Below are 115343 nucleotides of genomic sequence, written 5' to 3' on the forward strand. Positions count from 1 at the left end.
AACAATCACTCTTCCCGTACAAGCGCCTGAACTCTCGCCCTGGCTGCTCTTCCGTGGAAGGCGTCTGCGTTTCCGCTTCTTTGTGTTCTTTACTTTATCAGGTGTTCCGCACCCCGCCAAATCGGCGGTTTCGGCAGTGTTTCCACTAAACCCAAGATCGGGGTAAAGCCCGTTTCGCTTCTTTCGCCCTGCGTTTCCGCCCGGCGTCTGAAGCAACTCTCCGAGCTTACATGCTCCGGGCAGTGCCCGAACCATCTCGGCTCAGTGGAGAAAGAGTGTGTCTGTGATCGCGGCCCGGTGCTGAGCCAGATCCCCAGGGGATCCGCTCGCCGTCCCGCAGCGACTCTTTCGAGTGTAGGGATGCCGGAGGGAGACGTCAAATCAAGACCCGGATCCGTTGCCCTGTCGGCGATCCGGGCCTCGATCGCCCCGGTTTGGGCGGTTTCTCAAGGCCCCTGACGTGCGCGAGCTTCACACCAAGCTCGCGCGGTTACGTCGGCTTTTGTCAGACATCGGGCATCTTGCCCGAATGATGACGGAGTCAAACCTGGATTTGGTGTCCGGATCTGCTCCCGGGCACAGGGTGGGCCGGCTCCCCCGGTGGGAATCCGGCCCACGCCCTGGTTGGCACGGCCACGCAACCTGGAGGCTTACAGCGCTGAACGGCCCGATCCTGAGCCGCTCACCTCTGCTGGAGGCCCTGGCGCCCTAACCCTTCAGTACAGCCCCGCCGATATTGCGCTTGCCCTTGCGCAACACGACGAAGCGGCCCTGGAGTACGTCCGCAGCGGCGAGCTTGGCTTCCACGTCGGTCACCTTCACGTTGTTCACGTAAGCGCCGCCCTCCTGGATGGCACGGCGGGCCGCGGACTTGCTCGGCGCCAGGCCGCTCTGGGCGAACAGGTCGCTGACGAGCAGTTCCTCGACCTGGCCCTCGACCTCGACCTTGGGCACCTCGGAAAGGGCCGCGTCGAGGGTTCGGGCGTCCAGCTCGGCCAGGTCTGCACGACCGAACAGCGCCAGACTGGCCGCCTTGACCTTGCCGGTCTCCTCCTCGCCGTGGACCAGTGTCGTCAGCGTCTCCGCCAGTACGCGCTGAGCGGCACGGGCCTGCGGACGCTCCTCGGTCTGGCGCTCCAGCTCGGCGATCTCGTCCTGGGACAGGAAGCTGAACACCTTGAGGTAGCGGATGACGTCACGGTCGTCGGCGTTGAACCAGAACTGGTAGAAGGCGTACGGCGACGTCTGCTCCGGGTCGAGCCAGATGGTTCCCGACTCGGTCTTTCCGAACTTGGTGCCGTCGGCCTTGGTCAGCAGGTTCGTGGTCAGGCCGTGTGCCTGGCCGTGCGGCTCGTTGCCGTCGATCCGGCGGACCAGGTCCAGGCCGGCGGTGATGTTGCCCCACTGGTCGGAACCACCGATCTGCAGGGTGCAGCCGTGACGCCGGTAAAGCTCGACGTAGTCGTAGGACTGGAGGAGCACGTAGCTGAACTCGGTGTAGCTCATGCCCTCGCCTTCGAGGCGGCTCTTGACCGTCTCGCGGGCCAGCATCTGGTTGATGCTGAAGTGCTTGCCCACGTCACGGAGCAGCTCGATCGCGTTGACCTCGCCCAGCCAGTCCCCGTTGTTGGCGAGGATCGCGTCGGTGGGACCGGCCTGCTCGCCTTCGGGGGTGAACCTCAGGAAGGACGAGAGCTGCCCGGCCAGGTTGCCGACCCAGCCCTGCACCGTCTCCGCCGAGTTCATCTGACGCTCGGCGTTGGGCTTCGGGTCACCGATGAGGCCCGTGCCGCCGCCCACGAGGGCGATCGGACGGTGCCCGGCCTGCTGGAAGCGGGCCAGAGTGAGCGCCTGGGTGAGGTGGCCGACGTGGAGGCTGCCCGCCGTCGGGTCGAACCCGCAATAGAGGGTGATCGGACCATCGGCCAGCGCCTTGCGGAGTGCGTCAAGGTCGGTCGTCTGCGCGATGAGGCCGCGCCACTGGAGTTCGTCGATGATGTCGATCACTGTGTAGCTCTCTGTTGTGTAGGCGGGCCCTGCGGCCCGATCTGCCTAGCAGTGTAGGCCGGGTGCACCGGTGGGTCACCCGGATATCCCTCACACGACCACGCTATCGGCCGACTACCACCGCAGGTCATTCGGCGTTCCCCGCCTTCTCCTCCGAAGCTCTGGCGGCGCTCTTGACTCGCTTTGCTAATGGATTTAGCTTTATGGCTATGGGTATAAGCCAAGAAGTCCAGAACCACGGACGAGGGAGCACCGTCATGCACCACCTCCGGCGCCCCGAGGGACGGATCGCCTACGACCTGCACGGGAGCGAAAACTCCGGCATGCTCGTGATCTGCGTTCCCGGCATGTTCGACCACCGGGCCTCCTTCCGGTTCGTGGGAGCGGCCCTCGCCGCTGCCGGGCACCGGGTGGCCGTCATGGACCTGCGCGGACACGGCGACAGCGACATCACTTTCAGCGACCACACCGACCTCGCCGCCGCCACCGACGCAACCGCCCTGGCTGAGGAACTGGGCGGGGGCCGGGTCGTCATGGTCGGGAACTCGTTGGGGGCCGGCGCGGTGACCATCGCCGCCCTGGACCGCCCCGACCTGGTTGCGGGGATTGCCCTCCTCGGTCCCTTCCTGCGGGTCCCCAAGACCAGCTGGGCGAAGAGGGCCATGCTCAAGGTTCTGCTCGCCCGCCCCTGGGCGCCGCGAGCACTGACCCGCTTCTACGACAGCCTCCACGCCGGGCGGACCCCCGAAGGACACGACGAGCAGTTGGCGCGCATCCGCCACATGCTCCGCCCCGCCGACCGCTACCGGGTGGTCCGGGAGACCATCAACGGCCCGAAGAGGACGGTCGAGTGGATCGAGGGGGCCGAGCCCCCTGCCGCCGAGGCCGTGGTGATCATGGGTGACCAGGACCCGGACTGGAAGGATCCCCGTGCCGAAGCCGACTGGGTTGCCTCGGTCGTGCGCGGCAGCGTGGTGATGGTTCCCGACTGCGGTCACTACGCGCAGTCGCAGCGGCCCGACGTCACGGCGCCCGCCCTCGTCGACCTCATCGAGAAGGTGAACGCCGGTGCCTAGGGTCGGCCTCACCCCGCAGCTGGTCGTTGCCGAGGCCGCGGTGCTCAGCGATGAACAGGGATTCGACGCACTGTCGCTCTCGGCGCTGGCGAAGAGGTTCGGTGTGGCGACACCGAGCCTGTACAAGCACGTCGACGGCCTGTCCGGGCTGCGGCGCGAGGTGGCCCTCCTCGCCGTGACCGAACTGGGTGACCGGATCCAGGGGGCCGCGGTGGGGCGGTCCGGTTCCGACGCCGTCCGTGCGATCTTCAGGGCCTACCGGAACTACGCGCACGAACACCCGGGCCGCTACGCGGCGACCCAGCGGGGACCAGCACCGTCGGACCCCGAGGCGTACGCGACCTTCGCCAAACCCGTCGAGGTGATCGCGGCGGTCCTGCGCGGCTTCGAGATCCCCGAGGAGCAGCTGGTCCACACCATCCGGGCGCTGCGCAGCGCCGTGCACGGCTTCGTCGACCTCGAGGCACAGGGCGGGTTCAGGATGCCGGAGGACATCGACGAGAGTTACACGGTCCTGGTCGAGGGGTTCGTCCGGGCACTGGAGAACAGGCCGGGGAGCGAGCCGACGGACTGACTCTCCGGCGGACCGCAGGGGCCGCAGTGCTCAGGCGGCCGGAGCGGCAGGTCCGCATCCCACCGTTCCGGGTGGGCCGCCTGATGGGCCAGGCTTGAGGGCCCGGACGGTCGACCCGCCCGTCCCGGGAAGCGAGACAGTGTGGGAGCCCCCAGATGGCCAAGAGATCCTCCGCGAAGCGTGGAAAGTCCACTTCAGGGCCCGTGGCGATCATCGGCACGGTGATCGGTGCCCTGGTGATCGCAGCCGTCGTACTCCAGCAGCTCGGCGTGCTCGACCTGGAGACCGGAACCCCCGGCGCTGAGCCGCAGGGTTCCCCTGGTGCCGCCTCCTCCGACGATGTGGAGCAGGCCGGACAACAGCTGGCGGAACTCCGGGTCGAGGACGAGGAGGACCCGCCCGGGTACGACCGGGCGCTCTTCCCGCACTGGGACTCCGGGGTCGAGGACAACTGCACCACCCGGCAGGTCGTCCTGCTCCGCGACGGCGAGGACGTGGAGACCGACGACAACTGCCAGCCGGTGTCCGGTTCCTGGTACAGCCCGTTCGACGGGGAGACCCTGACGGACGCGCAGGACATCGACATCGACCACATGGTTGCGCTCAAGGAGGCCTGGCGGTCGGGGGCCCACGAGTGGTCGACCGAGCGGCGCCAGCAGTTCGCCAACGATCTCGACTCCACCCAGCTGTGGGCCGTGAGCGCCACCTCCAACCGCGCCAAGGGCGACTCCGACCCCGCCGACTGGCTCCCCCCGCAGGAGTCCGCGCACTGCGACTACGTGGTCTCCTGGATCGAGGTCAAGCACGAGTGGGACTTGAGTGTCGACCAGGACGAGGAAGCCGCCCTGCACGAGGTTCTCGAGGGCTGCTGAGTCCCTGAGTCCCTTGGAGGGGGCTGCTGACCGAAGGCCGCGGTCGGCAGCCCCGCCCATGCGGACACGCGTATCCGGGGCGTGCGTCCGGGGCACGTGCCTAGGGCGCGTCCTCCGTGCCGATGCCCCGTGCCGTGGCGAGGACTTCCTCCTTTCCAAGGAGGCCGGAGGGGTCGCGGACCTCGACCGCGACCCTTTCCCCCGCACTCCAGAAGGCCTCGGACTCGCCGTACAGGCCGACGGTGCCGTTGTTGTCGAATTCCGCGAGGTCCCAGGTGGCGGGGTCGTTCTCGTGGTAGTGGGCGAGGAAGGCACGGACCGCCGCCAGGTCGGTGAGCTTCTCCCCGCGCAGCACCAGGACCTGGAGCACCACCTGGAAACCCCCGCCCTCCTTGGCCTGTTCCCACATCCGGGAGGTGAAGGAGACGTCCTCCCATTCGTAGGGGAAGTCCGAGACCGAGGTCTCCTCGTCGACCGGTGCGGGCAGATGGCCGATCGTGAATCCGTCCAAGGGTCCTCCTCGTGGGCCGGCAGCGGGCGCGGCCGCCGTGAGAACGAGCGCGAGCATGGTGGCGAGGGCCACCGAGACGCACCTGGTCAGGGACATGGTCACCTCCACCGGGGACCGCGGGACCCTCCCGGACCGCCGGTTTTTCCATGGTCGGCCGGGACGGTGACCAGCACCAGGGTGTCCCTGAACCTGTGGATAAACCCGTTCCGACACACCGGGAGTCAGTACCCGTTGACGAACCGGTCGTACAGGAACTCGGCGATGGCCAGAGAAGAGGTGGCCGCGGGTGAGGGGGCGTTGCGCACGCACACCACGCGGCCGTGGGTGTCCACATGGAAGTCGTCCAGCAGGGAGCCGTCGCGGGCCAGTGCCTGGGCGCGTACACCGGCCGGTGCGGGGCGCAGGTCGGCCGCGGTGATCTCGGGAAGCAGGCGGCGGGCCTGGCCGGCGAACACCGCCCGGGAGGCCGACACCAGGGTCTCCCGGGCTCCCACGGACCAGTGCCTGCGTGCCAGTCGCCAGAAACCGGGCCAGGCGAGGGTCTGGACGAGTTCAGCAGGGCGCACGTCCCGGGCACTGTACCCCTCGCGGGCGGTGGCGAGGATGGCGTTGGGCCCGGCCATCACCTCGCCGCCGATGTGGCGCGTCAGGTGCACGCCCAGGAACGGATAGCGGGGGTCGGGGACCGGGTAGAGGAGACCTCGTACCAGGTCCCGGCGTTCGGGGACGAGCTCGTGGTAATGGCCGCGGAAGGGGACGACGCGGGGGTCGGAGGGTCCTCCCGCCAATCCCGCGAGATGGTCGCTCTGCAGCCCGCCGCAGAGGATCAGGCGGTCGAAGCGGTGGACGGTCCGCTCCCCCTTGGGGTCTCCGGTCAGGACCTCCGCGCCGTCGTGGTTCTGGCGCAGGTCGATGACGGGGGTGTTGAGCAGGACCCTGCCTCCGGAGCAGCGCACGTCGTCGGCGAGCTGCTCCGCGACCGCGACGAAATCGGTGATGGCGGTGGTGGGCGAGTGCAGTCCGGCGATCCCCGCCGCATGGGGTTCGACCTCCTGAATCCCCTCCGGGCCCAAACGGGTCACGCCGGGAACACCGTTCTCCTTGGCTCGGCGCTCGATGCCGTCCAGGCGCGACTCGTCTTCGCCGTCCACGGCGACCAGCAGCTTGCCCGCTTCCTCGTAGGGCAGGAAGTTCTCGGCACAGTAGTCCCTGAGCAGCCCTACCCCTCGGCGGCACAGCGTGGCCTTGAGCGACCCTGGCCGGTAGTAGAGCCCGGCGTGGACGACTCCGCTGTTGTGGCCGGTCTGGTGCGCGGCGACCCGTTTCTCCTTCTCCAGGACGGTGACGCGGGTGCCGGGGCGGTGGAGGGTGATGTGGCGGGCCAGGGCCAGACCGACGATCCCCGCTCCGATGATGCCGATGTGTTCGGTGCTGCGCATGGGCGAACGCTAGCAATCCGGCTCCGCGCGGCAGGCGTGCGGGCCGGGTTCAGAGTGCGCGCAGGCCGACGAGGACCGCGTGCAGGACGTCCTCCCGGCCGAGGGGCCTGGAAGGACCGCAGCGCTGGAGTGCTCCGTCCGAGACCATGTCGGCGACCATGATCCGGACCTGGCCGGTGGGCAGTCCGACCTCGGCGGCCAGCTCTGCGACGGTCCGGGCCCTCAGCGCGTGGTGGAGGATGGTCTCCCGCTCCGGCCGCAGCCACTCGTGACGGCCCGGGGTACGGGCCGCCACGACAAGGGTGAGCAGGTCGATGTCCAGGGTTGTGGTGGTGGGCGGCGCGGCCCGCTCAACGTTCCCGGCGTCGACGGCGTAAGGGCGCAGGAACCGTTCGTTCTCCGCGGCCTCCCCCTCCTCGGAGGGTCTGGGTCCGTTCCCGTCGGGACGGTCGGCCGCGCCACAGCCCGCCAGGCGACGGGCGTGGCGGCCCTCAGCGCTCACTGGGTCCTCCTCTTGGCGGTGTCTGGAAGGGCGTGGTGTCGGATCGGGGCCAAGGGGAGACGGCCCCCTGCGCCCCGGAGTGCCCCGCTTGGGGTTGTGACCGGGTCGGAGATTGGTCCTGGGGCGGACTCTGAGGCTGCGGCCGGGCCTGGGGTTGGGGACCGGACTGGTCCTGTGGATGGACCTGAGGATGAGGGCCGGACTGGGATCCGGGCCCGGACCCCGGGGCGGGGCCTCCGTGGGGACCGGAATGGCCGTTCGCCCCCTGCCACGGCCATCCGTACGGCCCCTGCGGGCCTGAGGGCGACCCCACGCTCTGCGGCCCTGAAGGTACGTACGTTCCCGCGTGGCTCAGCGCTCCCGGGAAGTGCGGGGCCCCGACGGGGGCGCCGCTGGTCGCGAGCGGGTTGTCCACGGGTTCCAGGAGACTGTCCGGGATGAGGGCGGTGGCCCGGGTCCCGCCGTACGGAGAGGGGTGGAGCCACACCCGGACACCGTGGCGCTCGGCGAGCCGGGCCACGACGAACAGGCCCAGGCGCGGATCGTCCGGCAGAGCCATCACGTCGAATTCGGGTGGACGGGTGAGCGTGCGCTCAGCGGCCGCGTACCCCTGCTCGGACATGCCGAGGCCCCGGTCCTCGATCTCCACCAAGAGTCCGCCGGCGACCGACGCGCAGCCGACGTCGACGGGGGTGCCTGCGGGTGAGAACTGCGTGGCGTTCTCCACGAGCTCCGCGAGCAGGTGAACGATGTCGGCCACGACCTGGCCGTGCATGAGCACCCGGGGCGCGGAGGTCAGCCGGACCCGGTCGAAGTCCTCGGTCTCCGCGATCGACGCGCGCAGAACGTCCACGAGGGGCCGGGGCTGGCGCCAACGGCGGACGGACTGGCCACCGCCTAGGATGATGAGGTTGTCGGCGTAACGGCGCGCCCGCGTGGCCAGGTGGTCCAGCCGGAAGAGCCGTCGGAGCGCGTCGGGGTCCTGTTCCCGGTACTCGATCTCGTCGAGCAGGCGCAGCTGGCGCTGGACGAGGGTCTGGTTGCGGAAGGCGATTCCGAGGAAGGCGCGGTTGGCCCCGCGGCGGATCTCGGCCTGCCGGACGGCGGCCTCCACCGCGGTGATCTGCGCGCTGTCGAAGGCGTCGGCGACCTGCCCGATCTCGTCCTCACCCTCCTCGTCGAGCGGCGGGAGCTCATCGACGACGTCGACCTTGGTCCCTCTCTGGGCCCGGTCGATGATGTCGGGCAGGTCCGCATCCCGGTCCAGTATCTGCTCCCGCAGGCAGTCGAGGCGCTCCGTGAGGCGGCGTGACGAGCGGCCCACGAGGGCGATGGCGAACACCCCGCCGACCAGGGTGACGGCCGCGGCGGCGACACCGAGGGAGACCCTCAGGAGTGCGGCACTCCACGCGAGGTCGACAGCGCGTTCGGCCTGGGTCTCGGCGAGGCCGTCCAGGGCGAGGGCAGTGGGGTACGAGGACGCGTCCCACTCGGCCGCCTCGACGTCGATGGTCGAGTTCCACTCGCTCAGGACCTCCTCCCCGCCGCCGTCGTCGGGGGCCTCCGCGACCGGCGGCCGGGTGACGACGCTCCGGCTGAGGCCTTCGGCCGCGGTCCACTCCTCCTCCGCCGTCAGGGTCTCGTACTCGGCCTGCACGCTCGGGTGCATGGCGTGGCTGGCGGTGTCCAGCGTGCCCCGGTAGGAGGCGGTGAGGTACGTGAAGTGCGCGGTCTCCTCATAGGTCATCCGACCGGTGGCGATGACCCCGGCAAGCAGGGCGTCCGCCGCCGCGTAGTCCTCGCGCGCGGTCAGCAGCTGTCGGGTGAGGACTGCGTCGGTGAGGTTCTCGCCGCCTTCCGTCGTGTGCAGAAGCGCCGTAGTGGTGTCGAGAAGGGACTCCAGGAGGCCCTCGTAGCGGGCGAGGGCCTCCTCCCGGTTCGCGGTGCGGTCGTCGACCGCCGTCCGCAGTGCCGTCAGCTCCTCTTCGCCTTCGGCCACGACGGCGGCGCTCCGGCCCACCTCTTCGTCACCGCCCTCGCTCAGCCGCGCGGCATGGTCGACCGCGCCGTCGAAAGCGCCGTCCGTACCCTCCCGTTGCTCGGCCAGTTCGTCCTGCACCGTGGAGGAGCCGCCGCTGTCCTGTTCACCGAGGTGGACCAGTGAGAGGCGGCGTTCCGCACGGAGTTCGGCCGCGGCCCTGGAGAGGACCTCCGTGCCCTCACTGGCTTGGTTGACGGCGCTCATGAGCTGTGCTGCCTGGGCTGTGCCAAGCGTGGCCACGATGAGCCAGAGCGCGAGGAAGCACAGACTCGGGATGAGCACTATGCGGGTGAGCTGCCCGCGGATCGTCCGGGTGGACGCGTGGGTTCTGCGCATGGCCCCCTCCGGCCCGAGCGGGTGCCGAGGCTACCGGGAGTGGCGCCACGGCTGCTTTCGGTCCTGCCGAGGCTATCGAAAAATCATTGCCGTGCGTTGTCAAATAATCACGAATAGTTATCCATCGTGCCAAGGCCTCCGGCCGACCCAGTGTTAAGGGGCGCGGAAGCGGGACGAAGGCGCAGTTCAAGCCCCACTCAACGCCACAGGGCCACCCGGAGGTCCGGGCGGCCCTGTGCGAGGTTTCCGCGAAGCAGATCTCGGGGTCAGCTGTCCGGGCGGTGCCGGGACCCCACCGGTGCGGGCAGCTCCTCAGCCGTCGGCGGCTGCTCCACTCCGAGTGAGTTCAGCACCTCGGCGTAGCGCAGCGCCGCGATCTTACCCAGAAGGCTGTCCGCGCCGAGCGGTGCACAGGCCTGGGCACCGAAGCGCTCGGCGAGCGCGGAGAGGCGCTCCTCGGGCAGCTCCGGGCCTACTGCGCTGGGCGCGATAACGGGGCGCTGGCTACCACCCTGGTGGAGTTGGGCACTGACCTGCTCGAGTGAGGCCTCGTCCTCCAGGTCCGCAGGAAGCACGGTCAGACCGAGACGAGCGGCGAGCAGGACCGCGGTGACACCCGCGGCCCCCACAGCGCCCTCCCCACCGACGGCGCCGACGATCACGCCGTCGGCCATGGTGGTGTTGCGGGCGGTGACGCTGATCAGCCGCATACGGTCGGCCCGAACGAGCCCGGCCTCGGCCAGGCGCAGGTGCAGCACCTCGGCGAGCATCGGGTGCGGGCCCAGGCCCTCGGTGACGCGGACGTCGGCGCCGGACTCGGCGATGGCCGCCTCGATCTCGGCGGTGGTCTCCGCGTGCGGGGCCGTGACAAGGGGAACCACGACCCCGGCGAGTGGACGGTCATCGGAGTGTTCCAGACCGGCCAGCGCCTCGACGAGGCTCTGCTCCCGGCCCTCGGTGTGCCCGAAACGGATGGTGACCTCGGGGCGGTAGGCCCGGACGAGGTCGGCCATTCGGGAACCGATCGACTCACCGTCGGCGTCCCTGGCCTGTTCGGCCGTGCCCGGGACCGCCATGATCAGGGCGGGGGTACCGAACCAGTTGTCGAAGGACAGCGGGTTGCGGTGGCGTCCGGAACGCCGCTTGGGCAGTTCGCGTGGGGGAAGTCGGTCAGAGTTTCGCATACCAGGATTCAGACGAGTGGCGGATGGGGTGCGCTGTCAAAGCGGTGGACACTGCCGCGACATTGTAGCGTTCAACGCCACATTCAGGGGCGATTCTCCTGAACGTATACCGGACCGACGCCGCGCTCCCAGGGGTAGTACCGCTCCGTGACTCTCCCCCCCTGAAGGGAGGGGCTTCATCCCTCGCGGAATGAGGTTCCTGTTTCATCGGCCTGTGCCTCCCCTGAGCTCTCCGAGGCCGGTCTTACCAGTCCTCCGCAGGCGTTTTACTTGTCGGCGAGCCCAGCCGCCAAGAGGTTCACCGCCGCGTTCACGTCGCGGTCGTGGGTGATGCCGCACTGCGGGCACTTCCATGACCGCACGTTCAGCGGCATCTTCTCGTTCACATCAACCACTCAGCGCCGGGCGGCGGCTGTTGATCACGTGGCTGACGAGCTGGACGAGCACCTCCTTCGCGGACCCGCGTTCTCGCGCGTCCGTCATCAGCACGGGCACCTCGGCAGGAAGGTCGAGGGCTTCGCGCACCTCTTCCGCCTCGTAGGCGGTGGACCCGTCGAAGCGGTTCACCGCGACAACGAACGGGAGCCCGCGGCGCTCGAAGAAGTCCACCGCGTGGAAGCAGGTGTCCAGGCGCCGGGTGTCGGCCAGGATCACGGCCCCCAACGCCCCCTCCGCCAGCTCGTCCCACATGAACCAGAAGCGGTCCTGTCCGGGTGTGCCGAACAGGTACAGCAAGATGTCGTCGTTGATGGTGATGCGACCGAAGTCCAGGGCGACCGTAGTGGAGGTCTTGTTCTCCACACCGCCCAGGTCGTCCACGCCGTAGCTGGCTTCGGTCATGACCTCCTCCGTGCTCAGGGGAGTGATCTCGCTGACGGAGCCCACCATGGTGGTCTTGCCCGCGCCGAAACCCCCGGCAACGATGATCTTCACGGCCTGGGGGATCGTCTCCCGCGCTCCCGGCCGGGTCTCAGAGTCTGCGGATGCCATCGAGTACCGCCTGAAGTACTTTCTTCTCGGGAAGCTGGGTCACGGGCATCGCTGCCCGGGTGCGCACATCGCCCTCGGCCACGAGGTCGCCCAGGAGGACTTTGACCACGGTCAGTGGCATGTCCAGGCGGGCGGAGATCTCCGCGACCGATATGGGCCTGCGACAGAGCTCCAGGATCGCCTGGAGTTCGGGGCCCCGCGCGGACTCTCGCCGGTCCCGCGATGCCATCACGATCGTGATCATGTCCAGGCCGCGGGCTTCTGTGGTCGGCCTGGTCCGGCCCTTGGTCATCGTGTAGGGCCGGACCAAGGGACTGGCAGGCGCGTCACCGGGGTTGACCCCCGCTGAAGGCCCCTCAGAGGTCGGGCGCCCCCCGCCCCTGCGCCAGGTCTGGGTCTCTCGGCGGGTGGCGGAACGTCCGCCCGGCTCCCCCGCGGCGGGCGCCACGCTCGACAGCGGGGCACCGCCCCGGTCACCGGACGTACTCACGACCCCCCACCACCCATGGGCGTGAGTTCGCCCGGCAGCCGGGGCGCGGCGGTGAGGAACTGCCCCACCCGCTTGACCCTCAGGTTCATCTCGTAGGCCACCAGGCCCACGTCGGCGTCTTCGGTCGCCAGGACAGCCAGGCAGGCACCCGCGCCCGCGGCGGTGACGAACAGGTATGAGTGCTCCATCTCCACGACGGTCTGGCGCACGTCACCGCCGCCGAAGTGCCGTCCTGTCCCCCGGGACAGGCTCTGAAACGCGGACGCCAGCGCCGAAAGGTGCTCCGCGTCCTCCGGTTGCAGCCCTCGGGAGCGCCCGAGCAGCAGCCCGTCGGCCGACAGCACGATCGCGTGGTCGGCGCCGACGACGCGGTCGACCAGGTCGTCGAGGAGCCAGTCGAGGTTGTCCGCGGCTTTACTCTTGCCCACCATCTCAGTCGCTCTCTCCCGTGTGGTCGTCGGCTCCCGCACCGACCTGGTTATCACTGCTGTGCCCTGGGCCGTCGTGTTCGAGTTCCTCGGCTCGACCCCGCCGTGTCCCCGTGCTGAAGGCGTCCATCATCCGGCGCGCCTGCTCCGGACTCCGCTGCGGTGTCGGATCCGGTTCCTCAGCGGCCGAGGCGGAAACGGGATCGTCGCGGAGCTGCGGTGCGAGGTGGGCCTGCCTCTTCCGTCTGGGCAGTCCCACCCGGCCCGGTCCGACACCCACCCGACCGGCACCGACCACCCGTTTGGGCAAGGGTTGCGGCCCGCTCCCCCGTACCGGTTCCGGCGACTCGGGGTCCAGGTCCGGCACCTGTCGGAGCACTGAGTTCTCCCGTGCGAGTTCCTCCGTCCCTACGCCGCCTTCGGTGTGTTCTGGGACCGAGCGCAGTACCGGCCGGGTCTGCCGGTGTCCCGCTTCCGCGGAGAGCAGGTCGGCCGGGTCGCCCCGGTCGGCGGCGGTGCGTACCGTCCCCTGGCCTCCCTCCTCCATCCGGGCGATCGCGGCTGTCCTGGGCCAGTCGGCACCTGTGCCGGCGGAGGACGCGACCAGTGTTCCGGGGATGAGCACGACGGCCCGGGTGCCCCCGTAGGGAGACGGCCGCAGTTGCACACGGATGTCGTGTTTCTGCGCGAGCCTGGCCACGACGAACAGTCCGAGGCGCCCGTCGGTACCGGGGGTCATGACGTCGAACTCGGGTGCGTCACTGAGCGTGCCGTTCGAGTTGACGAGGTCCTCCTCCGTCATGCCGAGGCCGCGGTCCTCGATCTCGATGGCCACGCCCTTGGGGACGTTCTCCGTTGCGATGGTGACGTCGGTGTGCGGCGGAGAGTAGGCGGTGGCGTTCTCGACCAGCTCCGCGAGCATGTGGATGACGTCCGCGACGACCGCACCGGAAAGCGACAGGTCCGGGACGGTGACGAGTTCGACCCGCGCGTACTCGTCGGTCTCGGAGATGGCGCCCCGAAGGATGTCGACGAGCGGGACGGGGTGGCGCCAGCGGCGGCCGGGTTGGGCCCCGCCCAGGATGATGAGGTTCTCGGCGTGGCGGCGGCCGCGCGTGGCCAGGTGGTCGAGCTGGAAGAGGCTCTCCAACAGGTCCGGGTCCTCTTCCTCACGCTCCACCCGGTCCAGGAGCTGGAGCTGTCGCTGCACGAGCGACTGGTTGCGGTGCGCGATGGCGAGGAAGACCCGGCTGACCCCGGACCGGATATCGGCCTGTTTCACGGCGGCGCTGACCGCGGTGCGCTGGGCGGTGTCGAAGGCGTCGGCCACCTGGCCGATCTCGTCGGTGCCGTGGTCGAGCTGCTTCATCTCGGTGTCCAGGTCGACGCTCTCGCCCGCCTCCAAGCGGCGCACGATCCTGGGCAGGTCGCTGCGGGCGATCCCGAGTGTCTGGGCCTTGAGCCTGGCCAGGCGATAGGTGAGGCGGGCCGCGGACCGAGCGGCGATCCCGTAGGCGACGGTGCCCGCGAACATGGACGTGATCCCTCCCCCCACGGCAAGGGAGAGCATCCAGGAACTGGCCGCCTCCGTCGATTCGACCACCGCGTCCACCCGGGCGGACCCGGCCTCGACCAGGGCGGCGTTGACCTCGTCCGCCGCCGCACGCCAACCGTCCAGGCCGGACGGGGGCGCGGTATCGCGGGTCTGTTCGTTGGTGAAGGGATCGACGTCGACGGCGGCCTCGTGGTGGACGACGGTGTCGACGATCTCCATGGCCTCCACCCAGGGCTCGCTCCGGATCAGCCGCTCCGCCGGTGACAGGTCCCCTTCGGCGGCTCCGTCGTCGACCGGGACCCCAGTGTCGAGTCGGCTGCGCGCGTCGCCCCGCAGGGTCGCGACCTCGGATTGCTGGGCCAGGGTGAGCTCGCCTTCAGAGAGGACCGAGGTGATGACTGAGTCGGCGTTGCCGAAGCTCTCCTGGGCCCACATCAGATCGGTGGCTGCCCTGGCCTCGTCGGAGGCCGGACCGTCGTCGAGGCCCTTGACCGTTTCCGTGTAGAGCCGGATGCCTTGGTGAATGGCGACGGTGTAGGTCTCCAACACCGCACCGAACTCGTCGGCTCCTCCCCCACCGGGGTCGCCGAGAGCGTCCGCGCGTATCCTCTCGACCGCCGCGGGCGACTCGTGGAATTCCTCTGCGAGGCGCTCCTGTGTCTGTGTGGAGCCCTCGAGGGTCTCCCAAGAGTCATGGACCCGGGCGAGCGCCTCGTCGGTGCGGTCAGCGGCGTCGACGAACGCTTGGCGGGTGTCCCCGCCGGGGTTACCCAGATACTCGACGCTGAGCCGGCGCTCGTCCTGGAGTTCGGTGACGGCTTCGGCGAGTTCGGCCCCGGCCCGTCCGTCGGTGACCGACGAGCGCAAGGAGACGGCCTGGGCGAGGGTGGTGGCGCTGAGGACGACGAAGAGCACGAGGAAGGTGACGCTCGGGATCAGCACCATTCGATTGAGCTGCGTTCTGATCCCGCGTTCCGCGCCCCCTGGCTGCCCCACTGCGCCCCTCCCCGGACTCTGCGCGGGCACCGGACGCCACGCGTTGTGCGCGCCGATTCCCCGTACGCTTCATCACTTTGCGCGCAGAGGGGAACACGTGTGGTGCCCGCAGTCCCAGGACGCTATCGCACTCTCCGGGGGCGTGAGTGGGGAATTCCATAATGCTTGCTGGAAGCGGCCTGCCACGGCCAACCCGTTCGTGTGGAGAGCCCGCCCCAACACATCCGGGCGCGGGCCACAGTGTGGCTCGCGCCCGGATGCGGATCGGACCGGCGCTCCGCTTCCGGAGCACCCCCGTTACGCCGTGCCCCGGTCCTGGGACACGGGATTTCTAGGGCAGAAAGGCCTTGCGGTGCTCCTCGACATCGGAGCGGAGCCGGGCGAGCTGGTCGCTGACCTGGACGGGAGCGGTTCCGCCCTTGCCCGCACGGGAAGCCAGTGACCCCGGCACGGTGAGGACCTCGCGGACCCCCGGGGTCAGGTGCTCGGAGATCTCCGCGAAGTCGGCGTCAGTCAGGTCGGGCAGGTCGATGCCGCGCTCTTCGCACACCCGCACACAGGAGCCGGCGATCTCGTGGGCCTCCCGGAACGGCACGCGCTCACGGACCAGCCACTCGGCGATGTCGGTGGCCAAGGAGAATCCCTGCGGAGCCAGTTCGGCCATACGGTCGGTGTGGAAGGTCAGGGTGGCAACCATGCCGCTCATGGCGGGCAGCAGCAGGTGCAGGCTGTCCACGGCGTCGAAGACCGGCTCCTTGTCCTCCTGGAGGTCCCGGTTGTAGGCCAGCGGGAGCCCCTTCAGGGTCGTGAGCAGCCCGGTGAGGTCGCCGATCAGGCGGCCCGACTTGCCTCGGGCGAGTTCGGCGACGTCGGGGTTCTTCTTCTGCGGCATGATCGACGAGCCGGTGGAGAAGGCGTCGTCGAGGGTGACGAAGGAGAACTCCTTCGTCGCCCACACGATGATCTCCTCGGACAGGCGGGACAGGTCCACTCCGATCATGGCGGTCACGAAGGAGAACTCGGCGACGACGTCACGCGCGGCGGTGCCGTCGATGGAGTTCTCCGAGGAAGCCGGGAAGCCGAGCTCGGCGGCGACCTCCTCAGGGTCCAGGCCCAGGGAGGATCCGGCCAGGGCCCCGGAGCCGTAGGGGGACACCGCGGCGCGGCGGTCCCAGTCGCGGAGCCGCTCCACGTCGCGGAGCAGGGGCCACGCGTGCGCCATCAGCTGGTGGGCGAGCAGGACCGGCTGGGCGTGCTGCAGGTGGGTGCGGCCCGGCATCGCTGCGCCGGGGTGGGTGCCGGCCTGGTCGGCGAGGGCGCGCACGAGGTCGAGGAGCTGGTCGGCGATGGACCGGGCCTCCTCCCGCAGGTACATCCTCACCAAGGTGGCGATCTGGTCGTTGCGTGAGCGTCCGGCGCGCAGCCGCCCGCCGAGCTCGGAGCCGACCCGCTCGAGGAAGCCGCGCTCCAGCGCGGTGTGCACGTCCTCGTCCTCCAGGACGGGGGTGAAGTCCCCCGAGGCCACGTCGGCCTCCAACCGGTCGAGCCCTTCGAGCATCCGGTCGAGCTCGTCCGCGCTGAGCAGCCCGGCGCGGTGCAGGGCGCGGGCGTGGGCGCGCGAGCCCGCGATGTCGTGGCGGGCGAGGCGCCAGTCGAAGTGGGTGCTCAGTGAGAGGCGGGCCAGGGCCTGGTCCGGGCCGCCTTCGAAGCGGCCGCCCCACAGGCGCAGGGCCTCGGGCTGGTCGGCCATCGTGGTCTCCTTAACGTTCAGGTGTACGGGGTACGGGTCCCGTTCGGGCCGTCCTACCGGGGGCCGTGCTAGCGGCGGTCGGCCAACCGCAGAAGGGCGGCGGCCAGCTCCTCGCCGCCCTCAGGGTCGCGTGAGATCACCAAGATGGTGTCGTCCCCGGCGATGGTCCCCAAGATGGCGTGGAAGTCGGTGTGGTCGATGGCCGACGCGAGATACTGGGCCGCGCCCGGCGGGGTGCGGACGATGATCATGTTGGCGGAGGCCTCGGCCGAGACGAGCAGGTCCTCGGCCAACCGGGTGAGCCGGGCGCCCGAGACTTGTTCGAGGCCGAGGCTGTCAGGGCGGGTGCGCTGCAGGCGTTCGCCGCCCTCCCCCGGCAGCACGTAGGCCAGATAACCGTCGGCGGTGCGCAGTTTGACCGCGCCCAGTTCGTCCAGGTCCCTGGACAGGGTGGCCTGGGTGACCTGGACACCCGCCTCCGAAAGACGCCTGGCTAGTTCTCCTTGCGACCGGACGTCCTCACGGGTGAGGACATCGGTGATGCGCGCGTGTCTTGCGGCCTTGGTCATCGGCACCGTCGTGCCGCTGTGGTCGTTGGTCATCACTCGTCAGCCTGGGGGTTGTCGCTGCGGTCGAGGAGGAAGGCCAGGAGTGCCTTCTGCGCGTGGCGGCGGTTCTCGGCTTCGTCCCAGACCACGCTCTGGGGGCCGTCGATGACCCCGGCGGTGATCTCCTTGCCGCGGTAGGCGGGAAGGCAGTGCAGGACGAGCGCCTCGGGTGAGGCCGCGGTCATGAGCTCCTCGTCGACGGCGTAGGCGCGGAAGGGCGCCTCACGGTCCGCCTTCTCCGCCTCCTGTCCCATGGAGACCCACGCGTCGGTGGCCACCGCGTCGGCGCCTTCGACGGCCTCGCGGGAGTTCGTGGTGACGGTGACCGATCCACCGGTGCCCGCCGCGATCTCGGCGGCGCGGGTGAGGACGACGGGGTCGGGGTGGTAGTCCTCCGGGGCGCCGATCCGCACGTGCATCCCGGCGGTGGCGCCGCCCAGCAGGTAGGAGTGGGACATGTTGTTGGCTCCGTCGCCGAGGTAGGCGAGGGTGAGCCCGGCCAGTGTGCCCTTGTACTCGCGGACCGTCTGGAGGTCGGCGAGGATCTGGCACGGGTGGAACTCGTCGGTGAGGGCGTTGACCACCGGAACGGCGATGTGCCGGGCCATGTTCTCCATGTCGGCCTGGGCGAAGGTGCGCCAGACCACCGCGCCGACCTGGCGCTCCAGAACCCGCGCGGTGTCCTCCAAGGGCTCGCCCCGTCCCATCTGGGTGGTTCCGCTGTCCAGGACGATGGGGTTGCCGCCCAGGTCGGCGATGCCGACGGAGAAGGACAGGCGGGTCCGGGTCGAGGGCTTGTCGAACATGAGCGCTACGGAGCGCGGCCCGGACAGCGGGCGGAACCCGAAGCGGTCCCGCTTCATCTCGTCGGCCAGGTCGAGGACGCGGGCCTGCTCCTCCGGTGTGAGGTCGTCGTCTCGCAGGAAGTGGCGGGGCATGTCTACTTCTCCTTCGTCGCGGCGGCCTCGGCGGCGTCCAGGATGGTCGGCAGGGCCTCGATGAACACGCCGATCTGCTCGGGTGTGATGACCAGGGGCGGGGCCAGCCGGATCGTGTCGGCCGTGACGGCGTTGACGAGGAAGCCGCGGACCATCGCCTGTTCCTGGACGTGGGCCGCGTACGGCCCGGTGAGTTCGATGGCGCGCCAGAGTCCGCTCCCGCGCTGGCCCGCGAGAAGGGGGTGGTCGACACCCTCGATCTGTTCGGAGAGAAGGTTGCCCATGACCGAGGTGTGGGCGAGCAGGCCCTCGTTCTCGATCGTGTCGATCACGGCGAGGGCGGCCGCGCACGCCACCGGGTTGCCGCCGAAGGTGGATCCGTGGTCACCCTTTTGGAAGGCGTCAGCGAATGCGCCGAAGCCGACGCACGCTCCGATGGGGAGCCCGCCGCCCAGGCCCTTGGCCAGGGTGAGGACGTCGGGTCGCACACCCTCCTCCTGGTGGGCGAACCACCGGCCGGTGCGGCCGATGCCGCTCTGGATCTCGTCCAGGACGAAGGCGGCGCCGGTCCGGTCGCACAGCGCGCGGACACCGGCGAGGTAGCCCTCCGGGGCGGGGACGACCCCGGCCTCTCCTTGGGTGGGTTCGACGAACACCGCGACGCAGTGACCGTCCACCGCCTCGCTCAGGGCGTCGAGGTCGCCGTGGGGCACGAAGCGCACGTCCATACCGAAGGGACCGAAGGGTTCCCGGATGGATTCCTTGCCGGTCAGGGCCAGGGCACCGGAGGAGCGGCCGTGGAATCCCTGGTCCGTGGCGACGAAGTAGTGGCGGCCCGGAGCCGCGGCCCGCTTGACCAGCTTCAGGGCGGCTTCGTTGGCCTCGGTACCGGAGTTGGCGAAGAAGACCTTGGCGTCGCCTCCGACCAGTTCGACCAGGCGTTCGGCCAGCTCGACCTCGCGCTCGTGCACGAAGAGGTTGCTGGTGTGGGCGAGGGTGGCCGCTTGGTGGGCGACCGCCTTGACCAGGGCGGGGTGTCCGTGACCGAGGCTGGAGACGGCGATCCCCGCGATGAGGTCGAGGTACTGGCGGCCGTCGGCGTCGTAGGCCTCACAGCCCCGACCGAGGGAGAGTGCGACGGGCGGGACGCCGTAGTTCGGCATGAGCGAGGCGGCGAACCGGTCCCTCAGGTCACTGCTGGTCACTGTGCGCCTCCTGGCTGCTTGGTGGTGTTGTCGGTGGGGCGCCAGGGGCGCGGGTAGTGGCCGTTGCCGCTCAGGAGTTCGGCCTCCAACACCTCGTCGGCGACCATGGTGCCGACCCCTTGGTCGGTGAAGACCTCGAGGAGCAGTGAGTGCGGGACCCGGCCGTCGATGATGTGGGCCTGGGGCACGCCGCCCTCGACCGCCTTCAGGCACGCCTCCATCTTGGGGACCATGCCCGAGGAAAGGGAGGGCAGGAGCGCACGCAGCTCGTCCACGTTGAGTCGGCTGATCAGGTCGGTGTTGGCCGGGAAGTCGGCGAACAGCCCTTCGACGTCGGTGAGCATGATGAGCTTGCTCGCGCCCAGGGCGACCGCGAGCGCCGAGGCCGCGGTGTCGGCATTGATGTTGTACACGCCGCCGTCGTCGGCACGGGCGACGCTGGAGACCACGGGGATGCGCCCGTCCGCGATGAGCGCGGACACCGCGCCCGGGTTGACCCCGCTGACCTCGCCGACCCGGCCGATGTCGACGGTCGATCCGTCCACCTCGACGCTCTTGCGCTCGGCGTACAGGAGGTTGGCGTCCTCTCCGGACATGCCGACGGCGAAGGGCCCGTGCTGGTTGATCAGGCCGACGATCTCCCGGTTGACCTGTCCGGTGAGGACCATACGGACGATGTCCATGGCCTCGTCGGTGGTCACCCGGAGCCCGGCGGTGAAGGTGGACTCCACGCCGGAGCGGTCGAGCATGGCGCTGATCTGCGGCCCGCCGCCGTGGACGACGACCGGGCGCAGGCCCGCGTAGTGGAGGAAGACGATGGACTCGGCGAAGCGGACCCGCAGTTCCTCACTGATCATGGCGTTGCCGCCGTACTTGACCACGACGGTGCGGCCGTGGAAGCGGGAGAGCCAGGGCAGCGCCTCGATGAGGTTGGCGGCCTTGTCCATGGCCTGGACCTGGTCCTGTGTGGGGTCGTCGGAGGGACGCGAGTTCATCAACCTGCCTGCTTGTCCTCGTGCTGCTGGTCTGGGGTAACGGGGGCTTGCACCCGGTCGGAAACGCCTGTTCAGTCGGAGACGTCTGCCCCCACCTGTGCCGCGAGCTCCTCGCACACCTGCGTGAGCAGCGCGGAGACGCCCTCTTCGTCAGGGGTGGTCTCGCCCGCGCCGCTGGCCATGAGCAACACGGTGTCGTTGGTACCGGTGAGCGGAGCAAAGGTCTTCGCGGTCGCGGTGGCGACCAGGCGCTGGCACTGCGTGTCGCTGAGGGCGGCGTCGGTGGTCAGGACGCACAGGACGGCCCCGAGCGAGCTGTCCGGCCCCTTGGCCATACCGCCCACGGTGACGCCCCCGCCGCGCCGGAAGGCGATCTTGGCCACGGTGTCGTCGGTCCGGATGGCGTCGGCGGCGGGTAGTCCTCCGCCCCGCTCCGCCTCGGCGAGCGCAGCTCCGACCCCGGCGTTCAGGGTTTCCACGGGCAGGGGTGTGCCGACGGGGCCGGCGGAGCAGAGCACGATCTCGGCCGCGGAGTCATCGAGCAGTTCGCCGGCGTTCTCGGCCGCGGAGTGGACGCCTTGGAAACCCAAGGGGCCCCTGCCCGCGTTGGCGCAGCCGGAGTTGAGGACGGCCGCGCGCACGCGTCCGCCCGAGACGACCTGCCTGGACCAGAGGACCGGCGCGGCCGGGTCGGGGTGTTCGGTGAAGGCCGCTCCGGCCGCGCGGGCAGGGCCGTCGTTGACGACGACGGCGACGTCCCGGGCGCCGTCGGTCCTGAGGCCGGCGGCCACGCCCGCGGCGCGGAAGCCCTGGGGTGCTGTGACACTCACGTCGGGCCCTCTTCCTAGGGTGCGACCGCGGCAAGCGGGAGGCCGGTGACCTCGGGCAGGCCCAGGGCGATGTTGGTGCTCTGGATCGCGCCGCCCGCAGTGCCCTTGGTCAGGTTGTCAAGAGCGGCGACGGCGACCATGCGGCCCGCGTCGGCGTCCACGGTGACCTGCACGAGAGTGGTGTTGGCGGCCACCGTCATGGCGGTGTTCGGCCAGGTGCCCTCGGGGAGCAGGTGGACGAAGGGTTCGTCGGCGTAGGTGGTCTCGTAGGCGGCGCGGACCTGGTCCGCGGTCACGCCCGGTTTGAGGGGCGCGGTGCAGGTGGCGAGGATGCCGCGGGGCAGGGGTGCGAGGACCGGGGTGAAGGAGAGCTGGACCTGTTCGCCGGTGACGGCGGTGAGGTTCTGGACGATCTCCGGGTTGTGCCGATGCGCACCACCGACGCCGTAGGGGCTGAGCGCGCCCATGAGTTCGCTGCCGACCAGGTGGGGCTTGGGTGACTTGCCCGCGCCGGAGGCTCCGGTGACGGCGACGACGGTGAGGTCGGTCTCGACCAGCTGCTGGGCCAGGCCGGGAAAGAGCCCGAGGGTGGCGACCGTGACGTGGCAGCCGGGCACGGCGACCCGGCTCGCCCCGGCGAGCCGCTCGCGCTGCCCGGGGAGCTCCGGGAGACCATAGGGCCAGGTCCCGGCATGTGGTGTGCCGTAGAAGCGTTCCCAGGCGTCCGGGTCGCTGAGGCGGAAGTCCGCTCCGCAGTCGACCACCAGGACACCGTCGCCGAGCTGCTGGGCGATGTCCGCCGACTGGCCGTGCGGCAGGGCCAGGAAGACGACGTCGTGGCCGCGCAGCTCTTCGACGGTGGTGGGTGAGAGGATCCGGTCGGCCAGCGGCAGCAGGTGCGGCTGGTGCTGGATCAGGGGGGTACCGGCGTTGCTGCCCGCGGTGACGGCGCCGATCTCGATCTCCGGGTGCCCTAGGAGCAGGCGCAGCAGCTCGCCTCCGGCGTAACCGCTGGCTCCGGCGATGGCCGCTGTGTATCCCATACTGAGACCCCCTGATCGAGTTCGACTGAACCAGCATGCATGGTACTGCAAGTTTATGCAAGCAGGGTCGCGGGCGGATCACACCGTCCCGGATCGGGTATTCGCCCCGGGCACGGACTCGGAACCGAGGGGTGGAAGGCCAGCAGACCGACCGGGTGCCCGCCTAGTTACCCGGTATCCGGGTCGCCAGGTCGGCCAGGCGTGAGGTGTGTCCCCCGCCTTCGGTCCTGGACTCGCGCCGGTCGGCCGTGCGGTACAGGCCACGCACCACCCGCGTTCCCATCCAGCGCAGTGGCTCGGGCTCCCATCCGCGCACCTCGTGCCCGACCCACGGCAGCCGGGTCAGGTCGGTGTTGCGGCCCAGGATCAGATCGCGCAGGGTGCGCCCGGCCAGGTTGCTGGTGGACACCCCGCTGCTCGCGTAGCCGCCCGCCCAGCCGAGGCCGGACTCGGTGTCCAGGTTCACGGTCGGAGACCAGTCCCTGGGCACACCGAGGACCCCCGACCAAGCATGTTCGATGGGAACGTCCGCGACGTCGGGGAACATCCCCGTGAGCGAACGCCAGAGTTCGGCGATGGCCTGCGGCTGGGTGGCGCCGTCGTTGCCCTGCGGGGAGCCGATACCTTGCGGAACTCCGCGGCCCCCGATCGCTATACGGTCGTCGGCGGTGCGCTGTGCGTAGACGTAGGAGTGCGCCGTGTCCCCCAGGACCTCTCTCCCCTCCCAGCCGATCTTCTCCCAGAACTGAGGGGCGATCGGCTCGGTGGCGATCATCGAGGAGCACATCGGGCGCCACCGGCGGCGCTGGCCGCGCAGTGTGGAGGTGAAGCCCTCGGTGGCCCGGACGACGTGGCCGGCGGAGACGGTGCCGTGCTCGGTGACCACGCTCGGGGTTCCGCTTCCCGCGCGGGGCCGGATCTCCGTGACGGGAGTCCCCTCGAAGATCTCCACGCCCAGCGCCTCGACCACCGAGGCCAGCCCGGTGACCAGCTTGGCGGGGTGGAGACGCGCGGCGTGCGGAGAATAGCCGGAGGCCACCGCGCCGTCTACTGTGAGCCGGGGTTCGCGGTCGGAGTCCACCATGTGGATGTCGTCGGGCCAGTACCCCCAGTCCTGCAGGTACTCGATGTGCTGCTCGAGCCGCTCGCGCTGGGCCGCGTTGCTGGCGATCAGGCGCATGCCGCCCTTGACGATGTCGGCGTCGATATCCTCGGCCGCGGCGACCGAGACCACCTCGTCCACGGTGTGCATCAGTGCGCGCTGCAAAGCCACCATGGCCGCCTTGCCGTGTGACCGCGCGTAATCCTCCCGAGAGCCCCCAAAGTCAGCGGAAAGCCACCCTCCGTTACGACCGGAGGCTCCGAAGCCGGCGAACTCGCGTTCGATCACCGCGACCCGCAGGTCAGGCTGGTCCTTCTTGAGGTAGTAGGCGGTCCACAGGCCCGTGTAGCCGGCCCCGACGACGCAGACGTCATACTCCGCATCGCCGGGAAGAGGGGCCCTGCGCTCAGGCAAGCCGGTCTCGCAGAACCAGAAGGAGACTCCGCCGTTGGCGAAGCGAGAGGATCGGGGAATCGGCCTCATCTGGGCAGCAGTGGCGAACAGTCTCATCATTCCCCCGGAACCTCAGTGCTCCCGACCCACCCCGAGTTGGGTCCCCGAACTGGGCCCAACCTACATGGGAACGAAGGCCCGTGGGATGTCATCTGTACTTTCGCGACGGCCCCCACCCACGCACGGCGGGAATTCGACTACGGAGAGTTCCGGTGCGCGACTCCGGTCAATCACAGGAGCTGTCACGGAGAGTACGCGCGAGCGTGGCAAGTTGTCGAACCCCGCCGCCCCCGAGCGGGGTAAGCACGTGCTCCCGGAGCCGTTCGAGGTGTCTGGCCCTGGCCACCTCGATGAAGGCGAGCCCCTGCTCGGTGAGGGTCGCGTAGACGACTCTGCGGTCGCTGGCACAGTTGTGACGCTCCAGGTAGCCCTCCCTCTCCAAACGGTCTGCCAACTTGGTGAAACCGCCCGTACTGAGACTCACTTCGCGGGCCAGGGCGCTCATCGGCAACTGGTATCCGGGAGTGCGCTGGAGGCGGATGAGAACCTCGAACCACGGGCCCGCCATGTCACGTCCATCCGGAGTGATCCCGCGCAGCAGCTTCGGCTGTATCGAGTTCATCGCCTCCGCCACCAGACCCCACGCGGTGATCAGGTCGTCGTCGCTCGGCCCGGCGCCCCGCTGCGAGCCCGGATCTACATCGGTCGGCTGTACCGCCATGCGCTTCCCCCTGTCGTGCCACCGGGGAGGCCGACCACAACCTCACACCGGAGAAGTATCTTCCTAGTAAATATTACTCCAGGATAGCAATCCGAGACAGTGTTTTCCTAGGAAAATAAATAACCCACCGGCGCCACGTTCGCCACCGGTGGGTCCTACAGGGTCCGTTTCGAATGTGGAGCCCGGTTCTCCGGGCTCCCACCCTCAATGACGGGCCATCACCGCGTCCAGGGCCGCCGAAAGCGTGGAAGCAAGGTGGTCGATCTGCTCCCAGGTGACGATCAGAGGCGGTGAGACGAGCAGGGCCTTCGGTACGGGTCGGACGATGACCCCGCGGGTCCGCGCCTCCGCGAAGACCTCGGCGGTGGTGATCCCCCGGTCAACGAGCGCCTCCTCCGTGAGTTCGACGGCGCCCATCACCCCCGTACCGGATCGGACCTCCGCTACCAACGGGTGGTCGGCCAGGCCGCGGAGCGCGACGTCCAGGTGGGTCTCCACCTCACGGGAGACGGTGAACAGGTCTTCACGCTCCAGGATGTCCAGGTTGGCCATGGCCGCCGCGCAAGCGGTCGGGTGCCCGGCGTAGGTGGTGCCGTGCAGGAACGGGTTGCCCGACTCGTTCCAGAACGGGTCCGCCACCGGACCGCTGACCACGACGCCGCCGAGCGGCAGGTAACCGCTGGAGACGCCCTTTGCGAAGACGATCATGTCCGCGTTCACACCGAAGCGCTCGATCCCGAACCAGTTCCCCATCCGGGCGAAGCCGCAGATCACGCTGTCCACGATGAACAGCACCCCGTACTTCTGGCAGATCCTCGCCACGTCCGTGAAGTAGTGCTCCGGCGGGATGAAAACACCGCCGGCGCCGATGACCGGTTCGGCGAAGTAGGCGGCCACCCGCTCCGGCCCGACCCGCAGGATCTCGGCCTCCAGCGCCGCTGCCGAGTCGTGCGGGACCACGGAGGTCTCCTCGATGAGCTTGCCGTAGCCGGTACGGAAGCGCTCCATCCCGATGATGCTCGTGCCGAACCCGTTGAGGCCGTGGTAACCACCGGTCCGGCTGATGAGGTGGGTGCGTTCGGGCTGCCCCTTCACCGACCAGTACCGCCGCGCCAGCTTGGCCGCGGTGTCGATCGACTCCCCGCCCCCGGAGGTGAGGATGACCCGCGCGTCCTCGACCGGCGCGTGCTGCGCCAGCCGCTCGCTGAGCTCCATGGCCGGGACGTTGGCGAAGTCACCGTAGACGGTGTAGGCGTCCAGGGTGCTCATCTGCCGGTGGACCGCGTCGGCGATCTCGGCACGGCCGTGGCCGACGTTGCAGTACCAGAGGCTTGCGGTGCCGTCGAGGTAACGATCGCCGAACCGGTCCCAGAGCCACGCGCCCTCGGCGCTGGCCACCACGAACTCCGGGCCCTTGGCCACGGCGTTCATATCGCAGAAGGTATGCCAGAGACGGCTGGGCTCCCGGTGTTCCCTGGGAGTGAGCGCGGACGAGACAACCGTTTCGGTCATATGGCGACCTCCGAGCCGTGACATGCGCGAGAGTGCGCAGCGGAAAACGGATCTGACCCCTTACCCGGGCGCCCAGGTTGTGGCAGGTGATTGCAGGCTAAGCGGGGAGACCGCCCCGCAGCAAGAGCCAAAACGAGCTTTCATGCCCCGAAACCCAAACTTCATTCCGGCTACCCTCGGCAAACAGCCCCAAAACCCCTACTGTGCAGGAAAAACAGCCCCATAATTTTTTTGAGATCGGGCCTCGTCCGTCAGCCGTTTCGCAACACACCGGGCCTCCTAGAGCCCCTCTGCACGAGGCGCCCGACGCCGTGGAACACACTCAAGCACACGAAGGCGGGGCGGGTCTCCCCTTCCGGAGGACCCGCCCCGCCCCAGCGTGTCAACAGTGTGTTTCCTGAGTTCAGCCGCGGAGTACGGCGCCCGTACGCTCGGTGGCCAGAGCAACGGCCGCGTCGCGCGCGGCACCGGCCTCCTCAGCAGTCAGCGTCCGGTCGGCGGCGCGGAACCGCAGGGCGAAGGCGACGGACTTGCGGCCCTCGCCCACCTGCTCACCGGTGTAGACGTCGAAGAGGCGCACGCTCTCCAGGAGCTCGCCCGCGCCCTCGGCCAGGGCGGCGCTGACCGCCCCGACCGGCACTGACTCGTCGACGGCCAAAGCCACGTCCTGGGTCGCCACCGGGTAGGTGGACACCTCGGGGGCCGTGCTCTCGGTACGGGCCCGCTCGACCAGGTCGAGGTCGATCTCCATGGCCGCACCGCGCTCGGGCAGGCCGAACGCCTTGATCGTGCGCGGATGCAGCTCACCGGCGTGACCGATGAGCGTGCGCTCACCCGGCACCCGGACGTACAGTGCGGCGCAGCGGCCGGGGTGCCACGGTTCCCGCTTGTCGGCCTCGACCTCCAGCTCCACACCGGCCACACGGGCGATGTCCCGGGCGGCCTGGATCGCGTCGGCCCACGAGGCCGGTCGGCCCTTCCCCCACCATCCGTCCCGCTCAGCGTCACCGGCGAGCACGACGGCCGCTCGGCGCGGTTGCCGGGGCAGGGCGGCCTCGATCTGGGCGAGTTCCTCGGTGCTGGGCCCGCGGTCGACCGGCAGGAGCGGCGCACGGCCGGCACCGGGCTCGGGCAGGTAGACCAGACCGGCCTCGAACAGCGCCACGTCGGTGGCGCCGCGACCCACGTTGCGGGCCAGGGCCTTGAACAGGCCCGGCAGCAGCGTGGTGCGCAGCAGCGGTTCCTCGTCGTTCAGCGGGTTGGCCAGCCTCAGGGTGTTCCTGCGCCGGTCGTCCGCCGTGAGCTGGAGGCCCTCGAGGTCGCGCTCGCCGAGGAACGGGAAGCTCAGCACCTCGTTGTAGCCGGTGTCAGCCAGGATCCGCCCGACCGCGCGCCGCAGGCGCTGGCCGGAGGTCAGCCCTCGTCCGGAGCCCCGGGGCCGGATCGAGGGGATGTTCTCGTACCCCTCGAAGCGGATGATCTCCTCGGCGAGGTCGTTGGGGTCGGTGAGGTCGGGCCGCCAGGTGGGCGGCGTGACCCGCAGAACGTCTCCGTCGGCCTCGACCGCGCAGCCGACGGCGCGCAGCCAGCGCTCGCTGGTGCCCTCGGGGTAGTCGACCCCGGCCACATCGCCCGCGTGCGACGCCGTGACCACGATGGGTTCCCGTGGAGCGGACTCGTCGACGACCGTGTAGGCAGTCTCCACCGAGGCGCCGCCGAGCTCGGCCAGCAACTCGACCGCGCGGGTGGCCGCGGCAAGCTGCTCCGCGGCGTCGATGCCGCGCTCGAACCGGCGGGAGGCCTCCGAGGACAGCTGGTGCCTACGGGAGGCCCGCGCGATGCTCATGGCGTCGAAGTGCGCGGCCTCGACCAGGACCTGTGTGGAGGCCAGGCTGATCTCGGTGTCGAGTCCGCCCATCACACCGGCGATCGCCTGGGCCCCGGAGTCGTCGGCGATGACGATGTCGTCGGTGTCCAGGGACCGCTGGACGTGGTCCAGGGTCTCCAGCTTCTCCCCCGCCTCGGCCTGGCGGACGCGGATCGTGCCCTTGACGCGCTCGCGGTCCCAGGCGTGCAGGGGCTGGCCGAGTTCGAGCATCACGTAGTTGGTGACGTCGACCGCCAGGGAGACGGGGCGGATCCCGCTCTGGTGCAGGCGGCGCTTCATCCACAGCGGTGTGGGGGCCTCCGGGTCGAAGCCCGTGGCGCCGCGCAACACCAGGCGGTCGCAGCGCTTGGGGTCCTCCACGGCGCCCGGGTGGCCGGGCCCGGTCGGCGCGGGGACGTCGATCCGAGCGGGGTCGCGGAAGTCCACGCCGTACAGCGCGGCGGTGTCGCGCGCCACGCCCCGCACCGACAGGGCGTAGCCCCGGTCCGGGGTGACGGCGATATCGAGGACGTCCTCGCGCACGCCGAGTGCCCTGATGGCGTCGGCACCGACCTCGCCGAAGCCCTCGGGCAGCACCACGATGCCGCTGTGGTCCTCCCACAGGCCCAGTTCGGTGGCCGAGCAGATCATGCCCGCCGACATCTTCCCGTAAGTCTTGCGGGCACCGATCCGGAAACCCCCGGGCAGCTCGGCACCGGGCAGGACGACGATGACGAGGTCGCCCTCGGAGAAGTTCCGTGCTCCGCAGACGATCTCCTGCGGCTCACCGGTCCCGTTGGCCCGGCCCACGTCCACCTTGCAGTAGCGGATGGGCTTCTTGAAGCCGGTGAGCTCCTCGATCTCCAGTACACGGCCGAAGACGACGGGCCCGGTCAGGTCGGAGCCGAGCTCGTCGACGGTCTCGACCTCCAGACCGGCGAGGGTCAGGCGGGAGGCGAGGTCACGGGCGGAGACGTCGGCCGGCAGGTCGACGTACTCACGCAGCCAGGTCAGGGGGACGCGCATCAGTTCTCACTCCCGAAGGCCGAGGTGAAGCGGATGTCGCCCTCGACCATGTCGTGCATGTCGCGCACACCGTGCGCGAACATCAGTGTCCGTTCGATTCCGAGGCCGAAGGCCCAGCCGCTGTATACCTGCGGGTCCGCCCCGGCGGCGGTGAGTACGCGCGGGTTGACCACGCCGCAGCCGCCGATCTCGATCCACCCCTCGCTGGAGCAGGTGCGGCAGGGCTCGTCCGGGTTGCCCACGGACGTGCCACGGCACACGAAGCACTCCATGTCCACCTCGGCGGACGGCTCGGTGAACGGGAAGTAGGAGGCGCGGAACCGGGTCCGCAGGCCCGCACCGAAGACGGACTCGACGAAGGCGTCGATGGCGCCGCGCAGGTGCGCCAGGGTGATGCCCTTGTCGACGACCAAGCCCTCCAGCTGGTGGAAGACCGGGCTGTGCGTGGCGTCCAGCTCGTCTGTGCGGAAGGTCTTGCCTGGCGCGACCACGTAGACCGGCAGTTCCCGTGAGAGCAGCGCGCGGACTTGGACCGGTGAGGTGTGGGTGCGCATGACCAGGCCGGCCTCGCCCCCCTCAGGGCCCTCCACGAAGAAGGTGTCCTGCATGGTGCGGGCCGGGTGGTCGGGCTGGAAGTTGAGGGCGTCGAAGTTGAACCACTCCGCCTCGACCTCCGGCCCTTCGGCGACCTCGAAGCCCATGCCGACGAAGACGTCGGTCATGCGCTCGGCGACGGTGGTCAGGGGGTGGCGGGAACCACGGGGCGTGCGGTCCCAGGGGAGGGTGACGTCGACGCGCTCCTCGACCAGGACGCGCTCGTCGCGCTCGGCCTCCAGGGTTTCCTGGCGCGCCTTGAGCGCCTGCCCGACGTCGCGCCGGGCGCCGCCGACACGCTTGCCGGCGTCGGCCTTGGCGGCCGGGGGCAGCGCGCCGATCTCCCGGTTGGCCAGGGCCAGCGGGGATCGGTCGGAGGCGTGCGCGAGCCGGACCTCCTTGAGTTCGGTGAGGTCGGCGGCGGCCTCGATGGCGGCCAGGGCCTCCTCGCGCATACGGGCGACCTCGTCGGGGTGCAGGGGGGTCACCTCGACCGGGTCGAAGGAATTGTTCGGTGCTGACATGGTTGGTTGCCTCGCCGTCACCGCTCCCCCACGGATAAGGGGGCGGGACAGCAGTCACGGTCCGCGCGATGCGGACGAAGCCGACAGGAAAAGCACAGGCGGTTTTCGGGCAGCCCGGGAAAGGTCCGTTGCGGGGTCCGGGACATGCCGTGACGCCCGCCGTGGAGGCCGAATGGTCTGAGGGCTCAGACGAACTCGGGCGTCCCGGCGGGCATGGTAAATCGGAACTCGGCGCCGCCGTCGGGGGCGCGTCCGACGGTGATCGTGCCGCCGTGGGCCTCTACGAGACCCTTCACGATGAACAGTCCGAGGCCGGTCCCGCCACGGCGCTTGCTGCGCCAGAACTGGCGGAAGACGCGCGGAATGGTCTCGGGTGCAATGCCCTGGCCTTCGTCGCGCACCGACACCGCTGCTCCTCCTTCACACGGCTCGATCACAACACTGACAGTACCAGCGCCGTGCCGCAGTCCGTTTTCCACGAGGTTGACGAGGATCTGTTCGAGCTTGTCGGCGTCCAGCCACATCTGCGGGAGTTCGCCCCGCGTCTCGACTCGGAAGCGGTCCTCCGACTCGCCTGACGCGACGCGGCTGGCCACGACGCGGCGCACGGCGGTGTTGAGGTCGATCACCTGGCGGCGGACCTCCAGGCGCCCGGATTCGATGCGGGAGACGTCGAGCAGGTCGTGGATGAGGCGTGTGACGCGGTCCGCGTCCGCGTTGACCGTCTCGAGCATGAACAGCTTCTGTTTGTCGGTGAGCCGTTCCCACTTGTTGAGCAGGGTGGAAGTAAAGCCCTTAACGCTGGTCAGCGGGGAACGCAGTTCGTGCGCGACCTCGGACACGAGGTCGGCCCGGGAGCGTTCGGCCCGCACTGAGGCATCTCGGAGCGTGACGACGAGGCGCACGAGCGCGCCGCCGGGCCGGGCCCGCACGTAGCGGGCCGCGACGAGGATCTCGCGGTCGTCGGGCAGGCACAGGGCACGTTCGGACTGGCGGGTGCGGTTGCGGTCGCCCCCGTAGGGGTCGCTGGCCTCCCACCAGTCATGGCCGTCGAGCCCGGTCAGGGACAGGACCGCGCGGTAGTCGCGGCCCAGCGCCGACTCGACGGGGACCCCGGTGAGCTGCGCGGCCTGGATGTTGAAGAGGACGACCCTTCCGCCGGCGTCGGCGACGACCACGCCGTCGGGCAGGTCGTCCGCGCCCAGAGAGCTGCTGCCCGGATTGGCGGAGGCGGTGTCGACGTCCCATAGGGCGGGTGCGGACCCCCGCCGAGCCCCGGATCGAATGTCCGGTTCCGGCTTATGATCCGTTTCAGCGGGAATGCCGGTAGTGGGTTCAGGCCCTGGAGCGGGATCCTCCGAGGAGCGCGCTGTCGCACCTTCGGAATCCTCCGCCGGTTGGTCCACCTGCCGGCCGCTGCCCACGCCTCTCCCCGCTCCCCTCCGAAGCTCCGCGACACCAGGATTCCTGGGTCGGGATCGCTGACCGGTCGTGTCCGTCGTGCTCTCCCCTGGACACCACCGCAGATCTACCCTGCACTCCCACCTGGTACGCCTCCTGACTTGGGATACGGCGCCACCCGGGGGGACGTCGGCGGTCACCGTGCCCGTCACCCGCGCGGAGACCGCCCGGCATCCGTCAGCACCGGGGCCCACCCTCCGGAGCTTCGAGCTTCGCGTACTTGCGTGGCCAAGCCTGCCGTGCCCCAGGGCCACGCGCACCCTCCTACCCGTGACGCGGGTCGCCTGGGGATGGCCTAGCGAGATGCGCATGAACCACCGTGGTGATGGCCCGACCCTACCGACACTCGGGGCCCGTGCACGTGCATTTTGGATGGTTCAGACAACCTGTTACCGAGCGTACATACCGGCCGATCCTACACCCCCGCTCAAGGGTGGTTCGATTACCGGGGGTCACCATTGTGACTTGGTCCAGCCGTTGTCCAGCCACGCGTGACCGGTCCGGAACGGCCTCTCAGGCACTGCGCTGCTGCCGCGCCGTCGTGTACAGACAGACGGCCGCAGCCGTGGCCAGATTCAGGCTTTCGGCCCCGCCGTAGATGGGAACACTGACCGCGCCGTCAGTGAGCCGGACGATCTCCTCCGGCAGCCCCCAGGCTTCGTTGCCGAAGACCCAGCCGACCGGGCCGTCCAGACCACCGTCGTCGGCTACCTGGTGCAGATCGCGGTCGCCGCCGCCGTCGGCCGCCCAGACCCGGGCTCCGGTCCCCTGCAGGAAGTCCACCGCGCGGGAGACAGGTGCGCCCACCACTACCGGCAGGTGGAACAGGCTTCCGGCGGAGGCCCGCACGCACTTGCCGTTGTAGGGGTCCACCGAGGCGTCGGTGAAGATGACGACGTCGGCACCGGCCGCGTCGGCGGTGCGCATGACCGTTCCGGCGTTGCCGGGGTCGCGCACGTGGGAGAGGACGACGGCCAGACGCACGTCGTGCGCGCTCTCCAAGGGCACGTCGACGAACTCGCAGACCGCGATGACCCCCTGAGGGGTGATGGTCTGCGCCAGTTCGGACATGACGTCGAGACTGACCCGGTGGGTGGGCACATCCGCAGTGTGGGCGGCGTCCATCAGGTCGATGTGCCGCTGCATGGCCTCAGCCGTGGCGTAGACCTCGACAACACCGTGGGCGGCCCCTCTATAGGGGGACCGCCCATCGCCGCCGTTGACGGCGGCCAGTGCCTCCCGCACAGCCTGCGGCCCCTCCGCGAGGAAGCGCCGCTCACGCTGGCGGAAGGTGCGCTTGGCGAGCCGCCGAACCCCCTTGATCCTGGGTGACCGGACACTCGTGAACTCGTGGCTCGCCATCGCTACCTGTCTGTGTCTCTGCCTGCTAGGCCGCGGCGGAGGTGGGGAGGGCCTGCTTGGCCCTCTCCACGAGCGCGGCGAACGCGGCCTCGTCGTTGACGGCCAGCTCGGCCAGCATGCGACGGTCGACCTCGATCTCGGCCAGCTTAAGACCCTGGATGAGACGGTTGTAGGTCAGGCCGTGAGCGCGGGAGGCGGCGTTGATGCGCTGGATCCACAGGCGACGGAACTGCCCCTTCCGGTCCTTGCGGTCCCGGTAGGAGTAGGTCATCGAGTGGAGCATCTGCTCCTTGGCCTTGCGGTACAGACGCGAGCGCTGCCCGCGGTAACCACTGGCCCGGTCGAGAACGACCTTGCGCTTCTTCTTGGCGTTGAGAGCCCGCTTCACGCGTGCCACAGTGACTCCCTCGTTGGTTCTTCCGGCGCGCACGGCGCGCCGACCGGTCCGACCAGGACTGGCCCGGCGGTCCGTGTTCGCTTCAGGTGGGTGTCCTCCGGGCGCCTCAGCGCGCCGACCTGGTCGGGCGCACGGGCGGGCCGGGGAGGACGGGAAGTCTCTCTGGTGCTAGTTGCCCAGGAGCTTCTTGATGTTCTTGGTGTCGGCCGGAGAGAGCTCGGCCTCGTTGCTCAGCCTGCGCTTACGCTTCGAGGTCTTGTGCTCAAGGATGTGGTTCTTGTTGGCACGGCGGCGCATGATCTTGCCGGAACCGGTGACCTTGAAACGGTCCTTGGCTCCACTGTGGGACTTGTTCTTCGGCATGTCGCCGTCGTCTCCTACTCCGTCGGCGCGGCACCCGTACTGGACGGATACCGCGGTTGTTCCGCCGCTACGGCGGGGATCTGCGTTGCACGCCGGTGCATCACGGACCGTTCGCGCACAGCCCTCCCCACCGCCCGGTTCGCATCTTCCGCGCGGCCGGGCGGTGGGGGACTTCCCCTGGCGCCCTACGCCTGGTCGCGCTCTGCACGGCGGGACTTGTCCCCCGCCGCGGCACGGGCCTCGGCCTTGTGCTCGGAACGCCGCTTGTGCGGGCCGATCACCATGACCATGTTGCGACCGTCCTGCTTGGGCTGGGACTCGACCGCGCCAAGGTCCTGAACGTCCTCGGCCAGACGTGCCAGCAGCCGACGCCCGAGTTCGGGGCGGGACTGCTCGCGACCACGGAACATGATCGTCACCTTGACCTTGTCCCCGCTCTTGAGGAACCGAACGACGTGACCCTTCTTGGTCTCGTAGTCGTGCGGATCGATCTTCGGGCGGAGCTTGATCTCCTTGATGATCGTGTTCGACTGGTTCTTGCGCGACTCACGGGCCTTGACCGCGGACTCGTACTTGAACTTGCCGTAGTCCATCAGCCTGGCGACCGGCGGGCGCGCGGTCGGCGCGACCTCGACAAGGTCGAGGTCTGCCTCCCGTGCCAGACGCAGTGCGTCCTGCACGGAGACGATTCCGACCTGCTCACCGTCGGGTCCGACAAGTCGGACCTCGGGCACCCGGATACGGTCATTGATGCGGGGCTCGGCGCTGATGAGACCCCTCCCTAGCTTTCTCGGATTACCTGGGACCGGTCGCCCACCGTATGGTGGGCGACCTGTTCGACCGGGTCGCCCGTGCATGTTCAGGCCACCCGCCCGCTTCGGGGTCCCACCAAAAAGCGAAAACCCCGCCAGCGTCTGCAAGCGGGGCGATCCGACCGGATGTTCACGACAGCATGTCCGCGCGCTGCGCCGGGCAACCCGTACACGGGTGTCCGACGAACACGGGCGCGGCAGGCCCATCGTCTGACCGGAACCCACGCGGGCGAGGCCCGGTAGGTGGGAGGATCATCTCCGCTTGCGGCTCCGGCGTGTCGTACACACCGGACCAAGTCGATTACGTCCAATATAGCAGGGCCCCGCGGTCGTCGAACCACCGAGGCCTCAGGGTCAGACCCCGGTCGACGCGGAACGCCGGGCGAGCTCGGCCTCACCCGCGGCCCGCATGGCTCCAACCGGGACGTCCTCGACTCCCGTCATCAGCCTGACCTGGGCGACAGCCTGGTGCAGCAGCATCGGAAAGCCGCCGACCACGCGCCCTCCCCTGGCCGCGACGGCCTCGGCCGCCCGGGTCGGCCATGGGGCGTAGATCACGTCGAACAGGTCGGCCCGGGATGCCGCGAGCCGGTCCGCGAACCCGTCCGCAGCCCCCGAGGGCAGGGTGGAGACCAGCAAGTCCACGTCCAGGTAGTGGTCGGCCTCCGCCAAGGGGGCCACCGCGAGGGGGTGGCCCATGCGTTCTGCCGCCGCCGAGACATCGCCCGTGCGCGCGGTGTTCCGTGCCAGGACGGTGACCGGAGAGACCGTACCCAGCTCCCGTAGGGCGGCCAGGGCGGAGGCGGCCGTGGCCCCCGCACCGAGCACCGCCGCGCTGCGCGGAGCACCGATCCCCGCCTCGGTCAGAGCCCTGGCGATCCCGGCCACGTCCGTGTTGTGCGCGGCCCAGCCCGTGCCGCTACGGACCAGGGTGTTGGCCCCGCCGACCGCGACAGCAAGGTCGGTGACCTCGTCCGCGAGCTCCATGGCCCGCCGTTTGAGCGGCATCGTCAGGGACAGCCCCGCCCAGTCGGCGGCCAACTCGCCGAGGAAGGGAGCGAGCCCTTCCTCCTCGCACTCGAACCGGTCGTAGGACCAGCCCTCCAGCCCCATCGCGGCATAGGCGGCGGAGTGCAGGACCGGCGAGAGGGAGTGGGCCACCGGCGAGCCCAGGACCGCGGCACGCGTCATTCGCCGCCCTCCTCGGCTCCCTCTCCGCCACCCCAGTTCTCCTGGAAGCGCTCCTTGAGGATCTCGAACTCGTCGTGGCTGTCGGTGAACTCGGTGACGCCGTTCTCCGGGTCGGTGGCCACGAAGTACAGCCAGTCGCCCTCCTCAGGGTCAAGGGCAGCCTCGATGGCGTCCTCGCCCGGGGCCACGAACGGCCCGGGGACGAGACCGGTCTGGTGGTAGGTGTCGAACCCGCTCGTGTCCTCCTCGCAGGCGGCCAACTGGTCGTTGTCGAGCGCGATGCCGTACTCCCCGATGGCGTAGAAGCAGGTGCTGTCCATCTGGAGCGGCATGTCGATGTCCAGGCGGTTGTGGACCACCCGGGACACCTTGGCCATATCGTCGACGTCACCGCTCTCGGCCTGGACGATGGAGGCGATCGCCATGGCCTCGTTGGGGTCGTAGCCGAGTTCGGCGGCCCGGCCCTCGAGGTCGGCCTCCTCCGCGATCTGCTCGTACTGGGTGACCATCGTCCGCAGCATGGCGATGGGCTCGGTGTCGGGCTCGAAGCTGTACGTGGCCGGGAAGAGGTACCCCTCCGGGCCTTCGGTCGCGTAGCCGGGCAGGCCGAGGTCGTCCGTCTGCGCGTAGGCCTCTTGGAACTCCTCGACGGGGACGCCCGTGCTGTCGGCCAGTTCCTGGAGGATCTGGGAGCCGCGCAGGCCCTCGCGGAGGGTGACCCGGCCCCCGAGGCGGTTGTCCGAGTCGAAGAGCGCGGCGACGGCGTGCTCACCGCTCATGCCCTCGGCGAGGGAGTACGTGCCGGGCACCAGGCCGTCGCCCCCCTCCTCGTCGGGCAGTGCGCTGAGCGCGTTGGTGAAGGAGCGGACGCTGGCCACCACGCCCTCGTCGACGAGGCTCTGGGCGACGGAGGTGCCGCTCTGGCCCTCCTCGATGGTGACGACTACCTCGCCATCCCCCTCGCCGTCGAAGTCCGGAGGGAACACGAAGGTGCGCATGACGCCGAAGCCGCCGCTGGCGATCACCAGCATCAGAACCAAGGCAAGCAGGATCATCGGGCCCTTGCGCTTGCGCTTCTTTGACCTTCCCCCCGAGCGGCGGGCGGCCTGCGCGGCCTTCGCCTTCTTGGCCCGCTTGCGGTTGGCGCGGCTGTTGCCGTAGGCGGCCGCGATGTCCTCGAGCCGCTCTTCCTCATAGTCGTCCTCGTCCTCGTCCTCCCCTTCGGCGCCCTCGTCGAAGGTGTCCTCGACCTCGGGCTTCGGCTCGGGCTCGGGCTCGGCACGACGGCTGCGTCGACGGCTGCGTCGACGGCTGCGGCGGCCCACGGGCTCGTCGTCCTCGGGAAGCGCGGACGCTCCGCTGCCGGCCGGCTCCTCCTCCGGCAGGCCCGCGGGAGCAGCGGCGAAGGCCCCGGTGTCACGGGGCTCGTCCTCAGCAGCGCGGCGAGCCCGGCGACGGCCGCGGCGACCGCCCGGCTCCTCCTGCTCCGGGGCGGCGAAGGAGCCCGTGTCGCGGGCGGCCTCCGCATCCGCTTCCGCCTCCGCCTGCTTCGCCCGCTTGCGCCGGGCACGGCGGCCCTTGGGCTCGTCGTCGGGAGTGTCCGCGAGGAAGGCGGGTGTGGGCTCACCGGGGTTATCGCCCCAGAAGGGCGACCGCTCCTGCTCGGGCTCCTCGGCGCGCGCACGCCGCGGCCTGCGCGGCGGTTCTTCAGGAGGCACCGCGCCGACGGGACCGTGCCCGGACCCTCCCCGGTCCCCGGCGTCGGCGGTTCCGCCGGGAGAGCCGCCCAAGTCGGCCAAGGCGGCGAGGGCGTCCTGGGTCGGGTCCGCCGCGGGGCGCTGGTGGCTCCCGGTGTCCGACGGGAATCCCGGCTCGTAACCCTGGTCTCCGCCGCCGCGGGCGGCCCGGCTGCCGCGCACGGCGTCGACGGCTCCGAAGCGTCGGGGCGCTACCGTCGGCTGCTCGCCGCTCCACGGGGCCTCACCCTCGGGCGGCTGCGCCCTGCGACGGCGCCCGGGCTGGGGCCTGGGCTGGGGGTCGGACGGGTAGAGCTCGCTGTAGTCCCCCGCCGCCGGGGAGGCGTACCGGGGTGTGCGGAACTCACCGGAGGGGGGCCCGGTGTGCCGGAACTCGCCGCTGGCTGAAGGGTCGGCCCAGTACTCCGTCGGCGGTTCCGGACGAGCCCGGCGGCCACGCGAAGGAGGCTGCGCGGGCAGGGGGTCGCTCAGCGGATCGTAGTCGTCACCACTTCCACGGCGGGCGCGGCCACGGTAGGGATTAGCGGGGTAGTCATCCCTGTCAGTCATGAATCTCCCTGGCTGGCACGGACGATCTCGCCCGGGGGATGGCCTGTTGACCGTTCCTGGTCCAAGGCACTCTGCAAGAGCACGGTGGCCGCCGCCTGGTCAATGACGGAGCGGCGGGCCCGACCGCCCTTGGCGCCCTTCTTCCCGAAGGAGGCGCCGGAGAGCAGCTGACCCTGGGCGGTCACCGTAGTGAGTCGTTCGTCCACGAGCCTGACGGGGACGGGGTCAAGGTGTCGGGCCAAAGTGTTCGCGAACTCGCGAGCGGACCGGGCCGCCGGGCCCTCTTTGCCGGACAGTGAAGCAGGGTAACCCACAACGACCTCGCGGGCCTCCTTCTCCAGGACGAGGAGGGCGATGCGCTGGACATCGCCCTTCCCGCGCGCGACCGTCTCGACGGGGCTTGCGAGCATACCGCTCGGGTCGCTCGCGGCGACCCCGATACGCGCGTTGCCCGGGTCTACCGCCAGGCGTGCACCTTGCCTCACGAGGACGCCTCCCCGGGGGTGGGGGCGGTGCTCAGGCGAGCTGTGCCGTCGACGGCACAGCACCGCTGCTGGGAAATCCTCAACACGGTGGTCCTGTTCATCTGCGGGATCGCGGGTATGGCCGCGCAGGCAGCCTGGGGAATCGGCTGCAACGCGCCACAGTATGCCCGATTCGATGGCGGTGCGCAGCCGCACCCCTGGCAGTCGCCCTCTGAACCACTCCGACCGGACTCAGTGCCTCACGTCGGGCTGTAACGACGGGGTCCGGGGCGAACACGTACCGTCTGAGTGTAAGTCACGGAGGTCACGACCTGGGGCAGGCAGGGTTTCGTCCGTTTCGTCCACCCGCGTCACCGGACCACCCCTGCCACCGGAACGTCCGGCCACGGCACCGCGGCTGAAGCCCAGTTCGCGACCGCGGGACAGAAGCGGTGCCCCCGCGGCCGCGGAGCCTTCCCAGGCGGTCGGGAGGCACCGAAACGGCCGCCGAATGTGAGGGGTACCACCACACGGCCTCGTCGGGGGCGGAACCTGCCGGTTCCGTCCCCGACGTTGACAGGGCACCGCTGTTCACAGGGGCCGCCCTGCAGAGAAGGACCGCTTCTGCGGCTACCACGCGGGCCCTCCGGCCAGCCGCACGGGACACCCCTAGGCGCCCGCGACGCGCGCCTCCACTGCGCGAAGGGCCTCGCCGACCTTGCCCGCGTCGCTGCCGCCGCCTTGGGCGATGTCCGGCTTGCCGCCGCCACCACCGCCGAGGGCCTTGGCGGCCACGCCCACGAGCTCGCCGGCCTTGATCCCTTCCTTCTGCGCCGCCTTGTTCGCGGCGATCACCACGACCGGGCGGTCCTTGGGCACGGCGGTCATCGCCACTACCACGGGCTCGTCCTCACCGAGGCGCCCGCGTACGTCCAGCACCAGCTTGCGCAGATCGTCGCCGCTGGCGCCCTCCGGTGCCTCGGTGGCCACCACGAGGGCGGAGCCGTGGCGGCGCGCACCCGCGGCGATCTCCCCCGCGGCCTGGAGCACCTGTGCGGCGCGCAGCTTCTCGATCTCCTTCTCCGCGGCCCGCAGCCGGGAGACCATGGAGTCGATCCGCTCAGGGAGCTCCTCGCGGGGCGTCTTGAGCTGCTCGGAGAGCTGGCCGACCAGGGCCGACTCTTTGGACAGGCGCTTGAAGGCGTCCGCACCGACGGCCGCTTCGACACGGCGCACACCGGAGCCGATGGAGGACTCCCCCAACAGCTTGACGATGCCGAGCTTCGCGGTGGAACCGACGTGCGTGCCACCGCACAGTTCGACCGAGTAGTCACTCATCTCCACAACGCGTACACGGTCGCCGTACTTCTCCCCGAACATGGCCAGCGCACCCATCTGGAGCGCCTCGTCCAGGCTCTTCTCCTCGGTCTGGACCGCGATGTCGCCGGCGAGGACGGTGTTGACCTCCTCCTCGACCTCGGCCAGGCGCTCACCGCCGAGCGCGCTGTCCGCGGTGAAGTCGAAGCGCAGCTGGCCGGGGCGGTTCTCCGAACCCGCCTGACCCGTGGAGGGGCCGATCGCGTTGCGCAGCGCGGAGTGGATGAGGTGGGTGGCCGAGTGGGACCGTTCGATCGCCCGGCGTCGTCCGGTGTCGATCTCCGCGTGCACGGCGTCGTCCAGCACGACCTCTCCCGAGCGCACGCTGCCCCGGTGCACGAACAGGCCCGGGAGCGGCTTCTGGACGTCCTCGACGTCCACCACCCCTCGCCCGTCCACGGTCAGGGTCCCGGTGTCGGCGAGCTGTCCACCGCTCTCACCGTAGAAGGGGGTGCGGTCCAGGACGATTTCGACACGGTCTCCCGCACGCGCGGCCGGGACACCGGAACCGTCCACGACGATGCCCTTGACGTGCGACTCGCTCTCGGAGTCGGTGTAACCGAGGAACTCGGTGTCGCCCGCCTTCTCCTGCATCTGGGAGTAGAGGGAGAGGTCCGCGTTGCCGAGCTTCTTGGCCTTGGCGTCGGCCTTCGCGGTGTCCTTCTGGCGCTGCATGAGCTCGCGGAAGGAACCCTCGTCCACGCTCAGGCCCTGTTCGGCGGCCATCTCCAGGGTGAGGTCGATGGGGAAGCCGTAGGTGTCGTGGAGCTGGAAGGCGTCCGCACCGGAGAAGACGGTGCCGCCCGCGGCACGCGTGCGCTCGGCCGCCCGGCCGAAGAGCGTGGTGCCCGCCCGGAGGGTGTCCGCGAAGTTGCGCTCCTCGTTGTCGATCACGCCGTGGATGACGTCGGCCTTGTCCGACAGGTCCGGGTAGATGTCCTTCATCGCGTCGACGCTGACCTCGGTCAGCTCGTGCAGGAAGAAGGCATCGGTGCCCGAGAGCAGGCGCAGGTTCCGGATCGAGCGGCGCAGGATGCGGCGCAGGACGTATCCGGCCTTCTCGTTGCCGGGCTTGACGCCGTCGCCGACGAGCATGACGGCGCTGCGCACGTGGTCGGCTACCACGCGGAGCATCACGTCGTTCTCGTGGCTGTCACCGTAGGTGGTCCCGGTCAGCTCGGCGGCGCGGTGCAGCACGCGGCCGATGATGTCGGTCTCGTAGATGTTGTCGACACCCTGCAGGACGGCCGCCAGCCTTTCCAGGCCCAGGCCGGTGTCGATGTTCTGCTTGGGCAGGTCCCCGAGGATCGGGTAGTCCTTGCCCGACCCCTCACCCCGCTCGTACTGCATGAAGACGAGGTTCCAGATCTCGATGTAGCGGTTCTCGTCCGCCTCGGGACCGCCCTCCACCCCGTACTCGGGGCCGCGGTCGTAGAAGATCTCGGAGCAGGGACCGCAGGGGCCGGGCACGCCCATGTCCCAGTAGTTCTCCTCCATGCCCATGCGCTGGATGCGCTCGGGCCGGACCCCGACCTTGTCCCGCCAGATGGCAGCGGCCTCGTCGTCGTCGAGGTAGACGGTCACCCACAGTTTCTCGGGGTCGATCCCGAAGCCGCCGTCCTCCACGGGGGTGGTGATGAGCTCCCAGGCCAGCGGGATCGCCTTCTCCTTGAAGTAGTCGCCGAAGGAGAAGTTGCCCAGCATCTGGAAGAAGGTGAGGTGCCGGGAGGTCTGGCCGACCTCCTCGATGTCCTTGGTCCTGATGCACTTCTGGACGCTGGTGGCGGTGTCGTAGGCGGGCGTGCGCTGACCCAGGAAGTAGGGCTTGAAGGGGACCATGCCTGCGGGCACCAGCAGCAGCGTGGGATCCTCGGCGATCAGGCTTGCCGAGGGCACCACGGTGTGTCCGTTCTTCTCGAAGAAACTGAGGAAGCGGCGCGCGATCTCTGCCGTCTCCATTGATGCCCTCCTGTGCTTGGCTCCGCCGCCCTGAGCGACGGGTTGTCCCTGGGTGGGACCGTGGTCACGCGTGGTCGATAGGGGCCCATCGTAGAGGGAACCGCCACGCCTGCGCGCATGGTTTGTCGTGGCCGCCGGACGACCCGTTCCCGGAGGGGACAAGGGCGGCGGCCCGGTTTTTTCCAGGTTATCGCCGCTGGCCGCCGACGGATCCCCGCTAACGGCCCGGTCCGGGCGATGACCGGCCCCTCCGTGCACCGGGCTGACCGGGTCAGCCCGGTGCGGCGAGGGTGGTCAGACCCCGTAGAACACCCGGACCCTCGGGACGAACATCAGCGCGGCCATCGTCGTGTGGAAGGCCAGCGGGACCAGCATGAGGTAGTCACCGGAGATCACGAAGAGCACCAGGAACAGGGCGGCCGCGATGTTGAAAGCGACGGTCCCCCAGTAGATCCCCTTCTTGCGCCGGCCCATGAGAGCGGCGAGCAGGGTTGAGGCGAAGCCGTAGACGAAGGGGATCAACGCGAAGAGGCCGACGGCCCCTGCCAGGAAGCTGAAGGCGCCGCTATCGGCGTCTCCCTCGTTCAGCCCTTCGACGAGCTGGCCGGTACCGAAGCCGAGCAGGGCGATGAACCCGATGACCAAGCCGACCACGATGCCGATGGGGCCACCGATGAACATCAGGACCCGGACCGTGGTGGCCTGACCGGGGACGGTGTCGTCGTGCGGCATCATCGGGGCTGGTGGACCCCCCGGTGACACGGGGGGCCGGGGGTAGCCGTATCCGCCCTGCTGGGGGTCGGGCTGGCTAGAGGGGTGCATGGCGTACCTCTCACGGGTGCCGGTTGGAATCTGCCGTCGCAGACTCTACAGAGAGCACCCGAAAAAGGACTAACCGTGTTGTTCCTTCCCGTTGGGCGCGGCGGAGGGGCCGGTGACCGGCCCCTCGGCGCTACGGCGCCCCGTCCGTCAGTAGGCGACGTAGGGGTTGGCCGGCGGTTTCTGGTAGTAGGCCCGCGTGACCGGGAGCACCATCATGATGATCATGCCGACCGCGAAGAGGAACGGGATCAAGGACGGGATCAAGGAGAAGACGTCTCCCGCACCGACCATGGAGAAGACCAGGGTCAGGGCGGCCAGGACGTGGAAGGCGACGATCAGCCACAGGACCACCGGGCTGCGGCGCCCCATGAACGAGGCAAGCGCGGTAGAGAGGAGCCCGTAGGCCAAGGTGACGGTCCCGAGAACCATGAGGACTCCGGCGACCTCCGCCGCGCTCACGGCCATACCCATCTCCGACGACACCTCCGCGAACTCACGGGTGACCTCGTTGTCGCCCGTGAGGAAGATGCCCGAGAGCAGGAAGAGGCCGCCGAACAGCAGCCCGAAGACGCCGCCGATGAACATGAGCACCCGGACGGCGATGGCCGTACCGGGCATCCTTGCGGGTTCCTGGGAGCCGCTCTGGGGGCCGGACGGAGCACCGTAAGGGTCCGGCGGGGCACCGTAAGGATCCGGATGACCACCATAGGGCCCGGCCGGACCGGGCGGGGCACCGTAGGGCTGGGGTTGCTCTGGTTGACCACCGTAGGGCTGCTCCCCGTACGGACCGGGCTGGCTGGACGGGTACTGGTGGTGTCCACCCTCGTCGGGACCGTTCGGGGGCTGAGGCGGGTACATGGCTGTCCTCCCTCTGTGGTCGGACCAACCAGCCTACAGAAGTGGCCCCATACCAGAGGCTTACTCTGTCAGCAAGTCGAACCTTCCCGCGCAGCCCGCTCCCGTTCCCCGCCCCCAGAGCTCCGCCGCTACCGCGGGGCCGGAAACGGGGTGGTTACCCGCGTCCCTGGAGCTCTTCCGGCGCGTCACCGGCGGCGCGCAGGCCACGGTGCTTGGGCGCGTAATTGCGCAACATCTCCGCCTCCTCTTGGCGGACGGCCTCCGCGAGGTCCTCGTTGAGCTCTTGGAGTGCGCCTCGGTACTCCGAGACCCGGCCCTCGACCCGGTCGGCGATACCGCCGGGGGTCAGGGCGTTGCGGGCCCGGTTCACGCGGTGGACCACGTAGCCGCCGACAGCGGCTCCCGCGGCGAGGTAGAACAGTCGACCGATCACCGCTCCGCCTTCCGCTTGCGGCCACGCATCACGGCCAGGGCCTTGCGGCGCCCCAAGACCTGCCGGATCGCGTAGGAGAACGAGGCGACCTTCACCAGCGGCCCGGTGAACACCGAGCGGGTGAGCGCGGTCATGGTGGAGACGTCCTCCGAGGAGGCCTGCACGTTGGCGGTGATCTCCTCGACTCGCTCCAGCGAGGTGTTGGTGCGCTCCACCGTGGAGGAGACGTCGTCCAGCAGTGGCGGGGTCCGCTCCCCCAGTTCCGAGACGACCTTGGTGGTCGCGTTGATGAGCTTGATCAGTTTGACGAGCGCCACGCACAGGAACGTGGCCAGCACCGCCCAGACCACCGCGGCGACGAGCGCGGCGACCTCTCCTCCGGTCAGCATGAAGGCTCCGTAGGCAGATAGAGGGTTGCTTCGAGGGTGTACGAACGGTCTCGGCGCGCGCGGGCACGCACCGGGTACCGAGAGTGGGTACGGGGGGCCAGCGACTGCGCCGGGTCGGGACTCCCGAGCCGTGTTCGCCACCCCGCCCATGCGGGTCGGGGGACGGTTTCGGACGACCCTATCGCGTCCACCGGCGGGGCGCGGGGAGACACCACGGTGTGGCAACGGATGGAAGCGGTCACGTATCCGAAGAGCCCCCATTCCGTGATGGCCGGTGGAGGCCCCGGGCATCGACGAAAGCGGAGATCTTCGGCGAGAATAACTACAGAGCGGGATCTTCACTACGATGTCGGGACACCGCGACCCCAGAATCCGATCGCTGGCCCCAGAAGCACCGACAGGACACCCATGAGCCCTCGTTCTCCCCGAGAGATCTCCGTACTGGTACCACCGGACCTGGCACCCCTCTACCCGGACGACCCGGCACGGATCGGGCCCTACCTCGTCCTCGGACGGCTGGGCCAGGGGTCCACCGGTACCGTCTACGCGGCCGTGGACACCGGGTCCCCCACCTCAGAGGACCGCCTGGTCGCGGTGAAGACACTCAAGTCCCCCGAGCTGGAGTCACCCGACATCTATCCGGCCCTCGGCCAGCGGCTCCGGAACCTGGCCGCGGTCGACCCCCACCGCGTGGTCACCCCCCTGACCTTCGACGCTGACGCCAACCCCCCGTGGCTGTCCATGCCCTACCTGGCCGGCCAGCGCCTCTCCCACTACGTGACCAAACGGGGCGGTCTCGGTGTGGGCAAGCTGATCGCGCTGAGCACCGGGCTGGCCGAAGGGCTGTCCGCCCTGCACGCACGCGGGGTGGCGCACGGTTCGCTGCGCCCCAGCGAGATCCTCCTGGAATCGCACGGACCGCACATCATGGACTGCGCCATCGCCGGGGATTCCGAGCGGCTGCGCGGCTCAGGCGCCACCTGGTTGAGCCCGGAGCGCTACCGGGGCGGGATCGCCACACCCGTGGCCGACGTGTTCGCCTGGGGCGCCATCGTGGCCTTCGCCGGAACCGGACGCCTGCCCTTCGGCCCCGGGGAGCCCGAGGAGATCGCGCAGCGCGTGGCCTCGGGAGACTTCGATCTGGACGGCCTGCCGAAGGGCCTGCGCCCGGTCGTGGGGCGCGCCCTGGATCCGAACCCGGACCGGCGGCCGAGTCTGCGCGAGGTGATCGGTGCGGTCATCGCCGTCTGGCAGGCCGAGAACACCGCGGAGGGCGCGGAACCGGCGTCCGGTAACCGCGAGGAGATCGGCCGGATCCTCGAACGCGAGTGGCACGCGGTGGAGCCGCCCGCCCGGGTACCCGAGGTGATCCGGTTGGAAGGGCGCATGTCCAACCGCCGTCCCACCCGGACGCTCTTCGTGGCGGGGGCCGTCACGGTGGCGGTCGTGCTCATCGGCGGAGGCGTCTGGGGCATCACCCAGATCACCGGCGGCAGCGCCGAGGCCGGTCCGGTGGCCGCCGAGGAGGACGACGACTCCGATGACGAGGGCGCCGCCGAGGCGGAAGAGGCGGACGAGGAGCCCAACACCCTGATCGTGCGGTTCGATCCCGCTGAGCAGGACGACCCGGAGGACGTCGAGGAAAACGAGGAGGAGCGCGCCTGGGTGTACACCCCGGTCGACCGGGACGACGACATCCCGCGCAACCAGGGGATCCCCAGCCACGACGCCTGGGCCGAACAGTGGGATGAGGACGGCGACGAGGCCGAGGCCGTCATCCTTCCGGACGCCGAGGTGAAGTGCGCCAAGTTCTGTGCCGCCCCCGAGCACGTCTTCCTGGACGAGGACGGGCGCGGCACCTGGGACCTGAGCGGGAGCGACTTCGTCGATTACCTGAGCTGGGGTCCGGTGATGATCGTCGAGATCACCTTCGCTGAGGACCAGGACGACGAAGGCCCTCGCGAGGTCGTGGAGGTCACCGAGCTGTTCGCGGACTGACCCCGGCCATGCGGGCGGGGCTGGCTCCCGGTTGTCGGGGCCGCTCAGGAGCGGGGCGGCTCGGGGTGACGGCTGTGCACGGATCCCAGGGGCGGGAGCCTACCCGCCGCCCTTGAGGACGCTCTTGATCTTCTGGAGGACCTCGGACAAGCGCCGCTCGGTGCCGTGCTGGGTCGGGCGGTAGTACTCGCGTTCAGTGAGCCCTTCGGGGGCGTGCTGCTGCGGGGCGACCCCGCCGGGGAAGTCGTGGGCATAGCGGTAGCCCTTCCCGTGCCCGAGGTCGGCCGCGCCCTTGTAGTGGCCGTCGCGCAGGTGTGCCGGGACCGGTCCCGCGTTGCCCGCGCGCACGTCGGCCATGGCCTCGCCGATCGCGGCGATCACCGCGTTGGATTTCGGGGCGAGGCTGATGTGGATGACGGCCTGCGCCAGGTTGATCCGGGCCTCGGGCATACCGATGAGCTCCACCGCCTGCGCGGCCGCGACGGCGGTCTGCAAGGCGGTGGGGTCGGCCATGCCGACATCCTCGCTGGCGTGTACGACCAGGCGCCGAGCGATGAAGCGCGGGTCCTCCCCCGCCTCAACCATGCGGGCCAGGTAGTGTAGGGCGGCGTCGGGGTCCGAGCCCCGCATGCTCTTGATGAACGCGCTGATGACATCGTAGTGCTGGTCGCCGGAGCGGTCGTAGCGCACGGCGTGGCGGTCGACCGCCCGCTCGACGTCTTCTGCGGTGATCTCCACGGGGTCTTTCGCCGGAGCCCCGGAGACGAGCGCGGCGGCCTCCAGGTAGGTGAGGGAGCGGCGTCCGTCTCCCCCGGCCAGCCGGACGAGGTGGTCGGCGCCCTCCTCCGTGAGCGTGTAGCGGCCGTCCAGCCCGCGTTCCTCGGTCAGCGCGCGGTTCACCAAGGCGTGGATGTCGGTGTCGTCGAGGGATTCCAGCGACAGCAGCAGGGAACGGGAGAGCAGCGGGCTGACCACGGAGAAGAACGGGTTCTCGGTGGTGGCTCCGATGAAGCTCACCCAGCGGTTCTCCACCGCGGGCAGCAGGGCGTCCTGCTGGGTCTTGTTGAAGCGGTGCACCTCGTCGACGAAGAGCAGCGTGCGGGTGCCGTTCATACCCATGCGCCGCTTCGCCTCGTCCACGACCGCACGGACGTCCTTGACCCCGGCGTTGACCGCGGACAGTTCCACGAACCGGCGCTGGGTGACCCGGCTGACGACGGTGGCGAGGGTGGTCTTGCCCGTCCCGGGGGGACCCCACAGGAACACGGACATGGGCGCGTCGTCCTCGACCAGGCGGCGCAGCGGACTGCCCTCGCCCAGGAGGTGGCTCTGGCCCACGACCTCGTCCAGGGAGCGCGGCCGCATACGCACGGCCAGCGGCTCCTGTCCCTTGGCGGCTTCGGCCCCGGCATCGTCGAACAGTGTTTCGGACACGCACCCAGGGTAGGTGAGACCGGGGACGTTCGCGGACCCTGCCCCGAAGTCAGCCCTCGTGGCGGTCGGCGGACCCGACGGACAGGTTCTCGGGGCTCGCGGCCTGTTCCGGCGGGGGCACCGCTCTCGGGATCATGCGGGTGACCAGCAGGGCGATGTCGTCGCCGCGTCCCGCGGGGGCCATCTCTGCGAGGACGTGCGCGGCCGCCTTGGGGGTGTCCCCATATTCGGCGAGCGCCTCGCCCACCTGGGCCAGACCGTCCTGCATGGTGACGTCGGAGCTCTCCACGAGCCCGTCCGAACACAGGAGCAGCGTGGTACCCGGCGCCAAGACCCGGGTGGTGACGGTGTACTCCGTGTCCGGGAGGACCCCCAGGGGCGGGCCGGTCTCGGGGGACCACAGCTCGTAGGCGCCCTTGGCCGCGAGCACGGCGGGCGGCTGGCCCGCCCAGGCAGCCTGCATGACCCCGGTCTCGCGGTCCACGACCAAGTAGCCGCAGGTCGCGAAGACGATCTCGCCGGTCTCGGTGAGCAGGCGGTTGGTCTCGCCCAGGACCACGCCGGGGTCGGACTGGTTGGTGGCGTAGGCGCGGAAGGCCACACGAATCTGTCCCATGGCCGCGGCCGCCTCGACACCGTGTCCCTGGACGTCGCCGACCAGGAGCCCGACCTTGTTGTCAGGCAGCTCGATGACGTCGTAGAAGTCGCCGCAGATCCGCCACTCCGCTCGGGAGGGCAGGTACTTGGTGGCGATGTCCATGTCGGGGAAGCTCGCCACCTGCCGGGGCAGCATGCGGCGCTGGACGGCGTCGGCCAGCTCCAGCTCCGCCTGCTGTGCCTTGATCCGTTGGAGGGCCTGGCCGGCCAGCCCCGCGAAGGTGAGCATGAGCGCGCGTTCGTCCCGGCTGGCGTGGTGGGGCCGGTCCCAGACCATCTGCCACACACCGAGGGCGATCTTGCCGTCGCCGAAGATCGGCACCGTGGCCCAGGCCTGGCCGCGGACCGAGCGCATCAGGTCGACCGCGGCGGGAAACCGGCTGACGATCTCGGCGCGGCTCTCGAAGAAGCGGGGCTGCCTGTCCTGGATGACCGCGCCCATCGGGAAGTCTGTGTCGTCGGCGCGGCGCCCGTCGATTCGGGTGACGTTGCCGCGACCCTTGGCGCTGGGCGAGGCGCGCAGCAGGCCGTCCTCGACGTACAGCGCTATGGCGTGGGTGCCGCCGAAGATCGGCAGGAACTCCTCGCTGAGCAGGTCCATGACCTTGTCGACGGTGGTGGCCGAGACGAGTTTGGAGGACAGTTCGGTAACCAGGCGGCCGTGTTCAGCCTCGGTTCGGCGCCGGTCGGCGAGCCTGCGGACCAGTTGGACGTGTTCCGTGACGTCGTCGACGATCCCGACGAGGCGGTCGGGCGCGCCGGGTACGTACCGGGCGCGCACGTGCAGGGAGCGCTCGTCGCCGAGGCGGTCGAAGACCCGGAACCGCTGTTCGTAGTCGCGTCCGGAGAAGGAGGCCGACATGGCGTCGCGGACCCGGGCGGTGTCGTCCGGATGGATCCGCTCGAGGATGCCCTCGAGGTCGCAGTCGTTCCCGGCGAGGAGGGAACCCAAGGGGGTCGGGCCGAACAGCTCGCGCAGGCGGCCGTTGCTGAGGTCCAGGCTCCACAGGACGGAGTCGGAGTTGTCGGTGCGCAGATCACCGACGACGCGCAGGTCCGCCTCCTCGGTGGACAGCACGTGGAACAGCACGACAGCAGCCGCACGTCCCTCCGGCGCGTGGTGGTCCGCGGGCGTGTCACTGTCAGCCGCCTCGGGGTCCGGCGAGACCGGCCGCAGTTCCACCTCGGCCAGGCGGGATGACTTGTCGGTAACCGACAGGCTCAGCCGGAAGCGCCGGTGCCCGCGGCCTTCGAGCGCGTCGCGGTGGGCCCGAGATCCGGTTTCGACGTCATTGGCCTCCAGGAGTTCGAACCACGGCTTGCCGGTGAGCTCCTCGGCTCCGCGGCCGAAGAGCTCGGTGAACGCGTGGTTGGCGTGCTGGATCGCGCCATCGGCCCCCGTGACCGCCATGGGCTCGGGTGCATGGCGGAACGCCCCCGCGAGAGCGCCCTCGGAGCCACCGCCTGAAGCGCGTTTTCCGTTCACGTATGACTCATCCTCGTGTCGTTTCGGACGTCACACCCGCGCACAGGCGCGGTCACCCCTGGAACGTACCGATTCGGCTCATTGTAGTGTCCGGCGACGGTCCCGGTCCGGGTAGGAAGCCGGAGCGGGCACTGCGGCGCCCGCCCCCGTCGGCTGCGCCACCTCGTCGAACACGGAGACTGATGGTCCAACAATGCGGCGGGGTACCGACAGGATCCGTTCCTAGATCCTTGCCGACCCCAGGGCGCGAATCGTTACGCTCGTGTGACTCGGTTGCGCAGAAATGCACTCCGATCCCACCCCGACCCGGAATGGAACGGGTCCCGTTGATGCACTGTGTTCACTCCAAGACACGTGCGATTCACGGTATGGGAGGGTGATTCGCCCCCAACGGTAGGGGATGACGGGCCCGATCGCATCCGCGAACGGTCCGCTTCACTATTACGGACGGGGCATTTGACCTGTTAATCACCACTTTCCCCTTTCTGGCCGAATGTGGCACGTTCAAAGCGCCTTCATCCCGGGCACCGAACTGGTCAGTCGAGAACCCGCCGCACACCCCGAGGATTCACGATGCCCCCTGAACGTGCCCGCCCCGCGACAGGCACCCTCCTCCGCGGAGTCACGTGGAACTGGACCTGTCGGCTCTGTACCCACAGCAACCCCGACGACGAGGACATCTGCTGCCAACGCTGCGGTGCCACCAAGCGCTAGGTGTACTGACCACAGGGGTTGAGTACAGCTAGGCCCCAGCACCCCACCAGCCAAACACGAAAACGGGGCGGTACGCGGGTGCCCCGCTGTACCGCCCCGTGACAGGAAGCTGAACCCTGTAGGCTCCGCTAAGCCTTCGCGGGCTTAGCAGCCTTTTCGGCCTTGGCGGCCTTCTCCGCCTTCTCGGCCTCCACCGCCGACGGGTCCACGTCGATCCCCGCCTCGCCCCGCTGCTCGCCCGTGATCGGCGTCGGCGCACCGGTGAGCGGGTCACCGCCCGAAGCGGTCTTCGGGAAGGCGATGACCTCGCGGATGGTCGGCTGACCGGCCAGGAGCATGATGATGCGGTCCCAGCCCACGGCCAGGCCACCGTGCGGAGGCGGGCCGAATTTGAAGGCCTCCAGCAGGAAACCGAACTTCGACTCCGCTTCCTCCTTGCTCAGGCCGATCGTGTCGAAGATGCGCTGCTGCATCTCGGCACGGTGGATACGGATCGAACCCGACACCAGCTCGTAGCCGTTGAGCACGAGGTCGAACGCGCGCGAGTTGGTCGTACCCGGGTGGTCGTGGAAGTCGTTCTCGTCGGCGACCGCGGGGGCGGTGAAGGGGTGGTGCACCGGCTTCCAGGCACCCTCCTCGTCGGCCTCCTCGAAGAGCGGCATGTCCGTGATCCACAGGATCTCCCAGCGGGAGGTGTCGATCAGGCCGCCGTGCTTGCCGATCTCCAGACGGGCCGCGCCGAGCAGCTCCTGGCTCTCGGTGCGCTTGCCCGCGGCGAAGAAGATCGCGTCGCCCGGCTCCGCGCCGACCTTGGCGGTCAGTCCGTCACGCTCGGCGTCGGTCAGGTTCTTCGCGACCGGGCCGCCCAGGGTGCCGTCCTCCTGGACGAGCACGTACGCCAGACCCTTCGCCCCGCGCGAGCGCGCCCACTCCTGCCAGGCGTCGAGCTCCTTGCGGGACTGCCCCGCACCGCCCGGCATGACCACGGCCCCCACGTAGGGGGCCTTGAACACGCGGAAGGTGGTGTCGGCGAAGTACTCGGTCATCTCAACGAGTTCCTGGCCGAAACGCAGGTCGGGCTTGTCGGAGCCGAAGCGGTCCATGGCCTCCGCGTACCGCATCCGCGGGAACTGGGCCGGCAACTCGATGTTCTTGACCTCGCGGAGGAGGCGGGTGAAGAGCTTCTCGCCGACGGCGAAGATGTCCTCCTCGTCGACGAAGCTCATCTCCAGGTCGATCTGGGTGAACTCCGGCTGACGGTCGGCGCGCAGGTCCTCGTCGCGGAAGCAGCGGGTCAGCTGGTAGTAGCGCTCCATGCCGCCGACCATGAGCAGCTGCTTGAACAGCTGCGGGGACTGCGGAAGCGCGTACCAGTGGCCCGGCTGGAGGCGGACCGGGACCAGGAAGTCGCGGGCGCCCTCGGGCGTGGAACGGGTCATGTACGGGGTCTCGATGTACGTGAACCCGAGGTCGCGCATGGTCTCGTGCGCGATGTAGGTCGCCTGGGAACGGATCCGCAGGTTCTCTGCCATCTCGTCGCGGCGGATGTCCAGGTAGCGGTAGCGCAGCCGGGTCTCCTCGGAGACCTCGGCTGCGTTGTCCAGCTGGAAGGGCAGCGGGGCCGCCTCGCTGAGCACCTCGATCTCGTCTGCGACGACCTCGACGCCACCCGTGGGGATCTCGGGGTTCTCGTTGCCCTCCGGGCGGACCCGGACCGATCCGGTGACCTTGATGCAGTACTCGGCGCGCAGGTCGTGGGCGAGGTCGTCCTCGCGGACGACGACCTGGGCCACACCGGAGGCCTCGCGCAGGTCGAGGAAGACCACTCCGCCGTGGTCCCGGCGGCGGGCGACCCAGCCGGCCAGAACGACGGTCGCGCCAGCGTGCTCGGCGCGCAACGCACCTGCCTCATGCGTGCGTATCAACGAACTTCTCCTTCAGCGTCTTTTTCCTGTCAAGTGTGCCCGACCTGCGCATCGGTACGGGCCAGTCCTGTGCACACCGCCCGTGCGCACCCGGATCCGAACCCGGGGAGGGCGGCGTGGAACCCACCGGAACCCGCCCTAGGCGGGCCCGGTGCGGATATCTCGTCCGTCGTGCGCCCGAGTGCACGCACTGGGTCGGTCGACGCTGGGGGACTGCTGGACGGTCATGTGCTTCCTGCGGGATGGGCCGGTGCGGACTCTGGGTCAACCGGCGATATCGCGCAGGTACGGATTGGTGGCGCGCTCGCGCTCGACCGAGGTGGCGGGACCGTGTCCCGGGAGGATCTGAGTCTGGTCGGAACCGCCCAGCACGGTCTTGGTGAGGCTGCGCGCCATGGCCGTGCCGTCGCCGCCGGGGAAATCGGTGCGCCCGATGGATCCGGCGAAGACCAGGTCCCCGGCGAACATGACGGGAACGCCCTCCTCCGTCGCGGTGAGGTAGACGACCGATCCCGGGGTGTGGCCGGGGGTGTGCTCGACCGTGAACTCCATACCGGCGAGGCTGAGGGCCTGGCCGTCCTCGACCTCCACCAGCTGGGCGGGCTCGGGGTAGGGCCCCGGCCCCAGAAGCATCTGCAGCTGGGCGGCGAAGCCGGCGTCGACCCCGGCCGCGGGCTCGGTGAGCAGGCCGCGGTCCGCGTCGTGCAGATACACCGGGATGTCGTGGAGGTCGCCGAGTTCGGCCGCCGACCAGACGTGGTCGAAGTGTCCGTGGGTGAGCAGGACCGCCGCGGGGGTCAGGTCGTGCTCGGCAAGGGCTTTGGCCACCTGCGGGGTGGCCTCCTGCCCGGGGTCGACGATCACGCATGCGCCGCCCGGGGCCGGTGCGAGCACATAGCAGTTCGCGGCGAGGGGCCCGGTGGGAAGTGCGGCGATGAGCACGGCGGATATCGTCCTGTCCTGTGGTTCCTACTGGCACTGAGGGCGTGGCCGTTCGCGGCGGGGGCACGCAAACCCTCAGGTGCAGAGCCTACCGAGCCTCGGGAGAGGCGGCGAACCGAATAGTCCGCAGCGAGCGCTTTTGATCACCATTCGGTCACCGCCCGCGCCCAGGCTCTTTGCCACAGCGCGTGGTAATGCCATATTGGTCACCGTCGTCGAGTGAGCCGGAGCCCTCGACCTGCGCCTATTTCTCAGCGGGTGCCGCGCCCGGCCAGACGGCATGACAGCGAGAGCAGCACTCTCGATCTGCTAGGTGAAACACGGCGCGTCGTTGTCCGCCGAAACGTATGGATATCGTGCTTGTGCACGGTGGTTCCCATCACGAACAGGCGCGGTACCGCCGCGACGACCCGAACCCGACCCCAACCGGCCGGGCTCATGACAGCAGGAGGACACGGTGACCACGGACCCTTGGGGCCGCGTAGACGATGACGGCACGGTCTATGTGCGCACAAGCGAAGGCGAACGGGTCGTCGGATCGTGGCAGGCGGGTGCGCCGGCGGAGGCCCTGGCCTTCTTCCGGCGCAAGTACGACTCTCTGGTGACCGAGGTGGAGCTGCTGGAGAAGCGGCTGCGCAGCACGGATCTGTCCGCCTCCGCGGCGATGGCCAGCATCGAGAAGCTCCGCACCTCGGTCACGGACGCCAACGCCGTCGGTGACCTGGATTCGCTGATGCGGCGCTTGGACAAGCTGACCGACCGGGCCGAGGAGCGCAAGGTCGAGCAGAAGCAGGCTCAGGAACAGGCCCGTGGCCAGGCCCGCGACATCAAGGAGCGGATCGTCGCCGAGGCCGAGCGGGTCGCGGTGGAGACCACGCACTGGAAGTCCGGCGGCGAGCGGATGCTCCAGCTCATCGAGGAGTGGAAGAAGGCCCCGCGGGCCGACCGCCCCACCGAACAGGCCCTGTGGAAGCGCATGTCCGCGGCCCGCAATTCCTTCTCCAAGCGGCGCAAGGCCTACTTCGCCAACCTGGACCAGCAGCGGGAGGTCGTGCGAGCCGACAAGGAACGCATCGTTACCGAGGCCGAGGCCCTGTCGAACTCCACCGACTGGGGGCCCACCGCCCGCGCCTACCGCGACCTGATGCAGCGCTGGAAGGCCAGTGGCCGTGCCGACCGGGCTAGCGAGGACAAGCTGTGGGCGCGCTTCAAGGCCGCCCAGGACACCTTCTTCGACGCCCGTAACGCGGTCTTCGCCGAGCGGGATGCCGCGTTGCGGGTGAACGCGGACGCCAAGGAGAAGATTCTGGCGGAGGCCAAGGCGGAGATCCCGAGCATCTCCGACCCGCGACGCGCCCGCGCCCGCCTGCGCCACTTCCAGGAGGCCTGGGAGGAGGCCGGTGACCTGCCCCGCGACGTGCGCGACCAGCTGGAGGGTGCCTTCCGGCAGATCGAAGAGGGCGTGCGCCGGGCCGAGGACGCCGAGTGGGATCGTACGAACCCCGAGGCGCGCGCCCGAGCGAAGGACACCGTCAACCAGCTCTCGACCGCTATCGCGGACCTGGAGGCGAAGCTGGCGAAGGCCCAGGCCAATAACGATGCTCGCCGGATCAAGGAGCACGAGGCCGCCTTGGAGGCCCGCCGCTCCTGGCTGACCGAGGCGGAGAAGGCCCTCAACGAGATGAGCTGACCCTGCCCAACGCGTACGGGCCGCCCCCATCAGGGGGCGGCCCGTACGTACGTTCAGCCTGGTGCGACCGTCAGCGCTGGTTGTCGTTCTGCTCCACGGACGGGCGACGGCGGCCGAGAAGCATAGCGCCGATGCCGGCCAGAGAGGTCAGGAGACCGCCCACCACTGGGAGGGCGACCGAAGCGCCCGTCTGCGCCAGGACCGGCTTCTCAGGCTTGGGGTCCTTGGGGTCCTTGGGGTCCTTGGGGTCCTTGGGGTCCTTGGGGTCCTTCGGGTCCTTCGGGTCCTTCGGGTCCTTCGGGTCCTTGGGGTCCTTCGGGTCCTTGGGGTCCTTGGGGTCCTTCGGGTCCTTCGGGTCCTTCGGGTCCTTGGGGTCCTTGGGGTCCTTGGGGTCCTTCGGGTCCTTGGGGTCCTTCGGGTCCTTCGGGTCCTTGGGGTCCTTCGGGTCCTTCGGGTCCTTCGGGTCCTTCGGGTCCTTCGGGTCCTTCGGGTCCTTCGGGTCCTTCGGGTCCTTCGGGTCCTTCGGGTCCTTGGGATCCTTCGGGTCCTTCGGATCCTTCGGGTACTCGGGATCCTTCGGGTACTCGTCCTTACCCTTGTCGTACTGGCCCGTTCCCCGGGCGTCCGCTTCCTCGGACTCCTCGACGGGCTCGGCCTCTCGAATACCGACCTCGCCGGTACTCTGCCGTGGCAGTCTGTCCTCGACGACGTCCGGCAGTTCGGTCTCCACCTTGTTGACGGAATCCGTGCTGACTGGGCCTACGGGCTGAGAGATCGACTCGTGGGCCTGACCGACGCGATCGGCGTCGTCGGCCAGGGCCGGAGCCATTCCCCAGAGGAACGGGGCGACCATCGCGGCACTGGCCGAGACAGCAGCCATGCGGATCAGGCCGCGTGCGGTGACGGTGGACTTGGGCGCCGTGGGCGCGTATCCGGAGCAAAGGTTCATGCGATAATTGTGCACAGGCAACTACCAAGAGTGACATTTGACATGTGATCAACCATGGAAAAGCCTGGCAATGTTTGACACAGAGTGATGGGCCGCACCCCTCCGGGGTGCGGCCCATCACTCTGTGCTAACGGTGGGCGTCCAGCTGGTAGACGGGGGCCCGGCCCGGGAAGGTGCGGATGTTGGGCACCGAACCCGGGCTGTGGTTGCTCGGCGCCTCCGGCTCCGGCCGCGGTCCTCGGGTGCCCCGGTAGCGCAGATAGCCGCCCACGGCCGCCGCAATGGCGAGCAAGAGCGCGATCCCCGCCGCCACCCAGGCGAAGTGGAGCGCCCCCGGGACATGATGGACGGAAGCGGTACAGGAGGCGAGGTCGGCTCCGGGGCCGGGGCGTACACACACCGTGGAGACCGGCTGCTGGGCGCCCTCGGGGACCTCGGTGATCTCGCCGACCACGGTCAGAGTGGCGCGCTCCCCCGCTTCCAGGGGTTGCTCCCAGGCCGCGACCCCCGCTTCAGAATCCTCAGGGGCTCCCGACACGTAGCGCATCGAGGGCGGCAGGAACTGGACGACCTGGGCCTCGGGCATCGGCTCGTAACCCGCGTTGCGCACCCGGATGGTGTACTCGACCCGGTCGCCGGGTCGGAGGCGCTCCTCGGACTGCTCTTGGACGGTGACATGCAGGCTCTCGGCCCCGGGGACCGGCCCGTCGTCTGTCGGAACCGATTGCCCGGGCAACGCGATCAACGCGGCCAACCCGACTGCCGACACCGCCGCTGGCACGGCCATGGTGTTCCCCCTCCGCATGGCGGCATGACTACCTGCACATATGTAATAACACGGAGTAGTCATGGTGGGTATGTGCCATGCGGAGGTATCCCCCGAACACACCAAAGGCGGACGGCCGCGAACAGCCGTCCGCCCTCAGACGAAACGGGTCATCCCTGGTTCGTAGCCCCTAGAGGCCCACGAAGGACCGCAGCGCCGCGGCGCGGTCCGTGCTCTCCCAGGTGAACTCCGGCAGATCACGGCCGAAGTGGCCGTAGGCCGCGGTCTTGGAGTAGATCGGGCGCAGCAGGTCCAGGTCGCGCACGATGGCGGCCGGACGCAGGTCGAAGACCTCCTTGACGGCCTTCTCGATGATCTCCGGGGCCACCTTCTCGGTACCGAAGGTCTCGATGAACACGCCGACCGGGTGGGCCTTGCCGATCGCGTAGGCCACCTGGACCTCGCAGCGGTCGGCCAGCTCGGCGGCGACAACGTTCTTCGCGACCCAGCGGGTGGCGTAGGCGGCGGAGCGGTCGACCTTCGACGGGTCCTTGCCGGAGAAGGCACCGCCGCCGTGGCGGGCGTAGCCGCCGTAGGTGTCGACGATGATCTTGCGGCCGGTCAGGCCGGCGTCGCCCATCGGGCCGCCGATCTCGAACCGGCCGGTCGGGTTGACCAGAAGCCGGTAGTCGTCCGACTCCAGACCGTACGCGGAGACAACGGGCTGGATGACGTGCTCCCGGATGTCCGGGGCCAGCATCTCGTCGAGGTTGATGTCGGCGGAGTGCTGGCTGGAGACCACGACGGTGTCCAGACGGACCGGGGTGTTGCCCTCGTACTCGACGGTGACCTGGGTCTTGCCGTCGGGACGCAGGTAGGGCACGGTGCCGTTGCGGCGGACCTCGGAGAGTCGCTCGGAGAGCGCGTGCGCCAACTTGATCGGCAGCGGCATGAGCTCGGGGGTGTCGCGGTTGGCGTAACCGAACATTAGGCCCTGGTCACCAGCGCCCTGCCGGTCGAGGGCGTCTTCCTCGTTCTCGACACGCGCCTCGTAGGCGGTGTCGACCCCCTGGGCGATGTCCGGGGACTGGGCGTCGATGGAGACGTTGACTCCACAGGAGTCACCGTCGAACCCCTTCGCGGAGGAGTCATAACCGATTTCGAGGATCTTTTCGCGCACGATGGCGGGGATGTCGACGTAGGTCTGGGTGGTGACCTCACCCGCGATGTGGACCTGACCTGTGGTGATCAGCGTCTCGACCGCGACCCGGCTGCGGGGGTCGGTGGTGAGCATCGCATCGAGGATCGCGTCACTGATCTGGTCGGCCATCTTGTCCGGATGACCTTCGGTGACCGACTCGGAGGTGAAAAGGCGACGGGACACGTTGCGTGACTCCTTGCAGCGGCTGCTGGCTGACATGTGTCGGTACGGCTTCGCACGCTCCCGGCCCCTGCCGGGGACGGCAAAGCCGACCGACGCGGTTGGTTATCTGGTCCACTCTAGCTGGACCCATGAGGGCGGTGCTGGCCGGGCGGCCGCGTCAGCCGTTCCAGAGCACCAAGAGGAAGTGTGACGTACTAAGCGGTAGGAATCCAGTGCACAGAGCGGAAGATTCGTCGACGGGACACGGCCAACACCCGAATCCAGGGCTGCTAAGGGCTCTCCAGCCCATCGAGACCGTTATTTCGGAAGCCGCTCGACCACCATGTTCCACACGCGGTCAGCGAGGTCCTCCTTCGGGCCTGTGGGAATGTCCACGACGGACCCGTCCGCGCCGAGCACGGTCGCCTTGTTGTCGTCCGTACCGAACGCCTTCCCACCGCCGACCTGGTTGACCACGAGCAGGTCGCAGCCCTTCCGCTCCAGTTTGGCCCGCCCGTTGGCGATGACGTCGTCGGTCTCCGCGGCGAAGCCCACGATGGTCTGGGCGATCCCCCGCTCCGCCCGGGACCCGACCAGCCCGGCGAGGATGTCGGGGTTCTCCACGAGCTCGATGGGGGCCGGGGCGTCCCCGGACTTCTTGATCTTGGAGGCCGCGCTGTTGACCGGGCGGAAGTCGGCGACCGCGGCGGTCATCACTACGGCGTCGGCGCCAACCCGTTCGGCTTCCATCGTTTCGGCCAGTTCCACCGCCGAGCCCACGCGCACCAGGCGAACACCGGCCGGGTCGGGCAGGCTGACGTTGGCGGCGACCAGGGTCACGTCGGCTCCGCGGGCAGCCGCGGTCCGGGCCAGGGCGTACCCCTGCCTGCCCGAGGAGTGGTTGCCGATGAAGCGGACCGGATCGATGGCCTCACGGGTGCCTCCGGCGGAGATCACCACGCGCTTGCCCAACAGGTCTGACTCGACGGCGCCCCGGCGGAGCACCAGGCGCGCGGCCTCGAAGAGTTCGGAGGGATCGGGCAGGCGACCACGACCGGTGTCGGCTCCGGTCAGGCGGCCTTCGGCCGGTTCCAGGACGATGGCACCGCGCGAGCGCAGAGTGGCCACGTTGGCCTGGGTGGCGGAGTGCTCCCACATCTCGGTGTGCATGGCCGGGGCGAACAAGACCGGGCAGCGGGCGGTGAGGAGGGTGTTGGTCAGCAGGTCGTCGGCGAGTCCGGCGGCGGCCTTCGCCATGATGTTGGCGGTGGCCGGCGCGACGAACACCAGGTCGGCCGACTGGCCGATGCGCACGTGCGGAACCTCGTGGACCTGGTCCCACACGCCGGTGGCGACAGGCTGGCCGGACAGAGCTGCCCAGGTGGGTTCACCGACGAAGCGCAGGGCGTCGGCGGTGGGCACGACACGGACACGGTGGCCTGACTCGGTCAGCTGGCGGAGCAGATCGCACGCCTTGTAGGCGGCGATGCCTCCGCCGATGCCGAGGACCACCTGGGGAACGGATTCTGTGTCACTCACACATGAGTTCTACCAGGCCCGCTCCGCCGAGGCCGCCGAGGACAGCCCGGCACCCCGCGCATGACAGCGCCCTCCACGCGCCTGTGGCGGGCGTGGAGGGCGGCGGACACGTCACGGGCGCGTCAGAGCATTCAGGAGCCCGGTCGGCGCGATCAGGTGCCCTCGTAGGGCTCCGCGGTGAGCAGGCCCGACTTGACCTCGCGCAGGGCGATGGACAGGGACTTCTCCTGGACCTGGGTCTCGACCAGCGGGCCGACGTACTCCAGCAGGCCCTCGCCGAGCTGCGCGTAGTAGGCGTTGATCTGGCGGGCCCGCTTGGAGGCCATGGTCACCAGGCTGTATTTGCTGTCGACACAGGCCAGCAGGTCATCGATCGGCGGGTTGGTGATGCCTTCGGCGACGGGCTCGGTACCAGCCACTTTGTTACCCCCAGGGACGGTCTCCGGCTCGTCGAAAGCCGTGACGGATGGGACGGGACAGAACTTGGCGCATCAGGTTCGGGTGTCCGGAGTCGGTGCGGTCGGCGCGAGCGACGCCCGGCTATCACACCTTAGGCGCGGTGATCAACGCTAGCAGCTCGTCGCACACTTCTTGCACGGACGTGTTGACCAAGGTCGTGTCGAACTCCTTCTCCGCGGCGAGCTCTACCTTGGCCACCTCCAGCCTGCGCTGGATCACCTCGTCGGACTCGGTGCCGCGACCGGCCAGCCGCCGCACCAGCTCCTCCCAGGAGGGCGGAGCGAGGAAGACGTGCAGTGCGTCGTCCGTGGACTCGCGCACCTGGCGCGCGCCCTGGAGTTCGATCTCCAGGAGGACGGGGAAGCCGGCGCTGAGGCGCTCCTCCACCGGGCCTCGCGGGGTTCCGTAACGGTTGCCCGCGAACTGGGCCCACTCGAGGAGCTGGTTCTCGGCGATGAGCCGGTCGAACTCCTCGTCGGTGACGAAGAAGTACTGGACGCCGTCCTGTTCGCCGGGGCGGGGCTTGCGGGTGGTCACCGAAACCGAGAGCCACAGGTCGGGGTCGATCTGACGCAGGTGCGCCACGACCGTGCTCTTTCCCACGCCAGAGGGGCCGGACAGGACGGTCAGCCGCTTCTCGGCCGGTCGGGACTGGTCTGCGGTCTGCGCAGGCATGTGAGTATCAGGCTTCCATTCGGCTCTCCGCCACGCGATGGGCTGTCGGCCCGGCGTGCGCGGCCAAGGGGACCGGGCTGGCGGCCCGGCGCGCACCGCGGGCGGCTCGTGCTGGCGCCCCGGTGCCGTGTCCCTCGGAACAGCCCCGAACGCCGCGTACGGTCGCGGGAAGATCCCTTTATACCACCGAGCCGCGGTGCGGCGGACGGTGTGTGACCTGGGGCCCACCCGCCCGCCGACCGCGGCTTCGGATACTTCTCACCGTGCGCCGCCACCCTTGGGGAGGCGGCTCCGAGCGACTGTGGGGGACGCTACGGGCACGGTGTCCGGCTGTTCACCGGTGGTGTTACTTGGTGAGGTCGCCGAACTCGCTCTCCAGGGCGGCACGCTGGTTGGTGCCCAGACCCCGGACACGGCGCGACTCAGCGATGTTGAGCCGCTCCATGATCTGCTTCGCACGGACTTTGCCGACACCGGGGAGGGATTCCAGCAGTGCCGAAACCTTCATCTTGCCGATGACTTCGTCCTTGAGGCCGTTGGCAAGCACCTCGGACAGCGAGACACCACCGTTCTTGAGCTTGTTCTTGACCTCCGCGCGCTCTTTTCTGGCCTTGGCGGCCTTCTCGAGAGCCGCGCTGCGCTGCTCGGGTGTGAGGGGAGGAAGGGCCACGCCGGGTCACCTCGGATTTCTACTCGTTTGTAGAGGGCGGACGCCTGCGCAAGTTAGTAGGTCTGACCCCTGTTAGGCAACGTAAAGTGCCCTTTCAAGGGCTATTTCATTGAAGGAACTACCCAGGGTGACTGTTCAATTGCGGCCAGAGACGAAAATCAGGACTTTAGTCCCGATTGACGAGCCGGTGAACCGTGCCACCAGCGCAGGTCACCCAGGGGTGACGCGGGTCACTCTTTGCCATGATTCCTCGGTTTCGGACACACCTAATCGGTGACCGTCCGTGATCCATAACTGCGCGTGATGGGACGGATGCGGCACGGACACCCAACCCGCCAGGTTCCCTAACGGATCCGCCCAGGACACGGACCCGCGGACCCCGCGGAGAGGTTTCAGACACGGACCCCGGCACGCCGGACGGCCGCCGCGATGGACGACGCCGCCGCACCGGGGTCCGCGGCACGGGTGATCGGGCGACCGATGACCAGAAGATCCGCCCCTGCCTCGATCGCCTCCTCAGGGGTGGCCACCCGGGACTGGTCACCCTTGTCGGCCCCCGCCGGGCGCACGCCCGGGGTGATCAGGGTGACGTCCGGGCCCACCTCAGCACGCACGAGCGCAACCTCCTGCGGCGAGCACACCAGTGCGCGCGCACCCGCGCCCACCGCGAGCGCCGCGAGGCGTCGCACGGCGTCCCGTGCCGGACCGAGCAGCCCCACCTGCTCAAGGTCCGTCTCGTTCATGGAGGTGAGCACTGTCACCGCCGCGATCTTGGTGTCCGGAGCGGCCTCGACCGCGGCCCGGACCATGTCCGCGCCCCCTCCTGCGTGAACGGTCAGGATCGAGGGCCGAAGGCCCGCGACACTACGCGCCGCACCGGCGACCGTGGCGGGGATGTCGTACAGCTTCAGGTCCAGGAAGACACCGACACGGTTCGCGCCGCGCACTGCGCTGATGACCTCGGGCCCGTACCGCAGGTACAGCTCCAGGCCCACCTTCACCGTGCTCACGTGCGGTGCGACCGCCGAGGCCCAGGTAGCCGCCGTCTCGATCTCCTTGGCGTCGATCGCGACAGCGATGGGCGCGGTAGGCGCGGTCATTCGGTATCTCCAATCGTGTGCCGCCGACGCGGAGCGCCGGCGCCTGAGGCATTCGTCGGTATTTACGTCTGTGATTACAGAAGCACCGGACGATGCACGTTCACTGTCATGTGCACACCATCAGAGTGTGCGATTCCCCGGATCGAAGGCTTCATGCACCCATCCCGGATCACTTCCCCGTAACAGCCGCCCAAACGGCCGCAGGCGAACGCCGCCCGCGAACCCTCGCCCGGATGCCGGACGCACCCGCTTGGCCACACAGAGCCATCTCAACGCCGTTCAGGCCGGTCAGGGCCTTGCGGCGCCGCATACCGACCCTCACACTCCGATCCCGGCCCGGTGGGCGGCGCCCACGATGTCGGCGGCCTTGACGACCCCGCGTGCAGCGAGCGCCTCGGTGAACTCCCTCAGCACCCGCGTACAGGCCGACGGGTCGGCGAAGTTCACCGTCCCCACGGCCACCGCGCTCGCCCCCGCGGCCATGAACTCCAGGACGTCGGCCCCGGTGCGCACGCCGCCCATGCCGATGATCGGCACGTCGGGGAAGGCCTCGTGGACCCGGTAGACGCACCCCACCGCCAGCGGACGGATCGCCGGGCCGGAGAGGCCGCCCATACCCCCGGCGACCGTCGGCCTCAGCGTCCGGGTGTCCACACTCATACCCCGCAGGGTGTTGATCATGGTCAGGCCGTCCGCCCGGGCCGCGACGCAGGCGCTGGCCAGGCCCACGACGTCCGGCACGTCCGCGGAGAGCTTGGCCAGGACGGGCAGGTCCGACCGGGCGTGAGAGCGCACCGTCTGCACCACGGCGGCGGCCTGGGCCACGTCGTCGGCGAAGTAGCGCCCCTGGGGATCGGCCGGATCGAGGCAGGAGAGGTTCACCTCGATGGCGCCGACCCCCTCCGCGTCGGAGACCCGCCTGGCCAGCTCCCCGAACTCGCCCACGCCCGAACCCGCGATGGAGACGATCGCCCTCCCCCCTCGGGAGAGCAGCCATGGCAGGTCCCTTTGGAGGAACACGTCGACGCCCGGCCCCTGCATGCCCGTGGTGCTCAGCATCCCGCTGGGTGTCTCCGCCATGCGCGGCGCCGGTCTCCCCGCCCGCGGCTCCAGCATCAGCGATTTCGTGGTGACGGCACCGATCTCGCCGATGTCGAAGAACTGGGCCAGCTCGCGCCCCGAACCCGCGCATCCGGCGGCGGTCACCACCGGGTTCGGAAGCTGGAGGGAGCCCATCCTGGTCCTGAGGTCTGCGTTCAATTGCCTTCGCTCGCTCGCATCCGCATGCGTGGCTGTGTCAGTTGTGTGGCTGTGTCAGTCAGTCCGGGTCCGTCGGTCCGGTAAGTCACGCGATGTCACGGGCGGCTTCCGAGGCGCGGGCGGCACCCGACCCCTTCCACCCCGGTGCGCCCAGCGCGTCGAAGGGGATCGTGCCGACGTCGTCGAAGCGCACCTGCTCGCCGCGGAACACCGGGCCGTCCACACAGGAACGCGCCATCCGGGTGATCCCGTCGTCCCCCACCACCGGGATCACGCAGGTCATGCAGATCCCGACACCGCAGGCCATGGTCTCCTCGACCGCGACCTGCACGGGGACCCCGTGGTTACCCGCCACCGCCGTGGCCGCGCGCAGCATCGGCATGGGTCCGCAGGCGTACACGGCGTCGGAACGGGCCTCCTCGATCACCCGCCCCAGAACGTCGGTGACCCGGCCACGTGTACCGAAGGAGCCGTCGTCGGTGGTGAAGGCGGCGGTCTCGGCGATCCGGCGCGCGGTGATGGCGCTGAACACGCGGTCGGCGGAGGCACCGCCGAGTACGAAGTCCACCCGGCACCCGCGCCTGCGCAGCGACAGGGCGAGCGGGAACAGGGGCGCGCTCCCCGAGCCCCCGCCCACGAGCACGCAATTGACCGGGTCCCGGGGCAGGGGAAAGGGGCGGCCGAGAGGACCGACCACGTCGAGCAGGTCGCGTGACCTCCGCTCCGACAGCCAAGCGGTCCCGCTGCCACGCACCGCGAACAGGAACTCGACGGTGCCGCCGTAGTCGGGTTTGACGTCGTGGATCGCGAAGGGGCGGCGCAGAATGGTGCTGGAGTGGTCGCCCCCGACCGCCACCGACACGAACTGGCCGGAGCGGAACCGCTCGGCGATGCCCGGCGCGACAACGGTGATGGCGTAGTAGGCGTCCACCCTGCGCACGTTCAGCACGGGGCACCTGGTCTGCACCGGTCCGTTGTCGCTCATCTGTCCTGGCAGCCTCTCTGGAACTCAGCTATACGGTTCGGGGCCGGAGGGTTCTCGCTAGCGGCTTGACTCGCCTTGCAGAACCCTAGCGGCGCCCGAACCAACCACTACAGCCTAGGAGGCATCACGGCTCGCCGTGAGCGACTCGGCGTGCTCTTGGAGGGAGCGGACCCCTACGTCGCCTCGGACGCGGGCCTCAATCGCCTGGACCGCGGCGGCCAGACCCTGCACCGTGGTGACACTCGGCACCCCGCGCAGGATGGCCGCGGTCCGGATCTCGTACCCGTCCAGGCGCGGGCCGGACTGTCCCGCGCTACCGAACGGGGTGTTGACGATCAGGTCGACGCCGCCGTCGTTGATGAGCTGCACGATGGTGGGCTCACCCTGGGGCCCGGTGCCCGTGCTGTGCTTGCGCACGACACTGGCGTGGACCCCGTTGCGGCGCAGCACCACGGCGGTGCCCTCGGTCGCCAGGATCTCGAAACCGAGGTCGTCCAGGCGCTTGACCGGGAAGATCATCGAGCGCTTGTCGCGGTTGGCGACGGAGACGAACACCTTGCCCTGGGTGGGCAGTGAACCGTTGACCGCCAGCTGGGACTTCGCGTACGCGGGGCCGAACTCGGTGTCCAGACCCATGACCTCGCCGGTGGAGCGCATCTCGGGGCCGAGGATGGTGTCGACGCCCTCGCCCTCCTTGTTGATGAACCGGTTGAAGGGAAGGACGGCCTCCTTGACCGACACCGGGGCGTCGGCGGGCAGGTCGCCGCCGTCACCCTTGGCGGGCAGCAGGCCCTCGGCGCGGAGCTCGGCGACGGTGCTGCCGGCCATGATGCGGGCAGCGGCCTTGGCCAGCGGCACCGCGGTGGCCTTGGAGACGAACGGCACCGTACGGGAGGCGCGCGGGTTGGCCTCGAGGACGTTCAGGACGCCGGAGGCGAGCGCGTACTGGACGTTGAGCAGGCCCCGGACCCCGGTGCCGCGCGCGATGGCCTCGGTGGAGTAGCGGATGCGCTCGATGTCCTCGCTGCCCAAGGTGATCGAGGGCAGGGTGCACGCCGAGTCGCCCGAGTGGATCCCGGCCTCCTCGATGTGCTCCATGACGCCGCCCAGGTACAGGTCCTTGCCGTCGTAGAGGGCGTCGACGTCGATCTCGATGGCATCGTCGAGGAACCGGTCGATGAGGACGGGGTGCTCGGGACTGACCTCGGCGTTGCGCTCGATGTAGTCGGCGAGCATCGCCTCGCTGTACACGATCTCCATGCCGCGGCCGCCCAGGACGTAGGACGGGCGGACCATGACCGGGTAGCCGATCTCGTCAGCGGCGGTCTTGGCCTCGGCGAAGGAGTAGGCCATGCCGTACTTGGGCGCGGGCAGCCCCGCGTCGTTCAGGACCTTGCCGAACGCACCCCGGTCTTCGGCCAGGTCGATGGCCTCGGGGCTGGTGCCGATGATGGGCACACCGGCGGCCTTGAGGCGGCGGGCCAGGCCGAGGGGCGTCTGCCCGCCCAGCTGGACGATGACGCCCACGACCGGTCCGGCCGCCTGCTCGGCCCGTACGACCTCGAGCACGTCCTCCAGGGTGAGCGGCTCGAAGTAGAGGCGGTCGCTGGTGTCGTAGTCGGTGGAGACGGTCTCGGGGTTGCAGTTGACCATGACGGTCTCGAACCCGGCGTCGGAGAGGGCGAAGGAGGCGTGGACGCAGGAGTAGTCGAACTCCACGCCCTGGCCGATGCGGTTGGGGCCCGAGCCAAGGATGATGATCTTGGGCTTGTCCCCGGCCGGGACCTCGCTCTCCTCGTCGTAGCTGGAGTACAGGTACGGCGTCTGGGCCTCGAACTCGGCGGCGCAGGTATCCACGGTCAGGTAGACGGGGTGGATACCCAGGGCGTGCCGGAGCTCGCGGACGACGTCCTCGGACTTGCCGGTGATCTCGCCGATCTGGACGTCGGAGAATCCCAGTCCCTTGGCTTCGCGGAGCAGGCCAGCGTCGAGTTTGGGGGCGTCGGCAAGGACGCGCGCCGTCTCCTCGAGACGCAGCATCTGGTCCAGGAACCAGGGGTCGATCTTGGTGGCCTCGTGCAGTTCCGCGACGGTGGCGCCGGCGCGGAGGGCCTGCTGGACCTGGCGGAGGCGGTGCTCGGTGGGCTGCGCGGAACGGCTGAGGAGCTCGTCCTTGTCGCCGGGCTCCCCCGCCCAGGTCAGGCCGACGCCTGCCTTCTCCAGGGAGCGCATGGCCTTCTGGAGCGCTTCGGGGAAGGACCGGCCGATGGCCATGGCCTCACCCACCGACTTCATGGTGGTGGTCAGGCCGGCGTCGGCACCCGGGAACTTCTCGAAGGCGAAGCGTGGGACCTTGACGACCACGTAGTCGAGCGTGGGCTCGAAGCTGGCCGGGGTCTCCTTGGTGATGTCGTTCGGGATCTCGTCCAGCGTGTAGCCGACGGCGAGCTTGGCGGCGATCTTGGCGATCGGGAAGCCGGTGGCCTTGGAGGCCAGCGCCGAAGAGCGGGACACGCGGGGGTTCATCTCGATGACGATGATCCGGCCGGTGGTGGGGTGGACGGCGAACTGGATGTTGCAGCCGCCGGTGTCCACTCCGACCTCGCGGATGACCGCGATACCGACGTCGCGGAGCTTCTGGTACTCGCGGTCGGTGAGGGTCATGGCGGGGGCGACGGTGATGGAGTCACCGGTGTGCACGCCCATGGGGTCGAGGTTCTCGATGGAGCACACGACCACGACGTTGTCGTTGGTGTCGCGCATCAGCTCCAGCTCGTACTCCTTCCAGCCGAGGATGGACTCCTCCAGGAGCACCTCGGTGGTCGGGGAGAGCGCGAGTCCCTGGCCCGCGATGCGGCGCAGCTCGTCCTCGTCATGGGCGAAGCCGGAGCCGGCGCCGCCCATGGTGAAGGAGGGGCGCACGACGACGGGGTAGCTGAGCTCTTCAGCCGCGTCCAGGCACTCCTGGAGGGTGTGGCAGATGCGGGAGCGGGCGGATTCGCCGCCGATGCGCTCGACGATCCCCTTGAAGGTCTCGCGGTCCTCGCCGGACTGGATGGCGTCGATGTTGGCGCCGATGAGCTCGACGTCGTACTTGGCCAGGACGCCCGAGTCGTGCAGGTCGACGGCGGCGTTGAGCGCGGTCTGTCCGCCAAGGGTGGGCAGGAGGGCGTCGGGGCGCTCCTTGGCGATGATCTTCTCGATCATCTCGGGGGTGATCGGTTCGACGTACGTGGCGTCGGCGATCTCCGGGTCGGTCATGATCGTGGCCGGGTTGGAGTTGACCAGGATGACCCGGAGGCCCTCGGCCCGCAGAACGCGGCAGGCCTGGGTGCCCGAGTAGTCGAACTCGGCCGCCTGCCCGATCACGATCGGGCCGGAGCCGATCACGAGGACGGATGAAAGGTCACTACGGCGCGGCATGCTCTGTTCCTCTTACTACTTGGCAGCCGGTTCGGGCTGGGCGGACATCAGGTCGACGAACTCGTCGAAGAGCTCGGCGGCGTCGTGGGGACCCGCGGCGGCCTCCGGGTGGAACTGGACGCTGAACACGGGTCGGTCCAACAGCCGCAGGCCCTCGACGACCTGGTCGTTGAGGCCGATGTGGCTGACCTCGGCCCGGCCGTAGGGGGTGTCGAAGGGGGTGTCGAGCGGGGCGTCGACGGCGAAGCCGTGGTTCTGGCTGGTGATCGCCACCTTCTTGGAGCGGGTGTCGATCACCGGCTGGTTGACGCCCCGGTGGCCGAAGGGCAGCTTGTAGGTGCCCAGGCCCAGGGAGCGGCCCAGGATCTGGTTGCCGAAGCAGATTCCGAAGAGCGGCTTGCCGGAGTCCAGGACACCGCGCATGGCGTCGACGGGCTGGTCGGCGGTGGCGGGGTCGCCGGGGCCGTTGCTGAAGAACACGCCGTCCGGGTCCAAGGCGAGGATGTCCTCCGTGGTGGCGGAGGCGGGCAGCACCGTGACCTTGCAGCCGCGCTCGGCGAGCCGCTGGGGGGTCATCGCCTTGATGCCGAGGTCGACCGCCGCGACGTGGAAGCGCGTCTCGACGCCATCGGGAGGGAGCACCTCGTAGGCCGTGTCGGTGCTGACCTCGGCGGCCAGGTCGGAACCGGCCATGCGGGGCTGCTCCAGGATGCGGGCGAGCAGCGCCTTGGGCTCGGCCTCGACGGTGCTGATGGCCGCGCGCATGGCGCCCCGGTCACGCAGGTGGCGGGTGAGGGCTCTGGTACCGCTGAGCGCGATCCCGACCACGTTCTGGCGGCGCAGCTCATCGTCGAGGGTGCGCTGGGCGCGCCAGTTGGAGGGGATGCGCGCGGGCTCGCGGACGACGTAGCCCGCGACCCAGATCCGGCCGGACTCGGGGTCGTCGTCGTTGACCCCGGTGTTGCCGATGTGCGGCGCGGTCATCGCGACGATCTGGCGGTGGTAGGAGGGGTCGGTGAGGGTCTCCTGGTAACCGGTCATCCCGGTGTTGAAGACCGCCTCCCCGAAGGTCTCGCCGGTGGCGCCGAAGGAGCGGCCGTGGAACACACGCCCGTCCTCAAGCACCAGAATCGCCGGACCGCCGGTCTCCTCAGACACGTTTCCCCCCTCTGTGGCACCAGGGCTGGCCTGGGCTTGCACTGCGTTCATGCTGCTCAATTGATCTTCCCCTCCAGGACGGTCGGGGTGCCGCGCAGGAACGTGGCGCGGACCCGGCCGGGCAGGGTCATGTCCCGGAAGGGGGTGTTGCTGCTCTTGGTGACCATGGCGGCACCCTCGACGTCGACCGACGACGCGGGGTCGTACAGGACGACGTTGGCGGGCTCACCGACGGCCAGCTCGCTGCCGTGCCCGCTCACCCGGCCGATGCGGGCGGGCGTGGTGGACATCCGGTCGGCGACCCGGGTCCAGGTGAGAAGGCCGGTATCGACCATGGTGCGCTGCACGACCGCCAACGCGGTCTCCAATCCGACCATTCCCATGGCGGCCGTGGACCACTCGGTCTCCTTGGCCTCCACCGGGTGGGGGGCGTGGTCGGTGGCGACGATGTCGATCGTGCCGTCGGCCAGTCCCTCGCGCAGCGCCTCGACGTCCTCGGCGGTGCGCAGCGGCGGGTTGACCTTGTAGATGGGGTCGTAGCTCTCCACCAGCTCATCGGTGAGGAGCAGGTGGTGGGGGGTGACCTCAGCGGTGACGTCGCAGCCGCGCTCCTTGGCCCAGCGGATGATGTCGACCGAGCCCTTGGTGGAGACGTGGCACACGTGCAGGCGCGATCCGACGTGCTGGGCGAGCAGGCAGTCGCGGGCGATGATCGCTTCCTCCGCGACGGCGGGCCAGCCGGGTAGGCCGAGGCGGTCGGAGACGCAGCCCTCGTTCATCTGGGCGCCTTCGGTGAGGCGCGGCTCCTGCGCGTGCTGGGCCACGACGCCGTCGAAGGCCTTGACGTACTCAAGGGCGCGGCGCATGAGCAGGGCATCGGAGACGCAGATGCCGTCGTCGGAGAAGACACGGACCTGTGCGGCGGAGTCGGCCATGGCGCCGATCTCGGAGAGCTGCTTCCCGGCCAGGCCGACGGTGACGGCGCCGACGGGGCGCACGTCGCAGTATCCGGCCTCGCGGCCCAGGTGCCAGACCTGTTCGACCACGCCGGCGGTGTCGGCGACGGGGTCGGTGTTGGCCATGGCGTGGACGGAGGTGTAACCGCCCATGGCGGCCGAGCGCGAGCCGGAGGCGACGGTCTCGGCGTCCTCCCGGCCGGGCTCGCGCAGGTGGGTGTGCAGGTCCACGAGCCCGGGCAGGGCGATCAGGCCGGTGGCGTCCACGACCTGTGCTCCCTCGGGGGCCTCCAGGTCGGGGCCGATCGCGGCGATCTGGCCGTCGGCGAACAGCAGGTCGACGGGGTCGCCGCCGAGCGGGCGGGCGCCGCGGATCAGGTGTGGTCCTTGGTTTTCGGGCATGGAGATGTCGGCTTTCTCGTGTTCGTGAAGTTGGCGGCCGGGTCGGGGCTTCGGAAGCCCGGCCCCTCTAGGACCCGCCGAGCAACAGGTAGAGCACGGCCATACGCAGGCTGACACCGTTGGCGACCTGCTCAGTGACGGTGCAGCGGGGCGAGTCGGCGACCTCGGCGGAGATCTCCATGCCGCGCACCATGGGGCCGGGGTGCATGACGATGGCCTCGGAGGGCATGCGGCCCAGCCGTTCGCCGTCGAGCCCGTAGTTGCGGCTGTACTCGCGGACGGAGGGGAAGAAGGAGTCCTGCATGCGCTCGGCCTGGACGCGCAGCATCATGACCGCGTCGGACTTGGGCAGCACGTCGTCGAGGTCGTAGGAGAACTCACACGGCCAGGTGTGTACCGAGACAGGCAGGAGGGTCGGCGGCGCGACCAGGGTGACGTGGGCTCCCAGGGTGGTGAGCAGCAGGACGTTGGAGCGGGCGACCCGGCTGTGCAGGATGTCGCCGACCACGGCCACGCGCAGGCCCTCGAGGCGGCCCAGCCGGTCGCGCATGGTGTAGGCGTCCAGCAGCGCCTGGGTGGGGTGCTCGTGGGTGCCGTCACCCGCGTTGAGAACGGACCCGTCCACCCAGTTGGCCAGTCGGTGGGCGGCGCCGGAAGCGCTGTGCCGGATGACGACGCCGTCCGCGCCCATGGCTTGGAGGGTGAGCGCCGTGTCCTTGAGGCTCTCGCCCTTGGAGACGCTGGATCCCTTGGCGGAGAAGTTGATGACGTCGGCGGACAGGCGCTTGGCGGCGAGCTCGAAAGAGGTCCGGGTGCGGGTGGAGTCCTCGTAGAAGAGGTTGACCACGGTGCGTCCGCGCAGGGTGGGGAGCTTCTTGACGGAGCGGTCCCCGACCTGGGCGAGTTCGGCCGCGGTGTCCAGGACCAGGGTGGCCTCTTCATGGCTGAGATCGCCCGCGGAGAGGAGGTGGCGCATCAGTCGTCCCCTTCTGTGGTGCCGGGGGCTGTGGGGCCCGAGCCGGCGGGAGACTCGGGCCGGAGGCCGCCTTTGAGGGTGGTGGAGGGTGACTCGGCGGGAGACTCGGGCCGGAGGCCGCCTTTGAGGGTGGTGGAGGGTGACTCGGCGGGAGACTCGGGCCGGAGGCCGCCTTTGAGGGTGGTGGAGGGTGACGGGCGGGCCGGGCCGAGGAGGACCGCGTCGTGGCCGTCGCTCTCGTCGAGTTGGACGGTGACGCTCTCACGCAGCGAGGTGGGCAGGTTCTTGCCCACGTAGTCGGCACGGATGGGGAGTTCGCGGTGGCCCCGGTCGACGAGGACGGCGAGTTGGACCGCGCGGGGGCGCCCGAGGTCGCCGAGGGCGTCGAGGGCGGCGCGAACGGTGCGGCCGGAGAAGAGGACGTCGTCGACGAGGACGACGACGCGGTCGTCGAGGCCGCCGGAGGGGATATCCGTCTTGCCGAGGGCCCGGGCGGGGGCCAGCCGGAGGTCGTCGCGGTACATCGTGATGTCGAGGGATCCGACGGGGACCCTGAGGTCCTCGACTCGACCGATGCGCTGGGCCAGGCGCTCCGCGAGCGGTACGCCGCGAGAGGGGATCCCGAGGAGGGTGACGTGTTCGCCGCCCTTGGTGCGCTCGAGGACCTCGTGGGCGATGCGGGTCAGTGCCCGGTTGATCTCGTTGCCGTCGAGGACCGCCCTGGTGCCGTCGGGCACCTCGGGTGGCACTGGGGAAGCACCGGAACCCGTATCACTTTTTGTTGATTTTTGCGCACGCAAAGTAGTGACCCCTTCCCTGCCTCACAGAACAGGTCGTTAAAGGATGTCGATCGGATCCACGCTACCAGCGCGGACGACGAGGCCTCTGAGCGCACCCCAAACCCCGAGATTGAAAATGTGATGCTCATCACATCCCAAGGCACTGATTGCCCTGCTAAGCGTATCCGTGTCATGACACTACGGATTCGCCCCTCATTCGGGGGAAACACGGAATTCCCTGCAGGGGCGGGCTTTCCGACCCGCGAGAACGTCCTACTCGTACCCACTGGTACGCAAATGAGAGGCGTCTCACCTACGCACGGTTTGGCCACTGATTAGTCGCGTTTCACACCAACGGCTTGACCTGGACACCAGCCCCCCTCTACCGTCACTGTCTGTAACCACTACCGGGTGGGGTTGCACCCCGTGACCATCCGCTGGACCGCCCAGGCGGCCCGCCGAGTACGAGCGGACGTCTCCCCCACTCACGCCAGCCACCGTCACGGCCGGGAGCGACAAGAAGATGCCATCCGAATACGCCAAGTCCCTCGGTGCGCGACTGCGTGCCATCCGCACCCAACAGGGCCTTTCCCTGCACGGGGTGGAGGAGAAGTCCCACGGACGCTGGAAGGCCGTCGTGGTGGGCTCCTATGAGCGTGGCGACCGCGCCGTCACCGTCCAGAAGCTGGCCGAGCTGGCCGACTTCTACGGTGTGCCGATGTCGGAGCTGCTGCCCGGCGGCGCCGCGCCCACTCCCCTGGGCCCGACACCCAAGCTCGTCATCGACTTGGAGCGCATGCAGCAGCTCCCTCAGGAGAAGGCGGGTCCGCTCTCCCGCTACGTCGCCACCATCCAGAGCCAGCGGGGTGACTACAACGGGCGAGTGCTGTCCATCCGCCAGGAGGACCTGCGTTCACTCGCGGTCATCTACGACAAGTCCCCCGGGGACCTGACAGAGGAGCTCATCAACTGGGGCGTCCTCGACCCGGAGGCCCGCCGCGCGGTCGACGCGTTCTAGGAGCTTCCTGGAACAACGTCACCGCCGCACAGAGCAGGAGAGCCGGGCGTCCCCTCCTTCGGGGGCGCCCGGCTTTCGTGTGCCGAGGGCCCGCAGCCACGGAGCCCGGAAGATGTGCGAGGGCCCGGAAAACAGCGCGGCCGGGCGGGGGCTTCCCCTCCCCGGCCCGGCCGCACCGCGCCCCGCCGGATCCACCGGCGAGCCTGTCGAACTTGTGTTCGACTCGAACCAGTTAACACCCCCTGAACGGAGGGCGTCAAGAAGCAGCGCGGCGGCGTCACCCGCCACCACCTCGAAGACCCTCGTGAACCGGCTGCCACGCTCTACCCTGGGAACGTGGCAGCCGACACCGAGTTGCGCGAACTCACTCCCCCAGCGTTCACGCACGCCGTCCCCGCCCTTCTCCAGGTCTACGAGGCGGCCATGCGCCCGCCGCCCGCACAACTGCCCGGGCGGGCCGCCATCATGGGCAGCCACGCCCGGTACCCGGGGTTCAGGTCGGTGGTGGCGGTACGCGACGAACAGCCCGTCGGCTTCGCCTACGCCTTCCACGGGTCCGAGGGGCAGTGGTGGCACGACGTCGTCACCGAGGGACTGCGGTCCCACGGGCGCTCACGGCACGTCCGCCGCTTCCTCTCCGACCCGCTGGAGATCGCCGAAGTGCACGTCCACCCGGACGCGCAGAACAAGGGGATCGGGCGCGCCCTGCTGTACGCCCTGTGCTCGGGGCGGCCGGAGCGCACCGCGGTGCTGTCCACACGCACAGGGCCCTCCGCGGCGCGCCACCTCTACCGTTCGTGCGGGTTCGTGGAGGTGCTGGAGTCCTTCGCGTTCCCCGGCACCCCCGACCAACCCTTCTCGATCATGGGTGCGAGGCTTCCGCTTCCTGAATCCGGTGGGGGGCGACCTCCTGGTAGATCTCCCTGGTGGCCGTGGACTGGTTGAAGGTGATGAAGTGGATGCCCGGGGCGCCCTCGGAGAGCAGCCGCTCACACATGTTCTGGGCGTGTTCGATACCGAAGGCGCGGATGGCCTCCTGGTCGTCGCCGAAGCGTTCGAAGCGCTCGGCCAGCGCGCGGGGGAACGGGGCGCCGGAGAGCTTCTCCGAGCGACGGATCGAGGACAGCTTCACCACCGGGAAGACCTCGGGGATGATGGGCACCTCGCAGCCGCGGGCGGCCACCCTGTCGCGCAGGCGCAGGTACTCCTCGGGGTCGAAGAACATCTGGGTGATGGCGTAGTCGGCGCCCGCCTCGCACTTGCGCACGAAGTGGTCGGTGTCGGTCTCCACGTCAGCCGAGCGCGGGTGCTTGTAGGGGAAGGCGGCCACGCCAACGGAGAAGTCACCGCTCTCCTTGATCAGCCGCACCAGCTCATCGGCGTAGGTGAGGCCTTCGGGGTGGGTGACCCATTCCCCGTCGGGGTCGCCGGGCGGGTCTCCCCGCACGGCCAGCATGTTGGACACCCCGGCGGCGGACAGCCGCCCGATGAGGTGGCGGAGCTCGGCCACGGAGTGGTCCACCAGTGTGATGTGCGCGACCGGCATGAGTGTGGTGTCGGTCGCGATGCGCTCGGTGGTCTCGACCGTCAGGTCACGGGTACCGCCTCCCGCCCCGTAGGTCACGGAGACGAAGGACGGGCCGAGGGCCTCGATCTCCCGGATCGACCGCCAGAGGCGTTCCTGCGATTTTGCACTGCGGGGTGGGAAGAACTCGAAGGAGAACACCGGTTCGCCCGAGTCGAGAATCTCGCGGATATGACGAGGCTTGGAGGCCGGGTTTCGGGGCGCCGCAGGGCGCGTAGGTGCAGCCAACATAGGCACAACCTTAGGCCAGTACCCCCACAACCGGACAGCCTGTCCCACTTTATGAGACAAAGAGTGACCAAGTTGTCCTATTTTCCAAGAAGCGAGACAGAACAGCAGGCTTGCCCAAAGACCGTCTCAAATGGAGAAACACTTCCGTCTCACGTTCTCCACCCGCGGGGTGACAGGCCCGGGCGCGGAGTGGTACCCCGCATCCTCAAGGCAGCCGATAATGTGCAGGGTATGTCCGCTTCCTCATCTTCCCCTTCATCCGTCACGTCAGTCATCAGAACCGACGTGGATCGCGAAATCTCCTCCTTCTGCGCCGCGCGCCGGGAGCAGCTGCTGGAGATCGGGGAGGAACTCGCCCCGGCCATGGACTCCCTGGAGGTGATGGTCTCCGGGGGCAAGCGCCTGCGCCCCACCTTCGCGTACTGGGGCTGGCGTGGAGCGGGCGGTACCGACGGCGACGAGCGGATGGTCCGGGCCGCCGCCTCCCTGGAATTCCTCCAAGCGTGCGCGCTCGTCCACGACGACGTCATAGACAACAGCGACACCCGTCGCGGGCTGCCCGCGACGCACAAGCGCATGGCCAAAATGCACGCCGACCAGGGCTGGAACGGCGACAGCGCGGGCTTCGGACAAGGTGCTGCGATCCTCATCGGCGACCTCTGCCTGGCCTGGTCCGACGAGATGTACCAGAACAGCGGGTTCTCCCCGGAGACGCTCCAGTGCGGCCGACCGCCCTTCGACGCGATGCGCACCGAGGTCATGGCCGGCCAGTACCTGGACACCCTCGAACAGGTCCGTGGCACGGCAACCCGCGAGGCCGCGCTGCGTGTGATGCGCTACAAGGCCGCCAAGTACACGGTCGAGCGCCCTCTGCACGTGGGCGCCGCCCTTGCCGGGCGACACAGACAGCTGGTCGGTGTCTACACCGACTACGGCATCCCGCTGGGCATCGCCTTCCAGCTGCGCGACGACGTGCTCGGGGTGTTCGGCGACCCGTCCACCACGGGCAAGCCCGCCGGTGACGACCTGCGTGAGGGAAAGCGCACCCTCGTCGTGGCCGAGACCCTCGCCCGGGCCGGCACCGCCGACGCGCAGCGCTTCCAGGAGCTCCTGGGGGACGCCGACCTCTCCGTGGATTCGGTGGAGTGGATGTGCGGCCTGATCGAGTCCTCCGGTGCGTTGGCCGCCTGCGAGTCGATGATCACCGAGTACGCGGACCAGGCCCTCGCGGCGTTGGACAGCCCGGAACTGGAAACGCAGACCCGAGACCCGTTGGGCGATCTGGTGGTGGCCGCGACCCGTCGTTCACACTGACTCCGTACCGAACACGAAGGATTCTCGACCACGGGGGCCCTCCCATGTCCAGGCAGACCGCCCTACGCGGACCGACCAGCACGAGCGAGAGGGCCCTGGCACCCGACCTCGCACGGGGCTTCATGCTCCTGTTCATCGTGCTGGCCAACTCGGTCTGGTACCTCTGGGCCGCCCCCAGCGACGGCTCCACGATGCATCCGGAACCGGAGGGCGCGCTGGACGGTGCCGCACAGTTCTTCACGGTCATGGCCGTGGATATGCGCAGCTACCCGATGTTCGCCTTCCTGTTCGGCTACGGCATGGTCCAACTGGCCGCGCGCCAGCAGGCCGCGGGGGTCAGCGCCAGGGACGTCGACGGACTGCTGCGCAGACGCAACCTCTGGCTGCTGGTCTTCGGCTTCTTCCACGCACTCCTGCTGTGGGTGGGCGACGTCATCGGTGCCTACGGGCTGGCCGGGCTGATCCTGGGCTGGCTGTTCTTCCGGCGCAGGGAGGTCACACTCCTGATCTGGAGCACGGTGCTGGTCGGTGTGATGGCCACGTTCGCCGCGCTCAGCCTTCTGGCCATGCCCTTCGTCGGCGGGACCGACGTCGAAGAACAGGGGCCCTTCAGCGCGGACTTCCTGGCCGCCAACATCGCCGACCCCTCATACCTCTCCGCGGCGGCGGACCGCGTGGCGATCTGGCCCCTGGCCGCCGTCGGGCAAGGACTGCTGACCCTCACCATCCCCGCCGCGATCCTGCTCGGCTTCTGGGCCGCGCGCCGCAGGATCCTGGAGGAGCCCGGGCGGAACCGTAAGCTGCTGCGCCGGGTCGCGGCCGTGGGTATCCCGGTCGGCTGGCTCGGTGGGCTCCCCCTGGCTCTGGCCCAGGTCGGTGTCTGGGACCTCGCACCCATGCAGGGGGACATGCTGGCCATGCCGCACATGGTCACCGGCCTGATCTGCGGGCTCGGCTACATCGCACTGATCGCCCTGGTGGCGCAGCGGGTCCAGGAACGGGGGCGCTCCGGGGCCGTCGTCACGGCACTGAGCTCCACGGGGCGGCGCTCGATGAGCGCCTACCTGGCGCAGTCGGTGCTGTGCGCGCCCCTGCTGGCCGCGTGGGGGCTGGGGCTGGCCGCCTACCTTTCCTCGTGGACGATGTTCCTGTTCGCGACCGGGGTGTGGCTGGTGACGGTGGTGGCCGCCTACGCCATGGAGCGCGCGGAGCGGCACGGCCCGGCCGAGACCCTGCTGCGGAGGCTTTCGTACCGGCGTTCCACCAAGGGCCCCGCCACGCCTCCCCCTCCGGAACTGCCCGACGAGCACCAAGAGCGGACCAGCCCCTGACCGGCAGGCGGAAAAAGGGGCGTGCCGGTGAGCGGCCGACGCGCACTCGTAGCGCAGGATGGGGTGCCATGGGGGACGATCACATGACAAACCACACCATAGGGGTGACCGGGGCGACCGGCGCGCTGGGCGGGCGTGTGGCCGCACGGATCGCACGGCTCGGCCTGGCCCAGCGCCTCATCGTGCGCGACATCAACCGGGCACCGGAATACCCCGGCAGCAGCGCCGCGATGGCCGTCTACGAGGACACTGCCTCCTTCGAGCGTGCCTGTCGGGGCGTGGACACGCTCTTCCTGGTCTCGGCGACCGAGTCCGAGGACCGGGTGGAGACCCACCTGAGCGCGGTGGACGGCGCGGTCATGGCTGGGGTGTCCCGGATCGTGTACCTGTCGTTCCTCAAGGCGGGCCCCGCCTCCACCTTCACGTTCGCCCGCACGCACTTCTACACGGAGGCGCACATCCGGTCGACGGGTGTGGCACACACGTTCCTCAGACCCAGCCTGTACCTGGACCTGATGCCCGCGTGGGTGGACGACGAGGGCGTGGTGCGCGGCCCGGCCGGGGAGGGCAGGGTCGCGTGGGTGTCCAGGGACGATGTCGCGGACGTCGCCGCGGCCGTGCTGACCGACCCCCTGGTGATCGCCGCTTCGGAGCACACGAGCTACGACGTGACCGGCCCCGAGGCGCTGTCGGTGGGGGCCACCGTGGAGAAGCTGGGCCGTCTGACCGGACGCACGATCAGGTACGTACCCGAGACCTGGGAGGAGGCGCTGGAGTCGCGGCGCCTCACCGGGGCCGCGGAGTGGGAGGTCGAGGGCTGGGCATCGTCGTACGCGGCGATCGCCGCCGACGAGATGGACGTCGTGGCGAGCACCGTCCCGGACCTGACCGGCCATCCGGCCCAGTCCATCGAGGGCTTCCTGCGCCGCCATCCGAGCGCCCTCGCGCACGTCGCGGTCTGACCGAGGCCCTCCCTGCCACACCACCGCCGTGCCCCGTGCACGGCGGTTCTGTCGTCTGCGGTACCGACCGGCTCCAGCTTGGGTTCCCGCCCCACCCCTTGACCTGAACATTAGTTGAGGAAACAGAGTGGTCACCATCAACCAGCAAAGGAGTGTGGTGGACATGCGCGCGGTACGAGTGGACGAGTTCGGCGGCCCCGAGGTCCTGGTCACCCGGGAGGTATCCGATCCGGAACCGGCCCCCGGGGAGGCCCTGGTGGAGGTGACCGGGGCGAACGTCATCTACCTGGACACGCTGCTCCGCTCGGGGTGGGGTGAGGAGCACTTCCCGATCGCACCCCCGTACGTACCCGGGAGCGGGGTCTCCGGCCGGGTCGTCGAGGTGGGACCGGGAACGGACCCGACCTGGGTGGGCGTGGAAGTGGTCGCGGAGACCGGACCGGTGGACGGGCCGGGTGGATCCCCCAGCGCCCCGGTCGACGCGTACGCCGAACGAACGGTGGTGCCCGTCGATTCCCTCATCAGGGTCCCCGACACCTTGGCCGACCACGATGCCCTTGCCCTGCTGACCGACGGGGCCACCGCCCTGCTCCTGGAGCGGGCCGCCCGCTTCTCCCCCGATACCTGGGTGCTCGTCCTGGCCGCCACTGGCGGGGCGGGCAGCCTGACCGTGCAGCTGGCCCGCCTCGCGGGGGCGCGGGTGATCGGCGCGGCCCGGGGTCCGGAGAAGCTGGAACTGGCCCGCTCCCTGGGCGCCGAGGAGGTCGTGGACTATTCGGACCCCGGGTGGCTGGAGCGGGTCAGCGCCATCACCGGGGGCGCTGGAGTGAGCGTGGTCGTCGACGGCGCCAGCGGGGACCTGGGCAGGTCGGCCCTGGCCGCCGTGGCCGACGGCGGACGATTCGTCAGCTACGGGACCACCAACGGTGACTTCGTCGAGATCGACGAGGCCGAGGTCCGGGACCGCGGGATCACCGCCCTGGGCATGATGGACCTGGACGATGCGAAGGGGGCGAGCAGGCGCGACCTGGCCCGGCTGGTCCTCGAGGAGGCCCGGGCCGGTCGGCTCCGGCCGCACGTGGGGCTGACCCTGCCGCTGGAACGGGCCGCCGAGGCCCACGCCGCGCTGGAGGAGCGCCGGGTCCTGGGCAAGGTACTGCTGGTGCCCTGACGCGACTCCGCCTCCCCTGGGCGGGTCGCCCGGCCGATCCGTTCAGGGGAGGGCGGCGCGGGCCGCCACCCCGTCGAGGAGGAGGTCGACCGCCCGCGCGAATTCAGCCGCTGGGTCGTCGTACTCCACGCCGGCGGCGAGGAGGTCGCTGCCCAGGAGTTCGCGCACGCGCGGATAGTCCTCGGCGGAGACCAGGGTGTCGAGCCGGTGGACGAAGGCGCGGTGGGCGTCGGCGGGGTCGAGGCCCTGAGCCTCCCAGGAGCGGCGCTGCTCCTCGGCGAGTTCACCTTCGGCCCGGGTGTAGGTCCAGATCAGGGTCGTGATCCGCGCGCACTCGGCGATGCTGAGCCCGGTCTCCTCAAGCGCACCCAGGCCCAGCTCGCCCCAGCGGACGAAGGAGGGGGCGAGGGGCTCGACGGTCACCGGGATCCCGCTCGCCCAAGGGTGCCGCCGGTAGACGTCGCGCAGCCCCAGAGCGAAGGAGTGCGCGCGTTCTCGCCACGTGGCGCCGACCGGTTCGGGGGGCGCCCCCAGAACAGCATCGGCAGCAAGCAGCAGCAGGTCGGAGCGGGACTCGACGTAGCGGTACAGACTCATGGTGCCGACGCCGAGCTCGGCGGCGGTTCGACTCATGGTGATCGCCTCGGCACCCCCCTGGTCGCCGAGGGCGATGGCGGTCTCCAGAATGCGGGCGATGGTGAGCTTGGGCCGGGGGCCCTTCCGAGGTGTAGGGCCGACCCCCCACGCCGAGAGCAGCACCTTGGGGATCGTCCGCACCGGATCGCCCGGCGGTTCCTGTTCAGCCATGCGGCCATCCTATTGCGTAATCGGCACGCAAATGTACTGCGTAGGGGTTGCGCAATGGTACTGGGTAAGGGTTACACTGTAGAACATGAACACACGAACACTCACCCAGAGCCCGCCACAAGAGACCACCGCCCCGGCGGTCAGCGTCTCCGGACTACGCAAGCGCTACGGCGACCACACCGTCCTGGACGGTGTCGACCTCGAAGTTCCGGCGGGCGGGATCCTCGCCCTCTTAGGGCCCAACGGCGCGGGCAAGACCACCCTGATCAACATCCTGACCACGCTCGTCCGACCCGACGGGGGCACGGCGCGGGTCCTGGGCCACGACGTGGTCCGCGCAGCGCGCCGGGTCCGCCGCGCGATCAGCGCCACCGGCCAGTACGCCTCCGTCGACGAGGCGCTCACCGGCAGGGAGAACCTGGTGATGGTCGCCCGCCTCCTCGGCGCCGATCGCCGCACCGCCGACAGGCGCGCCCGTGAGCTACTCGACCACTTCGATCTCACCGACGCGGCCGACCGCCGTTGCGGCGGGTACTCGGGCGGGATGCGTCGGCGGCTGGACCTGGCCGCGAGCCTGGTGGGCTCACCACCGGTGGTGTTCCTGGACGAGCCGACCACCGGCATGGACACCCGCAGCCGCCAGGCGTTGTGGCACACGATCACCGGCCTTACCGAGCACGGCACCACGGTCTTCCTCACCACGCAGTACTTGGAGGAGGCGGACGTGCTGGCCGACCGGATCGCAGTCCTGGACGGCGGCGGGATCGTCGCCCAAGGCACGGCGGCCGAGCTCAAGCGCCGCGTGGGCCAGGAACTGGTCGAGCTCACGCTCGCCGACGGGAGTATCGAGTGGATGCGGGGCGACGGCTCCGCCGAGCACCTGCGCTCCGCCCTGAACTTCCACCACCGCGCGGGTGTCCCCGTCTCCCGGGTCACGGTCCACACCCCGACCTTGGACGACGTGTTCCTCGCACTCACCGACCGCCCCACAGCGAAGGACCAACCGTCATGACCGCTCCCCTGCGCGCCGAGGCCGTCCTCACCAAGCGCGGACTGACCCATTCCCTGCGGGACGTCGACAGCATGGTGACCGCCGTGGTCGCCCCGGTCGCCGTCATGCTCCTTTTCGTGACCGTCTTCGGCTCCGCCGTGGAAGGCCTGACCAGCGACGCGTCCTACGTGGACTACGTGGCGCCCGGGGTGATGCTCCTGTGCGCCGGCTTCGGGGCCTCGATGACCGCGACGGCGGTGCACTCCGACCTCTCAAAGGGCGTGATCCGAAGGCTGCGGACGATGCCCATCCGCGCCTCGGCGGTGGTGACGGGACACGTGGTGGCCGGAACCCTGCGCAACCTGGTGTCGACGCTGCTCGTCCTGATCGCGGCGGTCGCGCTGGGCTTCCGACCGGAGGCCTCCCCCACCGGGTGGCTGTGGGTGCTGGCGCTGGTGAGCGCCTACATCGTCCTACTCACCCTGGTCGCGGCTGCCTGGGGGCTGGCCGCCCGGTCGGCCGACACCGCGGCGACGTTCGCCTTCGTCGCGCTGTTCGTGCCCTACCTGTCGTCGGCCTTCGTCCCCATCGAGGGGCTGCCGTCCTTCCTCCAAGGCTTCGCCGAGCACCAACCGGTCTCCCTGGCCATCGAGACCCTCCGCGAACTCACCTCCGGGGCGCCCGTCGGCGACCAGGTCACCGCCTTGGTCCTGTGGATGTCCGGGCTCACCGTGGCCGCGCTCGTCCTGACCCAGTGGCTGTTCCAGCGCGCTGGGCGGCGCTGAGCGGAGAGGCCCGGACCGCCAAAGGCGCGGGGCAGAAGGACACGACGCGGCCCCGGTACCCCCTGGCGGGGCTCCGGGGCCGCGGTCGGTGTGTCCCTCAGGTGTTGTCGGCGCGGGCGGTCAAGCGGGCCTTGAGCGCGGTGGCCGCCGCGCGGGGATCCTCCGCCTCGGTGACCGCGCGGACCACGACCACCCGCGTGGCACCGGCGCTCAGCACCTGGTCCACGTTGTCGAGGTCGATCCCGCCGATCGCGAACCACGGCCGGTCAGAACCCAGTGCCGAAGCGCGATGCACCAGGTCCAAGCCGGCGGCCGGGCGTCCCGGCTTCGTGGGCGTGGCCCAGGTCGGACCCACGCAGAAGTAGTCGCTCCCGGCTTCCTCCGCGGAGGCCGCGGCGGCGTCGACGTCGTTGTTGGAGCGGCCGATGACCGGGTCGGCGCCGACGATGTCGCGCGCCATGGGCACCGGGAGGTCGCGCTGCCCCAGGTGCAGGACGTCGGCGCGCACCGCACGGGCGATATCGGCCCGGTCGTTGACGGCGAGCAGGGCGCCGTGGCGCTCACACGCCGCACGCATGACCTCGAGGGCGGCCAGCTCCTGGCGCGCTTCCAGGCCCTTGTCCCGGAGCTGGATGATGTCCACTCCCCCGGCCAGCGCAGCGTCCGCGAACTCCGCGAGATCGCCGCGCTCCGTACGGGCGTCGGTGCACAGGTACAGAAGGGATGCGTCCAGGCGCTTGCGCAGGCTGGTTCCGTGGCTGGTCCTCACCCGCCCCACTGTAGGGCCTGGCGCTCCGGGCGGCCGAAGGGGCGCGCCCTCCGGGCCGCCCGGCGGTGTCTCGCGCGGCCCCGCCTGAAGCTGCCCGTGAACGGTGCTCTAGGAGGCCGTGTCCTCTAGAAGGCCAGGCTCTGGGCACGGCGGCGCACTTCGGTGCCGCGGTCCTCGCGCATGGCCTGGATGGGCGTGCCCGGCAGGCTGTCGTCCGAGGTGAAGAGCCAGCGCAGGGCCTCTTCGGTGGAGAAGCCCGCGTCGGAGAGCAGCACGATGGTGCCGGACAGCCCTTTGACGAGGTCCCCACCGTCCAGGAAGGCGGCGGGGATGGAGAGCTCACCGCCACGGACCACGCCCATCATGCGCTTCTCGCGGATGAGTGTCTTGATCCGGTTGGGGCTCACGCCCAGCGGCTTGGCCGCCTCGCGCAGGGTCAGCCAGTCGCCGACGAGTTCGTCGAGTTCAGGGTCGCTTTGTGTCACCCCACCAATCTGCCACATCCGCCGAGCGCCGGTGGTCGTCCGGCGGCACCTGGTACTCGGCGCACCGAGATCCCCGCCACACCGGGTCTGGACACCCTGCCCTAATATGGAAGGAGAGCAGACACGTCCCGCGGGAGCCGGGTGGACCCGGCTGAGAGGGAGGCTGGCCGCCTCCGACCGCACGAACCTGATCCGGATCATGCCGGCGAAGGGAGTGGAACACGGCGCCGTGCGCACCTTCGATGTTCCCCAGCACGCAAAGATTCGTCCTACCAATACCGGTACACGTGAGACCGTGACCGTGGTCGGCGGCGGCATCATCGGCCGGGTCACCGCCTGGCGGGCCGCCCAACGAGGGCTGCCCGTCACCCTGATCGAACCCGACCCGGTCAACGAACCCTCGACCGCCCGCGCGGCTTCGACCGTCGCGGCCGGCATGCTCACCCCCGCCACCGAGGCGGTGTTCGGCGAGGAACCCCTGATGGAGTTCGGGGTGCGCTCCGCCCGCCGCTACCCCGACTTCGTCAAGGAGCTGGAGGACGCCAGCGGCGTGGACGTCGGCCTCCAGACCACCGGAACGCTCCTGGTCGCCTTCGACCGCGACGACCTGGCCGTCCTCACCGAACTGCACGCGCTGCAGCAGCGCCTGGGCGTGGCCGCCGAACGCCTGACCAGTCGGGAGTGCCGCCGCCTGGAACCCATGCTCGCCCCCGGCGTACGCGGAGGGGTGCTGGCCCCCGACGACCACTCCGTGGATCCGCGCCGACTGCTCTTGGCCCTCGCACGGGCCGGTGAGCGCGCCGGTGTGCGCGAGATCGCGGGACGGGCCGAGGAGGTCACCTCCCCCGGCCCCGACGGCGCCCGCCTGGGCGTGCGCCTGGCGGACGACTCCCTGGTCGCCGCTGGGCAGGTCGTCCTTGCCGCGGGCTGTTGGGGCGACCGGATCAAGGTTCCCGAGCCGGTAGTGCCCCCGTTGCGCCCGGTCAAGGGACAACTGCTGCGCGCCCGAACCCCCTCGGGGGAACCGCCCCTGGTCAGTCGCACCGTGCGCGGCCTGGTCCGCGGTTTCCCGGTCTACCTCGTCCCCCGGGCCGACGGCGAAGTGATCGTCGGCGCGACCCAGGAGGAGCTGGGCCACGACACCGCTCTCACCATGGGCGGGCTGTGGCAGGTCCTCCGGGACGCGCGCGAGCTCGTACCCGGGGTGACCGAGCTCGAGGTCACCGAGACCTGTGTGGGGCTGCGGCCCGGATCACCGGACAACGAACCCCTCCTGGGGCCCACCCTGGTCCCGGGCCTGCACCTGGCCGCCGGGCACTTCCGGCACGGGGTGCTCCTGGCCCCAGAGACCGGCGCGGTCATGGCCGATGCACTCACTACCGGCTCGCTGCCCGACCACGCGCGCCGGTTCGCCGCCGACCGGGAACTGGCCGGCGGCGGTGCGCAGACGACCTGAGAGAACACTGGAACAAGACGTGGGAGAAGCAGTGGAACTGATCATCAACGGCGAGGCGCGCCAGACCGCGGCCACCACCGTGGAAGCGGTCGTACGCGATGTGGCATCGACCCGGGACGGGCAGATCCAGGGCGGGATCGCCGTAGCCGTCAACGACGAGGTGGTGCGCCGCACCGCGTGGTCCGACACCACCCTGGCCCCGGGTGACCGCGTGGACGTTCTCACCGCAGTACAGGGAGGCTGAACCATGCCCGAGACGCCCCTTACACACACGCTCGACGACCCCTTCGAGATCGCGGGTGTCACATTCGACTCCCGCCTCATCACCGGAACCGGCGGAGCACCCTCACTCGAGGTCCTGGAGGAGGCCCTGCAGACCTCCGGCACCGAGCTCACCACCGTGGCGATGCGCCGGGTCAGCCCCGGAACCCAAGGGTCGGTCTGGGACATCCTGGAGCGGAACAAGATCCGCCCCCTGCCCAACACCGCAGGGTGCTTCACCGCCGCCGACGCGGTACGCACCGCCAAACTCGGCCGCGAGGCCCTGGAAACGGACTGGGTCAAGCTGGAGGTGATCGCCGACGAGCACACCCTCCTCCCCGACCCGGTGGAGCTCCTGGACGCCGCCGAGGCCCTCGTGGACGACGGTTTCACCGTCCTGCCGTACACCAACGACGACCCGGTACTGGCGCGCCGCCTGGAGCAGCTGGGCTGCGCGGCCGTCATGCCGCTGGCCGCGCCGATCGGCTCGGGGCTGGGCATCCGCAACCCGCACAACCTCGAGCTGATCGTCGAGCAGGCGAACGTCCCGGTCATCGTGGACGCCGGGATCGGTACCGCCAGCGACGCCGCACTGGCGATGGAGCTGGGCTGCGACGCCGTGTTGTTGGCCACCGCCGTGACCCGCGCGCAGAAGCCGGTCCTCATGGCCTCGGCGATGCGCGACGCCGTCCGGGCCGGGCGCGGAGCGCGGCTGGCCGGACGCATCCCGGTCCGCCGACATGCCCAAGCATCCAGCCCTGACGTGGTCTGACCGCGGCCGAACAGCAGTGCCCGCGCCCACCGCCACCGGCGGCCTTCAGGAGGCGCCTTCGGTAAAGCGCGGGTGAGCGCGGCGTCACTGCCAGGTTTGCCGCTGTCCCCTACCGTGGGAGGGGTGTGCGTGCCGCCGGACGGCACCTCACGGACTGACCGCCCAGGCGCGAACGTCCCACACCGACTCCACACCGGCCGCCACGCCGTTGGACGCGGGGACGCCGCGACCGTGAACCGCGGGGCGAGACCCGACACCGGCTTCCGCTATTGTGTCGGTTCGACACCCTGTGTCGGGTACGCGCCACCGGCCGCGAATGCCCGCGCTCCCCGCAGCAAGGACACTACTCCGCCGTGGACATGACCACTTCCGACCCGCTTGTAGGCGCGACGCTGGACCGTCGCTACTTCGTCGAGTCAAGGATCGCCGGTGGCGGTATGGCTACGGTCTACGTCGCCCACGACCTACGGCTGGACCGACGGCTGGCCCTGAAGGTCATGCACCCCTCCCTTGCACAGGACCCCTCCTTCGTGCAGCGCTTCATCAACGAGGCGCACTCGGTCGCCAAGCTCTCCCACCCCAACGTGGTGCAGGTCTTCGACCAGGGCGAGGACGCGGGACACGTGTTCCTGGCCATGGAGTACGTCCCGGGCCAGACCCTGCGCGACCTGCTCCAGGAGAAGGGTCGGCTGGGTCCGAAGGACGCCCTGCAGGCGATGGCCCCGGTCCTGGCCGCGCTGGGCGCCGCCCACCAGGCGGGCATGGTGCACCGCGACGTCAAGCCCGAGAACGTCCTCATCACCAAGGACGGCCGGGTGAAGGTGGCCGACTTCGGGCTGGCCCGCGCGGTGGAGCAGTCCAACCAGGGCCTGACCCGCACCGGCACACTCATGGGTACCGCCGCTTACCTGGCGCCGGAGCAGATCGAGAAGGGCGTGGCCGACGCGCGCAGCGACGTGTACGCCGCGGGCATCATGCTCTACGAGCTGCTCACCGGAGGCCAGCCGCACACCGGCGAGACGCCCATCGCGATCGCCTACCAGCACGTGAACGAGGACGTTCCCCGCCCCTCGCACTTCCTGCCCAACCTGCCGCCCGCCGTGGACGCCCTGGTGACCAAGGCCACCGAGCGCGATCCCCGGTACCGGACGGGCAACGCCGGGCAGTACCTGGCGAAAGTGCTGGAGGTCCTGCGGACCCTTCCCGACGACGCCGCGGCCGCCAAGGGGCCCCTGGCTCCGGTCGCGCCGCAGGGCAGTGCCGCAGCCACCATGACCGCGCCCCAGTTGATCGCCGGCGGCGCCGGGCTCGGGACCGAGAACGCCACCATGGTCGTCGACATGAGCGGCGCCGACCTGGACGGGGACGACTACGACGACGGCCCGGACGAGGGCGGTTCGTGGTTCGCCCGCAACCGCCTGACGGTGATCGGTGCCGTCGTCCTGGCCCTGGTCGTGGGCGTCACGAGCTGGTGGTTCCTCATCGGCAGGTTCGAGCCCGTACCCGATGTCGTGGGCACCGACCCCGACACGGCCAGCGAGATGATCCGCTCGGCCGGGCTCGTCGTCGAGCAGTCCGACGACACGGTCTACAGCGACGAGGCCGCACCGGGCGAGGCTGCCGAGACCGAACCCGAGATCGGGGAGCGCCTCTCACCGGGTGACCCGGTGACCGTGTTCCTGTCCAAGGGACCGCAGTCGGTGGACATGCCCGAACTGGTCGGCGAGGACTACGCCAACGCGCTCAAGGAGTTGGAGGACCTCGGATTCGAGGCCGAGGACATCGTCCAGGAAGAGGTCGACGCTCCCGAAAACGACCCCGGTGAGGTCCTGGAGACCGAACCCGAAGCGGGAGCGGAGGCCGACCGCGAGCAGCCGGTGGTCCTCACCGTCAGCCTCGGCATCCCCGTCCCGAGCCTGGTCGGCCAGGAGCAGGAAGACGCCGAGGACGCCCTCGAGGAGCTGGGCCTGGAGACCGAGATCGTCGAGGAGGAGAGCGAGACCATCGACGAGGGCACGGTCATCGACCAGAACCCCGATACCGGCACCAACGTTGGCTCCGAGTCCACGGTCACCCTGACCGTGTCCACCGGGCCGCCCGAGGTCGAGATCCCCGACGTGGTGGGCGAGTCGGTCCGCGACGCCCGCGACGAGCTGGAGGACGCCGGGTTCGAGGTCGAGGTCGACCGGATCCTGGGCGGCCGGGTGGTCGCGCACCAGTCCCCGGAAGGCAGTGCCGAGGAGGGCGCCACGATCACGATCACCGCCACACCCGGCGGGATCGACCTGGGCGACGTCGAGGACGATGACGACGATGACGACGATGACGACTGACGGCCGCTGAGGGCCACCGGAGTCCCCAGCGGTCTGCTGACGGCTGGTGGCCGCCCGCGCCGGGTTAGGATCCGGCGCGGGCGGCCGGCGTCCACGTGCGCAATCTCCGGCCCGTCCGCGACCGGCCACGCGCCTCCCCTGTCGCGTGGGGTTCCCGCGCCGCTATGGTCACCGGTATGAGCGGCGAAGACATCCGAGTCATGGTGGTCGACGACCACCCCATGTGGCGCGACGCGGTAGCGCGCGACCTGAGCGAAGCCGGCGTCGAGGTGGTCGGCACTGCCGGCGACGGGGCGAAGGCCCTGCGCATCGCCCCAGCAGCGCGGCCCACCCTGGCCGTGGTCGACCTCCACCTGCCGGACACCAACGGCGTGGAGCTCACCTCGGCCCTGATCACGCTGCCGGAACCGCCCCGGGTCCTGGTCCTTTCGGCCAGCGGGGAGAGCGACGACGTACTTGCGGCGGTCAAGGCCGGGGCCACCGGCTACCTCGTGAAGTCCGCGGGGCGCGAAGAACTCCTCGACGCGGTACGGCGCGTCCACAGCGGCGAGGCCGTCTACACCCCCGGCTTGGCGGGTCTGGTCCTCGGCGAGTACCGGCGGCTCTCCGCCGAGGACGGCCAAGCGCGCGGAGGAGCCGAAAAGGCGCCCGAACTCACCCCGCGCGAGACCGAGGTGCTCCGGCTCGTCGCCAAGGGGCTGGCCTACAAGCAGATCGCGCGCCGCCTCACCATCTCCCACCGCACGGTCCAGAACCACGTGCAGAACACCCTGACCAAGCTGCACCTGCACAACCGGGTGGAGCTCGTGCGCTACGCCATCGACCGCGGTCTAGACCACTGACCCTGCGCCTAGGGGGTCTTCGGCGGGCACCCGGGGAAGCCCGGCACTTTCGGTTACGCTCCCAAGCCCATGGGCTGCGGGTTTCGGAAGGGACTTCCCCATCCGGGTTGGCCTGGGCTCCTCCGTCCCACTATGGTCTAGACCATATGGCGCCGTGCGCCGTAAATATCCACAACGTCGAGGAGAAGTCGCATGCGAGTCGGGGTGTTGACCGGTGGTGGAGACTGCCCAGGTCTGAACGCGGTCATCCGCGCCGTGGTCCGTAAGGGTGTCAAGGACTACGGCTACGAGTTCATCGGCTTCCGGGACGGCTGGCGCGGGCCCTTGGAGGGCGCCACCAAGCAGCTGGACATCGCCGCCGTGCGCGGCATCCTCCCGCGCGGCGGCACGATCCTGGGTTCGTCGCGCACCAACCTGATGAAGATCGAGGGCGGTGTCGAGCGGGTCAAGGACAACATGGCCGGCCTGGGCGTGGACGCACTCATCGCCATCGGCGGCGAGGACACACTGGGTGTGGCGCGTCAGCTGCACGACCGCGGGGTCAACGTCGTGGGTGTGCCCAAGACCATCGACAACGACCTCAACGCCACTGACTACACGTTCGGTTTCGACACGGCCGTCAACATCTCCATGGAGGCGATCGACCGCCTCCACACCACCGCCGAGTCCCACCACCGGGCACTGGTGGTCGAGGTCATGGGCCGCCATGCCGGGTGGATCGCCCTGCACTCGGGCATGGCCGCCGGCGCCAACGTCATCCTCATCCCCGAGCGCCCCTTCGACATGGACGAGGTCGTCAAGCACGTCGAGAGCCGCTTCGAGACGCAGTACGCCCCCATCATCGTGGTCGCCGAGGGTGCCCACCCGAAGGAGGGGCAGCTGGAGCTGGCCACGGGCGACAAGGACTCCTTCGGGCACGTGCGCCTCGGCGGCATCGGCCAGACCCTGGCTGAGGAGATCGAGAAGCGCACCGGCAAGGAGGCCCGCTCGGTCGTCCTGGGCCACGTCCAGCGCGGCGGTACCCCCACCGCCTTCGACCGGGTGCTCGCCACCCGCCTGGGGGTGAACGCCATCGAGGCCGTGCACGAGAAGACCTTCGGCAAGATGGTCGGCCTCCAGGGCACCGACATCGTGCGTGTGGACCTGTCCGAGGCCACCGACACCCTCAAGACCGTTCCCGCGGAGCGTTACGAGGAGGCCGAGGTCTTCTTCGGCTGATCACTCCGGTCAGACCTGAGCTCGACCAGGCTTTGGCGCGGCCCCTCCCGGCCACCTCCGGGAGGGGCCGCGCCGCATTCCAGGCGGGGTCAGGACCGCCCCCCACGCCCGCGCCGTCTTCCCATGGGCGCGCCCCGGGCCTCTTAGAGCCTGGTGACAAAGGGGGTTGGGCTCCCGGGCCCTCGGGGTGTGCCCCTTTCCACGCGGGCGCGGGCTGGGGTTCGGGGTTGCTGGGGTTTGTTGCGGGTGCGGGTTTCCCCGTTTCCTGCCGCTTGATGGTGGCCGTCTCCGCTGCGCGGGTCAAGGTCGTCGCCGTCGAGCGCTTCGCGCGTCGGTGGCGCTCCACCTTGACCCGCTTCGCTGCGACGGCGGGTTGGCGGCTATCAGGAAACGGGGGACGTGTGGTCGGGGCCCCAAGGGGGCCCTTCGGGCCCGGGCCTGCGGCCCGGTGGGCCGGGCTCCGCCCGGCCTTCAGGCCGAGTCCGGCCGTGGCCGACCGGATGCCTGCCCGTCCGCCCGGCTTCATCGGACAGCGCGTCGCAATCCAGTGACCAGCCAGCGACGAAGAGCCCGATCAGGCGGGGCGCATGGCTGGGCGCGTCCCACCGGACTTTCGGTCGGACTCAGCCCCCCTGCCCCGATGATCTTGCCCCTGTCTCAACCCTCGACGGCCGAGGGTTGAGACAGGGGCAAGATCATCGGGGATCAACCGGTTTCGGACGCAACGGACACCCCCACCAGGCCGGTTCCGGACACCGGGGCTACCTCCGTGTGGGGCGCCCACCGGGGGCGCCCGCTACCCCCACATGGGGGCACCTGGGGCGCCGAGCCCCCTCCCGGAAGCACCCGGGGCGGTGAACCCCCTCCCTGGAGGCAATCTCGGTGCCCACAATGCCTCCAGCAGGGGGGTTCGATGCCCTGGAACCCACACCCGACCGGTCCAACAGCACCACCCGCACCCGTATGGGCCACCCACCACCGAGCCGCGAGCCCGGTGGGACGCGCCCAGCCACCCACCCGGCCTGCTCGGGCCCTTCGTCGCCGGCCGGCCACTGGATTGCGACGCGCCTGCCGACACAACCAGGCGGATGGGCAGGAATCCGGCCGGCCACGGCCGGACCGGGCCGCAGGCTCGGGGCAGTTCCCGGCCGAAGGCCGGTCCCGTCGCCACCCCGACCACACGTCCCCCGTTTCCTGATAGCCGCCGACCCGCCGTCGCAGCGAAGCGGGTCAAGGTGGAGCGCCACCGACGCGCGAAGCGCTCGATGGCGACGACCTTGACCCGCGCAGCGGAGACGGCCACCATCAAGCGGCAGGAAACGGGGAAACCCGCACCACCAGGGAACCACCCGCACCCGCGTGGACAGGTACACACCCCAAGGGCAGGGGAACCCAACACCCTTTGTCACCAGGCTCTTAGGCTGGCTCCATGCCCACGCCGGAGGAGATCACCCGCCACCACCAGACCCCGCACGACGACAGCTTCTGGGTGCTCGGCCGCCCCGCACCCGAACCCGTCCACGTGGTCGGATACGACCCGCGATGGCCCGAGTGGTTCGCGCGGGCGGACGCCCTGGTCCACGCGGCGCTCGGCGGCCGGGCACTGCGGGTCGAACACGTCGGTTCGACCTCGGTCCCCGGCCTGCCCGCCAAACCGGTGATCGACGCAGACCTCACCGTCACCGACCCCGCCGACGAGGACTCCTACGTGCCCGCCCTGGAGAGAAGCGGGTTCGTGCTGACCCTCCGGGAACCGCCCTGGCACGAGCACCGGATGCTCACTCTCCGGGAGCCGCGCACCAACCTGCACGTGTTCGGCGCGGACTGCCCGGAACTCATCCGTCACCGCATGTTCCGGGATTGGCTCTCCAGGAACCCGGAGGACCTCGCCCGCTACCGTGAGGCCAAACTGGAGGCCGCTGCCGCCACCACCGAGAAGGGTGGCATCGTCATGGACTACAACCGGCACAAGGAACCCGTGCTCCGGGAGATCTACGCTCGAATGTTCGCCACTCACGGCTTGTCCGACACTCGTGACCGGAGAAGGGAACGGGAGCAGGGACAACCGGGTAGGCACTGAAACTACTGACCCACGTGAGCGGCGAGGCCCACACCGGCGAACGGGAATGGTCCGAACGGTCCGGGAATTGTTCGATACTGGAGGGTGGCGGTGGACGCACCCGGTTCCGCCACCGCCACTCCCACCCTCACCGGGGCACCGCAGCATCATCTTCCGGAGGTAGCACCATGTCCGCGTCGTTGGAGTCCGCACCGATCCCGCCCACCGAGGTCGGCGCCGACAGCGGGCTCGGTGAGCTCTGCGTGCTCATGAAGCTGGGCGAGATCGTCCTCAAGGGCTCCAACCGCAAGCTGTTCGAGCGCCGCCTGCACAACAACATCCGCTCCTCGGTACGCGATCTGGGCGAGATCCGGCTCTCCCAGCGCGGCGCCGGTGTGATCATCGTGCGCAAGCGCGGCGCCTCCGACCTCGAGGTCGCGGAGATCGCCGACCGCATGGCCAACGTCATGGGCGTGGTCTGGGTGCACCTGGTGCGGCGCGTGCCCAAGGACCTGGACTCCATCGTGGACGTCAGCGTGCGCTCGATGGCCGACCGCGAGGGCACCTTCGCGGTGCGTGCCCGCCGCCGGGACAAGCGCTTCGAGATGAACTCCGGGGAGCTGGCCGGCTTCCTCGGGGCGAGAATCATCGAGGCGCACGGCTACAAGGTGAACCTCAAGCACCCCGACAACACCCTGCACGTCGAGATCGACAAGGACGAGGCGTTCGTCTTCACCGACGGAATCCCCGGCCAGGGCGGTCTGCCCGCCGGGATGAGCGGCCGCGGCCTGGTGCTGATGTCCGGGGGCATCGACTCCCCCGTCGCCGCGCACCGGATGATCCGGCGCGGCCTCAAAGTGGACTTCCTGCACTTCTCCGGGATGCCCTTCACCGGCCCCGAGTCCATCTACAAGGCCTACAGCCTGGTCCGTCAGCTGGACCGCTACCAGGTGGGTTCGCGGCTGTTCGTGGTGCCGTTCGGCAAGGCCCAGCAGCAGTTGAAGAGCTCCGGCACCGAGCGGCTCCAGATCGTCGCCCAGCGGCGCTTGATGCTGAAGACCGCGGAGGCCCTGGCCGACAACCTCAAGGCGGAGTGCCTGATCACGGGGGACGCGCTGGGCCAGGTCTCCAGCCAGACGATGACCAACATCACCGCCTTGGACGACGCGGTGGACCTGCCGATCATGCGCCCGCTCATCGGTATGGACAAGACCGAGATCATGGACCACGCCCGCAGGATCGGCACCTTGGCCATCTCGGAACTGCCCGACGAGGACTGCTGCACGATGCTCACGCCCCGCCAGGTGGAGACCGCGGCCAAGATCGGCGACCTGCGCCAGATCGAGAAGCGGCTGGACGCTGAAGAGCTGGCCGAGCACCTGGTCACCACGGCCCAGCTGCACAAGCCCAGTTTCCTGGGCGAGGAAGCTCCCAAGCGGGTCTCCCCCAGCACGGCCAAGGCCGCCGCACCCGTTTCCTGACCGGGCCCGAGCAGACTGGGCCCCATCAGACCGGCCCCTGGCTGAGGGCTTCGGGCTCCGAACCCGAAGGTGCCCCTCGGACGCTCCTGCCGCGAGCGTCCGAGGGGCACCGTTCTCCGTTCTCCCCGCTCGGGGAGGCTGTTTCACCTCCCCGCGGACAGCTCTCCCCCACGGTGCGGCCAGGGGCGCCGTCACATGGCGGCGAACACCCGCTCGGGCGCCGGGGTGAGAGTACGGCCGCTCAGTGTGGCCAGGGTGCCGGAGAGGTCGCGGAGTTCGGACAGGTCCTCCTCGAGGAGCGCCTGCGGGCCGTCGCACAGTGCGGTCTCGGGGCTCGGGTGCACGTCCACGATCACGCCGTCGGCGCCGATCGCGATGGCCGCGCGCGACAGCGGCAGAACCAGCTCGCGCTTGCCGCCGGAGTGCGACGGGTCCACGATCACCGGCAGGTGGGTAAGGTTCTGCGCCACCGGGACCGCGCTGATGTCCAGGGTGTTGCGGGTGGCCTTCTCGAAGGTGCGGATACCCCGCTCGCACAGGACGATGTCGAGGTTGCCCCGCTGGGCGATGTACTCGGCGGCCATCAACCACTCCTCGATGGTCGCGCTCATGCCGCGCTTGAGCAGGACCGGCTTGCCCGCGTCGCCGACGGCCTGGAGGAGGGCGAAGTTCTGCATGTTGCGGGTACCGACCTGCAGCATGTCCGCGTAGGAGGCGACCAGCTCGACGTCAGCGGCGTCCACGACCTCGGTGACGATGGGCATGCCGGTCTTCTCCCGCACGTCGGCGAGGATCTTCAGGCCTTCCTCGCCCAGGCCCTGGAAGGCGTACGGGGAGGTGCGGGGCTTGAAGGCGCCGCCGCGGAGCAGGGCGGCCCCCGCAGCCTTGGCCATGCGGGCGGCCTCGAGGGTCTGCTCCGGGGTCTCGACCGCGCATGGGCCGGCGATGACGGTCATGTTGTCGCCGCCGATCGGGACACCGCGCACGCTGACCACGGTGCGGCTGTCGTGGTTCTCGCGGCTGACGAGCTTGTACGGCGCCGAGATACGCAGGACGTCGCTGACTCCGGGCTTGGCGGCCAGGCCAAGGTCCTGGAACTGCTCGACGTTGCCGACCAGGCCGATGATCGTGCGGCTCACACCGCGCGTCACGTAGGCCTCGCCCCCGGCGGAGGAGACCAGCTCGACGAGCGCGTCGATATTGTCGGCGGTGGCGTTCGGCGCCATGACGATGACCATGTAGGTAGTCCCTGTTCGTTGTGTGGGTGGCTGAGCCGCGCGGTGTGGCGCCTGGCCGGGCTGTGGCCTGACCCGGTGCGAAAACAAAGGAGCCCCGGGCCTGTACCGGCCCGGGGCTCCTGGGAAGTCGTCTGTGTCAGCGCAGCGCTTTACAGGCGACCGGGGAGTGGGGCCGGTAGCCATAAAAGCGCCAAAAGTTTCGCTGCATGGCAGTGACTATAGCGCACAGTCAGCGCCCGGCCGCACACCCGGGGGGAGTGACCTAGCTCTCTCCGGTTGCTGGCAGGATGTCAGGATGCCGTCGTCTCCCAACAGAGGGGGACACCAGTGCCAGTGTTGGAGCGGCCGGAGCTACAGGACCGGGGGGACGGGTTGTCCGAGGGCACGGAGGCCGGAGGCCTAGGTGGGACACAGCGGTTGCGGCTGCCCCCAGGGCAGGCGTTTCGGCGTGAGCACAAGCCCCTGCACTACGGCCGGGTCCCCACCTTCCGATCGCAGCGGTGGGACTTCCGCGTGTTCGGCGCCACCGAGTCGCTGGGCACCTACCGGTGGACCTGGGAGGAGTTCGCCGAACTCCCCCGCGCGGACACGGTGCGCGACTTCCACTGCGTGATGCGGTTCAGCATCCCCGACGTTCCTTGGGGCGGGGTCCGCGCGGTCGACCTCCTCCAACTGGCGCCGCCCGCCTCCGAAGTCACCCACGTGATGGTGTGGGGCGAGTACGGTTACAGCGCCAACCTGCGGCTCGACGACTTCCTCGAGGAGGGCGTTGTGCTCGCCACCCACCGTGACGGCGCACCCCTCACCCCCGAGCACGGTTTCCCTCTGCGCCTGGTGGTACCGCACCTGTACGGCTGGAAGAGCGTGAAGTGGCTACGGGCGGTGGAGTACATGGTCGGTGACCGGAGGGGGTTCTGGGAGGAGCGCGGCTACCACAACCGGGCCGATCCCTGGAACGAGGAGCGCTTCTCCCACCAGGAGGGTCCCGCCTCCCAGGACGACCGGAACCACTGACGCCCTTACTTCAGGGAGGAGACGCCGCGTGGTACCCGGAGTTCGATCTCGGTGCCCTCGTCCGGGTCGCTGAACACCTCGGTGGTCCCGCCGAGGTCGCGGACCCTTCCCAGGATGGACTGGGCCACCCCGAGGCGGCCGTCCGAGCGGGCCCGGTCCAGACGGCCGGACGGCATGCCGGGGCCGTCATCGCGCACGGTCACGACGACGGCGCCGTCCTCGTCCTCCACCAGTACCCACGCCCGGGTCCCCGGCGGACAGTGCCGCTCCACGTTGTCCAGGGCCGCCGACACGGCCGCGGCCAGTTCCACGGCGGCGTGCTCCGACAACGGCACCGGCGTGGCCGGGGCCGAGACCGACACCCGTACGGACTCCATACGACGCAGGAGCTCCCGCAGATCCACCGGGGTGCCTTGGGCCGGGGCAGGGGCCGCGGAGTCCGGCGACGGGGCCTCTGCGGCCGAGTCCAGGCCGTCAGTGATCAGGGAGCGCAACCGCACCTCCTGCTCACCGGCCATCTGCCCGAGTTCGGCTGCCTCTCCCCCGATCTCGTCGCCGCGCCGGCGCACCAGGGCCAGAACCTGTAGCACCGAGTCGTGGATGGAGCGGGCCAGCTGCTCGCGTTCGCGGATCCGCACCTCGAGGGTGACCGCCTGGGCGAAGCGTTCCTCAGCCTGTTCGGCCACCCGGGACATGTAGCCCACGGCCAGGCAGGCGAGCAGCAGCAGGACGACGCCCCGGACCGTGGCCGCGGTGACCTGGGCGTCCATGAGCACGCGCAGGGTGACGTCGGCGCCCCCGTAGGCGAGGGCGACCGTCGCGGCCCCGCGCCGCCCCCAGATGACGCTTGCCGACAGCGCGGCACCGGCGAACCAGTAGGAGCTCAGCGGTGGCGACTGGGTGAGGTAGTGGGGCGTGGCCGCCAGCGCCGTGGCGAACAGGCAGCTGAAGGCCACCAAGAGGTCGGCGGTGAGCAGCCGCCAGGTACGCCAGGCCGGCCGGGCGTAGCCGTAGGTCGTCACGACGGTCCAGACGGACATGACGACGAGCACGGCCCAGGCCGCCCACGGCCGGGCCAGGTACTCGTGGTGCTGGACCACCAGAACCAGGGCGTAGACCAGCGCCGCGGCCCGGTAGAGGGCGAAGGAGCGCCAGAGGGGGACGTCGAAGCCCAGGGGTCAGACCACCGCCCCGTTGTCGGATCCGCTGTCACCGGGCGGCCGGGAGTCGGTCATGCGCAGGATGAGCACGACGAAACTCGTGATGAAGGCCGCGACGGTCAGGAACATGATCCAGTTGGGCAGCGAGATACCCAGGAAGGCGGCGCCGAACAGCAACACCGGGCCGCCGAGGAGGCCGAACCAGGCGGCGATGCCGACCCGGTCGCCCTGGAGCAGGGGTGGCGGGGGCGGGGGCTCGTAGTGCCCCTCCATCTCCGCTTCGGCCCTGCGCTGGGCCTCCTCGCGCCGTTGCTCTTCCTCGTCATCGGTCTCGTCGCGGTCGCGGGGCAGGTTGGCGAGGATGTCGCCGAGCTGGGTCTCGCGTTCGTCCGGGGCGTTGAGGTTCTCCGCGTCGGGCCACGCGACACGGCCGCGTTGATCGCTGGGGCCTTCGGAGTCGTCGTAGAAGCGGGCGACGAGATCGTTCCAGACCTCGTCCTCGTCGTCGGAGCTCGCCTGGTCGGGCTGGTCCACGTTGGTCGGCGGGCTGTCCAGCAGGTCGCCGCCGACCGGCGCCTCGTTTCCCTCGTGGACGGCCGGGGCCTCCTGTCCGTGCTCCTCGGTCTCCGACTCCGCACGGCCCTCCCCGCGCGGGGCCAACAGGTCGGGTTCGCCCTCCCGGTCACCCAGGTCCGGGAGTTCGGAGCCGAGTACGTGCTCGGCCGCCGTACGCTCCTCGGCATCGACGTAGAGGTGGTCGGTCGGCGGGTCCTCGACCTGGCCGCCGGTGGGCTCCAGGACGTCCTCCTCCAGGGGGACGGCGTAGGCGGCGATCCCACTGCGACGCAGCGCGTCCAGCATCAGGTCGGCGTGTGAGGGCGCGAGCAGGATCAGGGGAACGTAGGCGTCGGCGAGCAGGCCGTTGCCCCGACGTTGCGTCATCGGTCGGCTCCTTCCCCGCTTCTCCTGCGTTCGCGTACGAACGCGAGGCTTCCTTCGAAGATGGTGGCGGCGTCGTGGTCGAGGGTCGCCACGTGGTAGCTGTCGTGAAGCAGGTGAATCGTCAGCCGGGTGTTGACCGCTCTCCTAGCGAGGATACGCAGACTGTCCGGTCCCACAACGTGGTCTTGGGGGCTCCGGTAGGCCAGAACCGGCGCTCGCAAACCGGACATGCCCTCCTGAACCGTGCGCCACAGCTTCGGGAGTGTCGCCGCGGCCGCGGTGGGGACCCGGTCGTATCCGCCCTCGGCAGCGGTCTCCATGGCCACGTCGCTGGACAGGCCGGGGGTGGAGGGCAGGATCCGGGATGCGAGGCGGCGGATCGGGGCGATGACCGGGAGCCGGCGGTCCTCCACCACCAGGGAGGGGTTGACCAGGACCACGCCGCTGACGAGCTCGGGGTACTCCTGGGCCAGACGCAGGGTGAGTGCGCCGCCCATGGACAGGCCCATGACGAACACCTCGTCGCACCGGTCGGCGAGGTCGAGCAGCGCCTCCTCCACGGCGGCGTACCAGTCGTCGCTGGTGGTGGTGGCCATGTCCTGCCAGGTGGTGCCGTGCCCGGGGAGCCGGGGCAGTTCGACCGTGAGCCCCGCGTCAGCCAGGTACTCGGCCCAGGGACGCATCGAATGGGGCGAGCCGGTGAAGCCGTGGCAGAGGAGAACGCCGACGCCGGATCCGGGGTGACTGTATGGGTCCGCACCCGGGATCAGGGGGATGGCGCTGGTCGGTCTCACAGATCTGCTCCCGGGATCGTACGACGGAGGACTCCGTTGGCGGGCGGCCCCAGCCGCGAGGCTAGTCGCTCGGATGAGCGTTTGTCATCGATGGCAGATTAACGTTCCTACGCCCGAACCACGCGGGCGACCGGGGTGTTCCCGGCCGCTCCGGAACGGGTCGCCCGCGAGGTCCCCCTCCGGCGGTGAGTATCCTCGACTGAGCCCGGGGTGCGGCCCCTTCCCACGTGACGGACACGGACGCCCGTTCCGGACGCTTTGGTGGTTACCCGCACGTGGTGGGAAGATGACGAACGTCAGTGCTCCCCGCACCCGCGGTGGGCGTGTTCCTGACGTTGTCGGCCGAGCGGGACAGTGAGACGTGGCAGCACCTGCCCAGTACTCCCCGCGTGTGCAGGGGTGATCTGAAGCGATGTTCTACTGGGTGGTCAAGGCGATCCTGGGGCCGATTCTGGCCGTGTTGTGGCAACCCCGCGCGGAAGGCGTGGAGAACGTGCCCCGGCGCGGTCCGGCCATCATGGTCAGCAACCACCTGTCGTTCTCCGACCACTTCTTCGGTCCGCTGCCGCTGCCGCGCAAGATCACGTTCCTCGCCAAGGCCGAGTACTTCACCGGCACCGGGGTGAAGGGGTTCGCCAGCCGGGCCTTCTTCACCGGCGTGGGGCAGATCCCCATCGACCGCTCCGGCGGCAAGGCCAGCGAGGGGGCCCTGCGCACCGGCCTGCGCGTGCTCAAGCGCGGCGATCTCCTCGGCATCTACCCCGAGGGCACCCGCTCCCCCGACGGCAAGCTGTACCGCGGGCGCACCGGGGTGGCCCGCCTGGCGCTGGAGGCCAAGGCCCCGGTGGTCCCCATGGCGATGATCAACCTGGAGAAGATCATGCCCCCCGGCCGCACCGTCCCCAAGCTGGGTGTGCGCCCCAAGGTGGTGTTCGGCAAGCCGCTCGACTTCTCCCGCTACCACGGCATGGAGAAGGACCAGCGGGTCCTGCGCGCCGTCACCGACGAGATCATGTACTCGCTCATGGAGCTTTCCGGGCAGGAGTACGTGGACCGCTACGCCCAGGCGGTCAAGGCCGAGGTCGAGGCCGAGGAGAAGGAGGCCAAGCGCGAGCAGCAGGCCAGCGCCAAGGACCAGCGCCGGACCGAGCGCGCCGACCGCAAGTCCGACCGCAAGGCCCGCAAAGAGGCCAAGCGCGCAGACCGCAAGGCCCGCAAAGAGGCCAAGGAGTCCGGGTCGGGGGGCGACACCCCGGCCGGCGACGAGTAGCAGTCCCGGCGAGCTACGTACGGCGGGGTGCCCGCGCGATCAGTGGCGGGCGAGGTCTCCGGCCCCGACGATGCCGGCCTCGCCGCCCAGCTCGGCCACCCGGACCTCGGCCAGGCGGCGGCCCGGGCGACCGGTGACGTGCCGGGCGAAGGAGGTCCGTACCGGGTCGAGGATGATGTCGCCGGCGTCGGAGACCCCGCCACCCAGGACGAAGCACTCCGGGTCCAGGATCGCGGCGAGGTCGGCGAGGCCGAGCCCCGCCCACTCCCCCACGACCCGGAAGCACTCGAGGGCGGCTTTGTCGCCCTCCACCGCAGCCTGGGTGATGGCCTCCCCACCGATCCCTTCCACGGACCCTTCGGCGAGCTTGAGCATGCGCTCCGCCCGCTGCGGGTCGGTGCGGGCCAGGTCCTGCCCCTCCGCGACCAGCGCGCGGCCGCTGGCGTACTGCTCCCAGCATCCGTGGTTGCCGCAGGCACAGCGGCGGCCGTGCGGCACCATCCGGTAGTGGCCGACCTCGGCGGCCACCCCGTAGCGGCCGCGGTGGAGGTCCCCGCCGAGCACCAGGCCGCCGCCGATCCCGGTACCCAAGGTGACGCACACGATGTGGTCGCTGCCGCGCCCGGCCCCGAAGCGGGCCTCAGCCCAAGCCGCGGCGTTGGCGTCGTTCTCGATGACGACGGGGAGCTCCACCCGCTGCTGCACGCGCTCCTTGAGCGGCTCGTCGCGAAGGCCCAGATTGACCGCTACCTGCACGGTGGCCCGGTCCTCGTCCACGAACCCGGCTACCCCCACCCCCAAGGCGCTGACCGCGTTCTCGGGTTCGCGCGCCCGCAGTTCCTCCACTGCTTTGGCGACGACCTCGGCCAGTTCGCGTGGGTCGTTGGCGGGGGTGGGGTACTTGACCTTGTCCAGGATCTGCCCGTCGTGGTCGACGAGACCGGCGGCGACCTTGGTTCCACCGATGTCTACGCCAATGGTCAGCATGGGGGCAGCTCCTTCTACTTACGCCCGAACTCTAACATAAGTCTCAAGGTTCATGGCATTGGGTTTCCAAATGGTGCAAACCATTCGATTAAACCAGGCTCAGGCGCCCCCGAACACCCCCGGTGCGGATACCTCCGCCTATGCCCTATTCACCCGAGGTGACCTGCTGATCCGTGCCGTCCACCTCGGCCCCGGGCGATGACGCGCCGACGCGCCCGTCACGCGCGCGCTGGGCACGCTCCCGCGCCTCACGCTCCTCGCGCGCCCGCGCTGCCTCCTCCTTGCCCTGCTCGAACGAGCGCTCCACCACGCCCCAGGTGCGCCCGAGCGCGCCCGCGAGGGACATCCCTGCGCGACCGAGGTGCCCGGCCACCTCAGGGGCGCTCTTGCGCACGATCTCCACGATCTCCTCGGCCGGTGGGCGCTCCTCCTTGGTTTCGGCGCGGATCGCCTCTTCCCACACGTCTCCCTTGGGCGGCGGGTTGGTGACGGCCCCGACCCCGCGCTTGACCCCCGCCACCAGGAGTTTGCGCTGGAGGCTGTCGACCAGCCGCAGGGCGTCATCGATCAGGTCGGGGCTGTCCGGGCGGGTGCCGTTCGACCGCTCGGCCCGTTCACCATTGTTCTCGGTCATGTCCGCAAGCCTCCAGTTAGTACGGTCCGCTGACCACACGTTAGCCGCCCGCACCTCCCACTGGCAGGCTTCTCAGGGCAGGTTCAGGGGCGCACCAGGGATGGTTCGGGGCCGTCGGGCCACCCAGGTCAGAAGGAGAGGGCCACGCGGACTCGGCGGCCTCCCACCCGCGATGCCGCCACACGGACACTCAGGCCGCATAGGCCCCGGAAGTAACCGGATGTGCACGAAACACCGCGCGGGCGATAGTCTCAGCTCCGCGCGAGAAGTAACCGGGATCACCGGCCCGACCTGCGCACTCCCGGATCGCCCGACAGGGGTCGAACACCCTCCAGCCGGGAAAGATCACGCGTAGAAGACCACAAGGGGAAGAGCCGGAGCAGCGGTACTCCACACCGCGGGTCACGCGAGTGAACTGCGCGTTCATCTTCACTCACGCGTCAAGCTCCGATCACTGTTGGATACCGAACGACAACCCGTTCTACTCGCGAGTAGGGTTGTGTTGTTACGGTCATCACGTCCCCACTACTAGACCTAGTACACGTCCAGGAGCACCACGTGCGCGAATACAGCTCTCCCGCGAAGGCCGAGATCTCCAACGACGCGCGGCTGACCGACACGCTCTTTGCGCGCGCGGCCAGCGAGCCGAACGTCGTCGCCGCCCGCCGCCAGGAGGAACCCGGATCCGGCCAGTGGCGTGACGTGACCGTCGAGACGCTGCACGGTGACATCGTCAGCTATGCCAAGGCCCTCATCAAAGCGGGCATCGAACACGGTGACCGTGTCGCCCTGATGTCGCGCACCCGCTACGAGTGGACGGTCGCCGACTACGCGATCTGGTCCATCGGCGGCATCACCGTGCCGATCTACGAGACCTCCTCTGCCGAGCAGATCGAGTGGATCGTCGGCAACTCCGGCGCCAAGGCGATCTTCGTCGAGAACGACGCCCATGCCGAGCGCATCGAGAAGGTCCGCGAGAAGGCCCCCGAGCTCAACAACGTCTGGAAGTTCGACGGTGACGACATGGAGGCCCTGCGCGCCTCCGGTGCCGACGTCTCCGACGAGGACCTCGAGAAGCGTCGCACCGCGGTAAAGGCCGACGACCTCGCCACCCTCATCTACACCTCCGGGACCACCGGCCGTCCCAAGGGTTGCGAACTCACGCACCGAAACTTCCTCTTCATCTCCCATTCGGCGCTGGAGGGCCCGGCCAAGCCGGTCATCCTGGGCCACGAGGGCACCCCTTCCACCCTCCTCTTCCTCCCCCTGGCGCACGTCTTCGCACGTTTCGTCCAGGTCATGGTCATCGAGGGCAAGGCCGTCCTGGGCCACTACCCCAGCACCGGCCCGGAGCTGATCGACCAGTTCTCCGTCTTCAAGCCCACCTTCCTGCTCGCGGTCCCCCGCGTGTTCGAAAAGGTCTTCACCAAGGCCCAGCAGAAGGCCGAGGGTGAGGGCAAGGGCAAGATCTTCAACGCCGCCGCCGAGACCGCCATCGCGTACAGCAAGGCGCTGAGCAAGGGCAGCGTGCCGTTCGGGCTCAAGCTCAAGCACGGCCTCTTCAGCAAGCTGGTCTACAGCAAGCTCATGGCCCGGCTGGGAGGCGAGGCCAAGTACGCGGTCTCCGGCGGTTCCGCCCTGGGCGACCGCCTCGGCCACTTCTTCCGCGGCGCCGGGCTGACCATCACCGAGGGGTACGGCCTCACCGAGACCACCGCCCCGACCTCGGTCAACAGCCCCGGGTTCAACAAGATCGGGACCGTCGGGCAGCCCCTTCCCGGCACCACGATCCGGATCGCCGACGACGGCGAGGTCCTGCTCAAGGGCGACCACATCATGATCGGCTACTGGCAGAACGAGACGGCCACCAAGGAGGCGTTCGAGGACGGCTTCTACCGCACCGGCGACCTCGGTTCACTGGACGACGACGGCTTCCTGAGCATCACCGGCCGCAAGAAGGAAATCATCGTCACCGCGGGCGGCAAGAACGTCGCCCCGGCGCTCCTCGAGGACCGCATCCGCGCCAGCGCCCTGGTCAGCCAGTGCATGGTCGTCGGTGACAACCGCAAGTTCATCGCGGCCCTGATCACGATCGACCCCGAGTCGTTCGAGCTCTGGAAGGAGTCGAACAACAAGAGCGGCGAGATCGCGGACATGACCGAGGACGCCGACCTCAACGCGGCCGTCCAGAGCGCCGTCGACGACGCCAACAAGGCCGTGTCCAAGGCCGAGGGGATCAAGAAGTTCAAGATCCTGCCGAGCGACTTCACCGAGGAGGGCGGCCAGATGACCGCCTCCCTGAAGGTCAAGCGCCACGTCGTCAGCAAGCAGTGGAGCCAGGAGATCGACGACATCTACGCGTAAGCCCAGCGCGCTCCGTATGAAGGGGCCGACCGTCCTTGCCGACGGTCGGCCCTTTTCGTGTGGGGCTGAGGCCAGCCGTGCGCAACGGAAGGAGCACTGGGGCAACGGGGCAGGTACCAGTACGGGCCAAGCCGCTTGAGAGCGGCCCGGACCTGTCCGCAAGCAAGCCCCCCGGGCAGGTCCGGGCAACCCCCGAGCGTGGTGGTCGGCGCCGCGGTCACGTCAGGCTTTGGAAGCCCCCCGGACGGGTCTGGGCCGGACGGGAGGCGGCGGGCCGGCTACCGGGCGAGCGGAGCGGGACGGGGCTGCACGGGCGGCCTCAGGGGGCTGGCCTGGGCAGGGTCCCCTGGAAACACGACGGACCCGGCCGCTCGATGCGGCCGGGTCCGTCGTAGCTGCAGCCCTAGTGGGCCTTGTCGTCCCCATCGGAGGAGTGGTGCAGGTGGTGGCCCGAGTGGGCCTCCACGCCCTCGAAGGACACGTTGTCCTTCGTGTACCAGTGAGCCAGGGCACGGCGGAACTTGCCCATCGGCTTGCGCGCCGCGGGGTTCTCCACACCCTTCTCATCGGTCTCGCCCTCGTCCAGTGCGGTCGAGGTGATGGTCGGCTTGCTCTGCAGCACGTGGGTGGTCTCGTCGGAGTTCTCCTTGTGAACCTCGATGAACTCACCGCTGGGCAGCTGCTGGATGGTGCCGCTTTCGTAACCGTGCTCCAGGGCGTCGCGGTCACGGCGCTGCAGGCCGAGGCAGATCCGCTTGGCGATGAAGTAACCCAGGATCGGACCGGCGATGGCCAGCGTACGGAAGATGTACGTGGTCAGGTACAGGTCGATCGAGAAGGTCTCCGAGAGCACGTCGTTCGACCCGGCCATCCAGAGGACACCGTAGAAGACGATGCCGGCGACGCCCAGACCGGTGCGGACCGGGGCGTTGCGCGGACGGTCGGCGACGTTGTGGGCGCGCTTGTCCCCGGTGATCCACTGCTCGATGAACGGCCACGCGGCCAGCGCTCCGAAGATCAGCCCGGGAATCACCAGTCCTGGCACCAGAACCGCTGTGATGATCGGGTACCCGAACAGCTCGAAGTCCAGCGTGTTCGGGAAGATCCGCAGCGAGCCCTCCATGAAGCCCATGTACCAGTCCGGCTGGAGGCCCGAGGTGATGGACGTCGGTGTGAAGGGGCCGAACAGGTGGATCGGGTTGATCTGAACGAAGGCGCTCAGACCGACGGTCACGGCGAAGGTGAAGAAGAAGAACCCGCCCGCCTTGACCGCGAACGCCGGGAACATGGGCGTTCCCACCACGGTCTTGTCTGTTCGCCCCTGCCCTGGATACTGCGTGTGCTTCTGATGCCACAGGATCATGAAGTGCGCCACGATGAGCGCCAACAGGATCGCTGGGAGCAGAAGGATGTGCAGCATGTACAAGCGCGTGATGATGTCCTCGCCGGGGAACTCCCCGCCGAAGAGGAACATCGAGATGTACGTGCCCACCAGCGGGAGCGCCAGGATCACGCCTTGGAGGATCCGGACCCCCATGCCCGAGGGCAGGTCGTCCGGCAGCGAGTAGCCGAAGAGGCCCTCGAGGATGGCCACGGTGAAGATGGCGATACCGATGAGCCAGTTGATCTCACGCGGCTTGCGGAACGCACCGGTGAAGAACACCCGGAGCATGTGCACCACCAGCGAGGCCACGAAGATCAGCGCGGACCAGTGGTGGATCTGCCTCATGAGGAAGCCGCCCCGCACATCGAAGTCGATGTACAGGGTCGAGGCGAAGGCCTCTGTCATAGGAACGCCCTGGAGGCGCTCGTACGAGCCGTCGTAGATGATCTCGGCCATGCTCGGTTTGAACCAGAACGTCAGGAAGACGCCTGAGATCAGCAGGATGATGAACGAGTACAGCGCGATCTCACCCAGCATGAACGACCAGTGGTTCGGGAAGACCTTGCGAAGGTTCTTCTCACCGCTCTTGGCCAGGTGGAAGCGGTCGTCGATGTAGTTTCCGACGCCGCGCAGTGCCTTTGGTGCTTGCGTGGTCTTACTCATCGACTAGTCCTTCGCGTATTCCCAGAAGGTCGGCCCGGCCGGCTCGTTGAAGTCGCCCCTCGCGACGAGGTAGCCCTCGTCGTCGACGCCGATCGGCAGCTGGGGCAGAGCTCGGTGAGCCGGTCCGAAGACGACCTTGGCAGCATCCACCGCGTCGAACGTGGACTGGTGGCACGGGCACAGGATGCGGTGCGTGGTGCGCTCGTAGAGCGCGGCCGGGCATCCCACGTGCGTGCAGATCTTCGAGTACGCGACGATGCCCTGGTGGGTCCAGTTCATGTGCGTCTCGTCGCTGCCCTCGCGCACGGGTTCGTTCATCCCGTCCTTCCAGTCCCCGTCCGGCACCTTGATGAGCATGATGACGGACTTGGCCTGGTCGTTGATGCTGATCCCGTGCGGATGGAACTCCGCGTCCGGGTAGTAGTCATCGGGGAGCGCGGGCAGGGCGGAGATCATCCCGTTCGGGTCGTTCTCCAGGTCCTCGACCCTGATCTCCCGGTGGGTCCCCTCGACGTGCATGCGCATGCCGTCCACCCACGGGGTCTGCATCAGCTTGTCGCCCGGCACGGGACCGGTGTCGCGCATCAGGACGACCGGCGCGATACCCAGCGGCAGCATGGCCAGGAGGAGCGTGCGACGCATCAGCGGGCGCTTCGTGAAGCCGCTCTCGTCGGCGCTCTTCATGAAGAATTCGCTGAAGGAGCTCTTCTCCTCCTCGTCGGAGGGCAGGTCGTCGTAGGGCGACGCCACCTCGTAGTGGGGCATGATGTTGCGCGCCCACTCCGTCATGCCGGCACCGATACCGAACAGCGCGACGGTGAGCGTTCCACCAAGCAGCATGTTCGAGTACTGGCTGATCTGCGGGTCGGCGATCGCCGGCTCCCCCGCCGCGTTCGGCGGGAAGAGGAAGTACGAGACGATGAAGCCGACACCGCCGAGGAAAGCGAGGATGAACCAGAACGAGGCGACCTTCTCGCCTCGGCGCTGCTTCTCCTCCGAGTGCGCGTGCGTCTCCGAGACCAGGTAGGGCCCGTTGTGCTCACCCTGCGACTCGGCCGGGGCCTCCGTCACCACGTCATTGGTGTCCGTCGGAGTGCCGACCACGCGCTCGTTGGCGTCGTCGGCCCCGGTCTCGTTGTTGTCGTTGCCGTTGTTCTCAGTCATGGGCACGCTGCTTCGCGGTGATCCAGATCGCGCAGGCGATGATCAGGGAGAGACCGATGGTCCACCCGATGAATCCCTCCGCCACCTGGCCGACTCGGTCCAGCGCGAAGATGCCGCCGGCGTCAGGTTCGGCCTTCAGCGTCTTCACGTAGGAGATGAGCTCCTGCTTCTCCTCGGGCGAGATGGCGCCGTCGCTGAACATCGGCATGGCGCCGGGGCCACTGACCATGGCCTCGTAGATCTCGCGCGGGGTCGCGTCGTGGATCTCGGGTGCCCAGGCGCCGTCGGTCAGGGCACCGCCGCCACCGGACCAGCTGTGGCAGTGCGCACAGTTGGTCAGGTAGAGCTTCATGCCCATGTCGACGTCGTCGGCGCCCTCGATGTAGGCGTCGTAGTCCGACTCGTATTCGGCGACGGCCTCCTCGTAGGAAGCGTCGTCCTCGAACTCCGCACGCTGCGGCTCGTTACCGGGCACCTCGTAGGGCACATCGGCACCGGCACCGTCGGACCTGACGCTGTCGTCGTAGTAGGCGATCAGGTTGGTGAGTTCCTCTTCGGACATGACCATCGGCTTGCGCGGCATCTGGTTGTCCGGGTCCATCGACGGCATACGGCCGGTGCTGACCTGGAAGTTGACCGCGGCCGAACCAACCTCACGCAGGTCGGGCCCGGTCGGGCTACCGGAGCCGTCCAGACCGTGGCACGAGGCACACGTCTGGTCGAAGATGGTCTTGCCCTCGGCGATGTCCACGTCCTCTTCGGACGGGGCATCAGCGGCAAGTGTCTGCGCCCGTGCCTGGTCGGCGGTGGGGGCCATTGCGGCATACCCCACCCCGAACAGGGCTAGCGCGAGGATGACGACGACATACCCCGCCAGGGGATGCCGCCGCCGCGCGGTAATCCATTTCACGGTTTCCCCGTTTCGGGTTACTGAAGGAAGTAGATGGTGAAGAACAAAGCGACCCAGACGACGTCGACGAAGTGCCAGTAGTAGGACACGACGATCGCACTGGTCGCCTGTTGGTGAGTGAAGCGCTTCGCGGCGTACGTGCGTCCCAGCATGATGAGGAACGCGATCAAACCACCGATGACGTGGAGTCCGTGGAAGCCTGCGGCCAGGTAGAACACCGACCCGTAGGCGCTCGACTGGAGGGTCAGCCCGTAGTCGACCACCAGCTCGTAGAACTCATACGTCTGTCCGAGGATGAAGAACAGGCCCATGAAGAACGTGATGTAGAACCACATGCGCAGCTTCTGGACGTCGCCGCGCTCTGCGGCCCAGACACCGAACTGCGCGGTGAAACTGGACGCCACCAGGACCACGGTGATGGTCGTCGCCAGCGGCAGGTTGAGGTGGACGCCTTCCTGCGGCCAACTGCCGAGCTCAGGGTTCCCGTTAGTCACCGATCGGATGGTGAAGTACATCGCGAACAGCGCTGCGAAGAACATGAGTTCGTTGGCCAGCCACACGATGGTGCCAACACTCACCAGGTCAGGACGCTTCGCCGCACCATGCGCTGATGCGGTTGCTGTTTTTGGGTTCGCGGTTGCTGTCGCCACGGGAGCATTATTACGGCTTCTCGCGCAGGTCCGTACTCGACCCCCCGTAAGGCGACGGATCAGCGCCCGGATCAGCGGCCGGAGGAGGCCGGATCCGCTCTCTCCCCGTAACTCGGGCGTTACTGTAGCCGCTCGTGCGCCCTGCGTCCGTTTCTGACGCGCACGGACAGCTGAAAAGGCTCCATCCAGGACGGCTGAGGCGTTCCGTACCCCCGGGACACGAGCTTGAACCGCACCAATCCAACGCTGAGATATCAAAATGATCACCGTTGAACAACGCCGAGCCCGGGGGCAGTGAGCGAAGGCCGCCGAGCTCCTGGCATTCTGTGGTGTCGAAGGTCTCAGCTCCGCCTCGGACCTCCGGGCCGATCTGGGCGCGGTGACCGCGAGGCAATAGAGTCGTAGGCATACAGCCAACTAACGACCCGGCCGTACCCCCAGGCGGCGGCCGCGGACAGACGCGATGGGACGGTGGCGCGATGGTGGCCAGCGGTACGGACACGGGTGCCAAGATGCGCGTGCTGCTCTACAGCGACAAGGCGGACACACGCGAGCAGGTGCGGCAGGCCATCGGCCGCCGCCCCGCGACGGATGTCCCGAAGGTGGAGTTCGTCGAGTGCGCGACCGCGCCCGGCACGCTGCGCAAACTGGAGTCCAAGGAGCCCGGCGAGCACATCGACGTGGCCATCTTCGACGGTGAGGCCGCGCCAAACGGCGGGATGGGCCTGTGCCGCCAGGTCAAGGACGAGATCTACCGCTGCCCTCCGGTGCTCCTGCTGGTGGGCCGGGTCGACGACGGCTGGCTGGCGACCTGGTCGCAGGCCGACCAGGTGGTGAGCCACCCGATCGATCCCGTCGCGCTCGCCGAGTCGCTGGCCGGGCTCATGCGCCAGCGGGCCGCGGCGATCAGCGGCTGATCCGGTGGGATGTGACGAACACGGTCGGGCGATGACCGAGCGGGAGAACGGCGACAGGGACATGCATCCTCAGCCAGCGGGCAAACGGTGGTCTCAACCGTGGGGTCGAGGGCGATGGCGTAGCCGCGTCCTGCCTCCCTCCCCTGTCCTGGGCGGTTGATGTCGGCGGTCCGCTCCGTCATGCCCGCCCCACCGCCCTCTCCCACCCGTTCTCACATCCGTGGAGTCGCAGAATGAACGTCCCCGCATCGTCGGCACCCGTGCCCGAACAGGACCGTCCGCAGCAGGAACAGCCGAGTTCCGCCGTCGAGGAGCGGAACTGGTCGAACCTGATCACCGCTCTCCTGGGCGGGGTCTCTCTGAGCACGGCCGACACCGAGTGGGCGATGAACGAGATCATGTCCGGCTCGGCGACCGGCGCCCAGGTCGCGGGGTTCGCGATCGCCCTCCGCGCCAAGGGTGAGGCGGTCTCCGAGGTGAGCGGCCTGGCCCGAGGCATGCTCGACAACGCCGTCCGGATCAGCGTCGACGGCCCGACCCTGGACATCGTCGGTACCGGCGGCGACCGGGCGCACACCGTGAACGTTTCCACGATGGCCGCGATCGTCGCCTCGGCCGCGGGCGCGCGCGTGGTCAAGCACGGCAACCGCGCCGCGTCCTCCTCCTGCGGGACCGCCGACGTACTCGAGCGGCTCGGTGTTGTGCTGGACCTGCCGCCGGAGCTGACCGTGCGGGTCGCCCAAGAAGCGGGCATCACGTTCTGCTTCGCCCCGCTGTTCCACCCCTCGCTGCGGTTCGCCGCCCAACCCCGCCGCGAGCTCGGGGTCCCGACCGTATTCAACTTCCTGGGCCCGCTGACCAACCCCGCGCAGCCGTCCGCCTCTGCGATCGGCGTGTTCGACGAGCGCATGTGCGAGGTGATCGCCGGTGTATTCGCCCGCCGCGGCTCCTCCGCCCTGGTGTTCCGGGGGGACGACGGCCTCGACGAGCTGACCACGGCCACCACGTCCACGGTCTGGGTGGTCTCCGGCGGTGCGGCCAGGCGCGAGCGCCTCGACCCGGCCGACCTGGGTATCGAGCGGTCGGCGCCCGACGCCCTGCGCGGCGGCGACGTGGAGTTCAACGCCCAGGCGGTTCGGGACCTGGTGGCGGGTCGGCGGGGGCCGGTACGCGACGCCGTGCTGCTCAACGCGGGTGCCGCCCTGGCTGCCGTCGAGGGCATCGGGGACTCCCTGACCGAGTCGGTGCGCGCGGGCTACGAGCGGGCCGGGGCCGCCGTGGACAGCGGTGCCGCCGAGCGCCTGCTGGCCTCCTGGGTCGAGACCAGCCAGGGTTTCACCAAGGACCTCTGAGCGCCCCCGGAGGTCGCTCACGAAACACGGTCGGGGCGCGGCGTACATTCGCCGCGCCCCGTTCCCGTGTACGGGCCATGTGCCGCCGGGGCTACCAGCCGAGGGCGAAGGCCGACTCCAGGTCGTGCTTGGAGTAGGTCTGGAAGGAGATGTGCGTGTCGGAGGAGATCACACCGGGGACCTTGTTGACCCGGCCCGGGATCACGTCGGCGAGGTCCTCGTGGCGGCGGACCCGCACCATGGCGATGAGGTCGACGCCACCGGTCACCGAGTAGACCTCGCTGACCCCCTCGATCTCTGCGATGGCCTCGGCGACCTCGGGGATGCGGTGGACGTCGGCCTTGATCATGACGATCGCGGTGATCACTGTGCCTCCTGGGCGTTCGGGTGCGGAAGCGGTGCCGCCCGGACTACGGCGCTAGTAGACGTCGGAGAGCCGCGTCCCGGAGCGCCATCGCAGCCGGTAGACCACCAGTCCCGCGATCACCCCCGCGACGAACCCGTAGACGTGTGCCGCGTAAGCCACGTTGGATCCGGCGCCGGGAGCGGTCGAGGATGTGACGTAGAGAAGATACTGAAGGGCGAAGTAGCTGCCGACCACGGCCCACCCCGGCAAGCGCATCGGGATGACCCCGAACACCAGTGTGGTGACCCGGCTGCGGAACTGCACCACCAGGTAGGCCCCGAGGACACCGGAGATCGCGCCCGAGGCGCCGACCATCGGCACGGTGCCGTCCGCGTCGACCAAAGCGTGGCTGTAGGCGGCGACGACGCCGGTGACCAGGTACAGGGCCAGGAACCGGAGTTTGCCCACGCGGTCCTCGACCACCGGTCCGAACACGAACAGGTAGACCATGTTGCCGAGCAGGTGCATGGGTCCGGCGTGCAGGAACATGGAGCTGAACACGGAGAACCAGATCGACTTGCCCTCGATGCCCCCGCACTCGGGGGTCAGCGGGGCGGCCAGGTCGACACGGCCGAGCATCTCGTCCGGGATGGCGCCCCAGCGCATGAAGTAGTCGTCGATCGAGCAGAAGCGCACCAGCATGTCGGCCGGGTACCAGACGGCGGTGGCCGCCTGGGGCGACAACAGGTAGACGAGGACGTTGGCCGCGATCAGCCCGTAGGCGATGACGGGTGCGCGACGGACGGGGTAGTCGTCATTGAGCGGAAGCGCGGCCATGTGCCCAGTGTGTCATTTCGGTGTGGGCTTCGGCGCTCCGCAGCGGGCATGTCCACTCACCCTCGACCTCGACCAGGCGCGTACCAGGTGAAACAAGCCAGTCCAGCACGACTTCGGTCTCCCCCGCCGTGGCGTTGGGAACCGGTCCGAACCCCGCGGTCACCCGCTCGGCGGTGGCGGTGAGCGAGGCGAGGAAGGCGCTGGGGTCGGTGCCCGGCCGCAGGACTGCGCTGGCGGCCAGGCGGCCGTGGCGGACCACGGCGGTCTCCCAGCCCGTAGCGCCGGGCCGGGAAGCGACCAGGTGCGGGACGGCGGCGATCGCGGACAGCCGCTGGGAGCGCCTGGCTCCGCGCAGGAACGCCGTGAGCCGGTCTCGGAGACTCGCGGCCTCCTCGTAGCGCAGCTCGGCGGCGAGCTCCCGGATGCGCCCGGTCAGCGCGTCCACCACGACGGCGGGGTCGCCGGTCATGGCGGTGCGGGCAGCGGCCGCGTGCACGGCGTAGGCCTGCAACGGCTCCGAACCGTCGCACGGAGCTCCGCAGCGGCCCAGCTGGGCCAGCACACAGGGTGTCACCGTGAGCTCCGGCGGGGCGAAGGTGTGGGTGCACTGGCGGAGCGGCAGGGCGTGCAACAGCGCTTCCTTGGCCTCTTCCGCGTCCCTGGGTGAGTTGTAGGGGCCCAGGTAGGGCGCGCCGTCGTCCTTGACCGCACGGACCACGGACAGGCGGGGGTAGGTCTCCTGGGTGAGTTTGACCCACGCAGCGCGTTCGGGGTTGCGGGATCGGCGGTTGAACGGGGGTTTGCGCTCGGCGATGATGCGGAGCTCGCGGACCGAGGCCTCCAGGCCGGTGGGGCACAGGATGGGCGTGACCCCTTCGACCAGGCCGGCCATCTCCCGGATCCGGCGGCGGGACTCGGCCGCGGTGAAGTACGTGGCCACCCGGCGGCGCAGATTGTTGCTCTTTCCGACGTACAGGCTCTCGCCCCGTGCGTCGGTGAACACGTACACGCCGGGCCCCTCGGGTACGTCCTCGGCCAGGTGCCGCTTGGACCGCTGGGCGCGGGTGGCGGGCTTGTTGACGGCGCGCAGTTCCTCCAGGCTGGTGACCCCCATGGGGCCGAGCCGCTCCAGAAGGCCGTGGAGGACGTCGACGGTGGCCTTGGCGTCGTCCAAGGCCCGGTGGTTGGGGGTCGTGGGGGCGCCGAAGTAGGCCGCAAGGGTGCCCAGACGGTGGTTGCGCACCTCCGGTCGGGGCAGCACGGCCCGTGCCAGGCGCAAGGTGTCCACGACCGGGGGCGCGGGCCACTCGACGGCCTCGCGTTCGCAGGCGGCTCTGAGGAAGCCGGTGTCGAAGGGCGCGTTGTGCGCGACCAGGACGGTGTCCGGGTCGGTGGCCAGGAAAGCGAGCAGGCGCGGCAGGACCTCCTCGATCGGCGGCGCCGTGGCCACCATCGACTGGGTGATGCCGGTCAGCAGTGTGACGTTGGCCGGGATCAGGGTCCGCGGGTCGACCAGGGTGGAGAACTCGTCGACGGTCTCTCCGCCCCGTACCCGGACCGCGCCGACTTCGGTGATCCGGGAGCCCGACGCACTGGTGCCGGTGGTTTCCAGGTCGACGACCACGAAGGACACCCCGGACAGAGGGGTGCCTAGGTCGCCGATGCTGGTTTGGACGCCGACGGGCGCCGCTGAGTGTCGAACCACGCGGTCAGGGTAGTCGGGGGGCACGACCAACGGCCTCCGGGATACGGTCCGCCCCTCCCGACATGGAAAGATGTGGGGCACCGGGTGCGGCGGGCCCGCCGTCCGGGACGAGAACGACAGCAGCCTGAAACCAGTAGGAGGAACCGTGGGGATCGCGATGCCGGGTGACAATGAGCGATGGCGGTGCACCGGGTGCGGCAACCTCACACGGTTCGACGTGACCCGCACGTTGCGCTCTGAGGACTTCGTCCACCAAGAGCTGTCCGGCGCGGGGGTGGTCGAGGAACGCACCGTGCTCGCCGAGACCGTCGAACGGGTCAAGTGCCGGTGGTGCGGCGCCACCGACAGCGTGACGATCGTCCCCCGCCCCGACGCCGACCGGTCGGTCTCCGACTCCTCGGCGGAGAGCCCGACGGGTCAGGCATGAGCGCCCGCCCGGGCGCGGGCGGCGAGGCCGACGGCACGGAAGCGG

Annotated in this window: 100 protein-coding genes, 1 pseudogene and 1 riboswitch (1 of these 102 running past the window's edge); of the genes and pseudogenes, 29 read left to right on the plus strand and 72 right to left on the minus strand. The window is 69.6% G+C overall.

Features of this window, described 5'->3' with window-relative positions; genetic code table 11:
* Window positions 1-708: 708 nt before the first annotated feature.
* On the minus strand, window positions 709-2007 hold the full coding sequence (tyrS, locus tag ACYVD1_RS06085) for a tyrosine--tRNA ligase (protein ID WP_460768963.1): 1299 nt from the start codon (window positions 2005-2007) through the stop codon (window positions 709-711).
* A gap of 257 nt (window positions 2008-2264) precedes the next feature.
* Here tyrS and ACYVD1_RS06090 point away from each other — a divergent pair, with 257 nt between their 5' ends.
* The 3 genes from ACYVD1_RS06090 (at window position 2265) to ACYVD1_RS06100 (ending at window position 4529) form a co-directional block, all read left to right on the plus strand.
* Window positions 2265-3083 (plus strand): alpha/beta fold hydrolase, encoded by an 819-nt coding sequence (locus tag ACYVD1_RS06090; protein WP_460768965.1) that lies wholly within the window; start codon window positions 2265-2267, stop codon window positions 3081-3083.
* A complete protein-coding gene (locus ACYVD1_RS06095) occupies window positions 3076-3657 on the plus strand; it encodes a TetR/AcrR family transcriptional regulator (protein ID WP_460768967.1) in 582 nt (193 codons plus the stop codon). The genes ACYVD1_RS06090 and ACYVD1_RS06095 overlap by 8 nt, the downstream gene beginning before the upstream one ends.
* Window positions 3658-3812: 155 nt before the next feature.
* Window positions 3813-4529 (plus strand): HNH endonuclease family protein, encoded by a 717-nt coding sequence (locus ACYVD1_RS06100; protein ID WP_460768969.1) that lies wholly within the window; start codon window positions 3813-3815, stop codon window positions 4527-4529.
* A 100-nt stretch (window positions 4530-4629) separates the two neighbouring features.
* Here ACYVD1_RS06100 and ACYVD1_RS06105 read toward each other — a convergent pair whose 3' ends face one another.
* The 35 genes from ACYVD1_RS06105 to ACYVD1_RS06275 form a co-directional block, all read right to left on the minus strand.
* The gene (locus ACYVD1_RS06105; protein WP_460768971.1) at window positions 4630-5136 is read right to left on the minus strand and encodes a hypothetical protein; all 507 of its coding nucleotides are present in this window, start codon (window positions 5134-5136) and stop codon (window positions 4630-4632) included.
* 125 nt (window positions 5137-5261) lie between these two features.
* Window positions 5262-6479 (minus strand): L-2-hydroxyglutarate oxidase, encoded by a 1218-nt coding sequence (gene lhgO / locus ACYVD1_RS06110; RefSeq protein WP_460768973.1) that lies wholly within the window; start codon window positions 6477-6479, stop codon window positions 5262-5264.
* Window positions 6480-6528: 49 nt separating this feature from the next.
* Window positions 6529-6981 (minus strand): DUF742 domain-containing protein, encoded by a 453-nt coding sequence (locus tag ACYVD1_RS06115; RefSeq protein WP_460768975.1) that lies wholly within the window; start codon window positions 6979-6981, stop codon window positions 6529-6531.
* Complete coding sequence (locus tag ACYVD1_RS06120) at window positions 6971-9358, minus strand: sensor histidine kinase (protein WP_460768978.1); 2388 nt, start codon at window positions 9356-9358, stop codon at window positions 6971-6973. The genes ACYVD1_RS06115 and ACYVD1_RS06120 overlap by 11 nt, the downstream gene beginning before the upstream one ends.
* Window positions 9359-9624: 266 nt before the next feature.
* Entirely contained in the window at window positions 9625-10542 is a 918-nt protein-coding gene (locus ACYVD1_RS06125) for a sirohydrochlorin chelatase (RefSeq protein ID WP_460768980.1), read from the minus strand.
* 266 nt (window positions 10543-10808) lie between these two features.
* Window positions 10809-10928, minus strand: a complete 120-nt coding sequence (locus tag ACYVD1_RS06130) for a zinc ribbon domain-containing protein (RefSeq protein WP_460768983.1) — start codon at window positions 10926-10928, stop codon at window positions 10809-10811.
* Between the two features lies 1 nt (window position 10929).
* The gene (locus ACYVD1_RS06135) at window positions 10930-11532 is read right to left on the minus strand and encodes a GTP-binding protein (protein ID WP_460768985.1); all 603 of its coding nucleotides are present in this window, start codon (window positions 11530-11532) and stop codon (window positions 10930-10932) included.
* A complete protein-coding gene (locus ACYVD1_RS06140; RefSeq protein ID WP_460769159.1) occupies window positions 11513-11980 on the minus strand; it encodes a DUF742 domain-containing protein in 468 nt (155 codons plus the stop codon). Before ACYVD1_RS06140 ends, ACYVD1_RS06135 begins: the two co-directional genes overlap by 20 nt.
* Before the next feature lie 38 nt (window positions 11981-12018).
* On the minus strand, window positions 12019-12453 hold the full coding sequence (locus ACYVD1_RS06145) for a roadblock/LC7 domain-containing protein (protein WP_460746856.1): 435 nt from the start codon (window positions 12451-12453) through the stop codon (window positions 12019-12021).
* 1 nt (window position 12454) lies between these two features.
* Window positions 12455-15001 (minus strand): sensor histidine kinase, encoded by a 2547-nt coding sequence (locus ACYVD1_RS06150; RefSeq protein ID WP_460768988.1) that lies wholly within the window; start codon window positions 14999-15001, stop codon window positions 12455-12457.
* Between the two features lie 331 nt (window positions 15002-15332).
* Window positions 15333-16751: an argininosuccinate lyase gene (argH, locus tag ACYVD1_RS06155; RefSeq protein WP_460768990.1), complete on the minus strand. Its 1419-nt coding sequence runs from the start codon at window positions 16749-16751 to the stop codon at window positions 15333-15335.
* 68 nt (window positions 16752-16819) lie between these two features.
* The gene (locus ACYVD1_RS06160) at window positions 16820-17353 is read right to left on the minus strand and encodes an arginine repressor (RefSeq protein WP_460768992.1); all 534 of its coding nucleotides are present in this window, start codon (window positions 17351-17353) and stop codon (window positions 16820-16822) included.
* Window positions 17353-18297: an ornithine carbamoyltransferase gene (gene argF, locus ACYVD1_RS06165; protein ID WP_460768995.1), complete on the minus strand. Its 945-nt coding sequence runs from the start codon at window positions 18295-18297 to the stop codon at window positions 17353-17355. Before argF ends, ACYVD1_RS06160 begins: the two co-directional genes overlap by 1 nt.
* A 2-nt stretch (window positions 18298-18299) precedes the next feature.
* Entirely contained in the window at window positions 18300-19502 is a 1203-nt protein-coding gene (locus ACYVD1_RS06170) for an acetylornithine transaminase (protein WP_460768998.1), read from the minus strand.
* A complete protein-coding gene (argB, locus tag ACYVD1_RS06175; RefSeq protein ID WP_460769000.1) occupies window positions 19499-20497 on the minus strand; it encodes an acetylglutamate kinase in 999 nt (332 codons plus the stop codon). Before argB ends, ACYVD1_RS06170 begins: the two co-directional genes overlap by 4 nt.
* A gap of 71 nt (window positions 20498-20568) precedes the next feature.
* Complete coding sequence (locus ACYVD1_RS06180; protein ID WP_460769003.1) at window positions 20569-21327, minus strand: bifunctional ornithine acetyltransferase/N-acetylglutamate synthase; 759 nt, start codon at window positions 21325-21327, stop codon at window positions 20569-20571.
* A 14-nt stretch (window positions 21328-21341) separates the two neighbouring features.
* Window positions 21342-22370: an N-acetyl-gamma-glutamyl-phosphate reductase gene (gene argC / locus ACYVD1_RS06185; protein ID WP_460769007.1), complete on the minus strand. Its 1029-nt coding sequence runs from the start codon at window positions 22368-22370 to the stop codon at window positions 21342-21344.
* A gap of 163 nt (window positions 22371-22533) precedes the next feature.
* Entirely contained in the window at window positions 22534-23955 is a 1422-nt protein-coding gene (locus tag ACYVD1_RS06190) for an NAD(P)/FAD-dependent oxidoreductase (RefSeq protein WP_460769010.1), read from the minus strand.
* A gap of 196 nt (window positions 23956-24151) precedes the next feature.
* Window positions 24152-24646 (minus strand): MarR family winged helix-turn-helix transcriptional regulator, encoded by a 495-nt coding sequence (locus ACYVD1_RS06195; protein WP_460769014.1) that lies wholly within the window; start codon window positions 24644-24646, stop codon window positions 24152-24154.
* A gap of 204 nt (window positions 24647-24850) precedes the next feature.
* Window positions 24851-26077, minus strand: coding sequence for an aminotransferase family protein (locus tag ACYVD1_RS06200; protein ID WP_460769161.1), 1227 nt, complete (start codon window positions 26075-26077; stop codon window positions 24851-24853).
* A gap of 484 nt (window positions 26078-26561) precedes the next feature.
* Window positions 26562-29051: a phenylalanine--tRNA ligase subunit beta gene (gene pheT / locus ACYVD1_RS06205; protein WP_460769019.1), complete on the minus strand. Its 2490-nt coding sequence runs from the start codon at window positions 29049-29051 to the stop codon at window positions 26562-26564.
* Complete coding sequence (gene pheS, locus ACYVD1_RS06210; RefSeq protein WP_460769022.1) at window positions 29051-30169, minus strand: phenylalanine--tRNA ligase subunit alpha; 1119 nt, start codon at window positions 30167-30169, stop codon at window positions 29051-29053. The genes pheT and pheS overlap by 1 nt, the downstream gene beginning before the upstream one ends.
* A gap of 185 nt (window positions 30170-30354) precedes the next feature.
* Window positions 30355-31593 (minus strand): sensor histidine kinase, encoded by a 1239-nt coding sequence (locus ACYVD1_RS06215; protein ID WP_460769024.1) that lies wholly within the window; start codon window positions 31591-31593, stop codon window positions 30355-30357.
* Between the two features lie 550 nt (window positions 31594-32143).
* Window positions 32144-32992 carry a TrmH family RNA methyltransferase gene (locus ACYVD1_RS06220; protein ID WP_460769027.1) on the minus strand — a complete coding sequence of 283 codons (849 nt, stop codon included), beginning with the start codon at window positions 32990-32992 and terminating at the stop codon, window positions 32144-32146.
* 25 nt (window positions 32993-33017) lie between these two features.
* Entirely contained in the window at window positions 33018-33389 is a 372-nt protein-coding gene (gene rplT / locus ACYVD1_RS06225; protein ID WP_211716085.1) for a 50S ribosomal protein L20, read from the minus strand.
* 168 nt (window positions 33390-33557) lie between these two features.
* A complete protein-coding gene (gene rpmI / locus ACYVD1_RS06230) occupies window positions 33558-33752 on the minus strand; it encodes a 50S ribosomal protein L35 (RefSeq protein WP_460769031.1) in 195 nt (64 codons plus the stop codon).
* A gap of 185 nt (window positions 33753-33937) precedes the next feature.
* Entirely contained in the window at window positions 33938-34522 is a 585-nt protein-coding gene (infC, locus tag ACYVD1_RS06235; RefSeq protein WP_460747000.1) for a translation initiation factor IF-3, read from the minus strand.
* Between the two features lie 396 nt (window positions 34523-34918).
* On the minus strand, window positions 34919-35755 hold the full coding sequence (locus tag ACYVD1_RS06240) for a shikimate dehydrogenase (protein ID WP_460769034.1): 837 nt from the start codon (window positions 35753-35755) through the stop codon (window positions 34919-34921).
* Window positions 35752-38061: an endolytic transglycosylase MltG gene (gene mltG, locus ACYVD1_RS06245; RefSeq protein ID WP_460769036.1), complete on the minus strand. Its 2310-nt coding sequence runs from the start codon at window positions 38059-38061 to the stop codon at window positions 35752-35754. The genes ACYVD1_RS06240 and mltG overlap by 4 nt, the downstream gene beginning before the upstream one ends.
* Window positions 38058-38546 carry a Holliday junction resolvase RuvX gene (gene ruvX / locus ACYVD1_RS06250; protein WP_460769040.1) on the minus strand — a complete coding sequence of 163 codons (489 nt, stop codon included), beginning with the start codon at window positions 38544-38546 and terminating at the stop codon, window positions 38058-38060. Before ruvX ends, mltG begins: the two co-directional genes overlap by 4 nt.
* A 648-nt stretch (window positions 38547-39194) precedes the next feature.
* Complete coding sequence (gene alaS / locus ACYVD1_RS06255; RefSeq protein WP_460769042.1) at window positions 39195-41861, minus strand: alanine--tRNA ligase; 2667 nt, start codon at window positions 41859-41861, stop codon at window positions 39195-39197.
* 294 nt (window positions 41862-42155) lie between these two features.
* Window positions 42156-42683 (minus strand): hypothetical protein, encoded by a 528-nt coding sequence (locus ACYVD1_RS06260; protein WP_460769045.1) that lies wholly within the window; start codon window positions 42681-42683, stop codon window positions 42156-42158.
* Window positions 42684-42830: 147 nt separating this feature from the next.
* On the minus strand, window positions 42831-43301 hold the full coding sequence (locus ACYVD1_RS06265) for a hypothetical protein (RefSeq protein ID WP_460769048.1): 471 nt from the start codon (window positions 43299-43301) through the stop codon (window positions 42831-42833).
* A gap of 394 nt (window positions 43302-43695) precedes the next feature.
* Window positions 43696-43974: a hypothetical protein gene (locus tag ACYVD1_RS06270; protein WP_460769051.1), complete on the minus strand. Its 279-nt coding sequence runs from the start codon at window positions 43972-43974 to the stop codon at window positions 43696-43698.
* Entirely contained in the window at window positions 43971-44363 is a 393-nt protein-coding gene (locus tag ACYVD1_RS06275) for a DUF948 domain-containing protein (RefSeq protein WP_460746884.1), read from the minus strand. Before ACYVD1_RS06275 ends, ACYVD1_RS06270 begins: the two co-directional genes overlap by 4 nt.
* 408 nt (window positions 44364-44771) lie before the next feature.
* Here ACYVD1_RS06275 and ACYVD1_RS06280 point away from each other — a divergent pair, with 408 nt between their 5' ends.
* Window positions 44772-46361, plus strand: a complete 1590-nt coding sequence (locus ACYVD1_RS06280) for a protein kinase (protein WP_460769053.1) — start codon at window positions 44772-44774, stop codon at window positions 46359-46361.
* Between the two features lie 99 nt (window positions 46362-46460).
* On the opposite strand, the gene ACYVD1_RS06285 is transcribed toward ACYVD1_RS06280, so the two are convergent.
* Window positions 46461-47795: a replication-associated recombination protein A gene (locus ACYVD1_RS06285; protein ID WP_460769055.1), complete on the minus strand. Its 1335-nt coding sequence runs from the start codon at window positions 47793-47795 to the stop codon at window positions 46461-46463.
* Window positions 47796-47844: 49 nt separating this feature from the next.
* Window positions 47845-49938, minus strand: coding sequence for a SpoIIE family protein phosphatase (locus tag ACYVD1_RS06290; protein ID WP_460769058.1), 2094 nt, complete (start codon window positions 49936-49938; stop codon window positions 47845-47847).
* A 573-nt stretch (window positions 49939-50511) separates the two neighbouring features.
* On the opposite strand from ACYVD1_RS06290, the gene ACYVD1_RS06295 reads away from it, so the two are divergent.
* Window positions 50512-50652, plus strand: coding sequence for a hypothetical protein (locus ACYVD1_RS06295; protein ID WP_460746891.1), 141 nt, complete (start codon window positions 50512-50514; stop codon window positions 50650-50652).
* A 128-nt stretch (window positions 50653-50780) separates the two neighbouring features.
* Here ACYVD1_RS06295 and aspS read toward each other — a convergent pair whose 3' ends face one another.
* Window positions 50781-52577: an aspartate--tRNA ligase gene (aspS, locus tag ACYVD1_RS06300; protein WP_460746892.1), complete on the minus strand. Its 1797-nt coding sequence runs from the start codon at window positions 52575-52577 to the stop codon at window positions 50781-50783.
* A 264-nt stretch (window positions 52578-52841) separates the two neighbouring features.
* Window positions 52842-53519, minus strand: a complete 678-nt coding sequence (locus ACYVD1_RS06305; RefSeq protein WP_460746893.1) for an MBL fold metallo-hydrolase — start codon at window positions 53517-53519, stop codon at window positions 52842-52844.
* 457 nt (window positions 53520-53976) lie between these two features.
* On the opposite strand from ACYVD1_RS06305, the gene ACYVD1_RS06310 reads away from it, so the two are divergent.
* Window positions 53977-55209 (plus strand): DUF349 domain-containing protein, encoded by a 1233-nt coding sequence (locus ACYVD1_RS06310; RefSeq protein WP_460746894.1) that lies wholly within the window; start codon window positions 53977-53979, stop codon window positions 55207-55209.
* Between the two features lie 70 nt (window positions 55210-55279).
* Here ACYVD1_RS06310 and ACYVD1_RS06315 read toward each other — a convergent pair whose 3' ends face one another.
* The 15 genes and pseudogenes from ACYVD1_RS06315 to pyrR all read right to left on the minus strand — a co-directional run.
* Window positions 55280-56158 (minus strand): hypothetical protein, encoded by an 879-nt coding sequence (locus ACYVD1_RS06315; protein WP_460769062.1) that lies wholly within the window; start codon window positions 56156-56158, stop codon window positions 55280-55282.
* A 127-nt stretch (window positions 56159-56285) separates the two neighbouring features.
* Complete coding sequence (locus ACYVD1_RS06320) at window positions 56286-56945, minus strand: hypothetical protein (protein ID WP_460769065.1); 660 nt, start codon at window positions 56943-56945, stop codon at window positions 56286-56288.
* A gap of 169 nt (window positions 56946-57114) precedes the next feature.
* Window positions 57115-58308 carry a methionine adenosyltransferase gene (gene metK, locus ACYVD1_RS06325; protein WP_460746898.1) on the minus strand — a complete coding sequence of 398 codons (1194 nt, stop codon included), beginning with the start codon at window positions 58306-58308 and terminating at the stop codon, window positions 57115-57117.
* Between the two features lie 297 nt (window positions 58309-58605).
* A complete protein-coding gene (gene coaBC, locus ACYVD1_RS06330) occupies window positions 58606-59799 on the minus strand; it encodes a bifunctional phosphopantothenoylcysteine decarboxylase/phosphopantothenate--cysteine ligase CoaBC (RefSeq protein WP_460769163.1) in 1194 nt (397 codons plus the stop codon).
* A 179-nt stretch (window positions 59800-59978) separates the two neighbouring features.
* Window positions 59979-60245: a DNA-directed RNA polymerase subunit omega gene (rpoZ, locus tag ACYVD1_RS06335; protein ID WP_460746899.1), complete on the minus strand. Its 267-nt coding sequence runs from the start codon at window positions 60243-60245 to the stop codon at window positions 59979-59981.
* Window positions 60246-60369: 124 nt separating this feature from the next.
* Complete coding sequence (gmk, locus tag ACYVD1_RS06340) at window positions 60370-60960, minus strand: guanylate kinase (protein ID WP_460746900.1); 591 nt, start codon at window positions 60958-60960, stop codon at window positions 60370-60372.
* Between the two features lie 346 nt (window positions 60961-61306).
* Window positions 61307-61630 (minus strand): integration host factor, actinobacterial type, encoded by a 324-nt coding sequence (gene mihF, locus ACYVD1_RS06345; protein ID WP_460746901.1) that lies wholly within the window; start codon window positions 61628-61630, stop codon window positions 61307-61309.
* 392 nt (window positions 61631-62022) lie between these two features.
* Window positions 62023-62730, minus strand: coding sequence for an orotidine-5'-phosphate decarboxylase (gene pyrF / locus ACYVD1_RS06350; RefSeq protein ID WP_460769067.1), 708 nt, complete (start codon window positions 62728-62730; stop codon window positions 62023-62025).
* A gap of 318 nt (window positions 62731-63048) precedes the next feature.
* A complete protein-coding gene (locus ACYVD1_RS06355; protein ID WP_460746904.1) occupies window positions 63049-63990 on the minus strand; it encodes a dihydroorotate dehydrogenase in 942 nt (313 codons plus the stop codon).
* An 85-nt stretch (window positions 63991-64075) separates the two neighbouring features.
* Complete coding sequence (locus tag ACYVD1_RS06360) at window positions 64076-64975, minus strand: dihydroorotate dehydrogenase electron transfer subunit (protein WP_460746905.1); 900 nt, start codon at window positions 64973-64975, stop codon at window positions 64076-64078.
* 114 nt (window positions 64976-65089) lie between these two features.
* Entirely contained in the window at window positions 65090-68398 is a 3309-nt protein-coding gene (gene carB, locus ACYVD1_RS06365; RefSeq protein WP_460746906.1) for a carbamoyl-phosphate synthase large subunit, read from the minus strand.
* Window positions 68399-68413: 15 nt separating this feature from the next.
* Window positions 68414-69556, minus strand: a complete 1143-nt coding sequence (gene carA, locus ACYVD1_RS06370) for a glutamine-hydrolyzing carbamoyl-phosphate synthase small subunit (protein ID WP_460769069.1) — start codon at window positions 69554-69556, stop codon at window positions 68414-68416.
* A 56-nt stretch (window positions 69557-69612) separates the two neighbouring features.
* A complete protein-coding gene (locus tag ACYVD1_RS06375) occupies window positions 69613-70914 on the minus strand; it encodes a dihydroorotase (protein WP_460769071.1) in 1302 nt (433 codons plus the stop codon).
* A 67-nt stretch (window positions 70915-70981) separates the two neighbouring features.
* Entirely contained in the window at window positions 70982-71890 is a 909-nt protein-coding gene (locus ACYVD1_RS06380) for an aspartate carbamoyltransferase catalytic subunit (protein WP_460769073.1), read from the minus strand.
* 179 nt (window positions 71891-72069) lie between these two features.
* Window positions 72070-72627, minus strand: a pseudogene (pyrR, locus tag ACYVD1_RS06385) (bifunctional pyr operon transcriptional regulator/uracil phosphoribosyltransferase PyrR); the annotation flags it as partial.
* A gap of 565 nt (window positions 72628-73192) precedes the next feature.
* On the opposite strand from pyrR, the gene bldD reads away from it, so the two are divergent.
* On the plus strand, window positions 73193-73687 hold the full coding sequence (bldD, locus tag ACYVD1_RS06390; protein WP_013154123.1) for a transcriptional regulator BldD: 495 nt from the start codon (window positions 73193-73195) through the stop codon (window positions 73685-73687).
* A 336-nt stretch (window positions 73688-74023) separates the two neighbouring features.
* Window positions 74024-74632: a GNAT family N-acetyltransferase gene (locus tag ACYVD1_RS06395; RefSeq protein WP_460769075.1), complete on the plus strand. Its 609-nt coding sequence runs from the start codon at window positions 74024-74026 to the stop codon at window positions 74630-74632.
* On the opposite strand, the gene metF is transcribed toward ACYVD1_RS06395, so the two are convergent.
* The gene (gene metF, locus ACYVD1_RS06400; RefSeq protein ID WP_460769165.1) at window positions 74550-75413 is read right to left on the minus strand and encodes a methylenetetrahydrofolate reductase [NAD(P)H]; all 864 of its coding nucleotides are present in this window, start codon (window positions 75411-75413) and stop codon (window positions 74550-74552) included. The genes ACYVD1_RS06395 and metF overlap by 83 nt on opposite strands.
* A gap of 321 nt (window positions 75414-75734) precedes the next feature.
* Between metF and ACYVD1_RS06405 the strand changes: the two genes are divergently transcribed.
* From ACYVD1_RS06405 to ACYVD1_RS06420, 4 genes are all read left to right on the plus strand, one after another.
* On the plus strand, window positions 75735-76817 hold the full coding sequence (locus tag ACYVD1_RS06405) for a polyprenyl synthetase family protein (protein WP_460769078.1): 1083 nt from the start codon (window positions 75735-75737) through the stop codon (window positions 76815-76817).
* A 44-nt stretch (window positions 76818-76861) separates the two neighbouring features.
* Window positions 76862-78148, plus strand: a complete 1287-nt coding sequence (locus tag ACYVD1_RS06410; protein ID WP_460769081.1) for a DUF418 domain-containing protein — start codon at window positions 76862-76864, stop codon at window positions 78146-78148.
* Between the two features lie 68 nt (window positions 78149-78216).
* On the plus strand, window positions 78217-79110 hold the full coding sequence (locus ACYVD1_RS06415; protein WP_460769083.1) for an SDR family oxidoreductase: 894 nt from the start codon (window positions 78217-78219) through the stop codon (window positions 79108-79110).
* Window positions 79111-79273: 163 nt separating this feature from the next.
* The gene (locus ACYVD1_RS06420; RefSeq protein WP_460769167.1) at window positions 79274-80281 is read left to right on the plus strand and encodes a zinc-binding dehydrogenase; all 1008 of its coding nucleotides are present in this window, start codon (window positions 79274-79276) and stop codon (window positions 80279-80281) included.
* A gap of 42 nt (window positions 80282-80323) precedes the next feature.
* Here ACYVD1_RS06420 and ACYVD1_RS06425 read toward each other — a convergent pair whose 3' ends face one another.
* Window positions 80324-81088, minus strand: coding sequence for a TetR/AcrR family transcriptional regulator (locus ACYVD1_RS06425; protein ID WP_460769085.1), 765 nt, complete (start codon window positions 81086-81088; stop codon window positions 80324-80326).
* An 85-nt stretch (window positions 81089-81173) separates the two neighbouring features.
* Here ACYVD1_RS06425 and ACYVD1_RS06430 point away from each other — a divergent pair, with 85 nt between their 5' ends.
* Window positions 81174-82100 (plus strand): ATP-binding cassette domain-containing protein, encoded by a 927-nt coding sequence (locus ACYVD1_RS06430; RefSeq protein WP_460746920.1) that lies wholly within the window; start codon window positions 81174-81176, stop codon window positions 82098-82100.
* Entirely contained in the window at window positions 82097-82864 is a 768-nt protein-coding gene (locus ACYVD1_RS06435; RefSeq protein ID WP_460746921.1) for an ABC transporter permease, read from the plus strand. Before ACYVD1_RS06430 ends, ACYVD1_RS06435 begins: the two co-directional genes overlap by 4 nt.
* Window positions 82865-82961: 97 nt before the next feature.
* On the opposite strand, the gene thiE is transcribed toward ACYVD1_RS06435, so the two are convergent.
* A complete protein-coding gene (thiE, locus tag ACYVD1_RS06440) occupies window positions 82962-83633 on the minus strand; it encodes a thiamine phosphate synthase (protein WP_460746922.1) in 672 nt (223 codons plus the stop codon).
* 125 nt (window positions 83634-83758) lie between these two features.
* Window positions 83759-84136, minus strand: coding sequence for an Rv2175c family DNA-binding protein (locus ACYVD1_RS06445; RefSeq protein WP_460746923.1), 378 nt, complete (start codon window positions 84134-84136; stop codon window positions 83759-83761).
* A gap of 102 nt (window positions 84137-84238) precedes the next feature.
* Window positions 84239-84349, plus strand: a riboswitch (TPP riboswitch).
* On the opposite strand from ACYVD1_RS06445, the gene thiO reads away from it, so the two are divergent.
* The 8 genes from thiO (at window position 84318) to thiI (ending at window position 94540) form a co-directional block, all read left to right on the plus strand.
* Window positions 84318-85574: a glycine oxidase ThiO gene (thiO, locus tag ACYVD1_RS06450; protein ID WP_460746924.1), complete on the plus strand. Its 1257-nt coding sequence runs from the start codon at window positions 84318-84320 to the stop codon at window positions 85572-85574. (Overlaps the previous riboswitch by 32 nt.)
* Before the next feature lie 31 nt (window positions 85575-85605).
* Complete coding sequence (gene thiS / locus ACYVD1_RS06455; RefSeq protein ID WP_460747003.1) at window positions 85606-85818, plus strand: sulfur carrier protein ThiS; 213 nt, start codon at window positions 85606-85608, stop codon at window positions 85816-85818.
* A 3-nt stretch (window positions 85819-85821) separates the two neighbouring features.
* On the plus strand, window positions 85822-86607 hold the full coding sequence (locus ACYVD1_RS06460) for a thiazole synthase (protein ID WP_460746925.1): 786 nt from the start codon (window positions 85822-85824) through the stop codon (window positions 86605-86607).
* 353 nt (window positions 86608-86960) lie between these two features.
* On the plus strand, window positions 86961-88940 hold the full coding sequence (gene pknB, locus ACYVD1_RS06465; RefSeq protein ID WP_460769087.1) for a Stk1 family PASTA domain-containing Ser/Thr kinase: 1980 nt from the start codon (window positions 86961-86963) through the stop codon (window positions 88938-88940).
* 176 nt (window positions 88941-89116) lie between these two features.
* A complete protein-coding gene (locus tag ACYVD1_RS06470) occupies window positions 89117-89782 on the plus strand; it encodes a response regulator (RefSeq protein WP_460746927.1) in 666 nt (221 codons plus the stop codon).
* Window positions 89783-89974: 192 nt separating this feature from the next.
* On the plus strand, window positions 89975-91000 hold the full coding sequence (locus tag ACYVD1_RS06475; protein WP_460746928.1) for a 6-phosphofructokinase: 1026 nt from the start codon (window positions 89975-89977) through the stop codon (window positions 90998-91000).
* A 1429-nt stretch (window positions 91001-92429) separates the two neighbouring features.
* Complete coding sequence (locus ACYVD1_RS06480; protein WP_460769089.1) at window positions 92430-93080, plus strand: GrpB family protein; 651 nt, start codon at window positions 92430-92432, stop codon at window positions 93078-93080.
* A 167-nt stretch (window positions 93081-93247) separates the two neighbouring features.
* The gene (gene thiI / locus ACYVD1_RS06485; RefSeq protein ID WP_460769091.1) at window positions 93248-94540 is read left to right on the plus strand and encodes a tRNA uracil 4-sulfurtransferase ThiI; all 1293 of its coding nucleotides are present in this window, start codon (window positions 93248-93250) and stop codon (window positions 94538-94540) included.
* A 191-nt stretch (window positions 94541-94731) separates the two neighbouring features.
* On the opposite strand, the gene aroF is transcribed toward thiI, so the two are convergent.
* A complete protein-coding gene (gene aroF, locus ACYVD1_RS06490) occupies window positions 94732-95778 on the minus strand; it encodes a 3-deoxy-7-phosphoheptulonate synthase (protein WP_460769093.1) in 1047 nt (348 codons plus the stop codon).
* A 372-nt stretch (window positions 95779-96150) separates the two neighbouring features.
* Between aroF and ACYVD1_RS06495 the strand changes: the two genes are divergently transcribed.
* Window positions 96151-96792, plus strand: coding sequence for a molybdopterin-dependent oxidoreductase (locus ACYVD1_RS06495; protein WP_460769169.1), 642 nt, complete (start codon window positions 96151-96153; stop codon window positions 96790-96792).
* Window positions 96793-96797: 5 nt separating this feature from the next.
* Here ACYVD1_RS06495 and macS read toward each other — a convergent pair whose 3' ends face one another.
* From macS to ACYVD1_RS06510, 3 genes are read right to left on the minus strand one after another with little or no spacing between them, the layout of a single operon-like run.
* Window positions 96798-97967 carry a MacS family sensor histidine kinase gene (gene macS / locus ACYVD1_RS06500; RefSeq protein WP_460769171.1) on the minus strand — a complete coding sequence of 390 codons (1170 nt, stop codon included), beginning with the start codon at window positions 97965-97967 and terminating at the stop codon, window positions 96798-96800.
* 3 nt (window positions 97968-97970) lie between these two features.
* On the minus strand, window positions 97971-98894 hold the full coding sequence (locus tag ACYVD1_RS06505) for a hypothetical protein (RefSeq protein ID WP_460769095.1): 924 nt from the start codon (window positions 98892-98894) through the stop codon (window positions 97971-97973).
* Complete coding sequence (locus tag ACYVD1_RS06510) at window positions 98891-99688, minus strand: alpha/beta hydrolase (RefSeq protein WP_460769097.1); 798 nt, start codon at window positions 99686-99688, stop codon at window positions 98891-98893. Before ACYVD1_RS06510 ends, ACYVD1_RS06505 begins: the two co-directional genes overlap by 4 nt.
* A 412-nt stretch (window positions 99689-100100) precedes the next feature.
* Between ACYVD1_RS06510 and ACYVD1_RS06515 the strand changes: the two genes are divergently transcribed.
* Complete coding sequence (locus ACYVD1_RS06515) at window positions 100101-100958, plus strand: lysophospholipid acyltransferase family protein (protein WP_460769099.1); 858 nt, start codon at window positions 100101-100103, stop codon at window positions 100956-100958.
* 39 nt (window positions 100959-100997) lie between these two features.
* Here ACYVD1_RS06515 and ACYVD1_RS06520 read toward each other — a convergent pair whose 3' ends face one another.
* Complete coding sequence (locus tag ACYVD1_RS06520) at window positions 100998-101945, minus strand: ROK family glucokinase (RefSeq protein WP_460769101.1); 948 nt, start codon at window positions 101943-101945, stop codon at window positions 100998-101000.
* A gap of 145 nt (window positions 101946-102090) precedes the next feature.
* Window positions 102091-102579, minus strand: a complete 489-nt coding sequence (locus ACYVD1_RS06525; protein ID WP_460769103.1) for a hypothetical protein — start codon at window positions 102577-102579, stop codon at window positions 102091-102093.
* A 558-nt stretch (window positions 102580-103137) separates the two neighbouring features.
* On the opposite strand from ACYVD1_RS06525, the gene ACYVD1_RS06530 reads away from it, so the two are divergent.
* Window positions 103138-104943, plus strand: a complete 1806-nt coding sequence (locus ACYVD1_RS06530; RefSeq protein WP_460769105.1) for an AMP-dependent synthetase/ligase — start codon at window positions 103138-103140, stop codon at window positions 104941-104943.
* A gap of 403 nt (window positions 104944-105346) precedes the next feature.
* Here the strand turns inward: ACYVD1_RS06530 and qcrB are convergent, their stop codons facing one another.
* From qcrB to ctaE, 4 genes are read right to left on the minus strand one after another with little or no spacing between them, the layout of a single operon-like run.
* The gene (gene qcrB, locus ACYVD1_RS06535; protein ID WP_460769107.1) at window positions 105347-106990 is read right to left on the minus strand and encodes a cytochrome bc1 complex cytochrome b subunit; all 1644 of its coding nucleotides are present in this window, start codon (window positions 106988-106990) and stop codon (window positions 105347-105349) included.
* Between the two features lie 3 nt (window positions 106991-106993).
* Window positions 106994-108154: a cytochrome bc1 complex Rieske iron-sulfur subunit gene (gene qcrA, locus ACYVD1_RS06540; protein WP_460769109.1), complete on the minus strand. Its 1161-nt coding sequence runs from the start codon at window positions 108152-108154 to the stop codon at window positions 106994-106996.
* On the minus strand, window positions 108147-109064 hold the full coding sequence (qcrC, locus tag ACYVD1_RS06545; RefSeq protein ID WP_460769112.1) for a cytochrome bc1 complex diheme cytochrome c subunit: 918 nt from the start codon (window positions 109062-109064) through the stop codon (window positions 108147-108149). The genes qcrA and qcrC overlap by 8 nt, the downstream gene beginning before the upstream one ends.
* A 17-nt stretch (window positions 109065-109081) precedes the next feature.
* Window positions 109082-109714 (minus strand): aa3-type cytochrome oxidase subunit III, encoded by a 633-nt coding sequence (gene ctaE / locus ACYVD1_RS06550; RefSeq protein ID WP_460769114.1) that lies wholly within the window; start codon window positions 109712-109714, stop codon window positions 109082-109084.
* A 479-nt stretch (window positions 109715-110193) separates the two neighbouring features.
* Here ctaE and ACYVD1_RS06555 point away from each other — a divergent pair, with 479 nt between their 5' ends.
* Both ACYVD1_RS06555 and trpD read left to right on the plus strand, forming a co-directional pair.
* Window positions 110194-110631: a hypothetical protein gene (locus ACYVD1_RS06555; protein ID WP_460769116.1), complete on the plus strand. Its 438-nt coding sequence runs from the start codon at window positions 110194-110196 to the stop codon at window positions 110629-110631.
* A gap of 233 nt (window positions 110632-110864) precedes the next feature.
* Window positions 110865-111983, plus strand: coding sequence for an anthranilate phosphoribosyltransferase (trpD, locus tag ACYVD1_RS06560; RefSeq protein ID WP_460769119.1), 1119 nt, complete (start codon window positions 110865-110867; stop codon window positions 111981-111983).
* 91 nt (window positions 111984-112074) lie between these two features.
* On the opposite strand, the gene ACYVD1_RS06565 is transcribed toward trpD, so the two are convergent.
* The 3 genes from ACYVD1_RS06565 to ACYVD1_RS06575 are packed head-to-tail and all read right to left on the minus strand — an operon-like array spanning window position 112075 to window position 114871.
* A complete protein-coding gene (locus ACYVD1_RS06565; RefSeq protein ID WP_014910589.1) occupies window positions 112075-112350 on the minus strand; it encodes an Lrp/AsnC family transcriptional regulator in 276 nt (91 codons plus the stop codon).
* 51 nt (window positions 112351-112401) lie between these two features.
* Complete coding sequence (locus ACYVD1_RS06570; RefSeq protein ID WP_460769121.1) at window positions 112402-113166, minus strand: rhomboid family intramembrane serine protease; 765 nt, start codon at window positions 113164-113166, stop codon at window positions 112402-112404.
* The gene (locus tag ACYVD1_RS06575) at window positions 113144-114871 is read right to left on the minus strand and encodes a DEDD exonuclease domain-containing protein (protein WP_460769124.1); all 1728 of its coding nucleotides are present in this window, start codon (window positions 114869-114871) and stop codon (window positions 113144-113146) included. The genes ACYVD1_RS06570 and ACYVD1_RS06575 overlap by 23 nt, the downstream gene beginning before the upstream one ends.
* Before the next feature lie 145 nt (window positions 114872-115016).
* Here ACYVD1_RS06575 and ACYVD1_RS06580 point away from each other — a divergent pair, with 145 nt between their 5' ends.
* Both ACYVD1_RS06580 and ACYVD1_RS06585 read left to right on the plus strand, forming a co-directional pair.
* Window positions 115017-115298: a hypothetical protein gene (locus ACYVD1_RS06580; protein WP_460746954.1), complete on the plus strand. Its 282-nt coding sequence runs from the start codon at window positions 115017-115019 to the stop codon at window positions 115296-115298.
* Window positions 115295-115343 carry the 5' portion of an NYN domain-containing protein gene (locus ACYVD1_RS06585; protein WP_460769126.1) on the plus strand. 1343 nt of this gene lie beyond the right edge of the window, so 49 of the gene's 1392 nt are visible here — the first part of the coding sequence; the start codon lies at window positions 115295-115297; the stop codon falls past the right edge of the window. Before ACYVD1_RS06580 ends, ACYVD1_RS06585 begins: the two co-directional genes overlap by 4 nt.

This window comes from Nocardiopsis nanhaiensis (genome assembly GCF_054778635.1).

Excerpts from the sequence above, each read along its gene's own strand:
- ACYVD1_RS06090 (WP_460768965.1), top strand. The coding sequence starts at position 2,265 with ATGCACCACCTCCGGCGCCCCGAGGGACGGATCGCCTACGACCTGCAC.
- ACYVD1_RS06100 (WP_460768969.1), top strand. The coding sequence starts at position 3,813 with ATGGCCAAGAGATCCTCCGCGAAGCGTGGAAAGTCCACTTCAGGGCCC.
- ACYVD1_RS06105 (WP_460768971.1), bottom strand. The coding sequence starts at position 5,136 with ATGTCCCTGACCAGGTGCGTCTCGGTGGCCCTCGCCACCATGCTCGCG.
- lhgO (WP_460768973.1), bottom strand. The coding sequence starts at position 6,479 with ATGCGCAGCACCGAACACATCGGCATCATCGGAGCGGGGATCGTCGGT.
- ACYVD1_RS06120 (WP_460768978.1), bottom strand. The coding sequence starts at position 9,358 with ATGCGCAGAACCCACGCGTCCACCCGGACGATCCGCGGGCAGCTCACC.
- ACYVD1_RS06125 (WP_460768980.1), bottom strand. The coding sequence starts at position 10,542 with ATGCGAAACTCTGACCGACTTCCCCCACGCGAACTGCCCAAGCGGCGT.
- ACYVD1_RS06135 (WP_460768985.1), bottom strand. The coding sequence starts at position 11,532 with ATGGCATCCGCAGACTCTGAGACCCGGCCGGGAGCGCGGGAGACGATC.
- ACYVD1_RS06145 (WP_460746856.1), bottom strand. The coding sequence starts at position 12,453 with ATGGTGGGCAAGAGTAAAGCCGCGGACAACCTCGACTGGCTCCTCGAC.
- argH (WP_460768990.1), bottom strand. The coding sequence starts at position 16,751 with ATGGCCGACCAGCCCGAGGCCCTGCGCCTGTGGGGCGGCCGCTTCGAA.
- ACYVD1_RS06160 (WP_460768992.1), bottom strand. The coding sequence starts at position 17,353 with ATGACCAACGACCACAGCGGCACGACGGTGCCGATGACCAAGGCCGCA.
- argF (WP_460768995.1), bottom strand. The coding sequence starts at position 18,297 with ATGCCCCGCCACTTCCTGCGAGACGACGACCTCACACCGGAGGAGCAG.
- argB (WP_460769000.1), bottom strand. The coding sequence starts at position 20,497 with ATGAACTCGCGTCCCTCCGACGACCCCACACAGGACCAGGTCCAGGCC.
- argC (WP_460769007.1), bottom strand. The coding sequence starts at position 22,370 with ATGGGATACACAGCGGCCATCGCCGGAGCCAGCGGTTACGCCGGAGGC.
- ACYVD1_RS06190 (WP_460769010.1), bottom strand. The coding sequence starts at position 23,955 with ATGAGGCCGATTCCCCGATCCTCTCGCTTCGCCAACGGCGGAGTCTCC.
- ACYVD1_RS06195 (WP_460769014.1), bottom strand. The coding sequence starts at position 24,646 with ATGGCGGTACAGCCGACCGATGTAGATCCGGGCTCGCAGCGGGGCGCC.
- ACYVD1_RS06200 (WP_460769161.1), bottom strand. The coding sequence starts at position 26,077 with ATGAACGCCGTGGCCAAGGGCCCGGAGTTCGTGGTGGCCAGCGCCGAG.
- pheT (WP_460769019.1), bottom strand. The coding sequence starts at position 29,051 with ATGCGCGTCCCCCTGACCTGGCTGCGTGAGTACGTCGACCTGCCGGCC.
- pheS (WP_460769022.1), bottom strand. The coding sequence starts at position 30,169 with ATGTCAGCACCGAACAATTCCTTCGACCCGGTCGAGGTGACCCCCCTG.
- ACYVD1_RS06220 (WP_460769027.1), bottom strand. The coding sequence starts at position 32,992 with ATGGCGAGCCACGAGTTCACGAGTGTCCGGTCACCCAGGATCAAGGGG.
- rpmI (WP_460769031.1), bottom strand. The coding sequence starts at position 33,752 with ATGCCGAAGAACAAGTCCCACAGTGGAGCCAAGGACCGTTTCAAGGTC.
- ACYVD1_RS06240 (WP_460769034.1), bottom strand. The coding sequence starts at position 35,755 with ATGACGCGTGCCGCGGTCCTGGGCTCGCCGGTGGCCCACTCCCTCTCG.
- mltG (WP_460769036.1), bottom strand. The coding sequence starts at position 38,061 with ATGACTGACAGGGATGACTACCCCGCTAATCCCTACCGTGGCCGCGCC.
- alaS (WP_460769042.1), bottom strand. The coding sequence starts at position 41,861 with ATGGAGACGGCAGAGATCGCGCGCCGCTTCCTCAGTTTCTTCGAGAAG.
- ACYVD1_RS06260 (WP_460769045.1), bottom strand. The coding sequence starts at position 42,683 with ATGCACCCCTCTAGCCAGCCCGACCCCCAGCAGGGCGGATACGGCTAC.
- ACYVD1_RS06265 (WP_460769048.1), bottom strand. The coding sequence starts at position 43,301 with ATGCCCGGTACGGCCATCGCCGTCCGGGTGCTCATGTTCATCGGCGGC.
- ACYVD1_RS06275 (WP_460746884.1), bottom strand. The coding sequence starts at position 44,363 with ATGCTGACCGGAGGAGAGGTCGCCGCGCTCGTCGCCGCGGTGGTCTGG.
- ACYVD1_RS06280 (WP_460769053.1), top strand. The coding sequence starts at position 44,772 with ATGAGCCCTCGTTCTCCCCGAGAGATCTCCGTACTGGTACCACCGGAC.
- ACYVD1_RS06295 (WP_460746891.1), top strand. The coding sequence starts at position 50,512 with ATGCCCCCTGAACGTGCCCGCCCCGCGACAGGCACCCTCCTCCGCGGA.
- ACYVD1_RS06315 (WP_460769062.1), bottom strand. The coding sequence starts at position 56,158 with ATGAACCTTTGCTCCGGATACGCGCCCACGGCGCCCAAGTCCACCGTC.
- ACYVD1_RS06320 (WP_460769065.1), bottom strand. The coding sequence starts at position 56,945 with ATGGCCGTGCCAGCGGCGGTGTCGGCAGTCGGGTTGGCCGCGTTGATC.
- gmk (WP_460746900.1), bottom strand. The coding sequence starts at position 60,960 with ATGCCTGCGCAGACCGCAGACCAGTCCCGACCGGCCGAGAAGCGGCTG.
- pyrF (WP_460769067.1), bottom strand. The coding sequence starts at position 62,730 with ATGACCGCGCCTACCGCGCCCATCGCTGTCGCGATCGACGCCAAGGAG.
- ACYVD1_RS06360 (WP_460746905.1), bottom strand. The coding sequence starts at position 64,975 with ATGAGCGACAACGGACCGGTGCAGACCAGGTGCCCCGTGCTGAACGTG.
- carB (WP_460746906.1), bottom strand. The coding sequence starts at position 68,398 with ATGCCGCGCCGTAGTGACCTTTCATCCGTCCTCGTGATCGGCTCCGGC.
- ACYVD1_RS06375 (WP_460769071.1), bottom strand. The coding sequence starts at position 70,914 with ATGCCCGAAAACCAAGGACCACACCTGATCCGCGGCGCCCGCCCGCTC.
- ACYVD1_RS06380 (WP_460769073.1), bottom strand. The coding sequence starts at position 71,890 with ATGCGCCACCTCCTCTCCGCGGGCGATCTCAGCCATGAAGAGGCCACC.
- bldD (WP_013154123.1), top strand. The coding sequence starts at position 73,193 with ATGCCATCCGAATACGCCAAGTCCCTCGGTGCGCGACTGCGTGCCATC.
- ACYVD1_RS06405 (WP_460769078.1), top strand. The coding sequence starts at position 75,735 with ATGTCCGCTTCCTCATCTTCCCCTTCATCCGTCACGTCAGTCATCAGA.
- ACYVD1_RS06410 (WP_460769081.1), top strand. The coding sequence starts at position 76,862 with ATGTCCAGGCAGACCGCCCTACGCGGACCGACCAGCACGAGCGAGAGG.
- ACYVD1_RS06415 (WP_460769083.1), top strand. The coding sequence starts at position 78,217 with ATGGGGGACGATCACATGACAAACCACACCATAGGGGTGACCGGGGCG.
- ACYVD1_RS06420 (WP_460769167.1), top strand. The coding sequence starts at position 79,274 with ATGCGCGCGGTACGAGTGGACGAGTTCGGCGGCCCCGAGGTCCTGGTC.
- ACYVD1_RS06425 (WP_460769085.1), bottom strand. The coding sequence starts at position 81,088 with ATGGCTGAACAGGAACCGCCGGGCGATCCGGTGCGGACGATCCCCAAG.
- ACYVD1_RS06430 (WP_460746920.1), top strand. The coding sequence starts at position 81,174 with ATGAACACACGAACACTCACCCAGAGCCCGCCACAAGAGACCACCGCC.
- ACYVD1_RS06435 (WP_460746921.1), top strand. The coding sequence starts at position 82,097 with ATGACCGCTCCCCTGCGCGCCGAGGCCGTCCTCACCAAGCGCGGACTG.
- ACYVD1_RS06445 (WP_460746923.1), bottom strand. The coding sequence starts at position 84,136 with ATGTGGCAGATTGGTGGGGTGACACAAAGCGACCCTGAACTCGACGAA.
- thiO (WP_460746924.1), top strand. The coding sequence starts at position 84,318 with ATGCCGGCGAAGGGAGTGGAACACGGCGCCGTGCGCACCTTCGATGTT.
- ACYVD1_RS06460 (WP_460746925.1), top strand. The coding sequence starts at position 85,822 with ATGCCCGAGACGCCCCTTACACACACGCTCGACGACCCCTTCGAGATC.
- ACYVD1_RS06470 (WP_460746927.1), top strand. The coding sequence starts at position 89,117 with ATGAGCGGCGAAGACATCCGAGTCATGGTGGTCGACGACCACCCCATG.
- ACYVD1_RS06475 (WP_460746928.1), top strand. The coding sequence starts at position 89,975 with ATGCGAGTCGGGGTGTTGACCGGTGGTGGAGACTGCCCAGGTCTGAAC.
- ACYVD1_RS06480 (WP_460769089.1), top strand. The coding sequence starts at position 92,430 with ATGCCCACGCCGGAGGAGATCACCCGCCACCACCAGACCCCGCACGAC.
- thiI (WP_460769091.1), top strand. The coding sequence starts at position 93,248 with ATGTCCGCGTCGTTGGAGTCCGCACCGATCCCGCCCACCGAGGTCGGC.
- aroF (WP_460769093.1), bottom strand. The coding sequence starts at position 95,778 with ATGGTCATCGTCATGGCGCCGAACGCCACCGCCGACAATATCGACGCG.
- ACYVD1_RS06505 (WP_460769095.1), bottom strand. The coding sequence starts at position 98,894 with ATGACGCAACGTCGGGGCAACGGCCTGCTCGCCGACGCCTACGTTCCC.
- ACYVD1_RS06515 (WP_460769099.1), top strand. The coding sequence starts at position 100,101 with ATGTTCTACTGGGTGGTCAAGGCGATCCTGGGGCCGATTCTGGCCGTG.
- ACYVD1_RS06520 (WP_460769101.1), bottom strand. The coding sequence starts at position 101,945 with ATGCTGACCATTGGCGTAGACATCGGTGGAACCAAGGTCGCCGCCGGT.
- ACYVD1_RS06525 (WP_460769103.1), bottom strand. The coding sequence starts at position 102,579 with ATGACCGAGAACAATGGTGAACGGGCCGAGCGGTCGAACGGCACCCGC.
- qcrB (WP_460769107.1), bottom strand. The coding sequence starts at position 106,990 with ATGAGTAAGACCACGCAAGCACCAAAGGCACTGCGCGGCGTCGGAAAC.
- qcrA (WP_460769109.1), bottom strand. The coding sequence starts at position 108,154 with ATGACTGAGAACAACGGCAACGACAACAACGAGACCGGGGCCGACGAC.
- ACYVD1_RS06555 (WP_460769116.1), top strand. The coding sequence starts at position 110,194 with ATGGTGGCCAGCGGTACGGACACGGGTGCCAAGATGCGCGTGCTGCTC.
- trpD (WP_460769119.1), top strand. The coding sequence starts at position 110,865 with ATGAACGTCCCCGCATCGTCGGCACCCGTGCCCGAACAGGACCGTCCG.
- ACYVD1_RS06570 (WP_460769121.1), bottom strand. The coding sequence starts at position 113,166 with ATGGCCGCGCTTCCGCTCAATGACGACTACCCCGTCCGTCGCGCACCC.